103 protein-coding genes and 1 pseudogene are annotated in these 107,749 nt (G+C 57.6%); 74 read left to right on the top strand and 30 right to left on the bottom strand.

All coding sequences use genetic code 11. The features are described 5' to 3' along the window. The coding region (locus tag M017_RS30365) for a hypothetical protein (RefSeq protein ID WP_238326049.1) at nt 1–710 on the bottom strand (710 nt) is incomplete at its 3' end. 801 nt (nt 711–1,511) lie between these two features. Here M017_RS30365 and M017_RS30845 point away from each other — a divergent pair. The 4 genes from M017_RS30845 (at nt 1,512) to M017_RS0125985 (ending at nt 6,850) form a co-directional block, all read left to right on the top strand. Beyond that, complete coding sequence (locus M017_RS30845) at nt 1,512–1,925, top strand: methyltransferase domain-containing protein (RefSeq protein ID WP_080508189.1); 414 nt, start codon at nt 1,512–1,514, stop codon at nt 1,923–1,925. Nucleotides 1,926–2,626: 701 nt separating this feature from the next. Then, on the top strand, nt 2,627–3,607 hold the full coding sequence (locus M017_RS0125995) for a serine hydrolase domain-containing protein (protein WP_051670529.1): 981 nt from the start codon (nt 2,627–2,629) through the stop codon (nt 3,605–3,607). Between the two features lie 188 nt (nt 3,608–3,795). Continuing rightward, the gene (locus tag M017_RS0125990; protein WP_337588912.1) at nt 3,796–4,191 is read left to right on the top strand and encodes a PadR family transcriptional regulator; all 396 of its coding nucleotides are present in this window, start codon (nt 3,796–3,798) and stop codon (nt 4,189–4,191) included. Nucleotide 4,192: 1 nt separating this feature from the next. After that, nucleotides 4,193–6,850, top strand: a complete 2,658-nt coding sequence (locus M017_RS0125985; RefSeq protein ID WP_031501178.1) for an ABC transporter permease — start codon at nt 4,193–4,195, stop codon at nt 6,848–6,850. 269 nt (nt 6,851–7,119) lie between these two features. Here M017_RS0125985 and M017_RS0125980 read toward each other — a convergent pair whose 3' ends face one another. From M017_RS0125980 to M017_RS0125965, 4 genes are all read right to left on the bottom strand, one after another. Continuing rightward, nucleotides 7,120–9,774 carry an ABC transporter permease gene (locus M017_RS0125980; protein WP_031501177.1) on the bottom strand — a complete coding sequence of 885 codons (2,655 nt, stop codon included), beginning with the start codon at nt 9,772–9,774 and terminating at the stop codon, nt 7,120–7,122. Beyond that, nucleotides 9,771–10,130, bottom strand: a complete 360-nt coding sequence (locus tag M017_RS0125975) for a PadR family transcriptional regulator (protein WP_031501176.1) — start codon at nt 10,128–10,130, stop codon at nt 9,771–9,773. Before M017_RS0125975 ends, M017_RS0125980 begins: the two co-directional genes overlap by 4 nt. A gap of 245 nt (nt 10,131–10,375) precedes the next feature. Continuing rightward, on the bottom strand, nt 10,376–11,314 hold the full coding sequence (locus tag M017_RS27190; RefSeq protein ID WP_051670886.1) for a DUF362 domain-containing protein: 939 nt from the start codon (nt 11,312–11,314) through the stop codon (nt 10,376–10,378). Then, nucleotides 11,311–12,087, bottom strand: coding sequence for a prenyltransferase/squalene oxidase repeat-containing protein (locus M017_RS0125965; protein ID WP_031501174.1), 777 nt, complete (start codon nt 12,085–12,087; stop codon nt 11,311–11,313). The genes M017_RS27190 and M017_RS0125965 overlap by 4 nt, the downstream gene beginning before the upstream one ends. A 162-nt stretch (nt 12,088–12,249) precedes the next feature. Here M017_RS0125965 and M017_RS0125960 point away from each other — a divergent pair, with 162 nt between their 5' ends. The 14 genes from M017_RS0125960 to M017_RS0125890 all read left to right on the top strand — a co-directional run bounded on the left by M017_RS0125960 (nt 12,250) and on the right by M017_RS0125890 (nt 26,565). Continuing rightward, nucleotides 12,250–13,188 carry an AAA family ATPase gene (locus M017_RS0125960; RefSeq protein WP_051670885.1) on the top strand — a complete coding sequence of 313 codons (939 nt, stop codon included), beginning with the start codon at nt 12,250–12,252 and terminating at the stop codon, nt 13,186–13,188. Then, nucleotides 13,185–13,637, top strand: a complete 453-nt coding sequence (locus M017_RS27185; RefSeq protein WP_080508188.1) for a lytic transglycosylase domain-containing protein — start codon at nt 13,185–13,187, stop codon at nt 13,635–13,637. The genes M017_RS0125960 and M017_RS27185 overlap by 4 nt, the downstream gene beginning before the upstream one ends. Further along, entirely contained in the window at nt 13,634–14,560 is a 927-nt protein-coding gene (locus tag M017_RS29595) for a hypothetical protein (protein WP_031501172.1), read from the top strand. The genes M017_RS27185 and M017_RS29595 overlap by 4 nt, the downstream gene beginning before the upstream one ends. Further along, nucleotides 14,553–16,049 (top strand): hypothetical protein, encoded by a 1,497-nt coding sequence (locus M017_RS0125940; protein ID WP_035958856.1) that lies wholly within the window; start codon nt 14,553–14,555, stop codon nt 16,047–16,049. Before M017_RS29595 ends, M017_RS0125940 begins: the two co-directional genes overlap by 8 nt. 169 nt (nt 16,050–16,218) lie before the next feature. Next, nucleotides 16,219–18,201 (top strand): AAA family ATPase, encoded by a 1,983-nt coding sequence (locus M017_RS0125935; protein ID WP_162180050.1) that lies wholly within the window; start codon nt 16,219–16,221, stop codon nt 18,199–18,201. A gap of 105 nt (nt 18,202–18,306) precedes the next feature. Continuing rightward, entirely contained in the window at nt 18,307–18,672 is a 366-nt protein-coding gene (locus M017_RS0125930) for a hypothetical protein (RefSeq protein WP_031501169.1), read from the top strand. A gap of 68 nt (nt 18,673–18,740) precedes the next feature. Continuing rightward, nucleotides 18,741–19,403: a hypothetical protein gene (locus tag M017_RS0125925; RefSeq protein ID WP_155121642.1), complete on the top strand. Its 663-nt coding sequence runs from the start codon at nt 18,741–18,743 to the stop codon at nt 19,401–19,403. A 15-nt stretch (nt 19,404–19,418) separates the two neighbouring features. After that, on the top strand, nt 19,419–19,874 hold the full coding sequence (locus tag M017_RS0125920) for a hypothetical protein (RefSeq protein WP_031501167.1): 456 nt from the start codon (nt 19,419–19,421) through the stop codon (nt 19,872–19,874). Between the two features lie 4 nt (nt 19,875–19,878). Beyond that, nucleotides 19,879–20,205: a hypothetical protein gene (locus tag M017_RS0125915; protein ID WP_031501166.1), complete on the top strand. Its 327-nt coding sequence runs from the start codon at nt 19,879–19,881 to the stop codon at nt 20,203–20,205. Between the two features lie 9 nt (nt 20,206–20,214). Continuing rightward, nucleotides 20,215–22,902: a TraG/VirB4 family ATPase gene (locus M017_RS0125910; protein ID WP_031501165.1), complete on the top strand. Its 2,688-nt coding sequence runs from the start codon at nt 20,215–20,217 to the stop codon at nt 22,900–22,902. Continuing rightward, nucleotides 22,895–23,719, top strand: a complete 825-nt coding sequence (locus M017_RS0125905; protein WP_031501164.1) for a hypothetical protein — start codon at nt 22,895–22,897, stop codon at nt 23,717–23,719. The genes M017_RS0125910 and M017_RS0125905 overlap by 8 nt, the downstream gene beginning before the upstream one ends. A gap of 9 nt (nt 23,720–23,728) precedes the next feature. Further along, nucleotides 23,729–24,577, top strand: coding sequence for a hypothetical protein (locus tag M017_RS0125900; RefSeq protein ID WP_035958853.1), 849 nt, complete (start codon nt 23,729–23,731; stop codon nt 24,575–24,577). A 12-nt stretch (nt 24,578–24,589) separates the two neighbouring features. Next, nucleotides 24,590–25,786, top strand: coding sequence for a hypothetical protein (locus M017_RS0125895; RefSeq protein ID WP_031501162.1), 1,197 nt, complete (start codon nt 24,590–24,592; stop codon nt 25,784–25,786). Nucleotides 25,787–25,800: 14 nt separating this feature from the next. Next, nucleotides 25,801–26,565, top strand: coding sequence for a hypothetical protein (locus tag M017_RS0125890; protein ID WP_155121641.1), 765 nt, complete (start codon nt 25,801–25,803; stop codon nt 26,563–26,565). A 230-nt stretch (nt 26,566–26,795) separates the two neighbouring features. Here the strand turns inward: M017_RS0125890 and M017_RS0125885 are convergent, their stop codons facing one another. The 5 genes from M017_RS0125885 to M017_RS0125865 form a co-directional block, all read right to left on the bottom strand. Next, on the bottom strand, nt 26,796–28,028 hold the full coding sequence (locus M017_RS0125885; protein ID WP_155121640.1) for a hypothetical protein: 1,233 nt from the start codon (nt 28,026–28,028) through the stop codon (nt 26,796–26,798). Between the two features lie 70 nt (nt 28,029–28,098). Next, the gene (locus M017_RS28385) at nt 28,099–29,334 is read right to left on the bottom strand and encodes an AAA family ATPase (RefSeq protein ID WP_051670883.1); all 1,236 of its coding nucleotides are present in this window, start codon (nt 29,332–29,334) and stop codon (nt 28,099–28,101) included. Next, nucleotides 29,327–30,541 carry a hypothetical protein gene (locus M017_RS0125875; RefSeq protein ID WP_031501158.1) on the bottom strand — a complete coding sequence of 405 codons (1,215 nt, stop codon included), beginning with the start codon at nt 30,539–30,541 and terminating at the stop codon, nt 29,327–29,329. Before M017_RS0125875 ends, M017_RS28385 begins: the two co-directional genes overlap by 8 nt. A 3-nt stretch (nt 30,542–30,544) precedes the next feature. Then, entirely contained in the window at nt 30,545–31,936 is a 1,392-nt protein-coding gene (locus tag M017_RS0125870) for a DNA methyltransferase (protein WP_162180049.1), read from the bottom strand. Nucleotides 31,937–31,962: 26 nt separating this feature from the next. Then, nucleotides 31,963–33,426, bottom strand: coding sequence for a TRM11 family methyltransferase (locus tag M017_RS0125865; protein ID WP_155121639.1), 1,464 nt, complete (start codon nt 33,424–33,426; stop codon nt 31,963–31,965). Between the two features lie 598 nt (nt 33,427–34,024). On the opposite strand from M017_RS0125865, the gene M017_RS0125855 reads away from it, so the two are divergent. The 16 genes from M017_RS0125855 to M017_RS0125770 all read left to right on the top strand — a co-directional run bounded on the left by M017_RS0125855 (nt 34,025) and on the right by M017_RS0125770 (nt 47,448). Continuing rightward, complete coding sequence (locus tag M017_RS0125855; RefSeq protein ID WP_155121638.1) at nt 34,025–34,270, top strand: hypothetical protein; 246 nt, start codon at nt 34,025–34,027, stop codon at nt 34,268–34,270. Further along, complete coding sequence (locus M017_RS0125850) at nt 34,233–34,610, top strand: hypothetical protein (protein ID WP_162180048.1); 378 nt, start codon at nt 34,233–34,235, stop codon at nt 34,608–34,610. The genes M017_RS0125855 and M017_RS0125850 overlap by 38 nt, the downstream gene beginning before the upstream one ends. A gap of 248 nt (nt 34,611–34,858) precedes the next feature. Next, entirely contained in the window at nt 34,859–37,504 is a 2,646-nt protein-coding gene (locus tag M017_RS0125845) for a hypothetical protein (RefSeq protein WP_031501153.1), read from the top strand. Nucleotides 37,505–37,581: 77 nt separating this feature from the next. After that, nucleotides 37,582–38,487, top strand: coding sequence for a TrbG/VirB9 family P-type conjugative transfer protein (locus M017_RS0125840; RefSeq protein WP_031501152.1), 906 nt, complete (start codon nt 37,582–37,584; stop codon nt 38,485–38,487). Further along, nucleotides 38,465–38,707 (top strand): hypothetical protein, encoded by a 243-nt coding sequence (locus M017_RS0125835; protein WP_031501151.1) that lies wholly within the window; start codon nt 38,465–38,467, stop codon nt 38,705–38,707. Before M017_RS0125840 ends, M017_RS0125835 begins: the two co-directional genes overlap by 23 nt. A gap of 15 nt (nt 38,708–38,722) precedes the next feature. After that, nucleotides 38,723–40,516 carry a type IV secretory system conjugative DNA transfer family protein gene (locus tag M017_RS0125830; protein WP_031501150.1) on the top strand — a complete coding sequence of 598 codons (1,794 nt, stop codon included), beginning with the start codon at nt 38,723–38,725 and terminating at the stop codon, nt 40,514–40,516. After that, nucleotides 40,513–41,295: a hypothetical protein gene (locus tag M017_RS0125825; protein ID WP_031501149.1), complete on the top strand. Its 783-nt coding sequence runs from the start codon at nt 40,513–40,515 to the stop codon at nt 41,293–41,295. The genes M017_RS0125830 and M017_RS0125825 overlap by 4 nt, the downstream gene beginning before the upstream one ends. A 17-nt stretch (nt 41,296–41,312) precedes the next feature. Further along, nucleotides 41,313–41,792: a hypothetical protein gene (locus M017_RS0125820; RefSeq protein ID WP_031501148.1), complete on the top strand. Its 480-nt coding sequence runs from the start codon at nt 41,313–41,315 to the stop codon at nt 41,790–41,792. Between the two features lie 3 nt (nt 41,793–41,795). Further along, a complete protein-coding gene (locus M017_RS0125815) occupies nt 41,796–42,557 on the top strand; it encodes a hypothetical protein (protein ID WP_031501147.1) in 762 nt (253 codons plus the stop codon). 498 nt (nt 42,558–43,055) lie between these two features. Further along, on the top strand, nt 43,056–44,300 hold the full coding sequence (locus M017_RS28380) for a Rad52/Rad22 family DNA repair protein (protein ID WP_051670880.1): 1,245 nt from the start codon (nt 43,056–43,058) through the stop codon (nt 44,298–44,300). A gap of 96 nt (nt 44,301–44,396) precedes the next feature. Next, the gene (locus M017_RS0125795; protein WP_031501145.1) at nt 44,397–44,747 is read left to right on the top strand and encodes a hypothetical protein; all 351 of its coding nucleotides are present in this window, start codon (nt 44,397–44,399) and stop codon (nt 44,745–44,747) included. Nucleotides 44,748–44,795: 48 nt separating this feature from the next. Beyond that, nucleotides 44,796–45,764, top strand: a complete 969-nt coding sequence (locus tag M017_RS0125790) for a TOTE conflict system archaeo-eukaryotic primase domain-containing protein (protein ID WP_031501144.1) — start codon at nt 44,796–44,798, stop codon at nt 45,762–45,764. After that, nucleotides 45,761–46,375 (top strand): hypothetical protein, encoded by a 615-nt coding sequence (locus tag M017_RS0125785; protein WP_031501143.1) that lies wholly within the window; start codon nt 45,761–45,763, stop codon nt 46,373–46,375. The genes M017_RS0125790 and M017_RS0125785 overlap by 4 nt, the downstream gene beginning before the upstream one ends. Before the next feature lie 3 nt (nt 46,376–46,378). Next, nucleotides 46,379–46,537 carry a hypothetical protein gene (locus tag M017_RS29585; protein ID WP_155121635.1) on the top strand — a complete coding sequence of 53 codons (159 nt, stop codon included), beginning with the start codon at nt 46,379–46,381 and terminating at the stop codon, nt 46,535–46,537. A 21-nt stretch (nt 46,538–46,558) separates the two neighbouring features. Further along, on the top strand, nt 46,559–47,104 hold the full coding sequence (locus tag M017_RS0125775; protein WP_031501142.1) for a hypothetical protein: 546 nt from the start codon (nt 46,559–46,561) through the stop codon (nt 47,102–47,104). A gap of 35 nt (nt 47,105–47,139) precedes the next feature. Further along, nucleotides 47,140–47,448, top strand: coding sequence for a hypothetical protein (locus tag M017_RS0125770; RefSeq protein WP_031501141.1), 309 nt, complete (start codon nt 47,140–47,142; stop codon nt 47,446–47,448). 194 nt (nt 47,449–47,642) lie between these two features. Here M017_RS0125770 and M017_RS0125765 read toward each other — a convergent pair whose 3' ends face one another. Further along, nucleotides 47,643–48,530 carry a phospholipase D-like domain-containing protein gene (locus tag M017_RS0125765; protein ID WP_031501140.1) on the bottom strand — a complete coding sequence of 296 codons (888 nt, stop codon included), beginning with the start codon at nt 48,528–48,530 and terminating at the stop codon, nt 47,643–47,645. A gap of 17 nt (nt 48,531–48,547) precedes the next feature. Here M017_RS0125765 and M017_RS0125760 point away from each other — a divergent pair, with 17 nt between their 5' ends. Together M017_RS0125760 and M017_RS0125755 are read left to right on the top strand one after the other, a co-directional pair. Beyond that, nucleotides 48,548–49,714 carry a DUF6094 domain-containing protein gene (locus tag M017_RS0125760; protein ID WP_155121634.1) on the top strand — a complete coding sequence of 389 codons (1,167 nt, stop codon included), beginning with the start codon at nt 48,548–48,550 and terminating at the stop codon, nt 49,712–49,714. After that, the gene (locus M017_RS0125755) at nt 49,614–50,264 is read left to right on the top strand and encodes a hypothetical protein (RefSeq protein ID WP_155121633.1); all 651 of its coding nucleotides are present in this window, start codon (nt 49,614–49,616) and stop codon (nt 50,262–50,264) included. The genes M017_RS0125760 and M017_RS0125755 overlap by 101 nt, the downstream gene beginning before the upstream one ends. Here the strand turns inward: M017_RS0125755 and M017_RS0125750 are convergent. Next, entirely contained in the window at nt 50,213–51,277 is a 1,065-nt protein-coding gene (locus tag M017_RS0125750; protein ID WP_035958850.1) for a PDDEXK nuclease domain-containing protein, read from the bottom strand. The genes M017_RS0125755 and M017_RS0125750 overlap by 52 nt on opposite strands. Nucleotides 51,278–51,328: 51 nt before the next feature. Here M017_RS0125750 and M017_RS28375 point away from each other — a divergent pair, with 51 nt between their 5' ends. From M017_RS28375 to M017_RS0125730, 4 genes are read left to right on the top strand one after another with little or no spacing between them, the layout of a single operon-like run. Beyond that, on the top strand, nt 51,329–53,545 hold the full coding sequence (locus tag M017_RS28375; protein WP_155121632.1) for a helicase-related protein: 2,217 nt from the start codon (nt 51,329–51,331) through the stop codon (nt 53,543–53,545). Nucleotides 53,546–53,563: 18 nt separating this feature from the next. Next, a complete protein-coding gene (locus M017_RS0125740; RefSeq protein ID WP_031501135.1) occupies nt 53,564–54,187 on the top strand; it encodes a siphovirus Gp157 family protein in 624 nt (207 codons plus the stop codon). A gap of 46 nt (nt 54,188–54,233) precedes the next feature. Then, the gene (locus M017_RS0125735) at nt 54,234–54,773 is read left to right on the top strand and encodes a CPBP family intramembrane glutamic endopeptidase (RefSeq protein WP_031501134.1); all 540 of its coding nucleotides are present in this window, start codon (nt 54,234–54,236) and stop codon (nt 54,771–54,773) included. A gap of 39 nt (nt 54,774–54,812) precedes the next feature. Further along, on the top strand, nt 54,813–56,312 hold the full coding sequence (locus tag M017_RS0125730) for an AAA family ATPase (RefSeq protein ID WP_031501133.1): 1,500 nt from the start codon (nt 54,813–54,815) through the stop codon (nt 56,310–56,312). Between the two features lie 158 nt (nt 56,313–56,470). On the opposite strand, the gene M017_RS0125725 is transcribed toward M017_RS0125730, so the two are convergent. Continuing rightward, the gene (locus M017_RS0125725; protein ID WP_031501132.1) at nt 56,471–56,941 is read right to left on the bottom strand and encodes a hypothetical protein; all 471 of its coding nucleotides are present in this window, start codon (nt 56,939–56,941) and stop codon (nt 56,471–56,473) included. A 218-nt stretch (nt 56,942–57,159) separates the two neighbouring features. On the opposite strand from M017_RS0125725, the gene M017_RS0125720 reads away from it, so the two are divergent. Genes M017_RS0125720 through M017_RS28370 form a run of 3 tightly spaced genes read left to right on the top strand, consistent with a single transcriptional unit; the run spans nt 57,160 to nt 58,363 of the window. Further along, on the top strand, nt 57,160–57,573 hold the full coding sequence (locus M017_RS0125720; protein WP_162180046.1) for a DUF1257 domain-containing protein: 414 nt from the start codon (nt 57,160–57,162) through the stop codon (nt 57,571–57,573). Between the two features lie 11 nt (nt 57,574–57,584). Next, nucleotides 57,585–57,785, top strand: coding sequence for a hypothetical protein (locus M017_RS0125715; RefSeq protein ID WP_031501130.1), 201 nt, complete (start codon nt 57,585–57,587; stop codon nt 57,783–57,785). 5 nt (nt 57,786–57,790) lie between these two features. Further along, nucleotides 57,791–58,363, top strand: coding sequence for a 4Fe-4S single cluster domain-containing protein (locus M017_RS28370; protein ID WP_080508182.1), 573 nt, complete (start codon nt 57,791–57,793; stop codon nt 58,361–58,363). A gap of 83 nt (nt 58,364–58,446) precedes the next feature. Here M017_RS28370 and M017_RS0125705 read toward each other — a convergent pair whose 3' ends face one another. Then, nucleotides 58,447–59,634: a gamma-glutamylcyclotransferase family protein gene (locus M017_RS0125705; protein ID WP_238326046.1), complete on the bottom strand. Its 1,188-nt coding sequence runs from the start codon at nt 59,632–59,634 to the stop codon at nt 58,447–58,449. Between the two features lie 13 nt (nt 59,635–59,647). Here M017_RS0125705 and M017_RS0125700 point away from each other — a divergent pair, with 13 nt between their 5' ends. From M017_RS0125700 to M017_RS0125660, 9 genes are all read left to right on the top strand, one after another. Next, nucleotides 59,648–60,658, top strand: a complete 1,011-nt coding sequence (locus M017_RS0125700) for a DUF3150 domain-containing protein (protein WP_080508181.1) — start codon at nt 59,648–59,650, stop codon at nt 60,656–60,658. Nucleotides 60,659–60,755: 97 nt separating this feature from the next. Then, on the top strand, nt 60,756–61,166 hold the full coding sequence (locus M017_RS0125695) for a single-stranded DNA-binding protein (RefSeq protein WP_051670876.1): 411 nt from the start codon (nt 60,756–60,758) through the stop codon (nt 61,164–61,166). An 8-nt stretch (nt 61,167–61,174) separates the two neighbouring features. Then, nucleotides 61,175–61,585, top strand: coding sequence for a PRTRC system protein E (locus M017_RS0125690; protein ID WP_031501125.1), 411 nt, complete (start codon nt 61,175–61,177; stop codon nt 61,583–61,585). 6 nt (nt 61,586–61,591) lie between these two features. Continuing rightward, nucleotides 61,592–61,801 carry a PRTRC system protein C gene (locus M017_RS0125685; RefSeq protein WP_031501124.1) on the top strand — a complete coding sequence of 70 codons (210 nt, stop codon included), beginning with the start codon at nt 61,592–61,594 and terminating at the stop codon, nt 61,799–61,801. Between the two features lie 3 nt (nt 61,802–61,804). Next, nucleotides 61,805–62,026 (top strand): hypothetical protein, encoded by a 222-nt coding sequence (locus M017_RS0125680; RefSeq protein WP_031501123.1) that lies wholly within the window; start codon nt 61,805–61,807, stop codon nt 62,024–62,026. Beyond that, nucleotides 62,026–63,018 (top strand): hypothetical protein, encoded by a 993-nt coding sequence (locus M017_RS0125675; protein WP_031501122.1) that lies wholly within the window; start codon nt 62,026–62,028, stop codon nt 63,016–63,018. The genes M017_RS0125680 and M017_RS0125675 overlap by 1 nt, the downstream gene beginning before the upstream one ends. Nucleotides 63,019–63,366: 348 nt before the next feature. After that, nucleotides 63,367–64,293, top strand: a complete 927-nt coding sequence (locus M017_RS0125670; protein ID WP_155121631.1) for an alpha/beta hydrolase — start codon at nt 63,367–63,369, stop codon at nt 64,291–64,293. 448 nt (nt 64,294–64,741) lie between these two features. Then, nucleotides 64,742–65,134 (top strand): hypothetical protein, encoded by a 393-nt coding sequence (locus M017_RS0125665; protein ID WP_155121630.1) that lies wholly within the window; start codon nt 64,742–64,744, stop codon nt 65,132–65,134. Nucleotides 65,135–65,315: 181 nt separating this feature from the next. Beyond that, nucleotides 65,316–66,791: an ankyrin repeat domain-containing protein gene (locus M017_RS0125660; RefSeq protein ID WP_162180044.1), complete on the top strand. Its 1,476-nt coding sequence runs from the start codon at nt 65,316–65,318 to the stop codon at nt 66,789–66,791. Nucleotides 66,792–66,869: 78 nt separating this feature from the next. Here M017_RS0125660 and M017_RS30835 read toward each other — a convergent pair. From M017_RS30835 to M017_RS0125645, 3 genes and pseudogenes are all read right to left on the bottom strand, one after another. Then, a pseudogene (locus M017_RS30835) lies at nt 66,870–67,154 on the bottom strand (epoxide hydrolase); the annotation flags it as partial. Between the two features lie 362 nt (nt 67,155–67,516). Beyond that, complete coding sequence (locus tag M017_RS0125650) at nt 67,517–67,744, bottom strand: helix-turn-helix domain-containing protein (RefSeq protein WP_031501117.1); 228 nt, start codon at nt 67,742–67,744, stop codon at nt 67,517–67,519. Nucleotides 67,745–67,755: 11 nt separating this feature from the next. Beyond that, a complete protein-coding gene (locus tag M017_RS0125645; RefSeq protein WP_031501116.1) occupies nt 67,756–68,238 on the bottom strand; it encodes a DUF2975 domain-containing protein in 483 nt (160 codons plus the stop codon). 298 nt (nt 68,239–68,536) lie between these two features. Here M017_RS0125645 and M017_RS28365 point away from each other — a divergent pair, with 298 nt between their 5' ends. The 8 genes from M017_RS28365 to M017_RS0125605 all read left to right on the top strand — a co-directional run bounded on the left by M017_RS28365 (nt 68,537) and on the right by M017_RS0125605 (nt 73,743). Next, complete coding sequence (locus tag M017_RS28365) at nt 68,537–69,232, top strand: 4Fe-4S cluster-binding domain-containing protein (RefSeq protein ID WP_080508180.1); 696 nt, start codon at nt 68,537–68,539, stop codon at nt 69,230–69,232. Nucleotides 69,233–69,293: 61 nt separating this feature from the next. Further along, nucleotides 69,294–70,307: a DUF3150 domain-containing protein gene (locus tag M017_RS0125635; protein ID WP_031501114.1), complete on the top strand. Its 1,014-nt coding sequence runs from the start codon at nt 69,294–69,296 to the stop codon at nt 70,305–70,307. Nucleotides 70,308–70,342: 35 nt separating this feature from the next. Beyond that, nucleotides 70,343–70,783: a PRTRC system protein E gene (locus M017_RS0125630; RefSeq protein ID WP_031501113.1), complete on the top strand. Its 441-nt coding sequence runs from the start codon at nt 70,343–70,345 to the stop codon at nt 70,781–70,783. After that, on the top strand, nt 70,780–70,983 hold the full coding sequence (locus M017_RS0125625) for a PRTRC system protein C (RefSeq protein ID WP_031501112.1): 204 nt from the start codon (nt 70,780–70,782) through the stop codon (nt 70,981–70,983). The genes M017_RS0125630 and M017_RS0125625 overlap by 4 nt, the downstream gene beginning before the upstream one ends. 4 nt (nt 70,984–70,987) lie before the next feature. After that, on the top strand, nt 70,988–71,209 hold the full coding sequence (locus tag M017_RS0125620; protein ID WP_031501111.1) for a hypothetical protein: 222 nt from the start codon (nt 70,988–70,990) through the stop codon (nt 71,207–71,209). Nucleotides 71,210–71,448: 239 nt separating this feature from the next. Beyond that, nucleotides 71,449–72,171, top strand: coding sequence for a hypothetical protein (locus tag M017_RS0125615; RefSeq protein ID WP_155121629.1), 723 nt, complete (start codon nt 71,449–71,451; stop codon nt 72,169–72,171). A gap of 67 nt (nt 72,172–72,238) precedes the next feature. Beyond that, entirely contained in the window at nt 72,239–72,946 is a 708-nt protein-coding gene (locus M017_RS0125610; protein ID WP_031501109.1) for a PRTRC system protein B, read from the top strand. A gap of 8 nt (nt 72,947–72,954) precedes the next feature. After that, entirely contained in the window at nt 72,955–73,743 is a 789-nt protein-coding gene (locus tag M017_RS0125605) for a PRTRC system ThiF family protein (protein WP_031501108.1), read from the top strand. On the opposite strand, the gene M017_RS30475 is transcribed toward M017_RS0125605, so the two are convergent. From M017_RS30475 to M017_RS0125585, 4 genes are all read right to left on the bottom strand, one after another. Further along, nucleotides 73,740–73,871 carry a hypothetical protein gene (locus tag M017_RS30475; RefSeq protein WP_272945415.1) on the bottom strand — a complete coding sequence of 44 codons (132 nt, stop codon included), beginning with the start codon at nt 73,869–73,871 and terminating at the stop codon, nt 73,740–73,742. The genes M017_RS0125605 and M017_RS30475 overlap by 4 nt on opposite strands. 47 nt (nt 73,872–73,918) lie before the next feature. Beyond that, nucleotides 73,919–75,307: a hypothetical protein gene (locus tag M017_RS0125595; RefSeq protein WP_155121628.1), complete on the bottom strand. Its 1,389-nt coding sequence runs from the start codon at nt 75,305–75,307 to the stop codon at nt 73,919–73,921. 255 nt (nt 75,308–75,562) lie between these two features. After that, on the bottom strand, nt 75,563–76,480 hold the full coding sequence (locus M017_RS0125590) for a hypothetical protein (RefSeq protein WP_031501106.1): 918 nt from the start codon (nt 76,478–76,480) through the stop codon (nt 75,563–75,565). Continuing rightward, nucleotides 76,467–77,333: a hypothetical protein gene (locus M017_RS0125585; RefSeq protein WP_031501105.1), complete on the bottom strand. Its 867-nt coding sequence runs from the start codon at nt 77,331–77,333 to the stop codon at nt 76,467–76,469. Before M017_RS0125585 ends, M017_RS0125590 begins: the two co-directional genes overlap by 14 nt. Before the next feature lie 632 nt (nt 77,334–77,965). On the opposite strand from M017_RS0125585, the gene M017_RS0125580 reads away from it, so the two are divergent. The 9 genes from M017_RS0125580 to M017_RS0125530 all read left to right on the top strand — a co-directional run bounded on the left by M017_RS0125580 (nt 77,966) and on the right by M017_RS0125530 (nt 95,339). Next, a complete protein-coding gene (locus tag M017_RS0125580; RefSeq protein WP_035959093.1) occupies nt 77,966–78,670 on the top strand; it encodes a hypothetical protein in 705 nt (234 codons plus the stop codon). Between the two features lies 1 nt (nt 78,671). Then, nucleotides 78,672–79,232 (top strand): BREX protein BrxB domain-containing protein, encoded by a 561-nt coding sequence (locus tag M017_RS0125575; protein ID WP_031501102.1) that lies wholly within the window; start codon nt 78,672–78,674, stop codon nt 79,230–79,232. Then, complete coding sequence (gene brxC / locus M017_RS0125570; RefSeq protein WP_238326045.1) at nt 79,232–82,711, top strand: BREX system P-loop protein BrxC; 3,480 nt, start codon at nt 79,232–79,234, stop codon at nt 82,709–82,711. Before M017_RS0125575 ends, brxC begins: the two co-directional genes overlap by 1 nt. Before the next feature lie 144 nt (nt 82,712–82,855). After that, nucleotides 82,856–86,068, top strand: coding sequence for an Eco57I restriction-modification methylase domain-containing protein (locus M017_RS0125565; protein WP_202901724.1), 3,213 nt, complete (start codon nt 82,856–82,858; stop codon nt 86,066–86,068). Beyond that, nucleotides 86,065–88,902, top strand: a complete 2,838-nt coding sequence (locus tag M017_RS0125560) for a TrlF family AAA-like ATPase (RefSeq protein WP_031501098.1) — start codon at nt 86,065–86,067, stop codon at nt 88,900–88,902. The genes M017_RS0125565 and M017_RS0125560 overlap by 4 nt, the downstream gene beginning before the upstream one ends. A gap of 279 nt (nt 88,903–89,181) precedes the next feature. After that, on the top strand, nt 89,182–91,521 hold the full coding sequence (pglZ, locus tag M017_RS0125550) for a BREX-1 system phosphatase PglZ type B (protein ID WP_031501096.1): 2,340 nt from the start codon (nt 89,182–89,184) through the stop codon (nt 91,519–91,521). Next, complete coding sequence (brxL, locus tag M017_RS0125545; RefSeq protein ID WP_031501095.1) at nt 91,518–93,572, top strand: BREX system Lon protease-like protein BrxL; 2,055 nt, start codon at nt 91,518–91,520, stop codon at nt 93,570–93,572. The genes pglZ and brxL overlap by 4 nt, the downstream gene beginning before the upstream one ends. 380 nt (nt 93,573–93,952) lie before the next feature. Continuing rightward, entirely contained in the window at nt 93,953–94,543 is a 591-nt protein-coding gene (locus tag M017_RS0125535) for a hypothetical protein (protein WP_031501093.1), read from the top strand. A gap of 1 nt (nt 94,544) precedes the next feature. Beyond that, nucleotides 94,545–95,339: a hypothetical protein gene (locus M017_RS0125530; protein WP_031501092.1), complete on the top strand. Its 795-nt coding sequence runs from the start codon at nt 94,545–94,547 to the stop codon at nt 95,337–95,339. Between the two features lie 796 nt (nt 95,340–96,135). Here the strand turns inward: M017_RS0125530 and M017_RS0125525 are convergent. From M017_RS0125525 to M017_RS0125485, 9 genes are read right to left on the bottom strand one after another with little or no spacing between them, the layout of a single operon-like run. Next, entirely contained in the window at nt 96,136–96,657 is a 522-nt protein-coding gene (locus M017_RS0125525; RefSeq protein WP_031501091.1) for a peroxiredoxin, read from the bottom strand. Continuing rightward, entirely contained in the window at nt 96,654–97,097 is a 444-nt protein-coding gene (locus tag M017_RS0125520) for an SRPBCC family protein (RefSeq protein WP_031501090.1), read from the bottom strand. The genes M017_RS0125525 and M017_RS0125520 overlap by 4 nt, the downstream gene beginning before the upstream one ends. Before the next feature lie 4 nt (nt 97,098–97,101). After that, the gene (locus M017_RS0125515) at nt 97,102–98,463 is read right to left on the bottom strand and encodes an SDR family oxidoreductase (RefSeq protein ID WP_031501089.1); all 1,362 of its coding nucleotides are present in this window, start codon (nt 98,461–98,463) and stop codon (nt 97,102–97,104) included. Further along, on the bottom strand, nt 98,451–98,963 hold the full coding sequence (locus tag M017_RS0125510; RefSeq protein ID WP_051670872.1) for an SRPBCC family protein: 513 nt from the start codon (nt 98,961–98,963) through the stop codon (nt 98,451–98,453). The genes M017_RS0125515 and M017_RS0125510 overlap by 13 nt, the downstream gene beginning before the upstream one ends. Next, the gene (locus M017_RS28360) at nt 98,960–99,775 is read right to left on the bottom strand and encodes an NAD-dependent epimerase/dehydratase family protein (protein ID WP_051670871.1); all 816 of its coding nucleotides are present in this window, start codon (nt 99,773–99,775) and stop codon (nt 98,960–98,962) included. The genes M017_RS0125510 and M017_RS28360 overlap by 4 nt, the downstream gene beginning before the upstream one ends. 17 nt (nt 99,776–99,792) lie before the next feature. Continuing rightward, the gene (locus tag M017_RS0125500; protein WP_080508179.1) at nt 99,793–100,881 is read right to left on the bottom strand and encodes an SAM-dependent methyltransferase; all 1,089 of its coding nucleotides are present in this window, start codon (nt 100,879–100,881) and stop codon (nt 99,793–99,795) included. Then, the gene (locus M017_RS0125495) at nt 100,881–101,684 is read right to left on the bottom strand and encodes a DUF1295 domain-containing protein (protein WP_031501085.1); all 804 of its coding nucleotides are present in this window, start codon (nt 101,682–101,684) and stop codon (nt 100,881–100,883) included. The genes M017_RS0125500 and M017_RS0125495 overlap by 1 nt, the downstream gene beginning before the upstream one ends. Beyond that, nucleotides 101,681–102,007 (bottom strand): DUF1475 family protein, encoded by a 327-nt coding sequence (locus M017_RS0125490; RefSeq protein ID WP_031501084.1) that lies wholly within the window; start codon nt 102,005–102,007, stop codon nt 101,681–101,683. Before M017_RS0125490 ends, M017_RS0125495 begins: the two co-directional genes overlap by 4 nt. Nucleotides 102,008–102,010: 3 nt before the next feature. Further along, the gene (locus M017_RS0125485; protein WP_080508178.1) at nt 102,011–102,904 is read right to left on the bottom strand and encodes a MerR family transcriptional regulator; all 894 of its coding nucleotides are present in this window, start codon (nt 102,902–102,904) and stop codon (nt 102,011–102,013) included. Nucleotides 102,905–102,998: 94 nt separating this feature from the next. Between M017_RS0125485 and M017_RS0125480 the strand changes: the two genes are divergently transcribed. From M017_RS0125480 to M017_RS0125460, 5 genes are read left to right on the top strand one after another with little or no spacing between them, the layout of a single operon-like run. Beyond that, nucleotides 102,999–103,847 carry a fatty acid desaturase gene (locus M017_RS0125480; RefSeq protein ID WP_035958842.1) on the top strand — a complete coding sequence of 283 codons (849 nt, stop codon included), beginning with the start codon at nt 102,999–103,001 and terminating at the stop codon, nt 103,845–103,847. A 10-nt stretch (nt 103,848–103,857) separates the two neighbouring features. After that, entirely contained in the window at nt 103,858–105,105 is a 1,248-nt protein-coding gene (locus M017_RS0125475) for an NAD(P)/FAD-dependent oxidoreductase (RefSeq protein WP_031501081.1), read from the top strand. Next, the gene (locus M017_RS0125470) at nt 105,102–105,887 is read left to right on the top strand and encodes a DUF1365 domain-containing protein (protein WP_051670870.1); all 786 of its coding nucleotides are present in this window, start codon (nt 105,102–105,104) and stop codon (nt 105,885–105,887) included. Before M017_RS0125475 ends, M017_RS0125470 begins: the two co-directional genes overlap by 4 nt. Nucleotides 105,888–105,889: 2 nt before the next feature. Next, a complete protein-coding gene (locus tag M017_RS0125465) occupies nt 105,890–107,188 on the top strand; it encodes an SAM-dependent methyltransferase (protein ID WP_051670869.1) in 1,299 nt (432 codons plus the stop codon). Between the two features lie 35 nt (nt 107,189–107,223). After that, on the top strand, nt 107,224–107,727 hold the full coding sequence (locus M017_RS0125460) for a hypothetical protein (protein WP_031501078.1): 504 nt from the start codon (nt 107,224–107,226) through the stop codon (nt 107,725–107,727). Nucleotides 107,728–107,749: the final 22 nt, after the last annotated feature.

Raw genomic sequence — 107,749 nt, 5'->3', positions numbered from 1 at the left:
TGGAATCGGATGATTCGTAAGGAAGCTCGGGCAGCGAGATTCGATTTTGTCTTGCAGGGAGCTTTCTTGGTCACCGACTGCCAAAAGCAGAACTGCCCAATAGGAGAAAGCGATTGCCTCAATGGCTTCGTCCAGAGTGCCGGGGGAATCTCAAAGCTCGGTGCCGGAGCGGTCTTCCACCATTCGGTGAACTCGGGGTAGTGGGTTGGCCGCTTCTCAGACCACTCACTCACGGATCGCTCCATATGCAGCCAGATTTGCTCCGAACGAGGGTCCAGGCCGGAGTAATAGTGGGCCGCCTCGATCCATCCGCCAGCTTTAGACTCTGTGAACACGAACTGCTCGGACCACGCAAGAAGGTCTGTCCACAGCGAACCCAGATCGTGATTGCCCCTTTTGCGCATCCCAGATCCAGGGCAGCGTCCCTCGATGGAGGCAAGCACTGAGTCAGGAATTGAGCCTTCGATCTCAATGATTGCTCGTGTCCAAAGTGAAAACGCCCGGAATTCCAGAACGCGATTAACCTCTGCCGCCAAGCCCCTCCATGAGACTCTCAGCGACTGCTGAAGCATTCGTTCGGAAAGTTCGGTCTGGGAATCACTGCCTCGGTTGGACCGCGCTGATTCGTTCTTGCCCACTCCCATCGAGTATGCATGGCTTTGGGAAAAAGCGGCAATCCCTCGGAGAAAATCGATTCCGATATTACCCACGGACACTACAAGGGATCGACATTTTTTGACCATGGCCGCGAAGGCTGTTCCCGGCGTCAGCAGGCAAATGCGTTAGGCATTCAACTCCCGTCATTGCAGAGGTTTAGCGCCGCCACCGTATCCCTGAGCGGCGCGATGACGAACTGCCGAGCCGTCACGTTTGCCAATTGTTGAAAAAGCGAAGCGTCCCTAGGATGCCAATCAAGACCCCATTGAGGAGCCGGTGTGAGAGGCATGCGAAATTGGACGACATCAGAATTCCCGATTGGTTGTTGCATGGGCCAAGGAACCGGAAGACGTGGCGACGACCCATTGAAGCGTTGGCGAATGAACTGGAGCGGACTCCGGAGGCAATCAAGGAGTTCCTTCGGCGGTAGAACTCCCGCGCGACCAGTGGCCGTGGCAGACGAAGCCACGATGGAACCGGCACGAGCGCGATGCGATTGAGCGCGGGCAGAACCCAAATGGCCGCACCCAGCAGCGTTTCGAAAGCACAAGCAACGAGTTGAGAAGCGACATGGATGAACTGGAGCATCAGCCGCTAACAGTGAAGCAAGTTGCGCACGATATCGGCCGCTCCGCACGACAGTGCAGCGATTGCTGAAGAGTGGCTACCTTCGTCGGTTCAAGGGAGGAATCGCCGAGTCCTCGTTTGAGGCCTTTCTCCGGGAGCATCCCCACTTTGTACCCTATACAAAGTTGCCGCCGGCCCACAGGGAATGGCTGGTGCTGAATGGGTTCCCAGACCCATCGGCTTCGGTGAAGGTGCCCAGTGTGCGGGGATTGTTGGAGTGAACATTCATGCTTCTCCGTCAATCGACGGATCGCCGACGATCCTGGACGGGATTGGTAAAAACTATGCCGTTTCCCGTGAGTAGACTGAAAGTCATGCGAAGCCTTGGAGCGCTCCTGCTGGTGTCAATGTGCGCATCAGCGCAACCCGGCGACTACAACATCCTTTATTCAAGTGGCTCAGATGTATTCACTCGCGAACCAAACGCTTTACTGGTTGAAGCGGTTCGGAACCGCAAACCGGGACGCGCATTGGACGTCGGAATGGGACAAGGGCGCAATGCGCTCTTCCTTGCCCGGAACGGTTGGGACGTTACCGGGTTCGATTCCGCCGACGGGAGGGAATTTCGGCAAGCCAAATTGGAAGCCGCACGCCTCGCTGTTCCGACTCACTGCAGAAGTCAGTACCTTCGAAGCCTTTGATTTCGGCACGGAAAAGTGGGACCTGATCGTCTTGACGTACGAACCGACCAAAGCCATCGCGCCGAGGGTAGCCCAGGCGTTGCGGCCTGGTGGCATTGTCGTTGTGGAAGACAGGCATCTAAGACACCAGACGAGTTTGGCCAACCGGAACATTTCGGAAACAACGAACTGCTTTCATTATTCAGCGGGCTTCGAGTCATCAAGTACGAGGACGTCTGGGCACGGCCCGGATTGGAGTGTTCAAGAAACTCGAAGAGCGCCTAGTCAGGCTGGTTGCGGAGAAGCCGCTCCGAAAGCGGCGGGCTGCATCTGGGAAGGCAGAGCGGTCGCTGCAGGTGCTAGCGTTTGTTGGGACACCGCGTTGTTGCGCTGCGGGGCTGATGGATGGAATTTCACCCGCGAGAAGTGCCCTCGGTGAATCGTGGCGGTTGTGTCATGCCGACCTTCGTTCAAATCGCGTGGTGTTGAGCTATTCATCCCGAACGTTCGATTCGTCAATTGCCGGATCGCCGGACGGATAAGGGATTTACTGCTCAATCAAATCTTCGCCGTTTTTCGCGAGTTTGGATTTTCATCTGGCCGAACTACACTAGAATCATGAGCTTTGCCCACGGGTCCTGATGGCACGAGTCCGATTTGTGCTCTGCGGAATTCTGCTATCAAGTGCGATTCTCTCTTGCGACTCCTCACGGGGAACGCGAATGCGGCGCGAGCGTCTCGAGTCGGAGGCACGAGCGTTGGCTGCGTTGAAGCACTTCTCCGGTTCGGTCCTCGTAGCGGAGGGAAACAGCACCCTGCTCGATGCGTCATTTGGCCTCGCCGACTCCGTCTCGGGAGAGGCAAACACGACCAGCACAAAGTTCCGGATCGGATCCATCACCAAGCAATTCACCGCAGTACTAATCGAGCTTCTTCGCGAGGAAGGAACACTGCGGCTTACCGATCCTGTCTCGAAATACATCCAAGGGAGCCCGGTTGCTTGGGCGGGCGTTACGATTCATCAGGCTCTAAACCACACGTCGGGAATTGCCGACTTCACCGACGATCCGAGATTTGAGCAGTGGTCGTCCACCACAAGGACGCCCGCTGAGACCATTGCATTCTTCCGCGAACGACCGCTCGAGTTTCCGTCAGGGAGCAAGTTTCAATACAGCAATTCGAATTACATCCTTCTGGGTGGGGTGGTGGAAACGGCAAGTGGAAGACGATTTGGAGACCTGCTGAGAGAAAAACTCCTGATCCCCTTGCGCATGATTGACTCAGGCTTGGATGAAGGCGACCAACTTGATTTGACCCGCCGGGCAAAGGGACATGTGCTGACGAATGGAGCCCTGCGCCCCAGTCTAAGCCCGGTCTCGGCGGCTTGGGCCGCGGGCGGGATGTATTCTACGACCGGCGACCTGTTGCGGTGGGTGCAAGGCCTCTTCGGACTCCGGGTTGTCTCTGATGAGTCGCTTCGACAAATGACAGGAGCGGGACGAATCGACTACGCTTATGGCTTCGCCTTGTCTGTCTTTCAAGGCGAGCTTCTGGTTTGGCACGACGGCAGTATAGATGGATTCTCAGCGTACCTGAGCTACCTCCCGGCACGAGGCATTACCGTAATCATCCTAAGCAATGTTGAGAACGACGAGGTCGTTGATTCGATGCACTCAGGCCTTCTGGCGGTGGCGCGAGAGTAGGCTCTCCCCTTGTCGCGCAGTGTAGCGCAATGCCGGCCGGATCACGCACGATTCGTCGATTGACCGATCGCCGACGATGGGGGCAAGATCAATAAACACTACTCCGCTGATCATGGGTTGATTGATTCACGGAAACTGCGGAGAAATGGCTCCTTTACAGAGACTCCGGAGTATCTGTTCGCAACCGCATGGAGAGCCCCGGCGAATTCACACGGAGTGATATAGAATCTCTATATCGATGTCCTACAGCTATGACAGAGCCATCTCTTGAGCTCCTTAAAGGTACGCTGGATCTCCTAATCTTGCGGACACTGGAACTGCACCCGATGCACGGCTCCGCCATCGCGGAGCGTATTGCTCAGGTTACGCACGGCGCCTTTCAGGTCAAGGCTGGATCGTTGTTCCCCGCACTTCATCGCCTCGAACAGGAGGGGTCTATCACGGGCAGTTGGCAAGAGTCTGCGTTGGGTCGCCGGGTCCGGACGTATACCCTGACCCCCGACGGCATCAAGCAGTTGTCCGCAGAACAGAAGACCTGGACACGGATTGTTCAGGCAATGACCGCACTCCTGGAGTCAACCTGACATGCGAATCGCCAGAGGGTTGAACCGGCTATTTGCGAACCTGTTTCGCAGACAGGATGCCGATAATTCACTTGACGCCGAAATCAGGGACTATGTGGAGGAACAAACCAAACGGCTTGTTGATTCTGGCATGCCCGCCGACAAAGCGCGACGTCTGGTATTGGTGGAAACAGGAGGGATTGATTCCATCAAGGAAGGTGTCCGGGACGTGTGGATTGGACGAGGAATTAGGACAACGGCTGATGACGTTCGCTTTGCGTGCCGCTGTCTGATGCGAGCACGCGGGTTTGCGACGATTGTGATCGCGACCATGGCGCTCGGAATGGGCGCGACCCTGACGATGTTTAGCCTGATGCGCGGGGTAATGTGGCGCCCGTTGCCTTATCCAGAACCCGACCGAATTGTCACGATTCAAGTTGATGCAAGGAGCGTTGCCAACGCGGGTGCGGCACTTGGCGAAGTGCTCGACTTGAAGGAACGTAGCCATTCTCTCGAACAGGTTTCGATGCTTGACACGGGCACGGCGACGCTCACGTACAGAGGCGAGTCCGAGCGCGTGACGCATGCGGGTGTTTCCGATAATTTTCTTCCATTGCTGGGCGCACGACCGACCCTCGGAAGGCTTCTTGATTCGCGACTCGACAACCCTAAGTCGGCGCCGTCCGCCATTCTCATCAGCGGCGAACTTTGGCGGCGCCGCTTCTCCTCAGATCCCCGCGTCATCGGAAGAACCGTACGGGTTGATGATCAGGACGTGCAAATTGCCGGGGTCCTTGCGGCAGATTTCCGCCTCTTCCTGCCACCGGCCGCCAGCGCCGCAGAGGAAATCGACGTCTGGTTTCCCTTTGCTATGAGTCCGACCCGGCAGTACCGAGGGATCCCCATCCTCGCGCGGCTCAGGACCGGCGCTACTCTCAGTGAAGCGAACGCTGAGTTGCAAACGATCGCGTCTCAGTTTCAACAGGAACATCCGCTGTATTATGCCGGCGCTACAGGATGGCAAGCAGCTCAACTCGATCGCGAATTGAGTAACAGACTCCGGTTTACAGCGGTGCCGCTCCAGGAGGCAGTCACACGCGATGCCCGGCCAAAGTTGATTCTGTTAGCGAGCGTCGTTGGATTTGTGCTTTTGTTGGCGTGCGCGAATGTCGCTAACCTTTTATTGGCCAGAGGCACGGTTCGACAGCGGGAATTTGAGATCCGCTCCGCGCTGGGTGCGGGTAGCGTCAGGATTTCCCGGCAACTGCTCACCGAAAGTCTCCTGCTCGCGTTCGTATCTTCATGCGTTGGTCTGATTCTGGCGCGCTTTGCACTCCAAGTCATCGCCAGCGCTAGCGCTTCTCAGGTTCCCTTGCACTCAAGGATCGCACTCGATACAGAGGTGGCAATCTTCGCTGTTGCCTTGGCCGTGGTTACGAGCCTTCTTTTCGGGACGCTGCCTGCGTGGCGCTCCTCATCAGTCCACTCGCTCGCGGCAAACCGTGCACAGACCACGAAGACCAGTTCGCGGAATCTGCAACGTACGCTTGTCGTGATCGAAGTCGCCCTGTCGATCGTGCCCCTGGCTTGCGGTGGCCTCATCCTACGGTCATTTCTGAACCTCCTGGACGCGCCTCTCGGATTTGACCCTACCCACGTCGTCACCACCCAGGTACCCTTCAGCCTGCGTCTCTACCCGAAAGCCGAGCAGCAGTGGACGGTCATGCGCGAAGTGATTGATGGAGTACGAGCTATTCCTGGTGTTCAAGCAGTGAGCGCTGCTGGACCTTTGCCCCTCTCTCCCAACCAACAGAAGCGCCGGGTCGGGCGTGTCGACCGACCGGACGATCCGCCGATCCTGGCAACCCAACAGGGAGCCATGCCTGGATATCTTGGAGTGGTTGGAACGCCTTTGCTTGCAGGTCGTGACTTTACGGATGACGATGTCATCTCGCTACGTAAAGTAGTGATCGTCGACGAGCGCCTCGCCAGGCGGCTGTGGCCGGAAGGAGCCATTGGAAAACGTCTGGCAGTTTATCGAACTGGCCGACGCGACGATCTCGAGATAGTTGGCGTGACCGCTGCCGTACGAGCCACGCGCGTGCGAGACGACGACATTCCTGGCTACCTGATGCCGTCGATCGAGACCTCCCTGGTAATCAAGACCCGCGAGACGTCTGAGCGAATGGCGCCGGCAATTAGGGCTGCGATTGATAAGGCGCATATCGGTCGGGCGGCCGTCGACATACTCCCAATGAGTGCCTACGTTTCAGACTCGATCGGGGACACCCGCTTCGTTCTGTTTGTTCTTGCAGCGTTTGCGGGCGTGTCTTTATTATTGGCCACTTTGGGGCTCTATGGGACGCTGGCATACCTGACGGCACAAAGGGCGCGGGAGTTCGGAATTCGGCTAGCGCTGGGTTCCAGCGTGAGGGCCATAGTTGTGATTGTTGTGAGGGAAAGTGTCTGGTTGGCTGTTGCGGGCCTTATGCTCGGACTACTGGGTGCTGTTGCCGTGACTCGGGCGATGCTAGAACTGCTCTATGGAGTGGAACCATTGGATCGGGCGACTTTGCTCGGAGTGGTTAGCATAGTGGGTGTTATTGCGCTCGTTGCAGCTATCGTCCCTGCGTGGAGAGCCGCGACAATCAATCCGCAGGAGTCCCTGCGGAGTGAATGAAGGTCCAATTACTGCTGTCGGCCAGCATAGGCCCCTCAAGGTAGAAAAGTGCAGGCCTATCGACACCAGTTTATGGATAACGCGCGATCCGTCAATTGCCATATCGCCGATGATTCGGGAGTTGACCGTTGATCGTGGGCCATCCCAATCTTAGTGGCCCGGCAGATGCACGCGGCTCGGAGAATAGATAGCAGCTCCGTAGTGCAAAGAGTTCGTCCAATTTCGTGTCAGAAACCCAGTGACGATAGCTCCGCCCCCCCAACCCCGCGTCAATCTGTCCGAAGCGACTCCATGGGGTCCGCCGCTGCGGCTCGGCGGGCGGGGATATAGCTCGCTAGCACCGCCGCTGTCGAAACAACCACCGCGGACAGCACGTATGTGGCAGTGTCGAGCGCTGTCACGCCGAACAGAAGCGGAGCAACCCACCTTGAAAGCCACATAGCTGTACCCAATCCGATGGCCCCGCCGAGGCCCGCCAGCGAAATCCCCCGCCGGATGAACAGGCCTTTCACTTCACTGGGCTGAGCCCCAAGGGCAACTCGGATGCTCACTTCTCGCCGCCGCTGGCCAACCGCATAGGCCAGCACGCCGTAAACGCCGATGATGGCCAAAGTCAAGGCCATCATTCCAGCAATGCCCAGCAGGACGAGCGTGAATGAAGTACGCGCCATCGAGCGCCGGTAAATCTCATCGAGGGTTCGCACTTGCGCCAAGGGCAACCTTGGGTTCACAGCGTGGATAACCGTGGCAATTTCCCGGAGAAAGCTCTCCCTATTCACTCTTCCGCTTCGAATCGCGAGTGTGAGGCCGCGTCGGACCGAGGGCGGCCGATCCGGCCGCAAAGAGTCGTACACGCCCGTCCGGAAATAGACCATAGGCGGAGCCGGCTTGTGCGCGCCCTCGTCATGCACGTCTTCCACCACTCCCACGACTTCGAACCATTTGTCTCCGAGAGCGCCCGGCCGCAGCCGCTTGCCCAGTGCCGCACCGGGTTGTTGCCAGTTTTCGCGCGCCATGCTCTCCGATACGATTGCGACCAGTCGTCGCTGGGCGAGATCCTCCCGTGAGAAATCCCGGCCGGCAAGCAACCGGGTGCCTAGCGCGGCAAACAGGCCAGGAGAGACATATTTGACCACCCTGTTGGGCGGAGGCTGCCCCAGCACGAACTTGCCTTCGACAGCAATCAGATTCCCGTTGCGATAGTCCGCCTCCATGGGCATGCCATCCGCAAAACCAACAGCCTCTACCCCTGGCAGACGAGAGACGTTATCGAGGATTTCGGTTTGCATCCGCGCCACGCGCTCGGCTTCTTGCACTTGTTCGCCTGCGATGGCAATGCGGACCGTCTGTATGCGCTCGGACTGAGTGAAGCCGGGGTGGACACCTCGCAGCGCGACGAAGGTACGAATCAACAGTCCGCTGGCAACGAGCAGTACCAAAGCAAGAGCAACTTGCGCAACAACCAGCACGTTCTGCGTTCGCAATTGATCGAAGCTCATGCTCGCCCCGCGAGCGCTGCGGATCCGGCCAGGAATGCCGCACTTGAGAACAGCGATCAGGCCGAAGAGCAGACTACCGGTGACCGAGCATCCGATGCCAAAGGCCAGAGTTGCGCTGTCAATTGAGACTTCCGCCAACCGGGGAATGCTGGCAAGATCCTGGACCTTCAGAAACTGCACCGCCCCATACGCAAGCGCCATCCCACAAGCTCCACCGACGACACCCAGGGTCAGGCTTTCCACAAACAACTCTCTCGCGATTCTCCCCCAGCCTGCACCTAGCGCCGCTCGAATCGCGAACTCTTGCATTCGCGCCTGTGAACGCACCAGAACTAGGTTTGCGACATTGGCGCAGACTAGCAGGAACACGAGGCCCAGCGCGCCCATCAGAACGCCGAGAACTCCACTGATGTCGCCGGTAACGTCCTGCTTTAGCGCGCGCAAATTGGGCTTGAATCGAACTTGCTCGGCGAAGGATCGAGCGTTCTCCGGGATCACCTGCGTCAAGATGCGCGCCGAGTCGCGATTTGCCAGTTCGATAGTCACACCTGGCTTGAGCCTTGCGATACCCGGCCAGGAGAACGGCTCGAAGGGCAGGTTCGCTTTGGCGAAACGTTGCGGCAGCAAAACATCGGGGGAAAGATCGAGAAACCGAAAAGTCCGCGGCATCACGCCAATCACCTCGCGCGGAACGGAGTCAATCGTTACCGTGCGTCCCAGCACTCGCGGATCGCCGCCGAAACGTCGCATCCAATACAGGTGGGAAAGAACGACGGTTTCTGGCGTCCCGGGGGTGTCGTCTTCAACGGAAAACGGCCGGCCCAGGAATGGCGTAACGCCCAGCGCCGTCAGGACTTCGCGGGTCATTGTTACAGTCTTGATCTGCTCGGGTTCGCCCGTGCCGATTTCTGTTGCCGTGCCCGCCTGCCAGACACCGAACTCTTGAAACGCAGCCGAATGCTCCTTCAAACCGGCGTAGATGGAAGGCCCTAGCCCCATGTCGTTAAAGGTTACGCCTTCGATCATGCTCGAGTTGAAGACACCAACCAGCGATTCCGCATCCGGGTAAGGCAGGGGACGGATAAGTACCGCATTGACGACACTGAAGATTGCCACATTCGCGCCGATGCCGAGGGCAAGCGAGAGGATCGCAGCCGCGCTGAAACCTCGATTCATCCGAATCATGCGAAGTGCATGGCGGACATCCCGCACCAGGCCTTCCAGGAATATCAGGGTGTTCATTTGGTATACCTCCTCGCGGATCAAGAGCGGGTTCCCGAGCTTCTTGCGTGCTGCGTCTCGCGCGGCGCTCGGCTCCATCCCGCGTGCGATGTATTCCTCCGCCGTGACGGCGATGTAGAATTCCAGTTCCTCGCTCTGTTCGGCGTCCGCGTCGCCTCGCTTCAAGAATCGCCGCCAATTCATGACTGTCCCTCGCGGGCCGGGCGCAGGATGCGGCCGATAGCCTTCACCAACTGCTCCCAGCGTGACGTTTGCGCCGCCAGTTGCTTCTTGCCTTCCGGCGTGAGGCGATAGTATCTGGCCTTCCGGTTGTTTTCGGAAGTCCCCCAGAATGAGGCGATCCATCCTCGATTCTCGAGGCGGCGCAAGGCGGGGTACAGGGACCCGTGCTCGACTTGCAACACCTCTTCAGACCCTCTCTCGATCGCATGGGCAATTGTCTGTCCGTGTGCTGTGCCGAGGACCAACGTCTGCAGAATTAGCATGTCCAGGGTTCCTTGGACCATCTCGGATTGAAGAGGGGATTCTTGTCTCGGCATGCTTTCCTGTCGATGATCGACTAGTAGATCGCTTCCTAGAATACGGATGACTTGACGAAAAGTTCCGCTATTTGTAAAGATCACCAGCAGAAGCGCCCGTCGCAGGCCCCTGCCTTGTCGCGAAGGGTAGATCCGTCTCCGACGCCACCTCGATCACGGGCGATTCGGAAACTGCGAAACCACTCTCATCCCTGAACTTCATTCGGGCAGAGATGCTTGGGGTGCTCGACTAGGGCAGGAAAGGCTCAGTCGCGCTGTCTTCTGGATTTGTCGTTCTCGCCGAGATGCAAGCAGTTGGATGGTGTTGGGCTTGCCTGGCCAGTTCCAATCGCCAAATGGCGTATTGAATCTGCCTCAATACCCAAGACATCGCAACAGAGAGCGTCGGCGGCAACTGGGTCGGCGGCGAACACGAGACATCCCAGATTCACTGGGTAGCCGTGGAGCGGGCCGTTTCCTTTCATGGCAACGATGCCGTCGGCGATGACGTAGTGGATCGGAATCGTCGAGGCGAGTTCGACGATTGAGTTGTCGATGCCCTGCCAGTGGAGGACGTTCTTCGGCCAGCCGTAGACGGAGCCGGGGACGACACCGAAGAGGTTCTTCATGCTCAGGGTCACTCCGGCCCAATGGTGGGTTTTGATCTTCGGCATGGATATCAGAACGTCTGCCGCAAGGACTGTTCGAGGCAGCCAGAGTTCAGAAAGTCCGGTGAGGCGCGTTGTCGTCTTCACGCGATGCACCTCGTCGTAGTTGAGGTCAACGAACCTGGTGCGACCGACTTCGCGTAAGGCTGATCGGAGGCCACATTCCTCGAGCAGAAGTTCTGTGTCTCGGACGTGACCGGGGCCTTCGCCGACCGTTACGGTTGTGGCCCCCAAGCGGTAGAGGCTGTCAACGGCAGCAGCGATGATTGTGGGATGGGTGTTGATCGGGGCGGTCGCGGAGTACTCGACTAGATTGGGTTTCAGGAGTACGGACTTGCCTCGAACCGCCGGCGCGAGGAGCTTCAGGCCATCCCAGACAACTTGATAGGCCTTTTCGTACGATTCACAGCGAAGTACCGCGACCCGTGAAGGAGGCCGAGGCTTCTTCGGAATGCGGTCGCGTAACGATTGTTGAATTGCCAGGGCAGACGTTCCTACAAGAGCAAGGCCACCAAGGGCTTTCCGTCGATCTGTCATGCGCGCCGCCCGAAGCGGAAGACCGGTGTTTCCAGGGCAAGAAGCGTGAGCGCCAGCGCCGTTGTGTTCATTGTGCTGGCTTGCGCATCGGCCATTCGCCGCAGTGATTCCCGAACTGAGGTGGCACTGATCTCCAGGAGATTTGCCAAGGCAAGGACACCCCACGCCAATGAATAAGTCGAAGGGCACGATTGCAGCCGACGCTCAAGATATTGGGCGGCCTTGCGGGAATCTAACTGCCCATGCGCTCGCAGGGCGCAGACTGCCATGGCTGTGAAGTCAGGGTGCGGATCTAGGTCGACGCCAAAGGCGTGGCCGTTGCCCGCGTTCCATCCGCCGGACGGGCAGGCCCTGTCCTGCAGCATCGCGATCGCGGAGGAAATACGGTTTGATGACTTACCCCAGGCGGCGTAGGCGAGAAGCACAAGGGCCGTGGGGGCGACCCAACTCACGGTGTTCTCTACCCATGGCCAGCCGGACTTGCCGGGATCAAAGCGCACTTTGCGGTCGAATAACCGGAACTTCCATTGCCATAGCCAATGACTTTCGCGTCCTCTCGTCTGCTCTAGCCACTTGAAGCCTTGCGATGCGGCTTCTTCGCTTCGCTCACTCGGCTTGCAGTGCGCGAGGGCGAGGAGGGCGAGTCCGGTGGCGTATGCATTCGGGATGGCGGTAACCGGGCAATTGGACCAGGCGCCACAAGGCAGTTGCGAGTTGAGAAGTTCCGTGGTGCCCAGGTTTGATCTTCGGAGCGCAATGCGGCGGAGGGCCATCTCTTCTATGTTGCGAGGGAGCCGGGCCTGAAGCTCGGCTTCAAGTAGGGAGCATTCTTTCACTGGCATGATGGCTTGACGGTAGAGCAGTTGGGCGATTTCACGAAACGAGTTGCTGGAAACTCGCTTTGGCCTGCGACGCATGCTGCGTAGACTGCCAACATGTTCGACTCGCCTGAATCTGTCGCGTTCGGCCTGCGGAACGCGGGGTATGCGACGGACCCCGTATTGGTCCAGATCATTTGGCTCGCGACGCGCATGCAGAAGCCCATCTTGATCGAGGGTCCGCCTGGCACCGGCAAAACGTACCTGGCGCAAGCATTCGCGGCGGCGGCACGGACGGAGTTGATCCGCCTGCAATGCTTTGAGGGGATCACGGAGCGGCAGGCGATTGGATCTTTCGATGAAGCCCTGCAGCGCCTTTTCCTCGAAACGCAAGGGAATGAAGTTGAGCGGCAATGGGATGCGTTGCGCGGCCGGCTGCATACGCTGGACTTCTTTACGCATGGGCCGCTACTCCAAGCTGTGTTGCAACCCAAGCCCGTGGTACTCCTGATCGATGAACTCGACAAGGTGGATCAAAAATTTGAGGCGCTGCTGCTGGAGATCCTTTCCGACTGGCAGATCACTGTGCCCAAGCTGGGGACCGTGAAGGCTTACACGATTCCTTTCGTGGTGATGACATCGAACCAGGAGCGGCGGCTGGGCGACCCATTGCGGAGACGCAGCCTATACCAACGAATCGAGCATCCCGATGTGAAGAAGGAAGCGGAGATCCTCGATATCCGAACCGTGGACGCCCCGCTGGAACTGAAGGCGCAGGCCGTCGGCCTGGCGCAGGCACTGCGCGGATACAACCTGGTGAAGCCGCCGTCGATTGATGAGATCGTTCAGTTCGTTCGTGCGCTGCAACTGTTGGGCCGGACAGAGATTCGTCCGGAGGACCGGGATGTGCTCCTGCCATTCTTGGCCAAAACGGAAGAGGACGTGAAGCGGCTCCTGCTGCGCGATGGCTTCAGCAGTCTGGTTGCTACGGCGCGCGAGTATCGTGACCAGGCGCTGCGGGCGATGGTGGGTGCTGACCCGGGGAGCACCACATGAGAGCAGTACTCATTTGTGGATTGGCGCTTTGCGTCCCCACGTTCGCGCAGACCGCCAGCTTCTTGGAAGTCGCAGACCGATCGGCAGACCATTTCGGGGTGGCGTGGGAATTGGTGCGTGCGGTGATTGAGGCGGAATCCAACTGGAACGTACATGCAGTCTCGCCGGCCGGGGCTGTTGGCTTAATGCAGTTGATGCCAGAGACTGCGGCGGCCTTTGGTGTGCGAAACCGATTCGCTGCGGCGGAGAACATTCGGGGCGGAGTCGCATATCTTGCGTTCCTTCTCAAAAGATTCGACGGCGATCTGCGTTTGGTTGTCGCGGCCTATAACGCTGGGCATGGCCGCATTGGTAGGGCTGGCCTGAGCTACCGCAACCCGGAGACGGTCAGCTATACCCGGCGAGTTGCATATTTGTACCACCAACATCGGAGGGACTTGAGGAAATGAAATCGATCGTCCTGTTTTTTGCATTCGGTGTGCTCGCTGCCCAAACTGTGCCGGTGGTGAGCAAGCGGACCCAGACGGATCAAGTGCAAGTGGTTCGCGTGGCGCCGCGGTTCGCGACAGCTATCCGCGTTTCAGAGCCTGTGAGTTCGCTGGTGCTGGGCGATCCGGAAAAGTTCCTGGCCGAACATTCTGACAAGGAGCCGACCCTTGTGCTGGTGAAGCCGACATCGGAACTGCCCGGCGAGTCGAACCTGTTGGTTCTGACTACGACCGGACGCCAATACAGCTTTCTGCTTCGGGCAGATTCGGGCGGAGGGAGACAGGTGGACTTCGTCCTGGCCTACAAACCGCGCGGGAGCTTCCTGGTGGAGGAAAGCGTGTTGGCCAGGTCGGAGGTCCCAGGAATTAGTGCACTTCAACGTGTCCAGCCAGAAGCAGTCCCGGACACACTAGCAGCGCGTCTCCAGCGGCAGCAACTTGCCCCGCTTCCGCCGCTTTATGGAGCCAAGCCTCCCACCCAGACGGAAAAAGGCGACCGGATCAGGGCGGGTGTTTCCGAAGTGATCGATGAGGGGCGCACGGTGATGGTGTTGTTTTCCGCAGTGAATCCTCAATCGAGGGCCATCGAGATCATGCCCCCGCAGGTGCAGTTGGCGGGCAAGTCCCGAAAGGGTGCACTGATTCGCAAAGATCAATGGACCACCAGTGAGCAATTGCCGGTTCTTGACTTTCGCCTTTCGCGGCGGCGACTCGGCCCCGGCGAGCGCGTGGATGGGGTCGTGGTGTTCACCCGGCCCGGCTTTAAGCAGGCGCAAGAAAGCTTGTTTCTGCAACTGGCCGAGAGCGGCGCGGTGGATCAACCCGCACTGGCACCGATCGGCTTTGGGGTTTCTGCAATCCGAGAGGAGGTTCGTCATGACTGAGGAACGGCATCCGTCACAAGACTGGAATGAGGAAGAGAGAGGTGAGTCCGAGGTTGTCGAGGAGCAGTCCGAGGGCGACGTCCACGACCATCGGGCAGAAGAGCCTGACTCACGCGATGAAGCGGCGAGCGAGGAATCGTTCTTTGACCGGGTACGGGCTCGCTTTGCGGCTCCTGCAAGCCGCGACAGCAAATCCACAGAACGGACGCGCGGGTTGGTCGTTCTGGTTGGGGCCAGTGTGGCGTGTCTGTTCCTGTTTGTGGGAATGTTTACGACCGATGCTGACAGCACCAAGAAATCGCGCGGAACGGGACCCAATCTAGGGCGGCCAGCGACGGAGACGACCAACCAAGAGAATGGGAATCGGTCGCCGGTGCCGCAGTTGAATGTCAACCAGCAGCCCAACGAGGAAACGAACGAACTGACCGAGCAAGACTTGCTCGGAACGATGCGGAATCGGGTTCCGCCGCAGCCGCCGGTGCTAGGGCCGGCGAAAGATCTGTCATCCGTGGATTTCTCAGATGCGCCGACGCCTGACGCCGCTCTTGCGGATGCGTATCGCCGGCAGAATCGGACCGTGCCACCACCAGCCACGACCAATTGGGAGGCAGCAATTTCCGACTATCAGAGCCGCCAGCCAAAGCCAGCAAATGCCCAACCGCCCCCTGTACCCGCAGTGAAGGAGGTTCCCCAACTGGGCAAGTCGTCCTTCATCTTTGTCCGTTCGCAGACGGCAAATGTCTCAAGCACTGCACGCGTGAAGCCCACCGTCGCGCAAGTCAGCGGCCGGAGCCTTCCGCAAGGGCTGGCCTTGGTGGCCCGACTTCAACATGGGGTCAGTTCCGCAGCGAAGGCACCGGTAATTGCGGTCATCGAATACAACTACGAGGAAGCTGGCGAAATCCTGGTACCGGCCGGAACGAAGGCTTACGGGGAATTGGCGGGCGCAACACCCCAGGGCTGGGTGACGCTGAAGTTTCATTCGCTCGAATTCCCAAGCGGGGAGACGGAGGAGATCTCCGGTAGCGCGCTTGGAATGCAACGGGAGGCATTGCGTGGGGAGGTATCGGGCTTAAACCAGGGTAAGCGCTTTTTGACTCGTGCGCTGACAGGTGTGGGCACTATCGCAGCCTTTGCCGTGGGTGGGCGCGGGCTGAGCGGCGGTATCGACAATTCGGTTCTGTTGAGGGAGCGGATCGCGTCCAACGTTGCGCTCGCGGGTGAGCAGGAACTCGCGCGGTTGGCCTACCAGCAGAACGTCGTCGTAACGGTGCCTGCGAACACGCGCTTCTATCTCGTCTTGCAGGAGAGATCCGAAGTGCAATCGGGCGGTCGAGCACAACCTGAGGCAGGTTCGTCCCCGGGTAGTCCAAACGTATCGACCATCTCAGAACCCGAACTCCGTGAGTTGATTCAGATTCGCGAGGAGATGCGGGAGGCAAACCGGATGCTCAGGCGCAACGAAGCTTCGAGTCCAGTAAGACCTTAGTTTCGCCGTCGACTTTGTTCGAGAGAGGCTCAGTTCGATCGATCTAGCGAGATCCTTCTGGGTTGGAAGTCCCGATTGAAGCGGCTATTCTGAGGGTGTTCGGAGGGAACGCCCGAGAATGCCGCACACTGTCGGATCTGATTCGGCGACTTGGAGGCCGGCGCACTGGTTGGGTCGGTTCTTGCGCGGCGGTGTGGATGCGGTCGGTGCGGAGGCGGAATTCTTGCAGGGCCGAATGCGGGGCGCGTCGGCAGAAGAACGAACTGCATGGCTGCGACGCTTCCTGATCGGAACGCTGATAGTGGTCTGCGAGTACTACTTTCTCTATCGGATCCTGGATCGGCGCGACAGTGCGCTGGCATTTGCGACCAGTTGGGTTGTGTTGTTCCTGCTCCCGAGGCCCGTACCGAGACTTATTTTGCTGGCGGGTCGGTCCTTCGCGTTCGTCACCACAATTACGTTCTTGTCGGTGGGGCTGGACACGGCTGCGCTGGCTATTCCCACGATCAGCACCTGGAATGGCTTGATCTGGTTCGCTGCAATGTCCGTCCTTCTGGTTTGGACTCTGGCTGCTCTGCGCCCGCGAGGCCCAATAACTGCGATCCCGCAACCAAGCAGCACGGTGCCGGTCGCTGTCGAGGTGAACGTTCCGAAAGTGCGCCATCAAGACGTCGGCGGAGCGGATTCGGCGAAGCGGGAAATCTCACTGGTAGCGAGCAATCGCTTTCATAAGAACGGTAAGGGAATCGTTCGGAACGGTGTCTTGCTCTACGGCCCGCAGGGCACAGGAAAGAACCTGTTGGCCGAAGCCACGGCCGGCGAGTTTGGGGCGAAGTTCCTTCAGGTGCGCTGCCCTGAGTTGCTGGGTTCGGCGATTGGTTCAACTTCTGCGCAGATCAGGCAGGTTTTTGAAGAGGCGGAGCGAATGCGTCCCGTTGTCTTGTTTCTCGACGAGGTCGATGCAATTGGAAGCAAGAAGCAAGCGCAGGGAGCAGGGACCGATGCTGGAGGGGGCGGGCGCGAGCACAATGCAGTCACGACCCAATTGATGCAGTCCATCGACAAGTATCGTTCGGTCGAAGGATTGATGATTGTTGCCGCCACGAATTCTCTCGATGGCCTGGAACCAACGCTGACACGTGAGGGTCGCTTTGACGTTAAGCTACGACTCGACCTGCCTGATCAGGCTGGACGGGAAGCGATGCTGTCGAGCATCTTGAAGCGATCAGGGCCGGCGACACCCGAGATTGTGGAGATTGCAAGGCGGACGCCAGGGTGGAGCCCGGCCCGGTTGCGCGCGCTAGTGGATCGAGCGATGCTTCAGGCAAGCGGTGCGACGGCGACTGAGCGCGACGTACTGGCAACGCTGGAGGAATCCGGCGGACACGACCGGCCGCAAGTTGAAGTCGTCACTTGGGACCAAGTGGTTCTCCCGGGGCCGGTAGTGTCCGACATCAAGACGATTCTGCGGCTGTTGTCTCCCGGCACTGCCGACCAACTGGGCGTCCCTGTGCCATCGGGCCTTGTGCTGGTGGGCCGTCCAGGAACGGGCAAGACTCTGGTGGCGCGATTGATTGCCTCGCAGGCCAAGCGCAGTTTCTACGCGATTACGCCGAGTGATGTCTTGAGCGGCTCGGTGGGCGGATCCGTCAAGCGGGTGTCGGAGCTGTTTGCGCGCGCGCGGGAGCATGCTCCCTCGATTCTGTTCTTCGATGAGATGGATGCGCTGTTTCCCGTTGTGACGGGGTACGGCAGCCAGCACGATGTGCAGTTGGTGGAACAAGCATTGATCGAGATCAGTGATCTCCGTCCGGAGCACCAAGTCTTTCTGATTGGGACAACCAACGACCTTTCTCGTGTGGACCCACGTATTCTGCGAGGTGGTCGATTCAGCGAAAAGGTTGAGATTGGTTTACCGGACGATGATGGGTATCGTCGGCTGGTGAGCATGAACTTTCCTGTCACCCAGTTGTCTGCCGCGCTGACTGAGATGCGAATCCTGGAGATGGTGCGCGGTTTGAGCCCCTCGGAGATCTCCGCCGTGGCGAGCGCAGCGAAGCGCTTTGCGCTGACCCGGACACCAGAGGGTGCAGCGCGCCTAATGCCTATCGAGGCAAACGACATCGAGTTGGCGATCGCTCGCGTCCGGTAGCCTCTTTCCACCAACTCGTTTGTAGATTTCTCAATAGCGCCTTATTCTGCCTCCCAAGTTCATGCTTCTGCATGAGCCCATTTCAGACCTGGGAGGAACACCTCGATGAAACGACTTTTCGGTGATCGGCGTTCGGCGATTGTCCTGCTGACGGCCGTTCTCCTTCTCCTTGTGGGCACGCAAGCAGTCCTGCTGGCCCAGAACCTTGGCGCTGCCCCACAGACGAACGTTGCCGTACAAGGGCAAACCGGCGCTCAGCCGGAAGGCGCATTCCTGAACCTCGTGAATTGGATCGGCAACGTGATCGCGCCAGTGGGCGCCGGGTTGGCAATCGCTGCCGGGCTCGTGTCCTACATCTCTGGGCGGGGCGTCATGCGTTATGTCATCACGGCGCTTGGCTGTCTGGCCATTTCCGGTGTCACACGCCTGCTCGAATTCTGGATCACCCAGGGCGGAGGTGGCGTGTCCTGATCGCGCCCGAAGATTCGCTGGGAGCCCAAATGCAGTACGGGCTCCCGGCAAATCCCAAGAGACATCCCATGCCAACTCTTCTTTACGACGTGATGCGTGTGCTTCTGCTCCTGACGGGGCCAGCGGCCTTCATCTGTCTTCTGAACGCCGGAATCTCGCTACGCAAAGAAGGTGGCACCGTGTTCTGGATTGGTGGCGGGTTCTCGAAGTGGATGTTGTGGGCAGTGATCTTCCTGGGGCTGGAGCCTACGCTGAGTTGGTTTCAGTTCCTCGGGATACCTGTCTTCTTTCCGCCTGGCGCAGCCATTGGAACACCGTGGCTGGCAAACATACAGCAGGGTCTGGCCACGTTCGTGAACTCGTTCATAGTGGCGCGCGTCGTTCCGGTGGCTGCTGCCTACTTCGTGGTGCGCGCTGTTCTGGACACGGCGTCGGGCGCGGGTCCGCTGCCCTCGCTTTTGAGTTCCATGTTTCTATTGGCAATTTCCAGCACACACGCATTGATCGATGGATGGACGCCCGCTGGCAACCGATTCTCAATCGTCGTCGGCCTGGAGTCGATGTGGACCTATCTGGCCGGCCGAATCATGCCCATCGCCGCCGGGCTGGCAATCTGCGGGGCGATCCTTCAGTTCGCCTTCAACCGGCCTGGATATCTCCGCCTGTTGGTGTGCGCCGGCGGCTTTTTGACGATCAATGCGCTCTGGATTCTGATTAACCGAATGATGTGACCCAGGGGAGGACTCATGAACTTTCTGAACGGACTCACCAATCTGACGAACTGGTTCGGCAACGTGATCATGCCGACTCTCGCCGCCTTGTTCTTCGTCGTGTCGGTGCTGCGCTTCTCGCGCGGCGGCTCGCACCAATACTCGATGTACGCGGGAGTCGCGGCGTTGATGGTGTCTGGGCTTTTGCGTGGTTTCGAACGGTTCGCCCAGCAACGCGCGTGGAACGACCCCGATGCGGTCTGGATCACGTTGCTTGGCCTAGTGAACTGGTCCGCCAACGTATTCCTACCCTTGTATGGCGTCCTGCAAGTTGTCATCGGAGTAATGCACATCGGCGGGATGGGCTTCCGCATCTATCCCGGAGCGCCATGGGCGAGACACATTCTCTCGGCCATGATCTGCTTTGGCCTTTCCGGCGTTCTGCGACTTGCGGAATACTTCGTTGCTCAGGGAACGGGAGGCGTTAGCTAAGGCCATGGCAATCGAAGTGACGCCGGTTTACCGCAACCTGCACCAGCGCGTGACATTTTTCTACCTCGAATTCGAGGACCTGTTCTTCGTGATCGGGTTGGCGGCGGTGATGAACATTGTTGGTCGCTTCCTGAATCGGGAATTGAACGGCATTCCGTTAGGGATCGTGCTCCAGTATGTCGTCCCCCTGATTGCCGTCCCGGTGCTGATGCTCTTCAAGTACGGGAAGCCGCGCGGGTACTTGCGAGATTTGCTGGTGTGGCACGCAAAGCCACACATCTACTGCGGGCTTGAGCCCGATCGGGAGTTCACTTCCGAATTCTTGCGTTAGGAGGTTGAGATGCCAGTTACTGCTGCAAAGCATGAAGAATCGCTGCGCCGCCCGGCTCTGTGTGAACTGCTGCCGGTGCGCGAATATCTGGACGGCGTGATGGTGCAAGTGGATGGGAGTCTGGTGGCCGGCTACGAGCTGACTGGCATCAATGGCTTCTACCATGACGACTCCATGCGCAACCGGTCCAAGCACGCGTTGGAGGCACTGATCCGGTCATTGCCAGAGCGGTCGATGCGACTGCAGATGCGGTTCGAAATCTGTGAGGGCATTGGCGACGCGCGGACCGCCTATCCGCGGCTGAATCGGAATGAGAACGCCGTGCTGCAAGCGATCGATCGCGAGCGGATGGGGAGATGGGACTCGGGCGAGAGTCGCGGGCACTACTTGCGGCACCTCCTGCACGCGTACTTCGTTTGGAATCCGCGCATCCACCACGAACTCGCCGAGCAACTCCAAGGGAAGAAGCGCAGCCTATTCAGCCTGTCCGTTGAGAAGTGTGTGGAACGTGCAAGGCGAGAGCACGTGGATCTTCTGTCTGAATTCGGCAGCCTCCTGGCCGGCGTGGAGCAAACTCTGGTCGCGACGGGAATGGGTGTTCGGCGCATGTCCGATGACGAAATGTTCCTTGATGCAAAGCGAGCCCTGAACCCAGCGGTCGAAGACCGCAGCCCCATGCGCCGGGCTGACTACGCGCTGCAATATCGAAGTGCGCGAAGCCAAGTAGCAAACACCAGCATTGAGGACGAACAGGAGAACTACATCCAGGTGGGTGGCTTACTCTACACGCTCGTCAGCCTGAAGGATCTCCCGGATGGAACCTTTCCCGGCATTCTGCGGGAACTGATGGTGCTGGACTTTCCCATCATCGTGAACGCTGAGGTCACGATCCCCGACCAGGCGAAGATCCTGGAGCACTTCAAAGGGCGACTGCGGCGTATGCAGGCGGCTCAGCGCGACTCGAATGGCGGCTTCAAGGTGAACGTCGAAGCGCAGGTTGCACAGAACCAACTTCAGGAAGTACTGCAAGCCGTTATCTCGTCGTCGCTGAAGGTCTGCAACTACTCGCTGGTGATCGCGATTCGGACCTCGAAGCCGATTGTGAGCCGCGCCGACATGGATGAGGCGCAGCGCACGCTTAACGACCGAAGGCAGCGGGTGATTCATGCCGTGACGCGAATGAACGGGGCGCGTGCCATCCCGGAATCGTTGACGCAGCGGCGATTGCTCATCGGAACGCTTCCGGGAATGGCGCAGGAGAACAAACGAGACCTGAGCTGCCTGACCCTTCACGCAGCCGACCTGCTGCCAGTGGAGATGCCCTGGCAAGGGACGCCGCAATCGCCGCTGATGTTGCTCGAAACACCCTACCGGCAATTGATCCCGTTTTCTCCCTACGACCCATCCGTGGGCGACGCCAACATGCTCTTCATGGCGAAGTCGGGGGGCGGCAAGACATTTATGGCGCAGATGTTCCTGCTCATGATGGCCCGGGCCAATCCGCTGATCTCGATAGTTGAGCGGGGCGATTCATATCGTCCGCTGGTGGAGGTGATGGGCGGCCGGGTGATCGAAGTTGATCTGGAGGGCACCGAGACACTCAATCCCTGGGACTTGCCAGCCGGTCAGACCCAGCCCACCAAGGACAAGATCGCCTTCCTGAAGAACCTGACCCGGCACATGATCGGCGACTTGGGACAGACCGACACCTCCATCCTGGACAACATCCTCTCGGAAGCGATCGCGAGGGTCTATAAACGTGCGGCGGTGCGAGTCGACAACAAGACACCGACTTATCTTGACCTCCGCAATGAGCTCTCGACTTGGACGGATGAAGAACGGATCGACCACATCCGCGAACTCGCCCTGCTGGCCTCCGTAGCCTTGCGGCAATGGACTGGCGACAAAGGCGTCTATTCCAAGTTGTTTGATCGCCACACGACAATCCGCACAGACGCCAACTGGCTTTTCTTCAACATCGAAGGCCTCAGTTCCGATCCGCGCCTTGAAACCGCAATGAGTATGCTTATCGCCCAAGCGATGTCGGAACGCGCCAGTGGAAGGTCTGGCCAGCCATCGATTACGGTCCTCGACGAGTGTTGGTCCCTGTTGGAATCGCCGGTGCTGGCGGACTGCGTTGTTCAGCTCTTCCGGACAGCCCGTAAGCGAGGAGCCAGCGTGTGGGGAATCTCGCAGACACTCGAAGACTTCGTGGGAACCAAGCAGCGCCCCAAGGAACACGGCGCCGGTATTCTACGAAACACGTCCGTGAAGGTGATCGGGCAGCAACCGGGCGATGTCAATCCGCTGGTAGATCATCTAGCCCTGAATGAGGTGGCGCTGAGCGAAATCAAGCGTTTCGCCGCACCGCGCAAGGGTCGCAGCGCTGAGGTGCTGTTGGTGCTCGGCGAGAAATCGGAAACCACCCAGACGATTCGCCTGGTTCCGACGCCAATCGACTACTGGATTGCGACCACCTACCCGAGGGAACGCGCGTATCGCTCGTATTTCTTGGGATTAGACCGCAACCGGAAGCGGAGCTTAATAGAGGTCTATCGCGAGTTGGGAGAACGATTCCCGAATGGGCTGGCCGACATTGACGCGCTTCCGGAGGAATTATCGGGGAGCGTCCAACAGGCTGCCTCCGTGAAGCCACGCGTAGAAGCGGCAGCGGCAAGTGGAGGCCACAATGCTTGATTGGCAACATCTGATGAAGCTCACTGCGCTTTCGCTCGCCCTCCTATTGGCGCTCGCGGTGGCTGTACCGCAACCGGCGCACGCGCAGTTGAGCCTTGGGGGAATCACTGGCGCATTCAATCTTGTCAGCCAGGCGGCCAATGGAATTCTGAACTTCGTCAACAACACGATGCGGCCGTTGCTTGAAGGAGTTCAGGCTTCCGCACAGGCGCTCCAAGGCTTCTTGAATCAGCTACGGAACCTCTGGGAGCAGATCGTTTGGCCATTGCCGGAGATCAGTCGCGCCCGAGGTTTGGCCGCGAACCTTATCGCAACGTTTCGAGGGCTCCTGAACAACCTCTATTCCATCGGTGTCAACAGCGCACAACTGACGAACCCAAGCCGTTTGGAGTCCGTGATGCGCAATCGGCAGACCGGAGACCATGCCCAATTGATGTCCGAGTTTCAGCGTACGTTTGGTACTTTGCCGGCACCCTCGGAAGTGCATCCGCAAGAGCGGAATCTGATTGACGTAGACGACGCGCTGGCAATTGGGCAGCTCATGACGTTGAAGCTGGGTGACGCTTCGGCAGAGCAGACATTGCGCGCTGCGGAGGCGATTGAAGATGAGGCGACACGGATGGCCCCAGGCACTGCTGCCATGGCGTCAGCCGCAGCCTACATTGCCGCAGTGCAGAGCCAAGCCCATATCCAGAAGATGCTGGCTGGGCAATTGCGCCAGGAGGCCGCACGACTGGCCCACGACACCATGGCCTTGAAACGCGGGGCGACCTTCGCTCGCGAGTCCCGCAACAAAGCCTCGGAATTGAACAAATAGGGGGATGCGATGCCGACTTTGCCACAACTTTGGTCGTTCCTTCGTCAGCATCGGGTGCGATTGATTGCGCTGCTACTGATCGTTTCGTTCTTCGTGCCCCAACCCGCCAACGCGCAGTTCGGGTTCCTCTTCAGCTTGGTGAACATCGTTACCAGCGGCATGAACTCACTGAACAACGTCATGAGCAGCGTAAACACTGCCCTGCAAAACGTGATCGGGCCTGTCTTGCAGCAGATCAACAGCATCATGACCGCGGCTCAGCAGATCATGAATGCCATCTTCGACTTCCAGCGAAACGTGATTTATCCACAGGCGGCGATTGATCGGGCTCGCGGGCTGGTCGGACAGGTACAAGGCGTCTACGCCACCATTCGCGGAATTTGGAACACCATCGCGCGGAGCGCAACGTTACCGAACCCTCGCCAGTTGGAAACCGTGATTCTGTCGCGCGATCCCGGCCAAATCGGGTCCGTCAGCGGCAGCTTCAGCTCGGTCTACACACCACTTCCGGCAGCAACGGAGGCCCACCCCGCGCAACGAGACCTGATCGATAGCTCAGACGCAGCGGCCCAGGCAGCGATGAAGCGAGCCATCGCCATCGACGCCATCGCGGACCAGGAATTGGCTGCGGCAGAACAGATGATGAGTGCTTTGCAGTCGGCGGCTCCGGGAACGGCCGAGATGATCGGTGCGCAGGCAGGGGCGTGGTTGGTTCGTTCTCACGCCTATACGCAGCAGGCACTGGCCGAGTTGATGCGCATTCGGACGATCGAGCTTGCCGCGCAAAGTGCCCGGCTGAAGGAGTCGGCTCGCTTCACACGCGAAACCCGCACCAAACTGACAGAACTCAACAAATAGGGGGAGAGTGCAATGTTTCTGTTCGAGCAAATGTTCAACACGGCGCTGATCGGCATCAATTCCGCGGGGCTGATGAGTTCGATCCTCACGGTCGCTTACGGCATCCTGCTTGTCTCGCTTCTGTTCTCCGCGTACGAGGCATGGGTGCGGGGTGGAGATGTCCGTGCTCTTGGAGTATCAGCAGCGAAGTACCTAGCGCTGGGATTGTTGTTCTTGAACGGGGGCACCGTCTACGATTCAGTTGTAAGAGCGGTCCTCGGGTCCTTTAATCAAATCGCTCATACGATGGCCGGAGCGGGGCCAAACGACGTTTTCACCAATTGGAAGAACGAACTTGTGGCTGCGGCCTCTTCGGGCACATTCCTGAACGTGATCACAGGGAGCATCGCGGGGTTGCTGAGCGCAATCCTGCTTTTCGTTGCGATGATCCTCTATCCGGTCGCGTATGCGATCTTCTCCATCCTTTACGCTCTCTACGGGACGATTCTCTACACGACTGGTCCCTTGGTGCTAGCGTTGTTGCCAACAATGGGGCTCGGCTCGCTGGCTCGTCGTTATGCGATCAACTTCATGATCTTCGGCGCCTGGGGCCTAATCTATGGGGTGTTCTGCCGGCTGGCGATTGCCTTGAACATCCACAGCATGGCGGCAATCACTGGCGCGGGTAACCTCGGTGGACTCCTTTCGGGTGCAGCCTCAGAGGTTCTGCTGGCGGCCGCGAGCATTCTGTTTTCCGTTTGCATTCTCTTGATCCCATTTCTGGCAAAGCGGGTGGTCGAAGGGGACCTCGGGTCCTCAATGTTGACGGTTCTCGGCACCGCGGCAGCGATGGCGCAGGCGGCTGTGGCGACGGCATCTGGTGCATCTGATGGTTTCAGTCGCACTTCTTCTGCGGGTAGTGCAAGCGATGGCGGAGGCTCGAGCAGTTCGGTGTCCAGCGGGGCACCCCCGATGCCACCAAGCCCGACCGCTGCGGCATCAGCTAGTACAGGCAGTGGAGGGACGGTAGGATCCGGAGCGCCTTCGGGTCCATCTCGATCGTCTGGAGGAATGGGCCAGCACCGCCCGGTCAATATGCCGCATGCGGTGGGATGGTTGGCCGGCGCGGCGGCCGCACTGGGGGTCCAAGGCGGGCAACGTGTGGTTGAGGCGGGGCGAGGGTTGGCGGCCAGAGCGGCTGCGGCAAGCCGGAATTCGGATCAGTCTTGAAGGAGGCGATGACGATGTTTGGATTTCAGCGGAGGGATCGAGCAGCGCTGCCGGAAAAGCAGCAGATCTCCAAGTACTACGAAATGGACGGCGCACTAAAGGCGTACGCCAACCGCATGGCCGCGCTCGGCCTGACGTGCGGAATGCTGGCGGTCTTGGCATTGGGTCTGTTTGCCTACGTCAGGCTGCAACCGCCCGTGGTGATTCGCGTGGATGGCGCCGGGGAGGCAACAGTCGTCGGCGGCAGCTCGCTGAACGTTCCTCGCGCACTAGTTCAGCCCGTTCAGGCCCAAGGACAAACTCTCGCAGACCGAGCAACGGCCCCAACCGATGTGGAGGGCCGCGCCATCGTGAGGAAATTCCTCAGCGCTTACCTGACCTACACGCCGGCCAACGTGGAACGCCAGTATGCGGACGCGTTGAACCTGATGACGGTCAACCTCCGCACGTTCACGATGAACAAGTTCCGGGAAGACGACACGCTTGGCAAGATCAAGGCGGAAGCGATCACTTCCAGCATCAAGATTCGATCTATTGAACCCGTTGGCGGAATGCCCTGGGCCTACCAGGTATTCGCAGCCAAAGAAATCCATCGGGTGACATCACAGCGGATCGAGCAGACCGAGAAGATGGTCTGCCGGTATCAGATCCGACTAGTCTATTCTGGGCGATCACAGCAACACCCCTCCGGGCTGTTGGTGGGAGAGTTCTGGGAGCAGCAGATGGTGGGGGATCGAGACATTTCCCTTGACCAGCAGAGCAGTTTGCTAGCGCGGTGACAAAACGTCCATAAGATGGGTGGAATTGACCCATTACGAAATGATCCCTCGGACACTCGCGCCATCGGCAATCTGGCCAAGTCAGTTGACCCGAAAACCACATAACGTCCGGCCTTGGGAGATTCAGGTGCCCTTTACAAGCGGAGATACACCTGACTATTTTTCGCTCATCATCTACGAAGCTCCTTGTGCCTCGGCAGCGAAAGCCGGCTTGATGATGGGCATAGTTATCACATTACATGGGGCGGCAACCCCTTCGAATCTAAGGAGGCTTCGCTCTGCCGTTCTGAAAGCCATTCCGAGACCAGCGTATCCATCCGTCCTCCGAACGCACAGATTCTCGAGTCGTTCGTGTGGGCACCCAACAGCATAATTCGATGGTTGCCTTCGGCAGAGACTTCCCTGAAAAGCTCCGAATCTGAAAGGAAACACAGGGCTCCCCAGAACGGTTTATTCTCGAAGAGACTCCGGAAGTTCTCCAAATAGCCCAACATTTTGTATGTCTCCTCGGATCGGGTCTGCGTCCGGACTTCCCGCCGCTTGGCATCGATCAGAAGTTGCCGGCCGTCACAGCCGAGTACCGTGATGTCGGGAATCCCACCCAACGCTCGACGCGAGTCAATGTACTTCCATCTCGCGACCGTCGACGGAAACGCCCTTTGGAACCAAATCTCAAATTGATAGCCTTCAAAATTTAGCGTGCATATTGGGTGATTGGCACGCTTCAACAACAGCCGAGGGCCGTCCACCAACTGTGCTCCGCATCGACGGAAGGACTCGATCGCCTGATGGAGGCACCAGATCTCGAAGACCCGGTCCCCAAAGAAGTCACCGGGAGGAAACGCAAGAAGTAAATCAACGAGTTGCTCCGACTCCTCAGGACTGCTGAGAGCACTGTCGAGGGACCATTGCCTGTACCATTCAAGAAACTGTCCATAAGCGGGCTGGTTCCCTGTTTGTCGCTTGCGTAGGCGGTGCTCGGCTTCGCGTCGGAGCCGGACAGCGCTTCGAGTAGGAACTACACTGTCCCAGGGTTCAGAGTGAAGCTGCTCCCGTCCCCAGCGCAACAGATTGAGGCAGTAGGTGCGTTCGGCGCTTACATCGAAAAAATTTGAGGTGTTGAGGCGTCGCACCATTTGGCGAAGCGTATCGACGACCAGCTGATTTTCTGGCGTGCTCGCGGTTGCTTGTGCAATAAGCACCGGGAATGTGCGTGGCCAAGAGAGGTTAGTGCCACGCCGACTCAGGTATAAAGGAATATCCAGCCGTCCAGATATGGCACCTTTCGACTCGGACCGGACCATTTCCGACGCCTGTGAGTAGCCGCGTTTGATCGCTTCAAGGATTGGCTTGAACTTCAGGCTGCAAGCGAGAACGTGGCGCAACCGGATAAGATCCGCAAACGCATGATACTCATCGCCATATTCATCACCTACTTCAATGTTGGTAGGCTCAAGCGACACCTGTTCGGAATAGAGATACGACGACAGGAGAGGCAGTGCCTCTCGGACGAACCTCCGAATAGAATCCGACTCATTCAACGAAGTGCATCCCGGCCGCTACGATTCCGAGCAGTGCTCGCCGTGTCGCTTTGTCAAAGGGCGCAGAAAGAGTACTGGCAAACTCTTTCAAAACTTCGGGTGCTACCACGTCAGTATCAAAGAGTGGAACGATTTTGACCGAGACGGCCCAATCTAGAATATCCCCCGCGCCTTCTAATGCTACGTTATCCTGCGACATCCGGAGAAGTAACAGTTCCAAGGTGTCAATGATCTGTGCTGTCCCAATGGGTAGATGAGGAACGCGTTGGTCCGGTCCGCTATAGCGCACGCGTTCGATGAGATCGAACAGTTGACCTACTAAGGCGGCAAGCGGTCCTTTCAGTTTGACCAAAATGTCTGAAGTCTCCTGCTGTGTTCTTGAAGTGTCAAGCGAAGTCAGGCGCTTGGCGACTCTTGATGCGACTCTCTCCACTACGGTCCGGTATTCTTGGACGGCAAGCGGTGCAGGGTTCGCGGTGTTTGACCATGTTGCGCCCATTGGGCGCTTGTCCGGTATGTCAACTGTGATGAACGTAAACCGGCGACGGATAGCCTGGCTGAGATTATTCACGAACTGGCGGTCGAACGAATTGAGCGTTGCGATGATACGGAAACGACGGGGAATGACGAGATTCCTATTGCCATCTCGCTGGTGCGGCAGCGTGATTGGCAGAGCGGCATCAGTGCCAAGCACTGTGAACAACTCCCCGAACGCTCGGTCCATGTGAGCGCGGTTAAGTTCATCAATAAGAAGCCATTCCGCCTGCGGCTCGGCCGGGTCGTCGAAATGCCGAACAATAGCGTTCGCGCAGCGAACGACGGACTCGGTGAAGTAGCCGTTGACGGGCACTATCTCCTCCTTTCGGTCCGCGTGGAGCCGAAGCTCAAGCCTGCCAATAACGTCGAACACCGTCCAGTCCTCATGCGCCGTTACCGGGAAAGTTGATACGTGGAAGGCTTCGCAAAGGGCGCGTGCCAGGCTCGATTTTCCGGTGCCCGGAGGGCCCTGTAGGACGACGTGACCGACACGCAGAGCAGCTGCTGCAGATCTCAATGTTTCAGGCGAAATCAGGAGTCCTTGCGTGGCCTTTTCCAGTCGGGCGGTGAGATCCTGTGGTGAATCAATGTCATACTGGGCGATCTCTCTTATGCGCTCGATTTTGTCATGAAACTCGGTCGGAGGAATCGCCCCCTGCTCCACAAGCGTTTCTTCGTTTACATTAGGCATCGCCACCCCCAAACAGCGTCTTAATTGGTTCCATGTTCGTAATCGGCCTGGCACGCCGAAGCGATAGCTTCACAGTGTTGGGGCCAACCAGGTCTTTACCGGTAACAAAGTAGGTCCAACTCGAGTCCGTGGACAAAACAATTCTGTGATTGCGGGCGATGCGGCAAAGCGTGAGAGTGCTGCCTTGGACGATTCGTTCGTATTCAGCGACAGAGACGGCTTCGAAATGCTCCCCCACCTTAAGGATGAAGACCGTATCACCGGAAAGGGTAATTGCCTGGAGTCCAGTGGAGCCTCCAGTAGCCGTCATATTCGGAACCAACGCTCCGAGATAGTCGAAGTACGCTTGCTCATCGTCAAAGTGGGGTGCAGTTGGCAGGCGATCCACGTACGTCGCGCTGGCCCCGCAGTCTGAGGGAGTTTTGGCGTCTCCGAGTGCGACCGATATGAGGGAGAGAAAGTCGCGGTTAATGAAGTGGCGTCGCCTGCTTTCGTTGGGTCCATAGTGCTCGCTTTCGTCATCTTGCATAAAAGCAAAATGGTTCATGCCTGCGTGGTTGGCAACTTGGTTGAGAGAGTTGTAGAATGCCCCTTTACGTTTATCAACAGGTAGCGTAAATTCCTCAAGAGCAGAAGGATTTGCCCGAAGACGACGGATGGCGGAGACCGCTGCGTTTGCCTCTGATGTAAGAAAGACTCGGCAGAATATTCGCTCCAACTCAGTCCACCAAAAGTAATCCCCGAGATCGCGCATCGCAGAATGGAGAAAACGGTAAGGCAAAATATCCGCTTCCGCGTGCGCGGCACTCTTGCTACGCCCGCGCGGCGGCCCTTTAACCGGGTAACGAAACAAAAGATTCAGGCCAATCCAGACGAATTCCTGTTCATTCTGCCGCTGGGCGGCTTCGTAGAACTGGTCGCCCGCAGGGGTAACCGTGATGGTGTTCGAGCGGCTGATGACATACAGTAGGCCGAACTCCTCGAAGGTCGCCTTCCAACTTTCCACGGCATGACTGTCCAGTTTACGGGGTGCCTCAGTCGACTCCCAGTAGGCCTTAAGCGAACTGTATGATCCCTTGTTGTACTTGTAGAAAGAACAAAACGTCGCCCACGCCTCTTGAGACTTTGTGTCGCGATTGAACGGATTCGGGTAGCCGTAACTGTTTACTCTCCAGAAGTCCTGAGTTTGCAAGGGAAGCTGCGACATAATTCAATTCGCAACCTCGTCGTCGCGAAGCGTGAAGTTGGGAAGCGGAAGCCGATCAGGATAAGGGGTGCATTTCTGGACGTTTCTAAGCGCAATGACCCAATCCATAGTGATGATGCCCCCTCGCCCCGCGCGAGGAAATTTCATATAGTGTCGGCGGATGCGATAGGCGAATGCTTTTTCAAAGGCGAATCCGGCATCGACTGCGAGCCGAACAAGAGAATCGTGTATGGGCAGTACACCTTTGCGGGTCTGGCTGTTTCCGATGATCAGGAAATAATAACTGTCCGGCTTGAGCGCCTTTGCTGCCGACTGGAAGTGGCGCCCCATGCTGTCGCAATAGGCGCGCGTGGCAGAGACTCGCTGCTTAATGATGTCTCGTTCATCGATTAGGTCGTCAAGTGAATGCTGTAGCGCAGGGGGACAGGCATCAGCGGCGGGGTTTTTTGCACCAGTCACTCTCCGGCGCATCCGGTTAAATGTCCGTCTGTCCTCAACTCCCAGCAGCGGACCTAACCAGAAGTACTCCAGCATGAAGTTGTACATATAGTCAACCGAGTCGAGGTAGGGCGGACTCGTAACGATCAGGTCCACTGAATGTGCCGGTAGTTTGATCTCGGCAGCATCGCCCTCGATGACAGACGCGGAGGCCGACGGATGCCGCAACAAGGACAGCTCCTCCAGTCCTGCTAGAGCTTTTTCGAATGCTCTGCGAAAGAGTGGCTCGACATCGGGAGGATTCTTCTTTAGAGTTCCGGAGACATAGGTCTTCTGCGTCTGGTCGTCCGCGTTTGAAACCCATCGGAGAATCGAGCTAAAGACGCACAAAAGGAAGTCGAGCTCCTCTAGCGAAGCGTCGAGAGCACGGATCGCCGTGAGGAGCGATTGGAGATCGCCCCAGGCACTCTCGGAATACCAGTGTCCAAAGTTAGTGAGATCCGGCATTGGCGGGAGCAGCGAGGGTGCCAGTCCACGCCAATTCTTCTGCAACTGAACTCCCAATTGGCCAATGCGAGTCGGACTGACACTGGACGTCTTGGCTCGCGAGATCAGGCAGGCCAGAGGATCGCAATCTATACCTATCGCTTGCCTAGAGCGTAGTAATGCTTCAACTAGCGTAGTTCCAGAGCCGCAGAAGGGATCAAGCACTACATCTGTTTGGCTCGCAAACTCGTCCAGGACCCACCCAGGTATCCGTGGAATGAATTTCGCTGGAAAGCGGTGTAAGCCATGTGTAAGCGCGGGTGCTCGATTGCTGAGGCTTAGCGAAAACAGTTCACCATTAACAATACTGTCAAAGGGCGGAAACGACGGTACTTCGCGGAACAGAGTCGAAGTACCATCGCTGATTCGATCGGAATCCTCCAATTTTGCGAATAAATCCGGTTGAGTCAATGCCACTTAAGCCTCAGTTAAGTTTCTCATGATAGGACTACAACACTCTCTCGCATATTCTCTTCTAAGTTCGATAGTTTATTTCGCTGCTGCGGGGCGACTGTCAGGTGGCGCGTGATGAGGATTTCAGCCTTCTTGAATCCGCACTCCAGCCCGAGGTTCGCCAGTAAAACGTCCGTCGGAATAATGACGCCTGCAAACGCGGAGTTCCCGACAACTACGAAACATTTGCCGTTCTCCACCAAGAGCTTCCGGCAATGTTTCAGTGTAATCCGCATGTCGTCGAAATAGCCGCGCAACAGTTCTGGCACTCCCATCCGCCAACTGCTGGCATCCCGATCCATTAGAGCGATAAGCTGCTCAAGATCCTCTATGTGCCGGTAAGACCGATTGAGATCGGCCCCCAGATGTGATCGCAGTGACGCCTTGCGGAAGCGATTGATAGATTCATACGAATCGACAAAGCCTCCAAACCACAGCTCGACTTTCATCGACTCAAAGTAGTCGAACCTGTTGGCGTAGGGAGGGCTGAACACGATAGAGTCAAATTTTCTGAGGGGAAGCAGCTTATCCATTTCAAGTACGCTGCCCTCGATGATGGTCTGACTTCGCCAAGCCCCTTTCCGCCAGAACCGCGCGTCGTTCAGCATCATCCGAACGTGCTCACAGAAGGCATTGAGCGTGAACTTGTATTGGTCGCGACCAAAGCGCTCAAGCTGCCACTGGCCTTCGGGTCTAATTGTGTAGCCTGTTTTTAGACGCTTCTTGTTCCTGTATTTAATGCCGTTGCCTTCCTTAAAATAACTGCCCACTCGTTCAAGGATTGCGACCCATGCCAGATGCAGAAAATTCCTGCACTCAATGTCGCCGGAAAATGTTGACTCGATCAGAGACCGGATTCTGAGAAGGGTGTCGAGTATGACAGGTTCGAAGACTTTGGAAGCGATAGAGAGTTCAGGCATAGGCCAGGGCCTTGCCGTATTCAGCGCAGAATCCAAGCGGTCGACGTAGTTTTGAACCGCCTGCAGTTGGGTGCGCGAGAGCGGGGTCAGCTTGACCTTTGCCGCAAAAATCGCAAGAGGGTTGATATCAATGCCTGCAGCCGTGTTGCCGTTCTCCGCCGCTCCGATGAGAATCGACCCGCAACCACAGAAAGGGTCTAAAATTTCATTACCCAAACCAAGCTTAGTGATGAGGTTTGGAGAATAGGCCTCGCGGTAGCGAAGCCAGCGGTGTATTGGGGATTCCGCGTTGCCCTTCCAATTTACAAAAGCGGCTAGATCCGAACGATCCTGCGACAATACAGAAAGGTTGATCCTCCGCAATAATTCCGCGAGATCACGCTGACGGGCTTTATCAGTGGTATTCGTGCTCTTAAGCTTCGCCGCGGTGACGATTTCGGGATCAGGTTCGTAGAGTTCTTGCGGGGCAAGTAGCAGCGCCTGCTGTTTAGATGCGGACCGTGATGGACTATGTACCAAACTCGGCAATGGGTTATACCTCTCTAAATGAATGACTAGCGGATGATCAGTTGCCTTTAGCGGCTCATTGGCCCCGCTGTGCCACCGGTTGGCGCAAAAACACTAGAGCAGATCGCGTTCTGCTAGGGCATCTACTTGGGTGCCTTCAACAAGCTGGTTCCAAAGAGCGGGCATTGATCTCCAAGATACTTTTCGACAGCTTCTCGCACGACCCAGCCAATGGAGACCTTTTTTTGCGCCGCAAGGTCACCGAGCATTTGATAAACCTCCGGAGGAAAACTGACAGAGGTTCGCGGCATCGTCAGATCGCCACCACTGATTGAACCTCGAACTTTGCTTTTTGGCATAAAAACTCACTCCACAGCATCACGATACACCACGACGGTGCAGATTTCAACACAGTATACGAAGAAAAAGCGAAGCTATCGGCGCGCAATGCGTAACGTATGCGTGTCGAGTAGTTTGAAGCCGGGAGGATTGCACAGCCTATGCTGGGCTGGCAGCATTGATCGACAATAGATTCCTCATTGGCCAAGCACTACGCACACTCGACTTCAAGGGTAAAGTCCCTTTGACTTCAAAAAAAATAGCCGTACGCTCCAAATCAATGCAACCACAACCCGCCCAACAACTGCTGCCACACTGGACGACGTTGGAGCGGCACTTGAAGCCGCTTGACTGCGTCGATTTCATGTGGATGTTCCAACGCGATGGCCTTGAACACTACAAGCACGTCGAAACCAGGCGATACCTGCGGCTCGACAAGGACGGCAGATGCTACGTGCCGGCGGACGCCGGCTGGAAGGAGGTGCCATTTGAAAACGAATGGAAGCGCGTTACCGGACGCGCCTGAGGATCGACCGCAACCCGTGGAGCCGCTAAAAGCAGCAGCGGCCAAGAAGCAACCATCGAAGGGCGGTTCACGCCGCCCGGACCGCCGCCGTCGCGCGGAGGCAGCCGATCCAATCGTGCGCTACTTCGTCGGCCGCCCCGCAGCCGAAGACGGCAAACCCACGCTGGAACAAGAGGTTGCGAGCGAGCCCGAGGGGCTCGTGATCGCGTTCAAGAACGATAGCCGCGTGTACTTCGTTCATGAGTACCGCGTGACGCAAAGGATTGAAGGCAATGAGGTCCGGCTGGAAAGGCAGCCGGTGAACTCTGCCAAACGGGTTTCTACTGCCAACGCAAGTTGAGTAGAAGGCGCCCACACCTCATGTGGGAATCCGCTCTTGCAGCTCTTCAAAGCCGCAAAAGCAACCTGTCCAGCCGTATCGCGACAGGCAACACAACGGAATAGGGCGGCTTCTTTACGGAGGCCTGACCCGAAACACGAGTGTTTCGGCAGCAGGCCAGCGAAGGACCCCGCCCGGGTACTGCGCACTTGAGGGCTTCCTCAGGAACGGTCTGTTGTCCCATCCCACAACCGTTTCAAGGAGAACTCATGAACAGCCAAGCAACCGTTACAACGAATTCTGGCCTGAAGGTCCTCAGCCTGATGGTCAACAAGGAAGGCAAAATCGAACGCAAAATGCCGAATCTGAGCCCACAAGCGCAGTTGAACAATACGCTGCTCGAAGCCCTGTGCCCAGGGATCAAAGTGGCGTCTGTCTCTGTGACCCCGGAACCGCTCGACCAGGTGGAGCGCGCGAAGGTTGAAAGCACCCTTTCGCGATTCGCCCTCGACGGTACGGAATACCGGCTCATCGGCGCATCCGGGTCGGCCAAGAACGGAAAGTATTATGCCGTGGACGCTCGCTATGAACGTCCATTGGCGGCGCGCTTCTCTGACTGGCCGCAAGCCGCAGTCACGTACTTCGGAATTCTCGTCTCGCCTTGCATGGTGAGGATGCAGATTCCCAATGGCCGTGTGACTGTTGTTCCGGATCTCGAACTGGGAACCAACGATTGCCGCGGCTGGCTGCGCAAGTCGATCTTCGACAAGCTCGGTCTGCCAGAGAACCGTTTCTACCAATTCCGTCTCGCGTTCGCCCAAACGCAAGCGAAGGGATCGTTCAAGATCATGCCGGACGAAGTGGCCGATGCCCTCGACACCGATGTGGTTCTGCCCGTCTCCTCCGTCAAACCCGAATACAAAGGTCCATCCAAGCTGATCGCCTGGCTCACTGGAGAGGCACGCACCTTCGCTGGCGAGATGGTTCTTGGCATTCGGGAATACTCGCGGCCATTGGCTTTCGAGTCGAGCTACACGGTCGTCCAGCACGCACCGGAAGATTCGTTCGAACTTGAAATCAAGCCGCATGCCCTCGCGCAGACCGCCAAGCTGAAAGACCTCCTGGAATACCGCGACTACACGGGGCTCTTCGAACTTCTCGGCATCTCGGAAACCCAACGCCCTTTGTTGGATGAGATGCCCGCTGAAGACGACGATGCGACTTCTGTAGAGCGGACAGTTCTGGAAGGCGTTCTCAAGGCGGACCCAACTGGCTTCCTGATTCAGCATCCCTGGGTCAATAACCAGTTGGAACGTATTCTGGCGCGTTGGGCATTTAAGGTGTGCACAGCAGGTGGGTTTGAGATGCCGGCATTCGCGCTTGCGGATGACGGTTATTTGCTGTTGCACCAAGGACACGTGTACTCAGGCTCCGACTGGATGCCGCAGGACCGTTCGATCAATGCTCTGGCCACCAACCGGGGATTGGTTGTGCGGTATCCCGTGCGCATGAAAGAAGACCTGCTCCCGTACACGAAGATCCCGCCCACGGAAACCCGTCAACTGCTCGCGAAGGATCTTTCGCGTCAAGGCTGCCCCGATGTGGAGAGTCTTGCAGCACGGATCGCTTCGGAGCAACTCGAACTGGAAGGAACCTTTGTCCTTCATTCGAAGACGGCGGCGAAGAACGGCGGTGATTATGACTTCGACTTTGTCTGCGTGGTGGAGGGCGATCGCTTCCCGCGGTTCGTGCAGCATCGCATTCAGTACAAGGGCAAAGGAGCGGTCGAGAAAACCAAGGCGAAGAAGGCTCGGTCTCCGTGGTGGAATCTCCCGCAGGTAGCTGTTGGCGCGATGGGCAATCAGATTGGGACCATTACCGATTTGATGACTCAATGCCTCGCTGCTGGCCGGGATGATTGCCATCGGGAACTGGTCGAGCAACTGCAACTCGCGCTGGACCAACTGAAACATGGCGTCACGCCAGACCAGGACAAAATCCGCGCAATCCGGGAACAGATCAAGCAGACCCCGGCGGCGCAGTGGCTTCGTGCGAAACGGCTCCGGTCCATCAAGGATCTGCCGGAACGAGTCGAATGCCCTGCGACCGATCGCATTGGCGGCATGTACAACCTGGTCCGTAAAGAACTGAGCGACTTCTTCACGAGTCGGATGCCCGTTTCGCAGTTCCGCGGTCTAGTTCAGGGACATGAATTCTCCCTGGAAATGGCTGACGAATGCAGGCGGGTGAATCGGGCTTGGGCGCTCACAATCCAGGCCGGCCTTGAGAAGAAGAAGCTCTTAATCGCAAGCGTTCAGGAAGCCGAAGCGGCCTTTGAATCCGGTAAGGACAACAAGGACCTTCGCTCACGGCTTCTCCACACGCTTTGCCAGGCACGTGCAGCTTTGGCAACCTACGACCAGCAATGGCAGGAGGAAATCCGGTCATTGATCTGGTTTGTGCGGACCTGGGCAGCGCGAAAGGAAGAGAACCGCATGGGTTGGTTGCAGGCACTGCACACCATCGTTTGCGGCACCAAGAACGAACAGGCTTCGGGATCGCTGCCCTTTTATGCGTTCCCGAATGAATTGCTCAAAGCCATCGTCGAGCGCACTGGAGGCCGTCCGGTACAACTGGCGGCACCGAAGGTGTGTGAAGGCATGGTGGAAATGGACGAAGAAGGCCGATGCTTCCTCGTCGAAACCGTCATGGGCGAGAACGGGCAAAGCTATTCGAAGATGTCATTCCTGATGGCGATTACGCCAGACGGAAAGGTCGTCTACGACAGCGGAAAAGTCGAATGGGTCCATCCTTTCCCTTGCAGTCCGGGAATGGGTGAGATCCGCAATGGGAAATTCGAAGTTCCCGGAACGCGGCAACTCCCGCAAGTAGCTCCTCCTGCCAAGTCCATGTGAACCAACCCCGAGCGACTCAGGTCCCGTGCATCCGCGCGGGCACCTGAGTCTGCCGGGCGAACCAACGGGAGGCACAAATGAAGCTATCCGCACTCTTCTCTTTGCTGGCCATCTTCGCTGCCGGCATTCTCACCGCACAGAAGCTCGAAACCCAGACACCCGACCCCAAGAAGGTGGTTCGGGTGGAAACCGCGCGCGACCATTTGACCATCATCGAGCTCCACGAGCCCGTGACGATGGTGGCCGTGGGCAACCAGGATGCGTTCACGATCGAGCGGCGAGAGAACAAAGTCTTCGTGAAGCCCGCGGACGAGAATGCGCGTACCAACCTCTTTATATGGACGGCAACCGGCCGCTACAGTTATGAACTTGTGCCAGCGGCAGGCATTGATCAAATGCATTTCGCGATTGATCAGCCCCAAGTGGCGGTTCAATCGATTGCTAATACCTCGCCTCTCGTTCCTGATGAGAGCGCCCAGCGTCAGTTGCCGTCAGAGATGCTTGAGCAGGCTCAGGCAGTTCTGCTCCACGGGGACCGAGATCTCGGCAACCATGTCGAGGTGCTGTTGCGCGATCTCTACCGGAAGGAAGATCGCTGCTACCTCCGCTACGCAGTAGTGAATCATGGCCGGACCGTTTATCGGCTAACGATGCCATCGGCCACTCAGGTGGAGGCGCTAAAGCCACCCTTCTCATTGATCCCCCTTGCCGGCCACCAATTGAATGGCCGTTCCTCTCGCCAGATACGCACACGAACGGTTGGAAACCTCGCCATCGTTGCCGGTGAAGCTCCCGAACTTGTGCAGCCCGGCGAGCAAGCCAATGGCTGGATTGCGTTTCGGCTGGAGTCGCCGCCGGCAGACGGACAGCTTGTGCGCCTCGGCTTCCCACCAGATGCGAAAGCATCTGTCGAAGCGCTCTTGGTTTTGGGCAGACTGACCACTAAGCAGGAGGTGGCGCATGGCCGCCGATCCGGTGAATGAGTCCGCTTCTTTGGTGACAGCGAGCGAGGTCCACCAGCAGTTTGAGCTTCTGCTGCGTGACCGAACCCACATGGGACTGCGCAACCTGCTCAGCGATATAGCGATGGAGCCGCGCAATCCATTTCAGCAAGTGCAACGTCAGCCGAAGAAGTGGCTGGTTGCGTTCGGTGGGTTAGTGTTGCTCGCAGCGCTGATCGTCTACTACTTCCACCTGCGTTAGAGAGGACTCAGCCATATGAATAGCCAGTCTTCTCCGGACTACAAGTACCGGCCGTCGCTGATTGAGGAGAATCCGGCGCTCCTCTTGTGGTTGCTTTTGCTCGGCGCCTATCTGGCTGCCATGGCAATCGCGAAGTATGCCTGGTTCCTGCACGACCGCCAGATCGTGGAACTCACCCTGTGGATCTTGTTGTTCGCCGTTGGCTTTTACTTGCTGATCTTTGAAATCACCCAAGCCCGAAAAGCGAGAGAGGATTGCTGGCCCAACCAACTACCCACAATCCCCGCGCGTTCTGATCGCCAGATTGTCGAGGACGCCTGGAAGGAGAGCGCAGTTGTTCTGGGCTACGACGCGCACGGCAAGCCCTGGAAGTGGAGTGATGAGACTCGCGTCATGCAGGCGCTAGTCCTAGGCCAAACCGGAAGCGGAAAGACGACTCTGCTGCGCAACATCATCACGCAAGATCTGATGCGGCGCGTCGGGCCAACAGACGATCCGCGTCGCATTCCGATGGTGATCTTCGACGGCAAAGGTGATCTGGAGTTCTTCCACTCCCTGCTTCCCTACATTCATCGCGCCGGACGCCTGAACGACCTGCGGCTCATGAATCCGTCCCGCCCCGAATACTCGGTTCAATACAACCCGTTCTCGTCGGATGACGACAACTACATGGCCCAGGTCTCCATGGTCTTCGGGTCCTTTGACCTCCATGACGAGTTCTTCGCCAAGCACCAATTGAACTACCTCGCCGACATCGTCCGCATCCTGCACTACACCGGCCGTGCCTTCAACTTTTACGACGTCATGGTGATGGCGCTGGATCAACGCGTGATCGAGGACCAAGTCGCCCTTGCCCGCCACCAAATGAGCCGCGATTCCGGCATCTCAACCCAGCGTCGGCTGAACTTCGAGATGTCCGTTAAGAATCTCTTCCAGTCCTTCTCTGACCGGGATCGGGTGCCAAAAATCCAGGGGTTGCTGAACGAATGCATGACCTTCCTCGATGACGAGTTGAGCGTTATTACCGGACCCTACGACAACCTGCTGTCGATCAACGAGGTGATCGACCAGCAACTGATTCTCTTCGTCAGCCTGAACATCAACAAGAACACTGCTCCAGTTCGCGCTTTGGGGAAGATGCTGCTGCAGAATCTCCAACTGGTGGTGGGCAAACGTTACGAGTCGGAATCAGAGCGGAAGCGCACGAACAAGCCGCTGTTCTCCGTCGTCATGGACGAGTTTGCACCGTTCGGCTACCGGAACTTCGCTCAGATCCTCAACACCGCGCGCGGCACGAACACCGCCTTTCTGTTCTCGATGCAATCGCTCCCCCAACTCTTGCAGGTGGGCCGCGACTTTCAGCAGGACGTCTCCTCCGCTCCCGGAACAACCATGCTGCTCCAGACTCGCGATGAAGAGACGGCCAAGTACTTCAAGCAGGCATCCTCGCAAGTGCCGGTGCAGAAGCGGACGCAACAACTTTGGCGCAAGGACTTCCTCGGCTTCGAACAATTCCAGAAAGCCATCGGCGCGACGGAGCGGGAGCAACTGGAGTACCGGGCCCTCGATCACCACATCAAGAACCTCGGTAAGGGAAAAATGGAGATCCTTATGACGGACCCAATTCAGGGAACCATGCACGGCCGCTTGCATGTTCGCCCGCCAAGCGACATCCGAGTCCCGTGCTTCGAGCCGGGCATGTTCCCGAAACTACTCTCATCTCGCGCCGATGCTCGCGGCGCGAACCTGCGCTTCAAAGATCAGAAGTTGGCGGCGACGATCTCATTGCCGCGCCGGGGGACAACATGAAACGAATCCTCATTCTTGTCGCGGCGATTGCTCTTAGTCCGCTTTCGATGTCGGCGCAAACTCCCGCGGAGCGCAAGGCGCCCATCAAGACGGTGCCGAGTGGGACGGGCAGCGTCGGCGTCAACCCGAACCAACCGTACCGGCCCGTTCCACTCAACCGTACCGCTCCGCGCGAAACAATCTTCGAGTTCTACCTCCGCGCACTGAATCCGAAGCAGATCCGCTGGGGCGATGAGATCGACCGGCGAATTGCACGGCTATCCGAACAGTCCATTTTGAATCCGTACTTCCGCTGGAGCGCGTTTCAGATGGGAGCAATTCTGTTGCTTCTGCTCGTCTGCTGGGTGTGGTGGGACAAAATGCGGCAGATCAAGTGGGTCGCGGCCGAGTGCCTCGCCGATGCGATCAACGCAAAACGCATCGCCGAAGATCGTGCCAAGGAAGCGATCGGCCTGTACAACCGCCACATTGAACACTGCAATCGCGTCATCGAGAATCAGGAATCTGGCGTGCCCGGTGGCAACTCAACTGACACCTGGCGGCAGGAAGTCCTGACCCTGCGAAACAAGCTGACAGCCGAAGAAGCAAAGTCGATGCGGCTTCAGAAGGCGCTGGAAGATCGGGAATCGCTTCAGGCCGGACTCGAACAACGTCTTCGCCAACTCGAAGCGCTTGTGCAGGAACGCCAAAACGGCGCGAATGCAGAACTCGTGGCGCGCCTCCAGCGAGCCGAATCACAACTCGGGGACAAGAAGGTCACCAAGCGGGGGCCGAAGTGATTGTCCGGGTCCACTCATTGGGAAGCCTTTGGCAAACGAAAGAACTGCCGAACGGCGGCACGCGTGTGTGGAACACAACGGGAATCCGCGATGGGATCAAGGTCCGTTCGTACGCAACATTGTTCGGGCAGTTGGTTTTTGGAGCACGGTCGAAGCCATTTCTGCAGCAACCTTCGCAAGTTCAGGGACGAAACTGGATCGCCGGCGACATCGCCGAATGCTCCGACCGGCGCAGCATGCGCCTTGTGTTTCCTGCTGCACCGGACTCTGCGGCCGATTGGTATCTGACAACCGTGAACGAACGGCTGGTCGGATTGATCGGCCCAGAAGGGTTCGATCCCGAGCGATCCCTCGTTCTATCCGCGTCTCAGCGGAAGGACAAACAGGAACTGCTGCTACTGGTAAAGCCACTTGCCTGGCTCTCTGGCGCTTCTGGATCGGCAGTCTTTGAGGTAACCGAACGCGGCCCTGCGCGTTGGAAGACTCGCGGGTGGTGACCGATGCGCTATGCCAAAGGCTCGATCGCGATCTCGGAAGTGGCAGACAAACCCATCCTCCGCACGGTCTACTCCGCCGGGCACGCGCGTCTCGACCAGTTGTTTGAGAGCAACTTTCCGTACTCGCAGTCGAAGAACTTGCGGGACTCGCTGGCGTGGCGGGTGCGTCGCTTGGTGCAGCATGGCTTTCTCGATGCACGATGCGTTCCTGGAATGCCGCCGGTTCTGACGTTGGGCGAGGCGGGAGAACTCTACTTGCAGAGTGAAGACGGTGCAATTGTGGAACGGCGAACACGTTCGCGAGGCACCAATGCGCGCAGCCAGGTGTGGCATGACGTCGAACTGTTCGGAATTCAGTTGGCGCTCCGGCGCGCGGGAGTGGTGCGGACTTGGCAATCTGAGGCGGAGGTTCGCGCACAGAATCGCGTCGCAAGCATTCGATTCGTGAAAGAGTACGACGCTGTCGTGTCGTTCCGGCTCGGCGACAGGCGAGCTGAAGTCGCCCTAGAGTTCGAAAGAACTGTCAAATCGGCCGACGCATACTTCCGCATATTCACGCTGCTGAGAGACGAAGGGCAGCTCGACCGTTTCCTCTTTCTCGTACCAGACAGCAAGTCGCAATTGCTGCTTCGCGACGCCGCGCCGAGCCATTGCCCGCGCATCTACGTCGGGCTGACCCGCGAATTCCAGAGCCAACCGGAGACGGCTCCGCTGCTGGATCTGCGCTCCAGTAGCACCGCAAGTCTTCACGACTGCCTGGCCTGATCCAGCCGCTAATCCGAACTTCATTGGCTCCGGTATGGCTTTCGTTTGAACTCCTATTGCCTTCGCGCGCCCACTTGTAAATCGCTGAAACCATTACGTCCAATTTCCGATATCCCCGGACTTTAGCAAGGCTGCCGTCAGCCAGAGTGGCCGGAGAGTGGGGCGTAGAGAGTTGAGGTGAGGGAAGAGGTGGGGTGGTGGGTGGAATCGGTGGGTGGTGGTGAGCGGTGGACCGGTTGTCAGTGGGTGAGGGAGACGGGAAGTGGAGTGGTGGCTTGGGTAAGGAGGAAAAGGAGTTGTGGGTGGCACCGGTGGGTGGAGGTGTGATGAGCAGCGGTGGCGCGCGCCGAGGTGGGAGTGGCGGTGTGCATGGAGATGGTGTCAGCGCCGCCAGCGATCCGGGCTTGTGCGTGGATCAGCGAGCAAGTCGCTGGCAATGGACAAGATGGTCGCGCAGAGATGCGGAAGACCGACAAGAGCAAAAGGAGCAATTGAGACATGGGACATCTGAATGGTGCAGTGAAAGAGCAGCCGAGCGTGGCACCCTCGGCGATCAGCGTTCCGCTTGGCGAACGCAGTGATGTGGCGAAGAGCGAAGAGTTTGACGTCGCAAAACGATGGAGTGAAATCAAGGAACAGCTCAACGAGCCGTTTCACCCTGACGAGATCAAATGGCGCGTGACAGCGACATCCACGATTCAAACGAAGCATGGACCGCAGAAGCGCGGCCAGTTGATCGCATACGCCGACCAGCGCGCGTACACCGACCGGCTGAACACAGTGTTCGGGGAATGGGGATGGACGCGCAATTACGACGTGCAGGTAGCGCAGAACTTCGAGCGGCGTGCGTCGAACGACAAGTCGCAAACAGCGGTGGCCGCGAAGGTCGTAGTGGTTTCGCGTGTAACCATCCATGGACTCGGCACACACACGGGCGTTGGCGAGGAGTGGGCCGATGATGAGAACGCGGCAACCCGTGCCGAGGCGCAGGCCTTCAAGCGTGCCTGTGCCTGCTTCGGACTCGGTCGCTACTTGTACGATCTCGAAAAGGTCTGGGTAGATCTCGACCAGTCGAACCGGCCCGGTTATGTGCCGACACTGCCGGATTGGGCGTTGCCGCGGTCGCATCAGCCAAAGCGTCAGTCACCACCTCCAGCGGCAAGCACGCGTCCGGTTAGCAATGGAGCGCCACGCAACAGTCTGGTTCGTGACGAAGTAATGGCAGCAGTCACCGCTCTCGCCGACAAAGTTGGATTTAGCCTGGCGCAGTCCACGCTCCAAACCTATGGCGGGACGACAGATCTGAAGCGGCTCGGAAACGCCAAGGTTGCAATCGTCCTCGACAAGTTGACCGACCTGAGCCGAGGCGTCGAACGTCTTCTCGCTGCGCGCAAAGTCCTCGGTGAAGAACAGTACGGCGCACTCTGCCACGAATTGAACTTGCCGAGCGACGCCATCGACGACATTCCAGATCGCGACACGTTGCGCAGTTTGCTGGAGAAGGTCGAGACAAGAGCGAAGTCTGGTATGCCGGAGCCGGCGGCAAATCAAACTGCTGGCAAGATCGCGGATGCGCGAGGCCGTCTTCTCCAGGCGGCACGCAAATGTGCGGACCGAACGCGCAAGCGTTTGGCCGTCGTAATTGAAGAGGCAACGGTTGGCACCTTGACGCTGGAAAGTCTCAAAGATCTGACCGATGCGAATCTTCCGATTGTCGAAGCGGCGATTGCGCGGTTGCGCTAAAGCCCGATCGCCTCCGTTCAGCCTTCCCAAACCATCGGGCGCAGTTGCTCTGCGTCCGTCAACCAATCCATCCCACAACTAATGAGGACCAGTGCCATGAATCCACTTCCACTCACGGCCAGTTCGGTGCTTTCCACGAAAGACCTGAACCTCCGGCCACAACAAGAACTCACAGAAATCGTCAGCCGCTTCGTCACCTACGGTGAAGGAGTGGTCGCTCACTGGATCGAATATGCGCGCGGCGTGCTGCTCTTCGTGATGGCGCCCGGAGATGCCCGCTCCGGCGAGTTCTACATTTATGACCGCAAGCGCGGCCAGTTCTGGCTGCTCGAACTCGCTGATGACGTGTTCGGCGGCTACGGTGTCGAACAGATGCGCGAAAAGATCCGGGACTTCGGCCTGCTCCGCTACGCCGAGAATCCGTCCGAGATCCTTGCCCTGCGATGAACCAAAAACTCGCTTGGGGATTTCCAGGATCGGGAGTAAACAAGACCTATGCCGGATCTGCTCAAACCTTCGCAGGAATTGGCATCGCCGGAATTGGCAACAGAGTATGCGCGGTGGTTCGTGAATCGCCGCGCATACACTCGCCAATCAGAGACGGCCCATCCCGCCAGCGGCCGACATTATTATTACCGACCCAAGAACAGTGGCGCGGAAGTGCATCTCACCTTGCGCGACATCGAGCGCCATCTCGAAGGCCACATCACACTGGGCCTCTACGCGATCAACCCGAGAACGCAGCGAGTGAAATGGATGGCCATCGACGCAGACTACCGTCGCGCACTCGAAGACCTGCTCCGCCTTCAATACGAACTGGGCCAGTCAGGGATTCAAGCGGCACTGGAGCAAAGTCGGCGTGGCGGTCATCTCTGGATCTTCTTCGAATCCCCAGTGCCTGCGAGCCTAGCGCGCATCTTCGTGCGCCACATTGCTGGCAAGTTGTCGGTCGAGCTAAAAGGCTCCGGCAAGACCGACGGCCTCGAACTCTTCCCTCGGCAGGATTGTGTCGAAGCCGGCCAGTTCGGCAGCGCCATCCGCGGACCGCTCGGTGTGCATCGCGCCGCCGGCAAGCGGTACTGGTTTTACGGCGCTGCCTACAATCTTCCGGCGCAGATGGAATACTTGCGCTCGTTGCGAAGAGTGACAGAGCGGCAGTTGGCCGAACTAATCGCAGACATTCCGGCTGTTGGAGAGGACGCCCCGTCCCCCGTATCGTACGCGCCAACAAGACAGTCCGGTTTCCAGATTCTCGACTACGTTGAAGCCCGCCGCAAAGTTGGCCGAAATTGGGTGACCCAGTGTCCCGCTTGCGCCGCGGCTGGGCATGACCGTTCCCAGGACAATCTTGCCATTTCCATTGCCGAGCCCTGGAAGTACTTGTGCTGGGCTGGCTGCACTAAGGAGCAGATCCGAGCTGCCTTGGGCGTTCCACTTCCCAAGTATTCAGGAGACCAGCGATGAATGAACGCATGCCGAGATTAGTCCTGCCGAAACCATTTCTGCGGCGACTTGACGCAGCGGGCGTCTATTGCCAAACGTGGGTGACAGCAGAACGGCAAGCGCAGTCAGGCCGTTGGGTGCTGCGTGCGGTTGAAAGCGGCGGCGCATCGAAAGAGATCGGCCGATACATCGGCTTCTTCGCCATCAATGGGGATCGATTGCCCTGGCTGCAACGCTTGGATCGAATCACCTCGAGCGGTGTTCATGCGGTGACTGTCGCGGAAGAGCTGGTCTCCGTCGAGATGGCGCGCTGTGACCAGACCTACCAATTGCTGGTTGCCGCACATCGGTTAGGTGAAAAGGTTGAGGGAAAGCGGCCGCCGGTGATTTCAACGGTGATGTACCGCGGTGTGGACGGCCAACTGTCGAACGAACTTCGGCAACAAGGTCTGGCACCCGAGTTCTTCAGCCGCTCCGGCGAGGTCCGGCCAATCCCTCCGAAGTACGTCGAAGCTGTGTGCCTCGTGACGGCTGGCGTGTCCTGCATCAATTGCCGGCACTGTCACGCATTAATTGACGGGCATGCGCTCATCGAGAGCGTTCCCAGGCCCGACAATTCTACTGCGAGGTGAACCATGCAACCGCTGATCCGCAAGATCTGCCTATTCCTCTTCTTGACGGCGCTTCTCTCCGGCCGCGCCAGCGAACTCGGAGTTCTGGTGGGCGCACTTACCGGCACCGTGCTGCTTTGGCCGCTTTACGCGAAGTGGCTCGCGCGGATAGACGAACCATAGGCAATTTCCCAGGAGGCGAAGATGCGCGTAGGTCTCAAGAGCGTACTTGGCGGTGCGCATTGTTTTGCGCTGCATCCATTCTTTGTCGCGTGGGGTTGGGCCAAACTTTATGGCTTCCCCCGTGACCCCCGATTGTGGGCTGCGTTCTTTCTGCATGACGTTGGCTACATCTACTGCCGCGAAATGGACGGCGACGAAGGCGAAAAGCATGTGCTGCTTGGGGCCAAGGTCATGAATTGGTTGTTCGGGTCGAAGTGGGGCAGCGAGTGCCTTCGCCACTCACGCTACTGGTGCCGCCGAACCGGCTTGCCAATCAGCCGACTCTGCCTGGCCGACAAACTCGCGTTCGTCCTGCTGACCCCGGCTTGGCTGTACCTGCCAATGGCCCGCTGGACCGGAGAACTCGCCGAATACATGGAGCGCTCGCGAGCCCGACAAGCCGGCAGTAGCGACTACACCGCCGACGAACTGGTTGACCTGGACGCCGGTGACGAGCGGCACTGGCTGCGCGGACTCCAGTCCTACACGTTGCGCTGGGTGTTAGAGCATCGCGACGAAGCGGTCTAGTCCCCCGAAATCGACAACTGCATAGGAGAATCATCATGCCCAAACCCATTTGCGACTTTTGTTCCAGCCCTGACGTGGCCTTCGTTTATCCAGCCCGCACCTTCGCCGCTTACGTGTTTGACGGCATCGTGGGCGAGAGTGTTGGCGATTGGGCCGCATGCCCAACCTGCCACGGACTCATCGAATCGGATCGCCAAGCAGACCTCGTTGAGCGGTCGCTGGTAACACTCCTTGAACTTCAGCCGGAAATTAAAGTTGCGGAATACGAATTGCGCGACCAAATCCGGAGCTTCCACATGATGTTTTTTCAGAATCGTGTGGGCAGTCCCGTCGAAGCAGGCTGATCTGAAAAGTCGATGAAATCTCAAGTTAACTGCTAGCCAGTGTCACAACTGCAAGCGGTCAATGCTTCTCAGGCATCTCGGTTCGTGGACACATCAGCGCAATCGATCCGAAACCATGGAATGCTTCTTCTTGGGAGGAATCTGCGGCTATCGGCAACGAATCCGTCAACTCGAGGTTCGAACAAGGGCGTGTTCTAAACATCGAAAGTGGTTTCATATTCATCACGCAGCTCTTCATCGACAAATTTATTCTTCCAGATGACTTGTGTGTACCAATCACTCTCTCCATTTGGCGAGTGTCTTTCTTTAACGAGTCCGATCGCGTGAAGTGTGCGGCTGCTATTCCCTTCGATCGTCAAGTATTCGTCTCGGAAGCGGTTGAATCGAGCGGCTGCTTCTCCAAAGTCGTCATCTGGATCGATATACTCAAGCGGGTCGATATATGAATACAAATGGGTGACCTGAACGCCTGCTTCGATGACCGTGAAATCCTCCTCAGCACAAACTGAGCATGTTTCGATCACATCGCCCCAGTGCTCGTGAGACATTGGATGCATATGCGGATTGATTACGAGCAGGGTGATCACATGGCCGGGACAATCTGCGTTCTTGCACCGCCTCAATGCTTGCAAGCTTCGAATAGCAGCCTCGTTTAAGGCTTCCAGCTTTGCGACCTCACTCAGAAATCCGTGGGTGACGTCAGGCTCGCCTGTTATCACTAAAAGATTCTCAAAGCTCTTAAGTGCATTGTTAGACCAATTAAAAGAGCCCGTGATGACAGTTTCCTCGTCAATCACAGCGAACTTGTGATGCATGAAGTTCGTAGAGCGCGGCATCTTATACAGAGTGACATGTACTCCAGCCTTGCGGAGCGTTTCAATTTCTGCACTTTGCTTGCGGTTCGCAGAATGGTCGGCGCAATAGACCCGGACATCAACCCCGCGTGACACTGCTGAAGCGAGGAACACACCATATTTTCGGAACGTAATCCATGCGACTGCGACCACCAATGATTTTTCGGCTTTACTCAGCTCAGCTTCAATGATTACCGGAAATGTGTCGAAGAAGACTTTAGCAGGCACTAAAGGAGATTGTATACATGAGGCTGCATGGAAAGTTGAAAATGGGCTACTATCCCCTGCCTGCCAATGAAGCGAACCTGATTTCCGGTTTTATTGGCTCGTCGACTGAAGCGTTCCAAGCTCTCGACCCATGCTGCGGGTCAGGTGCTGCGCTTCGGTCAATCACGAACGGCGGCACGGTGCTCAACTATGGAATCGAACTCGACGCATACCGAGCCACAGAGGCGCGCGAGATCCTCGATGAGGTTATCCAGGGCTGTGTCTTCGACACGCACGCCCCTGTCGAGTCGTTCTCGTTGGTCTACCTGAACCCGCCTTACGATTTCGAGATTGGCGAAGGCAAGAACCAGCGGATGGAACGGCTCTTTCTGGAGCATGTTGCCCGATGGTTGAAGCCTGGCGGGGTGCTTGTATTCGTTCTCCCCTTCGACCGCGTGTACGACTGCCGCGGAATTCTTACGACGCAGTTCCGCGATAAATCGATCTACCGGCTGACGGCGCCAGAGTCGGACGCCTATAAACAGGTCGTGCTCTTCGGCGTTCGACGGTCTCGCCAAGAGCGGGAACGCTTGACCGACCGCGCCGTCATCGACGGTAATTGGAAGCTCCAGAAACTGACTCGGGTGTACGACGAGATACCAGCGCTTCCCGACGAAGCGGACAGACAATACGCTGTGCCGCCCGCCTCACCGGTAAAGCTTGAGTATCGCGGGTTACCCCTCGATCAAATTGAAGACGCACTGGAAACCTCACCGGCTTGGCGGCAAGCGCAACGCATCACGCACGCACCAAAGGCCGAGTTCTCAGGTCGACCACTTACCCCACTCCATAAGGGGCACGTTGGCCTGCTCTGCACCAGCGGACTGCTCAACGGTGTCTTTGGCGAAGGAAGCGAACGGCACGTTGCCTATTGGGAAAGCGTGAAGGTAGTGGACCGAATTGAGGAGTCAGGCGAGGACGCGGCCACCACAGTGGTTCGGGAGAAGGAACGGTTCTCGCAGCGACTGACTCTGCTGTACGCGGATGGACGAATCGCGCTCCTGTCGGAGCGGCCTGCTTCGAGCAAGAAGGGAGACGCCCAGGATGATGAATGCACATTTGCGGATGGGCCGGCTGACCTTCGTGCGGCAGACGCGGGATACGGTGACGAATGTCTCGATCCACCTGCATCGCCTTGTTGCTGAGCGTTCGCCGGAGCGAAACGGCTCCGCACAACTCCATCTGGTTTCTGCTTTTGGGGGAGACCAGGACGTCGGCGCCATGGTGGTCGCCGCACTCGAAGGGCTTCGATTTCAGATCACTGCCGGCGGTGAGGAGTTCAGCGGGACTCTAGGCGAGAAACCTGTCATCTATCGCTCCTCGATCCAGGTTCCGGGACGAAAGCGCCCGGTTCGGTATGTGGTTCTGCTGTCTGCTGAACTGATGGCTACGACGCTGGGTTCGGACAGTGATGCTCGCCGCACGGTCCTGTTCCACGATGAGCCGGACTTCGTGCTGCATCGCCTCTCAGTCCGATTCGGCATCCCGGTACTGCCGGGTTGGGCGGACTGGTTCCACCAGGAACTTCGCCGCCGCAAGATGCTGGCGCCGGTCCTCGGTTGGAACTGCTCGCCGGTGCTCGTGAAAGGAACCAAACTCCGGCTGCTTCGGCTACTCAGCCATGGCCTCAAGCGAGGGGAGATTCAAGTCCCTGACGAAGGTTCGTGGGATGTCGCATCGTCCTCCCTCCGTTGATCCAGTTCCGACTCCAACTCTTCAATCGACGGCAGCGACGACTTCAAGTTTTCCGGCAGGCTCTCAGTAAGCCGGAACTCCGCGATACCCATGGGCTTCCCAATATCGCGAAGCGCGTATTCCACCACGACACCCTCCTTGGAGCGGCACAGGATCAGACCAATACTGGGTTGGTCGCTTGGGTGACGAAATAGGTCATCCACGGCGGACAGATAGAAGTTCAGCTGGCCTGCATAGTGGGGGCGGAAGGGGCCAGACTTAACTTCGGCAACAATGAACGCCCTCAGCTTCAGGTGGTAGAACAACAGGTCAATCCGGTAGTCCTCCCTGCCGATGGACAACGGAACCTGGCTGCCGACGAAAGCGAAGCCGGATCCAAGCTCCAGCAGGAATTGCCGCAGGTGTTCGAGCAGGCCGCGCTCGATATCGCGCTCACGAGCGTCCTTATCGAGCGTGAGGAAATCGAAATTGTAGGGATCTTTGAGGATCTGTTGCGCAAGGTCGGATTGCGGCTTGGGCAGTGCGGCCTTGAAGTTTGAGATCGCCCGCCCCTGCCGGCCGTATAGACCGGATTCGATTTGGAGGACAAGGACATTGCGGCTCCAGCCATGAACTACGGTCTGTTGTGCGTACCAAATGCGTTCCTCCCTGGTCTGGATCTTCTCCAGCAGAGCCAGATTGTGATACCAGGTGATTTGTGCAAGCGGCGCTTGCACAATTGGCTGCTCCGGCCACGCCTCCGCGAAAGCCCTCATGTACTTGAGGTTACGAGGCGACAGCCCTTTCATCTCGGGAAACGAAAAGTGCAGATCCCGCGCCAGCGACTCGATCACTTTGGCGCCCCAACCCTCCCGATCCTGGCGGGTGAGGATCTCCCGGCCAATCGACCAATACAGCAGGACCAACTCCCGGTTCACCGCCAGGCCGGCGCGAACTTGCGCCGTTTGAATGCGCGCCTTGATGTCTTCGAGAAGCTTTCGGTATCCGGCGGGTTGGCTGAGTTGTTCGTCCATGGCTGCCCCGAGAGTAAATCCAGACCGATTTCCCAGAAAGTGAGGTGCCGCGTGGCATTGGACAATATCAGCGCGTACCTGCGCGAATACGGCACAGAACTGGGCAATCGAGTTCTCGCACAATTCCCGGCGCTTCACGCTCCGGGCGACCTGCTCGCCAAAGAAATCCAGCAGTTGAAGCGCTCCCCTTTCCCGGCGCAGGCCATGGCGATCATGGGCATCGTCAAGCGCTGGCAGGAAGCTCGCTGCGCCGCGGCGGTTGCGGAATGCGGCACCGGGAAGACGCTTATCTCATTGGGCAGCGTGTTCACCCACGCAGCGGGTCGGCCCTTCACCGCCCTCGCAATGGTCCCTCCGCAACTCGTCGAAAAGTGGGCACGCGAATGCTTCCTCACAATTCCCGGCGTTCGAGTCTTCATCATCGACGGCGTCCGCAACGGCATAGGTTCAAATGGGCACACCGGGGTGAACGAGGTGCGGCTCCGAAACGGAAAAATCCTCCGCGAAGGCCTCCGCACCACCCTGAGCGAAATCCGGCTTGCGGGCAAACACCGCTCAGCGCGCGCGAAATGGCAGGCTCTCGTACAAGGGCCGAGCATCTTCGTCTTCTCACGCGAACGTGCGAAACTGGGCTACTTCTGGCGGCACGTCATCCGCACTGCGAGAAGCGGACCCTTCCTCGGAAACGTGGTGAACCCCGACACCGGCATACCCGTCGCCACCAGCGATGACCAGCTCCGCCGGGCCGACTTCCGCAAAGTGAAGCATTCAGAAGTGGTCATCCCAGAAACAAATCGCGGCCGGCGGCCCTTCTTCAGTCCGCTCTGGCAGGCCGACAACCGCAAGATCCACCGCATGGCGCCCATTGAATTCATCGGGCGCTACATGCGGGACTTCTTCGACTACGGCATCGCCGACGAAGTCCACGAACTCAAGGGCGAGACGGCGCAGGGTAACGCACTTGGCACCCTCGCATCAGCCTGCGGCCATACCGTCATCCTTACGGGGACCCTGCTTGGCGGATACGCCGACGAGCTATTCAACATCCTCTACCGGTTGGACGCGCGCGCCATGCGCGAAGACGGCTTCGACCATGGCGAAAGCGGGTTGCGTCAGTTCGCCGAGGCCTATGGGGTATTAGAAAAAGTGACGACCATCGAAGCCTCGGAAAACTCCTGCTCCAAGGCGCGCGTCAGCACCACCGTAAAGCGCCGGCCCGGCGCTTCGCCGCTCCTCTTCGGCAAATACCTCATGAACATGGCCGCGTTCGTGTCGCTCGAGGACATTTCTGGCGCACTGCCCAGCTATCTGGAAGAGGTGATTTCGGTCGAGATGGACCCGACCCTGCGGAAGGCGTATTCTGATCTCGAATCCGACATCCAGGGCGCCCTTCGCGATCACCACGGCAATGCTTCCGTGATCAGCACGGCAATGAACGCGCTGCTGCTTTACCCGGACCGTCCCTTCGGGCTAGGAGCGCTCTATGGCCATAGCGTCAATCCGGAATCGGGGGAGCGGGAACGCTTCCTCATTGCAGAGCCAGCGGATCTCGATGAGAGCGTCGTGTACGCCAAAGAGCGGCGTCTGCTCACAGAGGTGAAGAGCGAGTTGGCACAAGGCCGCAAGGTGCAAATCTATGCCGTGTACACCCAGAAGCGGGATGTCACGCGGAGGCTGCAACGCATATTGCGGGAAGGCGGCGTACGGGCCGAAGTGCTAACGGCGGACACACCGCCAGAGCAGCGCGAAGCCTGGTACGAGCGCCAACTCAAGAATGGCATGCAAGTCTGCATCTGCCACCCGAAGCTCGTGCAGACCGGCCTTGACCTGCTGGAATTCCCCACGATCCTATTCTATGAGACCGGCTACTCTACCTACGTACTCCGCCAGGCAAGCCGGCGTAGTTGGCGGATCGGGCAGAAGCATCCCGTCCGGGTCGGCTTCCTGACCTACGCCGGCACAGCCCAGGAAAGTTGTCTCCGCCTGATGGGTAAGAAACTCCTTGTCTCGCTTGCCATGGAGGGCAAGCTGCAAGCCGAAGGGCTGCAGAAAATGGACGAGGACGACGATGTCCTTACGGCCATGGCCCGCGAACTGGTAACCCGCCAGGGCGTCGGTGAGCAGGCCGCCGAAGTGTGGCGCTCCCTGCAAACACAGGCACCCCAGCAGCAGGCCCCGAAACCAGCGGCCATCGTCGTCGATGTCATGCCGGAACCAGAACTGCCAATCGCGGTAATGGGCCCGGCCGTTCAGCTTTCACTCTTCTGATTTCCAAAGGAGCTCAACATGCTTCAGCAAGCCGCACCGCGCGATCCCCGGTCGCTGTTCGAGATCGACGAACACCTCGTCGAACTGATGGACCGGGCAGAGGACGCAGCCGGGGAAGGGCAAGAGCTCTCCGCCGAACTGGTGGAAGAACTGAACGAGTACATCGCTGCTTTCCACGCAAAGGTGGATCGCATCGCCGGCTACCTGCGCTGGCAGGAGTCTATTGCCCTGATTTGCGGTACGGAAGCCGAGCGTCTGTCCGCGCGGAAGAAGGCAGCCGAGGGCCGGGTCACCCGGCTCAAAGGAATGCTGCAGCACTTCATGCTTTCTCGCGACCTGAAGCGCCTCGAAGGCGAACGGGCCTCCATCGGACTGCAACAGAACTCGGCCGCCTCCCTGGTAGTCGATGACCCGCTCAAGATCGGCGAATGCTACTTCGAGCGGACCATCGGCTTCACCAAGACCGAACTGCAGGAGTTGGTTTATCAGTTGCCCGACGGCGATCTGCGCAAGGGCCTCGAAGCGCAACTCAAAGCCGAGGGTTGGCAGGTGAATGGGAGCGCAGTTCGCTCAGCCATCGTGAATGGCGTCCTCGTGGAGGGTGCCCGGCTGGTGAAAGGCCATCACATCCGGTTACGGTAGAAAACTCGCTCGGCGATTGCCCGCGTCTGCACGACAATTCTCCGCAGTGGACTTTCCGGAAAACGTGACCGCCGTCGCATGCACTCTGGGCTTTCTCTGGCTCATGTGGAGCTTGCTAGGCAAGCTCAATACCCATGGCTTCGAGTTCCTCAATTGGCATCCGATCAGCCGGGCGTCGATCGCCATTGCATTTTTCGCCGGGATGATCGCCGGACTCATCGCAGCTTACGCTTTCCACGGCTACGGCCGCAGCGCTAGTCCGGCATTTACGGAAGTCTGGCATGCCATTACGATCGGCCCGCTCTTTGAGGAACTGGTCTTTCGCGGTTACCTGTTCTGGGCCGTCGGCACACTGCTTCAGCGCCTCGCCTCTTCCCTCAGTCCACTGACTACGATATGGGTCGCCGCGCTCTTCTCCCTCGCGCATGCCCCGAAGCCAGGCATTACCGAAAGCCAGTTGGCTGCCATCTTTGGCACGGGTCTGCTTTACGGATTGCTGAGACAACGCTCAGGCTCCACCCTCCCGCCAGTCATCGCCCACATGGTCTTCAACGCGGTCATCTATACGGCCGCCGTCTTTTTCTAAACCTGTCTTCTTCTAGACCAGTTCTCCAGGAGCATTCCCATGTCTCGTTCCACCGAGGAATTCCGTAGTGTATTCAGAGCCGCCCGCCGGGCAGCCACCCCGCTGCTCGCAGTGCGCACCCCCGACCCGGCCAGCACCATGGCTCAGGTAACGGCCAGCCTGAATGGCAAGAGTGAAGTACCGATCGTGGCTTGGGACATTCTCAACGGCCTCGCGGGCAGGAATGAAGCGGGCAAAGCGGCCGTGGCAAAGCTGGTTGGTGAGAATGCCGGTCAACTCGGCCCCGCCGACGCCCTTGCCGCGGCGCAGAAGATTACCAAGGACACGATCCTGTTCTTCCTCAATCCGCAGCGAGTTTGGGAACAGGTGGATGTCCTGCAAGGCATCTGGAATCTCCGCGATGTCTTCAAGACCACCGGGCAGATGCTGGTCCTTGTCACTACTCCCGGTGCGGCACTCCCCACGGAGTTGCAAAGCGACGTGATGGTTCTCGATGAGCCGTTGCCATCAACTGAAGAACTCGCCGCACTTGTGCGGGAGACGTTTGAAGCTGCTGAACTCCCCGAGCCAACGGAAGAGACAATCACCCGGGCCGTGGACGCACTCGTAGGCCTCGCAGCCTTCCCAGCCGAACAGGTCCTCGCAATGTCGCTCTCGAAAGACGGGCTCGATTTCGAGCGCCTTTGGGATCGCAAGCGCCAAGCCGTGGAACAAACGCCCGGACTCACCATTTGGCGGGGCGGCGAAACCTTCGATCAAATCGGCGGCTGTGAAAACATCAAGCGTTTTCTTGATGCTGTAATTCACGGTGAGGAAGCACCCCGCGTCGTCGTTTTCGTAGACGAGATTGAGAAGGCCTTCGCCGGCAGTGGGACCGACACTTCGGGTGTGAAGACCGAGATGACCGGCACGATGTTGAGTTGGATGCAGGATCGGAACGCCGACGGCGTCATCTTCATCGGTCCGCCCGGCGCGGCGAAGTCCGCCGTGGCAAAGGCCGCAGGGGCGACCGCTGGGATTCCAACTGTAGCCTTCGATCTCAGCGCTATGCAGAGTTCGCTGGTTGGCGGTTCGGGCGAAAGACTGCGATCTGCCCTCCAGGTGGTCGATGCCATCTCCCAAGGCCGCAGCCTCTGGATCGCCACCTGTAACTCCATCACGAGCCTCCCACCCGAACTGCGACGCCGCTTCACGCTGGGAACCTTCTTCTTTGACCTCCCGACGGCCGAAGAGCGCGAAGCCATCTGGAACATCTACGAGCAGCGCTGGGATGTATCCGGCGAGCGCCCCGACGACGACGGCTGGACCGGCGCGGAAATCAAGGAATGCTGCCGGAAGGCATGGCGGCTAAAGCTTTCGTTAAGCGATTCAGCAGGCTACATCGTCCCGGTCTCGCGTTCTGCTGCGGACCAGATAGAAGCGCTGCGACGGCAATCGTCGGGGCGATTCTTGAGTGCAGCCATTTCAGGCACATACCGCACTGATGAACCTACTTCGGTCAACGCTCAAAGGCGCGTCCTGCGCACTGTGATCGAATGAATGGTGTCGTCGTACCGTGACCGCGCAATCGCTAGCCCAATGTTGATCTCAATGTGCATGCTCGTCCGGCAAAGCCTTGAAGTTGGGCCGCAGTTTCTTCTAGCTCAATTGTTCGCTTCGAACGGCTCTGCCGTTTAGCGCTGTCTTGGCGATATCGTTCACGAATCTTGCGGGATCGTCTTCAGCCAAAGTCTCAGTTCATGCAATTCTGTCGCCGGGAACGTAAACGACTCCGACCAACGCTCGCTGTAGCCAGCGTCGCCGAATTCGTCGAAAAGCCTCTGGAACTCGCTGAGAAGTTGCCTTACCCACCTCTGCAAGGTTCCCTCAAAGAGGAAAATCAATTGTCCTTGCGCATCGGGCTTTCGAGGATGCCATTCATCGAACTCCAATATCGTTAGGTTTACTCCGGCAGGCGCAGTGCGCAGCAGCCAACGGTATTCACCTGGCTCGGACAGCCAAGAGCATTCTGCCTGAAATTCCCCTTGAGTGAGGCGAAGGGTAGCGCGGACCAAGTCACCGATTGCATCGCTGATGTACGACCCGGTTATTTGGGCGCTCGTGCTGCCGTTCGAAAGTGAAGCATCGACCCAGCCATGCTGAAGATAAGTAATCCGTAGAGAAACCACTTTTCACGATCACTATCGCACAGTTGGTATCAAAGGAATCCTTCGGCTTCGCAGAGGGGTTTTGATGCCACCTTGCATCGGCCCGCCCCTGACATAAGTAGTCATTTTCTGCGCAGGGAACTTCGATTCGCAGGCTCGTACACGTGGCTTATTGTCCTCGACTGCGCAAAGAACGAAGCGGCATGCTGGTATGCGAACCAACTATGACGGAGGGGAATATGAGCAAGTACGAAGAATTACGAACAATTCTGTCCGACGAGCGCCACCTTTTGGACGCGCTCAGCGACCTTGGCTACAGCCCAGAAGTCTCTCCTGCGGGCCTGAGCCTTTACGGCTACCTCGGCGACGAACGCCCCGAAAAGGCGAACATCGTCATCCGCCGCCGACAACTCAATTCGGCGAGCAACGACATTGGCTTTGCCCGTGACGCGAACGGCGTGTACCGTGCCCTCATTAGCGAATACGACCGTGGCATCGGGTTCGATGACGCCTGGCTGGGCCGAATCGCCCAAACCTACAAGGAGCGTCAAACGATGGCGGTCGCAAAGGCGAAGGGCTATCGGTTCGTGGGTCGGCAGGTCGTTGAGACCCAGGCCGGCAAGAAGGTACAACTCCACTTTGCGGTTCGCTGAGGAGGTTCCACATGGGTGAAAAGATCATCACAATCGAAATCGACGACCAGGGCAATAGCGCGCTGGACCTCAAAGGCTTTCAGGGCAAGGGATGCGGTGATGTAGCTGAAGCGTTTCGGGGCGCGGACTCACTCGTTGTGAACCGGCAGAAGCGCGATTACCATGTGCTCACCGTTGAGGGGCGCAAGGTTCTCAACGCTAAACAAGGCTGAACCGCATGACGCTCCGCCTTCATTCATTGATGGAGTGCAGCACAGTGAACGGCCCCGGCAGGAGAGCGGTGATCTGGACCCAGGGCTGCTCGCTCCACTGTTCCGGCTGCTGGAATCCGGAAACCCACAACGCACTCCTCGGCTTCCAGCATGAGGTACTCGAGATCGTCGAATGGCTTTTGAACCTAAGTAGCGATAACAGCATCGAGGGGCTGACAATCAGCGGCGGCGAACCCATGGAGCAAGCGCCGGCAATATTGGAGTTGCTCCACCAACTGAAAGCCGCCACCCCTGCCCTAAGTGTCGGGCTGTTCTCCGGCTACTCCGAACGGGAACTGCACAGCACCGACTGGTTGGCCATTCGGAGTCACCTCGACTTCGCCGTCCTCGGTCGCTACAACCCCAGGCGTCCTGGCACAAACGCCATGGTCTCCTCCACCAACCAAACGCTTCACCTCTACACCTCACACTATTCAAGGGCCGACTTCGCGGAGCAGTCTGTCGAGATCCAAATCGACGACACCGGACTGACCCAAATCACCGGCTTCCCCATTCTCGGCTCACTTTTCGTCGACTGACTCCATCCACCTAGATCACGTCCAGCAATGGGGAAGACCTTTCGAGGTTCTCCACTCGGTAAATGCGCGATATCGACGGGTGATTAGTCTGCCGCCGCCCTCAGTTTCTGAAGTACTTGTCGATAGGGCTCCGGGAGGCTTCTCTCTGTTGCGCCTTCGATAATCAAATCAAGATATGGTGCCGGTGGCCCGCAGCGGTTCTGGCACTCCTGCTGTGCAATAAACGTAAACACACGCTGCGGTGTGGGTGCGTTATCGCTCTCCGGTGAAACTAATTGCACGGTGAGCTCAACTTCGTCGTACCCTCCTTCGCGTTTCCGGAGCGACTCTTTATCCGAGTCGGTCATTCGGTACACGTAACCCCACACCATGCTTGTAGGGTCGTTCACGATCGTCGCGGCGTCGCCGTTGCGGGTTGATGAGTGCTTAGAGAAAGCGAGTTTGAAGCCCGGGAGGAAAGCGACGGAGTGCCCTTCTGCGTTCGGTGCAGTTCGGCGACATTCCTCGCTCTTCAGGTTGGACCCGTAAGCAAAATACATGTGTTTCATGGGATCAATTGGCATTCCAGCCATCGCATCTAGGCGACTTAGGAAGTTCTTGCGAACTTCAGAATCGCCATTGTGCAAATCACTTATGAGATCTTGACAGCTTGCTTTTACAGCATCGTGGAACCGCTTCCGATTGAGCGTCCGCGCTTTGGTAGTTGGGCCCCTTGTCAGCATGCTGTCATTGTCAATGCGGATTCTCCAGTCTTTTCGGGTTTCACCATTGTGCAGGATTGCATTGCGGACGTAGCCAAAAAACTCATCTCTATCTGCGCTATTGAAGTCAGAGAACCTCTCGTTTCGCAGAAAAGATTTGAACGAATACGCAGGACTGTGCTCGCCTGTAGTTGTCCTGCCTTCGCGAAATGATTGAACCGTGTCGATCAATAAGCAATCGAGAGCCAGAATTGCGAATCCGGGTCGATACGGTAGATTGTCGTCGTCATCGAAGCGAGCAAGGTCATCGATCGGTTTCAGGAAACGCTCGTCGATGCGCCTGCTGATCGCATTGATCACCAGGCTCCATGCACTTGCGTCTTCGGGCTCTGAGGTGAGTAGCGCACGGATGTCACGGTATTGCTGAACTGTAAAGTTCGACGCAAGCTCTGTGTCGGGTTCAATGTTTCTTGTTGCCAACCCAAATCTCCAATCAGTTTTGCTACTGCCGCGATGCTTCTTGCTCTGAGCATTATTAAGGCATCTGGCTTGCTTATCAACTTCCCACATCTGGAGGCCACCTATGGCTACACAAAGCAGTCTCTTTTCGTCTGCCGCGACGGCGCTCGCCATCCCGATTCCCATTATCCCCGGAGGCAACTGCGAGGGCGGCGTCCCGCCGACTCCGCCTCCGCTAGTTCCCATCCATGACCCCAGTCTCGATCTCGCGCGGAAGACCGTATGCATCAAGGTTCGCCTTTCCACGATGGGCAACACCCGCAAGGTGTCCACCTCGCAGATTGAGGCCGACGCCGACAAGGATCTTCTCCGCGTCTCCAAGCACTTGCTCGATTCCGCTGAACTCAAGGCCATAGGCCGCTTCGACGGCGAGGTCCGCCGCTTCCTTTACAACATCTGCCTCCCCTTCGAAGTGGGAATTCATCTGCTGCCGGTTGCCTCGATCGAAGTAGTGGAAGAGAAGCTCCGCCACTTTGCCACCCAGCGGCAGGAACTGGTGAAAGCCTTCCTTGCCGCTTACCCGGCCCTCTGCCACGAAGCGGCGAAGCGTTTGCGTGGCCTCTACAACCCGGCGGACTATCCGCCGGCCAGCGATGTTGAACGCGAGTTCGGCTTCGCTTGGCAATACGTCAGCTTCGGTGTACCAGACCAACTGAAGGGCATCTCTCAGGAGGTATGGCAGCAGGAGCGGGAGAAGGCGGCCCAACGCATGGCCGAAGCGTCATCGGAGATCCAGCAGGTCCTGCGCGAAACCATGGCCAAGCTGGTGCAGCACATGGCGGAGCGGTTGAAGGTCGGCGAGGACGGCAAGCCCGTCCGCTTCAAGGAAACCACCGTGTCCAACCTCGTTGAGTTCCTCGCCAACTTTGAATTCCGTAACGTCACCGATGATGCGGAACTGCAAGCGCTCGTCAACCAGGCCCGCACGCTCCTTCAAGGGGTGGAGGCGGATGACCTGCGATCGACGGGAGAACTCCGCGCCCGTGTCCAATCGGGCATGGAAGGTCTCGCATCGCAACTCGACACCATGCTCACGAAGACCGGCGGCCGGAAGTTCCGGTTCGACGAGGAGTAAGCAACCATCCCCACGCTGGCGACACAGCCGCCCGCGTTTTCCAAGACACCCCAAAGCCGGGCTCGCCCGGCCATTTTCATTTTAGGAGCAACAAACAATGAGCGGACTCAATCAGATCACGATTGTCGGCAACGTCGGTGCCGCCCCGGAACTCAGCTACGGCCAGAACAACCAGCCGTACTGCCGGTTCTCGGTGGCCGTCAACGAGCAATGGAAGAGCAATGGCGAAAAACGCGAGCGGGTAACGTGGTTCCCGGTGGTGGCATTCAACGGCCTCTCGGAAAACTGTGCCGCCTACATTGAGCGCGGCCGCACCGTCGCCGTCGTCGGGCGCGTGCAAACGCGCGAGTACGAGGACAAGGAAGGAACCCAGCACCACATCATGCAGGTCGTCGCCGAGAAGGTGACCTTCCTTGGCTCTGCCCGCAAAGAAGAGTCGACGTCGCCTGCCCGTCCCGGTAAGCCTGCCCAGCAGCCCGAAACCGATGACGATGACCTGCCCTTCTGAGGCATCCCATGACAGACCACACCCCGACGCCAGGACTGTTCTCGCAGCTCTTGCCCATGTTGGCGCAACGCGCGATTCTCATAACCGTCTCCAAACTCGAAGAAGGCGACCAGTTGCAAGTCAACATCTGCCCACGGCTACTCAAGGAAGGTGAAAACCAGGCACTGACCACGCCGCTTTCGGTCTGCGGCAACGCAGCCGAACTCGATGTTGAACTCGTGCCACAGGTCGCCAACTTCGTAGCCGCCCAGGTCCGGCTGCATTCCAATCTTTCTGCAATCCAGAAGGAATTGGCCGCAGCTGAGCGAGCGGCCCGCGATGAGGCAAGCAAGAAGCACAAGACCGTCGGTAATGGCGGCAAGAAACCCGAGCCGCAACCGCTGAGCCTGTTTGAAACGCCAGCCGAGGAAGGAGATTAAAACATCATGCCCCTAATCATCACCAAAATGACCCGGCTTTTCACCTTCAACGGCATTCGCCTGCCTGATCCCAACCCGAACATGAGCGTCGAGGAAGTCAAGGCGCTTTACTCGGCTCAGTATCCCGAACTGGCCACCGCTGTCGTCAACGGGCCAGAAGCCGTTGGCGACAAGATGCGCTATTCCTTTGAGCGCGCGATCGGCAGCAAAGGGTGACCTATGCGCCGCCAAAGTCGCGAGCTCAAAGCTGAGGTCATCCGCGAATTGAAACAACTCGCGGAGGGCCGGCCAACCGAGCAGCAATCACTGTTGGAGAGGTACATGGAATGTCCCGATTGGCAACTCGCCTCAAAGATCATCGGCGACGCCGTACAGGCATCTCTCCGCGGACGCGGACGAACCCAACTGCCTCCACCGCCCGGCTGGATCCAGCCGCTCTGATGCCCAAAGGCGCCGGGTGGACCATCCCGCGCCTCATCCTTCCCGATGGCAGCCCGGTGCCCACGGAGTTTCGGTTGGTTGAGGTTGAGCGCGCCGCCGCAAAGCTCGCCCTCAACTTCCTGGAAGCCGGCATCGGCTACGCCGACGAATGGGCAGCTTCCGGCGGAAGCGCCACCACCTTCATCCAGCGATCCCTCAACCGCTGGCTCGACGATTGCGGCCGCGCGAAGATCCAGGAGCACTTCCTCCTCGACGTGGTGCTCTCCACCAGCTTGGACCGGTACTGCTACGGTCAGCCAGCGGCGTCCGGCGACATCTCACGAATGTTCTTAACGATCGAGCCCGAATCCGCTGGCTACGTCGTGCTCGGCCCAACCTTGCGGCTCCTGGAAGCTGCTCATCGAAGGCTCCCCGCAACGTTCCTAAACCTGTTCCTCGGCAGCCTGAATCGCTGTATCCGCGTGTACGACTACCGGGACGCCCTGGATCGCCTGGAGCGTCTACGCGAATGGTACGAGGACGACCCAGAATCAGACCAGATCGAACTACCCAACATCGAAGCCTCAATCCCCGAATGCGTTCGCCGCAAGCCGCTCAGCCCGCGAGGACTCGCCCGAGTGATGAACACCCTCAAGGACGACCGTGCGCAACAGCTCATGGAACAGGCGGTCGAACTGGCTTGCATGTCCAACTCAGCTGACCTTCCAGCCATTGATGACGAAACACGCGATCTTCTGAGCGACTGCGGCGAGCCTGTTCCGGCTTTGGTCGCGGTCTTCGAGGAGCACGACACCATCGAAGGCTCCTTCGATGAGGAATCGCAAGGGATGCTGGAAGTCACCCCCGAACCAAACATGATCCTCTCGTTTAATGGCAACCATCCGCGAAGCATCTCGGCTGCCTTTGCCCAATTGCGATCCCTCTGCCGGACGCTTTTGGTTGCAGCAAGCCTTCTAGACAAGGCTTCAAGAACAAGTCGCCATGCAACCTGAGCTGAGATCCCTTCACGAGCTTCCTGAAAACTCCCCGAGTTGCCAGCGCGACAGCACTATACGCCAGCTTCCGGATGGCCGACGATCCTGGACTTGACGGGCCGTAGCTAAACCATACGCCGTTAGGGTGGACTTATCCCGTTCCCACCCCCACCAAGTCGATTTCCATTCTTCAATTTAGTCGTCGGCCGATTGGTGTCGATTCCCTGAACCCAACATCCGTCACGGGCCGAGCATTGGCCGGCCGACCACGAAGAGAGATTCAGTTGAACGGAATGGTGTTCGATCCGTCATACTTTCATGCGATCCGCTTTCTGCACATCTGTATCTCTGGTCGTTCTCTGCTGCTTGACCACCTTTGGTCAGCCCGTCCAAGAGTGGCAGACCACGGTGAGTCCGTTGCTCGACGAGGAGATTCTGCGCCCTTGCGAGTATCGCATGGTGATTCCCGACGCAAAATCTCAGGTCAAGGCAGCCTGGATCATCTTCGATAGAGGGCAAGACTACCTGAAGTGGTACGAAGACCGTCGTGTGCGCGGATTCGCGGGCGCACATCAACTCGCCCTGGTGCTGCCCGCGCAATGCCGTTCCAAGGAGCGCGAGGACATGATCGTCCTACCCGAGAAGGGAGTGGGTAGGGCGCTCTTCACGGCGCTCGATCAGTTCGCCGAGGCCAGCGGCCACGCCGAGTTGAAAACCAGTGGCATAATTGCACTGGGGTGGTCCGGCGCAGGTTCGCTCGCCGCGCGACTGGCAGCGTACCGGTCGGAACGCTACATCGCCGGGATTGCCTTTGCGCCAGGTCAGTACGAACCCCTGGGAATGGACACGATCGAGTTGCCCGCACCAGCCATCCTCCGTCCCCAACTGATCATTGCCAATGGCGGTGACAACATCAACGGCACAGAGCGGCCATATGGGTACTTCCGGAAGTACTACGAGAAGGGCGCACCGTGGACCTTCGTTGTGCAGAATCATGTACCACACTGCTGCCTCCAGAACGCACAGACTCTCATTCTCGAATGGCTACACGCGGTTCTTGGAGCGCAACCGCAAAAGGGCATTGGAGACCAAGGATACGTAACGGTGGAGTTTTCGAAGGTTGTTGATGAATGGAAGAGACCGGTCTTCAACGCCGTATCGAGCCGGGTCGGAGCTAAGGGCAAGATCAGACCCAAGGAGCTGCCAGCCGGATGGATGCCGTCGGCTGCTTTCGCGCAGGAGTGGCTTGTCTTTACGAGAAAAACGGCTCCCGTTGCAGTTTGGAAACCTTAGTCCCGGGGTCGTCGGAAAGTTCAGGCGGGCTCAACTCGCGCAAAGCTCACAGGGAACGGCGAACTGGACCTCGACGGGCTCGCGTACTCGCCGCCGCGATGCGGGAGGCGCGCTGCTGGTACAGAGCCGCCGACGGTCCCGGTCTTCGGTACGCTGCGCGCGTCGTAAGTCATGCGGGAAGTTGCGAAGCAGACCGGAAAATCCGGCCCCTCCCCTGGCCCGAGTCGGGGCATTCTGATTACCGATCCACTCTGGGCAAAGAACTCCTCATGCATGGCGGTCCGATACCAAATTGAAGCCACACCCACGGCGGCCTGTTTCGGATCGTCCGCTATCAAATGCTCGAAGATGTCCCTGTTTGTGTGCGTGCGTGCATCATAGTCAAGCGGGTCTTGTTTGAAAGCTGGCGCGGGAGGGCTCCCTGCAAATGGTCGTAAGTGAGACATTCTTGAAGCGCGCCGCGGAGCAAGGCTTGCGCATCCGTCAGTATGCCCCTCCTGCGGGAGGCAGCGTCCAGTGCACCGTGACCGCCGAAGACGACCTGCTCATCGGTCGCCTGGCTGCGAATTTCACCACCGCAGAACGAGTGGATCTGTGCCTCTGCGACCAGCAGGGCATCGAGCGGCTTAGGCTGCCGGACATCCCGTTTCCATCCGGAGCCGGCAGCGTGGTCTGGCAACCCTCCATCACGTGGGCGAAGGCCGCTCCTTCGAATACGCTGATCGCGCGACTGGTCACCTTCGATGAAGCAGGCGTCGAGCGCCTGCTCGGCGAATATACCTTTCACCACACACGCACATTGCCGGGCGATGACCGCGCCGGCGTTCTGCCAGAGGGCTAGGAAGGCCTCGTTACGGGGAGTTTTACCTGCATTCTCGACTTTTGGTAAACTCGCAATTGGTCGCGTGCAGGACGCGCCCTGTCTGCGGAAAGGGCCGCGCCCACCTGCTCCTTTGAGGCATCAGTCGTAGTTTGAACCTCTTTCGCCTGACATGCGGACCAGGCATACGAAGGAGACGTTCTTGAACCTGGAGCAACAGAAGAAGCAGGCCCGCGAGTTCTTGCGGGCGATCCGATCTGGCAACGTCGATGCCCTTTCTCGGCTGCGGCGCCATCATGCACGCTGGGCAACTTCAGACGAACGGGAAGTCCGCCTGCAAGTTTCTCTGCACGATGCGCAATTTGCCCTCGCTCGTGAACAAGGATTTGCCAGTTGGCCCAAACTGAAGGCCCACGCCGATCCGTCTTCACGCTCGGTGCACACTCGACTTTTCGAAACGGACTTGGGTTGGATCAAGGACCGCGTTCATGGTTTGCTGCGCACGCGGTATTCGGCCGGCCCTGCCGCGCTCGAGCAAATTCGAGAATGGCATCCGCGCTTTTGTGATCGGAGCGATGAGGAAATTCGGCAGGCGCCCTTCTCCGAAGAAGATGCTCGATTGGTCTACGCCAGGGAACACGGTTTCGACACTTGGGACGACCTGACGACCCGCGTGAAAGTCCTGGCGTCGAACGCCGCCGCCGCGGCCGCGGAGCCTTTCATGAGCGCGTTCGCCGCCCTGCGATCAGGCGATGTTGGCCGCTTTGAAGCGTTACTGCGCACAAATCTCCGGTTGGCCGGAGAGCGCGGCACCAATGGCAATACCCTTCTCAATCTTGCTGTCAGTTTGGCCAGCAAACCAGACTGGAACGGCGGCCTTTCTTCCATCGAGGAGCTGCTGGCGGCAGGTTCCGACATCAATCAGGGCAACAATCGCGGTTGGACGCCGCTTCACCAGGCGGCGTACGCCAACCGGCGTGACATCGCCGCTTTGCTGATCGAGAAGGGCGCAGCACTGGACTTGGAAGCGCACGGCTCGGGCGGCACACCCCTAATCGTCGCGCTTTTCTGGGGGAATCGCGAGGTAGCCGACTTGTTGGGCCGTAATTTAGTCGCCCCGAACAATCTTCGCGCTGCTGCCGGTCTCGGCCTCCAGAAGTTGGTAGAGGCGTGCTTCCGGCCCGATGGCACACTGACTCCCGAAGCCTGCGCCGCCCGAGGCTTCTATCGCCCGCACAGTGGTTTCCCGGACTGGAGGCCCTCGACGGATCCGCAGGAGGTGCTGGACGAAGCGCTGGTGTGGGCCTGTAAGAGCAATCGCCTGGACGTGCTGGAACGGCTCATCACAGCCGGAGCGCGCCCGAATGCCGATCCATATCGAGGCACGCCCCTCATCTGGGCGTCCGTCTGCAACCGCCCTGAGACCGTCTCGTGGCTGCTTGATCACGGGGCGGAGATAAACCAGAAGGCCACCTTTGGCGGGCTGACCCACGGCCAAGGAATCACGGCTCTTCACCTGGCGGCTCAGTATGGGCACATGGCGGTGGTCAGGCTCCTGGTGGACCGAGGAGCGGATCGCTCCATCAAAGACGATCTCTATCGATCGACTGCCGAAAGCGCCGCCAACCACTTCGGGCAGTGCGAGGTTCGAGACTATCTGAATGCGCTTCGTACATAACTTCAAGACCGCGAATTCACTCCCGGCGAAGTCGAAAAAAGGGCCGCGAACTGACCTCGACGGGCCGCTGCGATGCGCTCAGCGAAGAGACTTGAACGTTTCTCGTACCTCATTCACAAACAGGTCCGGCTGCTCCAGTGCTGCGAAATGACCGCCCCTGGACAGTTCATTAAAGTGTACGAGCTTGGAAAAGCGAGTTTCAGCCCAACGGCGAGACAGGCGCAGTTGCTCTCCGGGGAACATGCTGATCCCAGTTGGTGTGGGCATCGGAGCAAAGGACATGCCGCCAACCCTCATCTCTCGCATACCTTCCCAGTAGAGGCGCGCGGAACTCGTGCCGGAATTAGGCAACCAAACAAGGACCGAATAGTAACTACTGCGTGTGTAATAGCCAGTCCGCTGACGACAACCGCCAAGCGAAAGGTTCGTGAAGGGTCTGGTCAAGCGGGCTATCAGGAGTTTAGATAGTTCTCTTGCAACCGATCTGTTGCGCCACAGACAGTCAGTACTCAGGCAGGCTCCAGCCTAGTCGCATAGTGTTGAGCAATGTGCGTCTATGTTTGTATCACGCGCGATCCGGAAGATAGCGGCCCCCAAGTCCCGTTCTGGTCCACGACGGTTGCAGCTTGCTCCAGCGAGAGTGATTTCCTCGAACTCCATTTCTCAGGAGCTATGGAAAAAGCCGAACGCTGCGGGCGGGTGATAATGGTGAGCCGGTTTTGTTCTCACACCGCCGAAGAGGGAATGGTCAGATCTTTATATTCCAGAACATCTCCAGGTTGGCATTGGAGAGCCTTACAGATTGCTTCCAACGTGGATAGCCGGATCGCTTTTGCCTTGCCGTTTTTCAAGACGGAGATATTGGCCATCGTGATGCCGACCTTCTCAGCCAGTTCGGTGACGCTCATCTTCCGCTTGGCCAGCATTACGTCGATGTTGATGATGATCGGCATGTTAATTTCGGCTATACCGTTAAGTCGTTCTCGGCTTTCAGATCTACCGCGCTCTGCAAGGTTCGTTCAAATACCGCCGCCGCGGTGGCGACGACTGCAGAGACGAAGATCAGTAGAAGTCCCATCATGACGCCGCCGGCGATGTCATCCTTGCCACGCATCACTATGAAGAAGTAGGCTTCCGCTCCTACGAGAAAACCGACGAGAGACATCGCGCAGTACTTGATCGTCCGCAACGCTTTGACTGGGCGTTGCGAAAAGAATTCACCTCTTCCTACATATCCGAGAAGCTTGAATGCCTGGAAGAGTGCGACGAAAAATGCAATTGATGCGGTGTACGCATACGCCAAAAACGGATCGTTGAAGTAAATCTGAAAGAGGTTCGCGTGCGCGTTCCTTCCTTCGAGGTGTGGTTCCCAAAGCAAAAGAGCAAGAGAACCAATGCCAATGAGCGCGATGACCGCTTGGAGAAATCTGGTTGAGCCTTTACTCATAGCATCTATTTTAGGGATGAATTTATCGTTCGTCAATATATATTAATTACAAAACGATATATTTTGGCTTTCGGCCAACTCCCTTTGACTGCGGACCTCATCAGTGCGGAAGTGTCGGCTTCTGGCCGGCGATTCCGGCCGAATCCCGCGCTAGTCGGAAGTTGGCGCGAAGTCCCGTTCTCGGAAGCTGAATGCATCCCCCTGTCACTTCTGACCTGAATTCCGCTGTTTGGTGAGGCCTTGTCTTTGGAGGGCCTCCGGACTGCAATACCCATTGTTCACCGTGTCTGACCTTCGAATGCGAGGCGCGTTTTCGATTCACGAAGCCAAACCTGCCGTTGATGAGGCCACGGGAGCCGCACCGAAACTACCACGCCGAAGGGAGGGTAATATGACGATCCGAATGCATTCCAGGCTGGATCAGAGTCGAGTGAATGGGCCCGGATCCCGAGCTGTGTTCTGGCTGCAGGGCTGTTCCTTGAAATGTTCCGGATGCTGGAACCCACTCAGCCATTCAGTTGAAGGCGGGATGACAGTCGAGATCAGCTCGGTCGTGGAATGGGTAGCTGATCTGCACGCCAGCCGCTCAATCGACGGACTCACAATTAGCGGTGGCGAACCGATGGAACAGGCCGGCGCGCTCTTGGCATTTCTTCAAGCGCTACGCCTCCGTGTTCCCGAAATCAGCGTCGGCATGTTTTCCGGTTACACCGAAAGGGAGTTGGTGATCGGCGCCTTTCTGTCACGCGACGCCAATCCTCCCTCACACCAAGCCAACCTTTGGCGTGCCATTCGACTTCACCTCGATTTTGCAGTTCTCGGGCGTTTCAACGGTCATCGGCCTTCGAAGCAACCTCTGGTCAGCAGTCAGAACCAAGCGCTACTTCTATTTTCTGATCGCCACTCCTCCAGCGACTTTTCGCCCCTGAGTGTCGAGTTCACGATCGATTCCCAGGGGATTACCCAGATCACTGGGTTCCCCATCCTGCAATAACTTCCCACGCGTAGACCCGCGTCACCACCAACCACAACCCACATAAGGAGACGTGTATTCCATGTCGTTTCAATCCAATCTTTTCTCCATTTCAGACAGCGCAACTGCACCGCCATTAGCCTTTGTCCAGCCCAGTTTTGGCGGCCACCCTGACGGTGGCGACGGCCCCCCGGCCATCCCGATTCAGGATCCCGGCGTGGATCTTGCCAAGAAGACGGTCTGCATCAAGGTGCGGCTCTCCACCATGGGCAACACCCGCAAGGTGTCGACTTCGCAGATCGAAGCTGATGCGGACAAGGACCTTCTGCGCGTTTCGAAACATCTACTGGATTCGGCGGAACTGAAAGCCATCGGTCGATTCGATGGAGAGATTCGTCGTTACCTGTACAACCTGTGCCTTCCGTTCGAAGTCGGGATTCATCTCCTTCCGATAGCCGCCCTCCAGGTTGTCGAGCAGCGCCTCCGCCAATTCCAGACGGAGCGGGAGCAACTCGTCAAAGCATTCCTTGATGTCTATCCAGGCCTTTGCACCGATGCGCGCAAACGGCTCCGTGGGCTCTACAACCCAGCCGACTATCCGCCCGTAGACGAAGTTACGCGCCAGTTCGGATTCGCATGGCAATACGTCAGCTTCGGGGTTCCCGATCAACTCCGGGGAATCTCTCAGGAAGTGTGGGATCAGGAACGCGAGAAAGCCGCCCAACGCATGGCCGAGGCATCCTCGGAAATCCAGGTTGTCCTTCGCGAGTCGATGGGCAAGCTCGTCCAGCACATGGCGGAACGCCTTCGAGATGGCGCCGACGGAAAGCCACTTCGCTTCAAGGAAACGACCGTATCGAACTTGGTCGAGTTCCTTGAAAACTTTGAATTCCGGAATGTGACGGACGACCAGCAACTGCAACAGATCGTGAAGCAGGCACGTGGCCTCTTGCAGGGCGTTGGGGCCGACGATCTCCGCAACACCGGTGAACTCCGCACTAAGGTCCAGTCGGGCATGGCGTCACTCGCTGCTGAGTTGGACACGATGGTAGCTCGCGCGGGTAGCCGGAAATTCCGCTTTGAAGAGGCGGCTTAACAGCGAATCGAAATCGCGAAAGGAGTGTGAACTTCATGAACCAAACAGAAACAACGGGCCTGTTTTCCCAACTGGCACCGATGCTTTCCAACCGAACAGTGATCCTAACCGTGGCGGCCACAGACCGAGACGTGCTGACGATCAGCATTATCCCGAAGAAAATGAAAGAGGACGAGAACGAGGTATTGTCGGTTCCGCTTTGTGCCACTGGCACTGCGGAAGAACTCGACCGGGATCTGCCCAGGCAATTGCGGGACTTCGTCGACACCCATGCGGCAACCTCCTCCAATTTGGCCCGGATCAAAGAGGAGCTCGAAGCTGCGGAAAAGGCGGCCGAAGAAGCTCGGAAAGAAAAGCTGAAAGGGAAGAAACTTCCGGTCGCGGAGAAGGCGGCACCCAAGCCGGAGCCACAAGGGACGCTAGGGCTTTTCGATGAAGCTGCGGTCGAACCAGAGGATGTTGGGGTGAACGTATGACAGTAACCAAGATGATCCGCGAGTTTCGATTTGGGGGGGCAAAGCTTCCAGATCCGAACCCACAAATGGATGCAGAACAAGTACGGTCGATCTACGCAACCCAATTTCCTGAGATCGCAACAGCCGTCCTGACCGGCCCTGAAGCGGTAGGCGATAAGCTCGTCTTCCGCTTCGAGCGGGCAATCGGAGCCAAGGGATAAGCCAATGCCGCCGGAACCAACTGTCGAGGAGGTTCTCGAAGAACTCGATGCAATTGCGCAAGGGCTGCACCCAAGTCAGAAAACCATCCTCGAGGAGTATCGAAAATGTCCCGACTGGCAACAGGCGGCGCAACTTGTGGTCAAAGGAATCCAGCGCCTTCACCGCGGCACCGGCCAATTCCGCTTGCTCGATGTTCCACCGGGGTGGTTGCCGCCCACTCTTTGATGGGCCCTGGTAATGCCGCCGGGTGGAGCCTGCCATCGTTGAATGGAATTCCCGGCCACCATCAAATGCTTCACGGGGAGCGTATCGTAGCGCGCACGGGAGCAAACCTCCTACGCGCAGGAATCGCTCCCGCGGCCGCTTGGACCAAGGCAGGCCAAGACCCCTATGAGTTTCTGCGGATCGCTTTGGAACACTGCGTTCAGCAAAGCAGTAGTGCGGTCCTTCGGGAGCACTTCTTCATGACGTTGACGCTCAGTTCCACCGTCGATCCGATCTCTGGCGGCGAGGGCGATGGCAGCAATCTTTACCTCATCGCCGATCCCACGCAAGCCGGCTACTTGGTGCTGGGGCCAACCATCAAGGCACTGGAGCGAGAGCACCCAAGGCTACCGGCGACGTTCTACCGGATCTTCACGTCATCGCTCAATCGCTGGGTGAGGGTTTTCGACTATCAAGATGCGCTGGAACGGAACGAAATGATGCGGGACTGGTATGAAGGCGATCCCGATGCTGCGAGCATAGAGCTTCCAGATGTGGACGCAGCCGTACCTACAGCTCTAAAGCAGAAGCCGCTCAGCCTCCCGGGTTTACGCCAGGTCATGACCCGCGTTCGCACACCGGAAGTACGTCGGTGGCTTGAATGCCTATTGGCACTCGAAATGGAATCGTCCCTCGCGCAACCACCCGAACTCGACCCTGAAATCCGAGACCAACTTCATGACACAAACCCGCCCCTCCCGGCATTGCTGATCGTATTCTGGAAGCACGACGCCATCGAAGCGGCCTTCGACGCCGAAGCGGACGGGATGTTGGAGGTTTCACCAGAACCCAATTTGATCCTTCCAGTGAGGACCGACGACTTCGGGTATGCCCGGGACTCTTTCTACAAATTGGGCTGCTTTCTAAAAGCACTTTCTCGTGCCAGCGAACTGATGAAGCTCTTGCCCGAGAATGACATTTGATTGAGCCAAGAAAATTATACGGTGATTAACGCGATACCGGCTCGACAACCACGAAAGGGGGTAAATCATGGATTGCCGCATCAGCTTGCAGGGCGCCGATACGCTAGCGCTCCAAGGCGCAATCCTTGTGTACAAAGGCGCACGCGACGTATTTGCTTCCTGGCACGAAGCGACTGTCAGGAAGGGAACGGCTCCCCAATTGGGGCCAGCGTTGCCCTTATCTACGATGTTTTTGAAGTCCTTGGCCGAAGGTCTGGGCTCCAATCTGCGGACGGAGCTTCTCCCTCCCAACGTCTTGGTTCGAACACCAGACACTCTCGTTTGGTGGACGCCGGCAACAAGCCGGCGGATGTTTTTCTCCCTGTTCGACGTGGACCTCGGTCCCTTTAGCGGGCGGAGCTTCCCGCATCCCGCATTGGTCTTCCGAGTGTCAGGACGGGAACTCCGAATCCGCGCCATTAGCCAAAGCAAACGCCCCGACGCCACCACGCCGCTCTTGGTCGCGCCTTACTACAACACTCAAGAGAACGGACTCGTCTGCCAAGGCAGCATGCGGTCCCCGGACGGCCCGTTCGTCAATGCAATGACGGCCTGGGAGGATGCGTTCTTTGCGAGCGAGTTTACGCACCTCTGGGGCGGCGGCCGGATGTGCCGGCACAAGCATGGAGTGTCAGGCCTCTGGAAAGCGGTGGAGGGGGCCAAGGTCTTTCCGGTCCGGCTGCTCGCGAATGCCCGCCAAACCCTCCAGCAATTCGTCGGGCGGGATCACGACTGAGGCGTCACATGAAACACAACATCCCCAACCAATTGCTGAGCCGCACCGTAAGCGTCAGCGTCGTCGGAACCGGCGGCAACGGGAGCATAGTCGCCATGGCTCTCCCGTACATTCATCAAGCGTTGCTGGTCGCTGGTCACCCCGGCGGACTAGACGTGACTTTGATCGACGGCGATGTCGTCTCAGAAAGCAATTGCATCCGACAGCCCTTCAGCCGATCCGAGATCGGTTTGCCCAAGGCCACGGTTCTCGTCTCAAGGATCAACCTGTTCTGGAGCCTGAGCTGGCGTTCAGCGCCGCAGCGGCTTTCTGATGAGCATCTGCTCTCCGATAGCGACATCGTGATCGGATGCGTGGACACTCGGGAAGCACGCGCCGGGATCGAGGCACGAATCGTCGGCTCTCGAAGCCGGGTGGCGTACTGGCTCGACTTGGGAAATGGTGCCGAGGGCGGGCAGTTTGTCCTCGGCCAACCGTTGAACGCCCGCAATCCTCGGAAAGCCGACCGGCTACGCACCGTCGCCGAACTATTTCCCGAGATTGTGAACCCAACTCTGGACGATAATGCGATGCCGAGTTGCAGCGCGTTGGAGTCTTTGGAGCGCCAGGAACCATTCGTCAATCAGACACTCGCCAGCCACGCAATGGCAATGCTCGCTAGGCTTTTCCGCTACGGCGGGTTGGAACACCATCACGGCGCCTTCGTGAACATCGCGAGTCAAAGCGTGCAGCCACTCCTGATCGATCCTGTTGGCTGGAAGCGTTTGATGCGGAGGGGGCGAAGCACAAAAGGCTAGAAGAGATCTTCGGCGATCGCGTTGGCTGCGTGCAACTCCTCGTTCAGCACCAGCCAAATTCCGTTCGGTTGGGTCTTGATGATCTCTTCTTTGGTTTCATTGCTGAGAGGCAGAATTGTGTCGGGCATAGTGGCTCCTGTTCTAGAGTTCTTTTACCGCAACGGTGTCCCGGCGCCTAGCCACTGGCACCTGGCCAATCCGGCGTGTCGCCGACCTCCACCTGCTCACCGGCTCGCTTCAACACGTCGTTTAGCCAGCGCATCTTCCGTTGGCCCCGGACGACTCTGCCAATAAATCCAAGCCGACTCGCCACATCGTGCCGGTTGCGTCGCACATCGTCGCGTTCGGTCTTGCCATATGCAGCCATGAACTCCTCCAAGTTTGCCGGACGCGAAAAAATGTACGTGGCATGTCCCAATGCTGGGATCTCCGCGATCAAAATCTTGTGCCAGACAAACAAATATTCGTCGCGGAATAGGAACCAGGTCTTACTTCGCTTGCGCAATTCTTCGAAGCAGAATTCATCGTGGTCCGGCTGCCAACTGACATGCTGGGGGCGCAGTCCTGGCTCTGCGTTGAAGTCTCGAAACCATTTTTCGACAAGAGAATGTTCAGCAGGGTGCGATTCGATCTGCGCCGCAATTTGACGGATCAGGTCTGCGTGCCGGCCGAGGAGGGCGTGGAACGCACGAGCGCCGACGATATCCGCCATCAGACCTTCGGGAACGACTACGCGAAGCCGCGATGGTAGCGCCACACACCACTTGCTGACTATCCGTTCGCCTTGCTCAAGCCGCTCTTTCGCCGAGGTCACGAATGTCGCCTCCACCTCCAGCCGACTCCGAATCCAGTGCTTCCAGTTGTTCCAAGACGGATCCCAATTCAACCCGGGCAACAATCCGCCATCAAGCCAGACCTCAAGCTTTCGCCTTGAGTCGTGGCAGACGATTCGATCAGGCAGGAATTCACAGCTCCGCAGGAGGATGGACACTTTTTTCTCCGCCATTTCTGGCTTAAAGGCCAGGATCCGGTTCCCAATAAACGCCTTGCCATCCTCGACCAGCCGCCCTTCCACGAGGATGGAGCCGTACCCTCCATAGGGAAATAGTGGAAGCGCATCGTCATCAAACCTTATGCGGTCGAAAGATTCCTTAAGGGCCGGGTTCGCCAAGACGTTAAATGCTCGCTCCATGTGGGATTTCGAGATGCTCTGATCGCTGGAGAGCGCATGCTCAATCGATTTGAGTCGCCATGCAAGCCGGAGTTCAGTCAGACGCGCCGACGGATGGCTACTCAGAGCTTTGTATAGCCGATCCTTGGGCGATTCTTCACCGGCCAAGAGGTAGAAATGCTCGCGGATTGCGACCGCCGAAAGATACATCTTCTCGATCACATTAGGATGCGGCACTTCTACTTCGAGGTACTGCCCCGACTCTCCTTTTGGAAATCTCGCCGCCAGCCCAACAGTTGTAAAGAGTAGTTCAGTGGATCGCGCCACTCCGGAGCGCTTCACCAGGAGGTTTTGTGCCGTGTTCTTCGGATCGGAGGGCACGAAGGACACCATGTCATTCGTCTGAAGTCGACGCCCAATCATTGCCGGAACCAGGATGGACTCTTCATTGGAGAGGTGACAGCGGATCGCCCCCGACTCCGCTGCCAGCGCTTTGACTCTTAGCACTTGTCCTGACGAGCTTGTCCCCTCTTGCTCCACACGAAGAGATTAGGGCCCTTTAGGCCAATCTCAAAGGGATTGGGGCCCAAGCACCCTGCTTCCTCCGACGATCGAAAAGAACGCCCTGGGTAGGTTGATCGGGGTTAGCTACCCAATAGCCCCGGGCAACCCTCTGCTATCCCAAAGCCGTAGAAACTCAGCGACGGTGCCGTGTGCGTGGCGTCGAAGTCGTTCTCGCTGCTCCGCGTCGTCAGCCATCAATTCGAAGTTCGCATACTGAGATGGTCCTCGGTGCCCAGTCGATTGGAAATGCGTTCGAATGGCTTGAATTGCCACAGGGATATCGGCATGGTCAATAACCGGGCTGGAGGCGATAGCGTCGACAACCGAGGCCGGTCCCTCTTGAAATGCATTCAAGATCCAGACCAAATCGTAACTGTCTTTGGATTTGTCTCTCTCATCGATGGCAAAGCTTTTGAGCACAAGCAGTGGCAGCAGATTGCAGACCCTCACTTCAATCCGTTCCTGAATTCCTCCGTGGTCGAGCAGTTCGCCACCCAGATTGATAGTGATGTGGTCGCGGCCAGCGAGTTCGGCCCCTCGGATTCGCATTGCGCTAATTTTTGAGCCGACATTCTTGCCAGGATTCCTCAAGAGTTGGCCCGTATTGCCTTCCCCAACCGGACAGAAGAACTCAAGCACCACAGACACTCCGTCGACCTCTCTGGTCCACCGGAAAGTTTCTTCTTGATTCGTATCTGGATTTCGCCTCGGCGCGAATTGGGCATCCTTGAGATTTTGCTGCAGAGTTCGGTAGGCCTCATCTTCTTCGCTCTCCAGCGCAATGCCCACCACAATGTCGAGGTCGGTTGTTCCGACGTGTTCGGGGATGTCGGCAGGCAGGTCTCCAACCAAATAGCGGGGTGCCATTCCGCCAATCAGCACCAGTCGAGTCCCCCACGGACCGATCTTGGTCAAGATTGTGCGGAGCGCCTTTTCACATGCTGCCAAAGCCTGTGGCGAATAGGCCAATCGCGGGTGCTCGGGCTGATTATTCGGAGTCATTCCTCAAGATCTTCTCACGAAGATTCTGGGCCACCTCTTGAGATCGCCCCGCACCGTGCAGAGCCTCGATATAGGCGCGGGGGCGAGACACGAGTTGAAGCGGCTGATTCAGGTCTGAGTTGAATCCATTGGGTTCAATGATCCGCGATTGCTTCAGCGCCAGGTTGCGTTCTGACTGCCATAGGAGAACATTCGCCCCTCGCTCCACCTTTTCTCCGCCCAGCACGCGAGCCACGTCTTCGAATGGGACCTTGGCATCAACCCAAATCACCGGTTCCGGAAATGTGGTCAACGTCGGCGCGTACAAATTGGCAGCCGTTGTTCCGCCCACAGCCCATAACGGTGTCACCTGGTTCAGTTGCGGAAGTTTTGAGAGGAGAGCGTTCGGCGATCGGCTCCATACGTTTAGAGGCGTCACCACAGAAGGCGTCCGTTCCTCCTCTTCGGCCCACAAATCGAGCAGTCCTCCACGCTCGATCAGTGCCCATTGTCGGCTGGGCCCACTAGCAATAGTCTCGACGATTCGCAGTGCCGACAGTCGTTGGAGGATTCGGCTTACCAGTGCCGTGGAGACCCCTGCCTTTCCGGCAAGAACGCGAAGCTGTATCAGTTGGCCGGCTTCCCAGTCCACAAGCGTCTCGGCGACAAGCCCCGAGATTCCTTGCAGTTTGGCTCTCGGAGTGGGCCACCCCTTTTTCGATGCTCGTTCTTCTCCGCGGATGTCGACGAGGAGTCCTGGCGCGGCCAAGTGCAACACTCCTGTATTCTGCTCCGCCCACGAAACCTTTTGCTCTCGGAGCAACCGGCGGGTCGATTCCGCCAGAGCACGGGTTGCAACAAGGCGTCGTGGCATTTGCGACGATCCGTCTGCTATTTCGGCTTGATCTTCAATCAATCGAGACGCTGCTTCGCGACTCAGTATAGGCACCCAAGTCAGACGAAATTCGACTGCCGGTCCGGAATGCGCTCCGACAAGAAGGCGGCCCATTTTCTCCGAGTCTCGGACGTCCAGACCGGGCGTGCTTTTCAATAACCGGAGGAGCCAATCTGGCGCTCGCGATGATTCTTTCGGAAACACAGCACTAGTCTACACTAGCTTAAATATTTACAGCAAGTAGCAATATTCGATCCTGAGTAGATAAACAAGCGATATCAATAGCTTGGAAGAATCACAAGAGCGCCCTGAATCAGTCGCATCGGGCCTCCGTTAGACAACCGGCAAACTTGCCGGTGAGATATAAATAGTTCTTGACTCGCTGCCAAAAATGATTCATAAAGGATTGTGCATGCACTGGTCAACCAAACCGGCAACTTTGCCGGTGAATATCCGGGAGGGGGCGAGGAGTCGGCCGCCGCGCCCTGTGGAACCCTAAACACATGAATAGTCAACACTTGCAGTTCTTCGCAACTTCGAAAAATCTAAAGCCCGCGATCGACGCAGGCTTTCGGTTCGGATACGTTGGTACCCACACAAGCCGCACGATCATGCTGCAAGAAATCGTGACGCTTCTGGAGACTGTCCCAGAGCCTGCCCGGCCCAACGACTACGCAGACGCCATCGTCGAGAACAACTGCCTCGGCAAGCAAACCATCGCTACGCGGCGCCATTCTCTCCAACACCTTCGCGAGCTCTACAGCCTCGACCCCGCTGTTCCGATCTTCCGAATATTCCGACGGCTCTGGGCAGACGATCCGCAGAGCGCCCCCGTCCTGGCCTTACTGGTGTGCCTCGCTCGAGATCCGCTATTGATGTCCACCGCTGAGGCTGTTATCGCCCTCCCGGATGGTGCCGAGTTCCAACGATCAGCAATGCATGCCGCGCTCGTGAAAGCTGTCGGAGACCGGCTTCTCGAATCCACCCTGGAGAAAGTGATGCGGAACGCAGCGAGTTCGTGGTCACAATCCGGCCATCTGGAGGGACGAACCTTTAAGATTCGACACCGCCTCTCACCGAAACCAGCCGCTGTTGCCTTTGCAATGTATATGGCCCAAGCGGCTGGCTTTCAAGGGGAAGAAATTCTGACGAGCGGGTGGTTAAAGGTTCTCGACTGTGGGAGCTCTGAGGCCCTTGAACTGGCCACACTGGCCAAGCGAAGCGGACTACTGGACCTGAAAATGGCGGGAGGGGTCTTTGAACTCAAACTGGATCGTCTTGACCCGGCCATGAACGACAACATGAGGGGTGCGTAGTATGGGGCGCGTCGAGCAGTTGGCAGAAAAGTACAAGCAGCACATTGGGCTTCCCTGGCAGCAAACGGTTGCGGGCGCGCAACGCGTCATCATGGTCGTCTACGAAAAGGAACTGGAACGTACACTCCTCGCTCGGAAAGACGCTTTTGCCATGGCAACCCGAGAAGAGGGGCATGAATGGTTTGAGGTGAATATCTCGGATTGCTTCGCCCGCTGGATCGCTTCCGAGGATTACCGGGACGCCTACTTTGAATCTCCGGAAGATCTCCAACTGAAGCTCGACGTCGAGTTCGCAGAATATGTCGCCGCAACCATCCAGGCAGTCTTGAAGCGGCCCGACGTCACGAACACTTCTGTCGTTGGGCTGTTTGGTGTTGGCTCTCTATTTGGCTTCACTCGTGTGTCCAGCGTGCTGAAGCTTCTTGAGCCCTCCATCAAAGGACGACTCGCTGTTTTCTTTCCCGGATCTCACGACCAAAACAACTACCGTTTGCTCGACGCGCGCGATGGCTGGAACTATCTTGCCGTGCCCATTACGCTCCATTCCACAGGAGGCCATTGATGCCCATGCTGATTAAAGAAACCCTTTTGCGTGATCCCTCCCAATATGGCCTGGTCAACAACGGTCAAGCGCGGATCACGAGCGAGAGCAGCGACGATAACGTCACCAAGGAACTCCGAGGCGAGCTTTCGACATTCGTTTGCGAAGGCCAATACGAGGAAGGCATCATCAGCATCCTCTCCTCGTTTCTGGGGAGCCGTAGCCAAACCTATCAGAAGGCTGCATGGGTCAGCGGCTTCTTCGGTAGCGGCAAGTCGCACCTCCTGAAAATGCTCTGCCACCTTTGGGCAGACACAAAGTTCCCGGATGGAGCTACAGCTCGGAGTCTGGTCGCGGAGCTACCTGAAGAAGTTCGGGACCTCCTGCGCGAACTGGAGGTAGCAGGCAGACGCTCGGGTGGTCTACTGGCCGCAGCCGGAACCTTGCCCGCGGGTACAACGGAGAATGTCCGTCTCAGCGTGTTGAGTATCCTTCTGCGGGCCTGTGGCCTGCCGACCCAGTATCCACAGGCACAGTTTCACCTCTGGCTAGAAGAGCGCGGGATTTTAGACAAGGTGAGGGGCGCAGTCGAAGCGGCCGGCAAGAAGTGGGCCCAGGAATTGAACAACCTCTACGTCAGCCCGCTGATTACCAAGGCTCTCCTCGCTTGTGACGCGAATTTTGCCACCAGCGAGGGTGCGGCCAAGGAGATCGTCAAAGCCCAATTCCCTCTACGCACGTCCGACTTGAGTACCGAGGAATTCCTCTCGATGTTCAAACGCGTCCTGCTGCGGGCCGGCAAGGACGGCCAGATGCCCTGCACGATTCTCATCCTTGACGAAGTCCAGCAGTACATTGGCGACTCCGAAACGCGATCCGTGCTCATAACCGAGATCGCCGAGGCCGTTTCCAAGCAGCTTGATAGCCAGGTGATGTTGGTTGCGGCTGGTCAGTCGGCACTCAACGGCGTCAAACTGCTAAACAAGTTGCTGGATCGCTTTACGATTCGAATTCAGCTCTCGGATGCGGACGTAGAGACAGTCACACGCAAGGTCCTATTGCGCAAGCAGCCAACGGCGCTCACCCCAATCGCGGAACTTCTCGACACCCATGCCGGCGAAGTTTCCCGCCAGTTGCAGGGAACCAAGATTGGCGAACGCCTCGAAGACAAGGCGATCATTGTCGAAGACTACCCTCTTCTCCCTGTCCGCCGCCGATTCTGGGAACACTGCTTCCGCCAAGTTGATACGGCGGGTACACAAAGCCAGCTGCGCTCACAGTTGCGGATCATCCATGATTGTGTCGCCAAGCTCACTACCGAATCACTAGGCCGTTTGATCCCTGGCGACGATCTCTATGATGCGCTAGCCCCGGAAATGGTCACCACCGGCGCACTCCCGCGCGAGATTAACGAACGCATCGTTGCATTGGGCAAGGATGGCACCAAAGAAGGCCGTCTTCAGCAACGTGTTTGCGGCCTGGTATTTCTGATCGGCCAACTGCCGACAGACAGCATGGCGGATATCGGCGTTCGCGCCACCAAGGAGCACCTGGCCGACCTGATGGTGGACGACCTCGCCGCTGACAACGGGAAACTGCGTTCGGAGGTCGCGCGCCTGCTCGACAAGCTCGCTGATGAGGGCGTCCTCATGCGCGTCGGCACCGAGTTTCGCATCCAGACGGAAGAGGGTCGCAACTGGGATTCCGACTTTCGTCAACGGGAAGCCAAGCTCAAGAATGATGTCGCATTCTTTGATGAGCGGCGTGACCAACTGCTGGCAGCCGAGGTCCAGAAGACCGTAGACAAGCTGAACCGCGCCTTTCAGCACGGTGCCGCCAAAGTACCGCGGGTACTCAAGGTTCATCGCTCCCAGGATGTTCCCCAATCTGACGGTGAATCCATCCAGGTCTGGCTGCGGGACGGTTTTTCCGCTTCAGAAAAAGAGATTTTGAATGCGGCTCGCGCAGTCGGCGTCAACAGCGCCTTGCTGTCTGTGTTTATTCCCCGGAAGTCCCGCGATGAGATTCTGAACCTCATTGCCACGGAGCACGCGGCCGAGCAGACGCTGAATGCCAAGGGCGCACCTGCCACTCCAGAAGGGCAAGTTGCGCGGCAGAGCATGGAGAGTCGACACCGTCTGGCTAAACAGCAACGCGAAGCTTTGGTGTCCGAGATCGTCGCTGGTACCAAAGTGTTCCAGGGTGGGGGCAACGAGTTGCTCCAGCTATCCCTGGACGAAAAGCTGCGCGCCGGTGCGGACGCCTCGTTAGCTCGCCTCTTCCCCCGATTCAAGGAGGCCGACTTCTCAGGTTCCGCTTGGGAATCCACGATGAAGCGCGCCCGCGATGGAGCCGACCAGCCTTTCTCACCGCTCAAGTATGAAGGCCCCATTGAGCAGCATCCTGTCTGTCGGCAGGTGCTTTCCGCGATTGGCTCGGGAAAAACGGGTACACAGCTTCGAAAGGAACTGGAATCCAACCCCTTCGGTTGGCCTCGCGACGCAGTCGATGCGGCGCTGATCACTCTGCACCGCAGCCAGCACGTCACCGCCACCTTGAATGGTGTTGCCGTAGCCGTCGGTCAACTCGACCAGAACAAGGTTCCAAAGACCGAGTTCCGGGTGGAGAAGATCACGCTGTCCATTCAGGATCGCAATGCCCTGCGCGCGCTCTACCAGGAAGTCGACGTAAAGGCGAAGGGGGACGAACTGGATGCCAAGGCTGCCGAGTTCTTCATCGCTCTGCTGAAGCTCGCCTCCGACGCGGGCGGTGAGTCGCCGGCACCCGCGCGGCCAACAGTGACCGACATCGAAGACATCCGGAAGCTTGTCGGCAACGACAGATTGTCCGCACTCCGTGCCAAGGAAGCTGACATTAAAGCTCGGATCGCGGAATGGAAAAAGTCTCGCGATGGAATCGCCAAGCGGGAGCCAGCTTGGCAGACCCTGGAGCGACTTGCCAGGCATGCTGGCGTAATATCTGAAGCTCAGCCGACTCTCACGCAGCGCGACGCCATTCGCAGCAACCGTCTCCTCCTTGCGGATCCAGACCCGGTGGCGCCCTTGCGCACTAGCCTGGCCGACTTGGTCAGGCAGGCTCTCAACGCCGCACATCTCGCCCACGAGGGTGCCTATCAATCGGCGATGGATAGCCTGGCCACGAACGACACATGGCGGAAGCTGATCGCGGCCGACCAGTCCCGGATTCTCGCCGATGTGGGTTTGCGCGCGCCAGCCAAGCCCGACATGAGCATGGACGATTCGCTTCTCGCCGCCCTCGATGCCAAGAACCTGGCGGCTCGACGCACAGAGGCGGAGGCTATTCCTGCGCGGGTCGCCAAGGCTCTACAACTCGCCGCTCAATTGTTGGAGCCCAAGATCCAGTTCGTGACCGTCGAGCAGAGCGTACTGAAGTCCGAGGCCGACGTAGATGCATGGCTTGCCAGGCAAAGGGCGCAGATCCTCAGCGCCCTTTCGAGCGGCCCCGTGCAGATTCAATAGGAGAACGCCATGCCCAGTTTGAGCCGAGACCATCGCCGACTCCTCGAGAACACCGTAGCCCAAGCGCGAGCCATTGCGGTAGATGGAGCACGTAAGGTTATAACGGACCAATACGCCGTTCATCATCACGAACCGTGGCCTCACATGACGACTGAGGAACGCGAACTGCGCAACCAACTCCGCGCTCATGGCCGCCAACTTGGGGACCGGCGGGATGACCGCCGAGACACACAGGAGATCGAGCACCTCGTTCAGGCCTGCGCCTATGAGCATTGGCACCGCATGCTCTTCGCCCGTTTCCTGGCCGAGAATGATTTGCTCCTTGACCCCGATCACGGCGTGGCGATGACACTGGAGGAAGTTCGGGAACTCTCGCGCGAGCAGAATCGGGAATGGATCGAGATAGCCGCTGAACTGGCGCAGAAGATGCTGCTTGCCGTCTTCCGTCCCGATGATCCAGTGCTGCGGGTCTCATTGCCGCTGGAAACGCGCCAGCATCTCGAAGAGAAGCTCGGTGCTTTGCCGACAGCGGTGTTTCAAGCAGACGACAGCCTTGGGTGGGTCTACCAGTTCTGGCAGCGGGATGAGAAAGACCGGGTCAATAAGTCCGAAGTGAAGATCGGCGCCGACGAATTGCCGGCCGTAACTCAGCTTTTCACCGAAGACTATATGGTCCTCTTCCTGCTCGAAAACACCCTCGGTGCTTGGTGGACGGCTAAGCGTCTCGCCGAGGGAAAGAACCCGGCTCTGCCCGGCTATGGATGGACTTATTTGCGGCTGAACGAGGACGGTTCGCCTGCAGTCGGCTTGTTTGATGGTTGGCCACGCGCGGTGCGCGAACTGCGCATGCTCGATCCTTCGATGGGAAGCGGGCACTTCTTGACTTTCGCTCTACCCATCCTCGTTCGAATGCGGGTCGAGGAGGAAGGGCTCGCGCTGCAGGAGGCTGTCGCCGCTGTACTCCGTGAAAACCTTTATGGTTTGGAACTCGACGCCCGTTGCTCTCAGATTGCGGCGTTCAACCTAGCGCTTGCGGCCTGGAGGCTTGCTGGGGAGCACCTCCCTCTTCCGGAACTGAATCTCGCCTGTTCCGGGCTCGGTATCCACGCAGCCGAGTCAGACTGGGTGAAACTCGCGGGTGAAGACGGACTGGCGCGCGAGGAGATGCGCCGACTTTATTCGCTTTTCAAAGATGCACCAACACTCGGAAGCCTTATCGATCCTCTACGGCTTCGGGCGACCGTATTCAGCGCTGGTGCTGATCGTGTGTTGTCACTCATAGAGGAGGCACTTGAACGAGAGCAATCCGAAGATGTGCGTGAACTCGCAATCGCCGCTCAGGGGGTCCTCGCCGCTTTTCGGATTCTCGCGAGCCGCTTCACGTTGGTGGCGACCAATGTCCCATACCTTGGGCGCGGCAAGCAGGATCCAGCGCTCGCGCAATACTGTGCGGAGTTCCATGTAGACGCGAAGGCGGATCTTGCCACTTGTTTTGTGGAGCGCTGTATGCGGTTTTGCGGTAGCGGTGGGTCGGTCGCATTGGTTACACCGCAGAACTGGTTGTTCCTAACGAGCTATAGGCAGCTTCGCGAGCGACTTCTTAAAAGTGAACAGTTGGACTTCGTAGCGCGGCTTGGGCCGCGCGCCTTTGAAACGATCAGCGGCGAGGTCGTGAATGTAGCACTGCTGGGCCTAACTCACAGAGTGCCCTCGCCGCACCACAGCTTCGCGGGATGGGATGTTGCAGAAGCAAGATCGCCGGAGGACAAGGCCAAAGGACTTAACTCGACAGGTACCCCGAACCACCAGGCTAGGCAGTTGAAGAATCCTTCAATGGTGATTACAACAACCGAACTGCTGCATGGCACTACGCTAGCAGACTACGCAGGAAGCGTTGAGGGGCTTTCGACTGGCGATTCCGACCGTTTCGTTTTCAGATTCTGGGAGCTTCCACGGATTACTGGAGATTGGACCGCTTTCCAGAGGTCACCCCAAGATAGTGAGGGCGATTTAGGAAGCGACAGCGTTCTGCGTTGGCAAAACGGCAAAGGGGAACTAGTCAAATCTGAGGCCGCGCGCGTACAGGGGTTCCAAGCTTGGGGAGTTCTCGGAGTTGTCGTTGGGCAAATGCGGACATTACTATGCGGCCTATCACTCGGCCAACCTCACGACAAAATTACCGCAGTACTGGTTCCGAGGGACAGCAGTTTCCTGCCCGCCATTCTTGCTTATTGTGAGTCGGAGCAGTACAACGACGACGTTCGTAAGATTAATTCAAAGCTCAATGCAGCAACCGCTGCTCTGGTGCAGGTCCCCTTTGACCTCTCATCCTGGCAAGAAGTCGCCGCAAGGAAATACCCAAACGGCATACCAGCTCCACGGTCTGACAATCCCACGCAGTGGCTCTTTAACGGGAATGTCAGACTTTCGGGTCAGCCGCTCCAGGTTGCCGTAGCGCGCTTAGTTGGCTACGCTTGGCCTCGGCAGACCGGCTCCGCATTCGCCAAATGTCCTGAACTTAACATTGATGGCCTCCAACTCCACGCGGATGCCGACGGTATCGCCTGCATGAACGCGATCGCTGGCGAAGCATCGGCCGCTGATCGGTTGCGTGCCCTGCTTGCACACGCTTACGGGAATGAGTGGTCCGCGGCGAAGCTTCAATCGTTGCTCGATGACAAGTCCTCATTGGAGGAATGGCTGCGTGACGAGTTCTTTGAAGAGCACTGCCGCGTGTTTCAGCATCGCCCTTTCGTCTGGCACGTATGGGACGGGCGCAAAGATGGTTTTCACTCCTTCGTGAACTACCACAAGCTTGCCGGGCCCAACGGCGAGGGGCGGAAGACGCTGGAGAAATTAATTTACACCTACCTCGGCCGCTGGATTGATCGCCAAAGTGAAGAGGTCCGCACTGGCAAAGAAGGAGCCGATGCGCGACTCGCTGCGGCACTGCACTTGAAGGCCGAACTCGAAAAGATCCTCGCCGGCGAAAAGCCCTATGACCTCTTCAACCGATGGAAGCCTCTCAACGAGCAGCCAATTGGCTGGGCACCTGACCTTAACGATGGCGTTCGAATCAATATCCGTCCTTGGTTGACCGCCAAACCGTATCAGTCCGGGCGTCGCGATGGCTGCATTCTGCGCGTCACTCCCCGCGTGAACTACGGCAAGGATCGCGGCAAAGAGCCTCATAAACCGAAGGATGACTTCCCGTGGTTCTGGTCGTGGGATGGGCAATCTGATGACTTTCTCGGCGGCAAAGACTTCGACGGTGCCCGCTGGAACGACCTTCACTATTCGCTCGAAGCCAAACGCGATGCCAGACTCAGAGTCCAATCGCAAGGAAGTTCGAAATGAGCGCTTCACCCAGAGAATTGCCTTTTCGTGGAGCCCGCTGGTGGAAGTTCGACTTCCATACTCATACCCCTGCATCTGAAGATTGGAACGGGCGTGTTCGCTCCAGCTTGCCGACGCCAAGAGAATGGCTGCTCGCGTACATGGCGGCTGAGGTTGATTGTGTAGCTGTTACGGATCACAACTCGGGAGAATGGATTGATCGAATCCACGAAGCTCTCATCGAGCTTGATTCGCAAAAACCACCCGGATATCGACCGCTTTGCCTGTTCCCTGGAGTCGAAATCAGTGTCAACAGTGGATACCATATTCTTGGGATTCTCGACCCGTCGAAACGTAGTGAGGATGTCAGCAGACTCCTTGGGGCTTGCGGCTACACTGGGCGACCTGGTTACACCGACGATGTGACTGATCGTTCGTGTCTGGATGTCATCACGGAAATTGAAAGATCCGGAATCGCGATCCCAGCACACGTTGACGAACCCTGCGGGCTACTGCAAGTCGTCAATGCTGCAGGCGGCAACAACGGCCATCTTTCCATCAAGAAAATCTTGGAGAGTAAGGTCTTGGTCGCTATGGAGCGGGTGAGCACCGGCTCAAGGCTGGCACCCGTATATGAAGAGGTGGGGCACAAGCTCACAGAGCTGGTTGGCTCTGATTCTCATCGTTTGCAAGGCGTGGACATTCCTGGTAGGCGCTACACGTGGATCAAGATGAGTGAGCCGAATCTTGCGGGTCTTCGGCTGGCGCTTCTAGATGGGGACGGCTCAGTGATGCGTTTCGACGACCCTAGATCAGCTGCACTGAATTCATTGCCGCCATATTTCATCGAGGGTATTTCGATTGAAGACGCACGCTACATGGGCCGCGGCTCAGCGACGGAACTTGTCTTTCATCCCGGCTTGACAACGCTCGTTGGTGGTCGGGGATCAGGCAAGTCCAGCGTTGTCCATTCCATTCGTTTAGCAACCAGAAAAGATGCCGAACTGACGCGTTCGAGCTCGCGCAGTGAAGCCAGTCGAACCTTCAATGAGTTTCGAGTTGCACCAAAGAGTCGTCAAGATCCGAGCGGTGCACTCGATTACGAGGCTTCCAAGTCAACCAAAATTGAGCTGCGTATGAGAAGGGAAGGAAGACTCTATGGGCTGCAATGGTTGCAGAATGGAAATGCACTGAATCTCTTCGACTTGAGTGGTGACGAACAGGCATCGTTGCCAGATGGATCGTTTTCCCCAGATCGCTTTCCCGTCACCATCATGAGCCAGGGACAGATTGCGTCGCTTGCTTCAGAAACTCAAGAAAGCCTGTTGCCGCTTCTGGACAATGCGGCTGGAATCGCTGGCCTGAGAGAACAATTAGGCAATTCGCGTAATGAGTTCCTGGCTCTGCGCGCTCGTGAACGGGAGATCCGAGCCAAACTCGACAAGCAACCCGCGATCCAAGGCAAGCTGGACGACGTCCTGGCGCGAATCGAACAATTCGAATCGAGGCAACACGCTGACGTCTTGAAGTTGTACCAGCGCCGAAACCGGCAAATACGAGAAGTGAGTCGACAAATTGAAGGTGCACAAGAGCACGCGGAGAAAATCAAGGCGCTAAGCGCTAGTGTTTTGGCAGAGTCGCCCGCGCCCGGGCTTTTCCAGGAAGACGATCCGATAGATCAGATTGGCCTGGGAATCATTCAAAGGGTGCAGCAGGCAATTGATGCTGCTCGAATGTATCTGGAGCAGGCGGAGGACGCATTACGCACAGCCGCAGGAGCCGAGCAGACTGGACTTGGTTCGAGTGAATTTTCCGTCGCTGTGGCCGAAGCCATCACCAACTACAAGAATCTGGCAAACGATCTAAAGCTTGCTGGACTCGGGGACCCCAACCAGTACGCGGATCTGGTGAAGAGTCGCCAGCAGTTGGAAGATGAATTGGCGGTGCTCCGCTCACTCGCCGACCAAGCCGCGAATCTCGAAAAGGATATCGATGCTTCTTTGGCGAAGATCTCAGAGGTGCGGAAGCAAATTACTGCCGCGCGGGTACGATTCCTGGAAGAGCACCTGACGCAGAATCCCTATGTTCGAATTCGTGTGGAACAGTTTGGGCCACGGTCTAGTGTCTGGGAGCGCCAAATTCGAGACCTGCTGAACATTACAGATGGAAGATTCGAGGCAGATCTGTGGGAGACAAGGGGCAATACAGAAGCTGGCCTGATCCCTACAGTTTTGCTCATTACAGGAGAAAGTGATGACCCCGAGCCGACAGCAAAAGCCGTGTTTGCCTTGAAGCGTGCTCTCCTGAACGGCACCCGAGGGCAAGGCAATGGTTTGGGCGGGCACTTCCTCAACTATTTGAAGCGAGAAGCCGAAAAACAGCCCGAATTCCGGGATCGGATTGAGGCATGGTTTCCAGAAGACGGCCTGGTTGTCGAGTACAGCCCGCAGGGCGATGGTCGAAGCTTCAGGCCCATCGAGCAGGGCTCAGCCGGCCAACGTGCCGCTGCCATGTTGGCATTCCTCCTTGCCTTTGGAGCCGAGCCGCTCATCCTGGACCAGCCAGAAGACGATCTCGACAACCATTTGATTTATGACCTCATCGTGCGGCAAATTCGCGCCAACAAGCCTCGCCGGCAACTGATTGTCGTGACGCACAACGCGAACATCGTTGTGAATGGAGACGCGGAACTCGTCCACGTAATGGACTTCCGGGCTGGGCAGTGCCGTGTGGCAACTTCGGGCTATTTGCAGGATCGGGAAGTTCGCGAGGAAGTATGCAAAGTCATGGAGGGCGGGCGAGAAGCATTTGACCGTCGCTACAGGCGGTTACAGGAGGGGCGCGCTCATGTTTGATTCCGAAGTGGGGCTGTTCCGGCAGATTCAGCTCGGGAAGAGCTCTTGCCTAGACTTCGAAAATGCAGAAGGTGCAGTTTGCGTCTTAAGGTTAACTGACAATTTCTGCGAGATTGTGAACGCAGAAACGGAGCGCCGGACCATGATGGGTCAGCGGGGTGAGGGTGCATCGATTACGCCGACCTGCACCAAGAAACTGAGTGGACAACACGCACTCTATGAAGTAACTAACCGGGAAGGACTTCGCTTGACTATTCCAGCTTCCTTCGAGAGTGGGCAATGGTAAAAAACCAAGCTTTGCTACTGGCGCAACGCCTGAAAGAGAGCTTGCGCGAGCGTGGCCGCGAATCGGGCGACAGCGGCAGACCTGTGGCAATTCTGTGGACTGACTTAACGGGTGAATGGACTACTCTCATAGGACCACTGCAGGCCGTATTGCCGGAATTGTTCGTGCTTGGCAAGTACGATCCAACTCAGCGCCGAGGCCCTGCAATTTGGTTGAAGTGTATCGTCGACCGCACAGTGCCAGAGGCACCAACTGCCGGAGTGGTCCCCGTGCTGTACCTGCCTCGCGTGAGCCGCCAGGAACTCCGCGCCGCCGGCGATTGCCCACCAGCTTTGCAGCCTCTGGTGGAACTCCAGTTCCGCGGGCGGGTCTGGCATCAGTCGAATGGGCACGATTGGACAGTGAGGGCCTTCCTTGTTTCCGATGAAGGTCTCGCGCTGGACGTTGCCGCTGATCGGCGGACCGAAGATGCTTTCCTCCGCGTGCTGCCCATCCTTGCTGAAACCGACGCTCGCACATTGAAGGGCCGCCGCTTGGATGCGGACGACTTCGACAAGCTCTCCGTGCAGGACCCCGTTCGCGATCTGCTGTTGTGGCTCAACAATGCAGAGGCGTTCGAGGCAACGGCAAAAGGCAGCCGATGGGAGTCTTTCCGGGGCCTCTGCCAATCAGAGTTTGGCTTCGATCCGGATCGAGTGCCAGCGGCCGAGGTCGCAGGTTTGCTGATTCGTGCTGAGTTGGGTCTGGACCGAGTGTGGAGCCGCTTCGCCGAGTCTCCGCAGCTCTATCCTGGCGTGGCAAAGTTGCTGAAGGAACCTGTGGGCGCGGGCCAGGGTCTCCTCGTTCTCGATCCGTCCCGGGATCCCCGCATCAATGAGCGTGACGAGACAGAGCTTCGTCAGGACCTTCAAACGACAGCGGGCCTACCCCAAGCCCAGGCGTGCGCTAAGGTTTTGGAGTTGGAAGGCCGGCACGCCGTTCGCCGTGACTGGGTGTGGGCTCGAACCGACATGAGCCCCTGGGCAGTAGCACTCCGCCCTTTGGCGCGCCTGGCTCAAGCCGCTCGGAAGCCGGTGGGAGGAGCGACCCTGTCTGCGGCCGCCGCGGAATACGCCAGCAGCGGCTGGGAGTGTGATGCCGCCGCCATGGAGGCATTGGGGCGATTCCGGAATGGACCGGATGCTGCGCTTCTGGTGAAGGTAGTTCGTGCGCTCTATGAGCCATGGCTGGACGGCTCCGCTCGGCATTTTCAGGTTTTGGTGGCAAAGGAGCCCAGCGAAGCGCGAAAGGGCGTTTTCCAGCCCGCCGCTGAGAAGGACACCTGCCTTTTGTTTGTGGATGGCTTGCGGTTTGACTTAGCCGGCAAGCTGGCTGCCCGACTTGACGCACGTGGCTTTCGCGTATCGATGACCCATCGGTTGGCTCCGCTGCCAACCGTGACGCCGACTGCGAAGCTCGCAGCCACTCCAATCACAGATGGAATTAAGGGTGGAAACGGCGATGATTTTACACCGTTGATCCAGGCGAAATCCGGCTGGAAGCCTGTGATTGCACCGCTCCTGAGAGAGCGATTGGAGACCAGCGGCGTCGAGCTTCTGGACCCGAATGAAATCCGTATTCCAGCGGGCGGCGAAGGTGGAGGGTGGACCGAGTGCGGCAACGTTGACAGCATGGGCCACAGCCTCCAGGGCGAGTTGGTCCACCAACTGGATGTGGAAGTGGATCGTATCGCCGACCGGGCTTTTAGCTTGATCGACTCTGGCTGGCGCCGAGTACGCGTAGTCACGGATCACGGCTGGCTACTCCTGCCGGGGGGGCTACCTAAGGTGGAGCTTGCACCTTATCTTGCGGAAACCAAGTGGGCCCGCTGCGCCGTAGTAAAAGGCCAACCAGACCTGAACATCCCTGTCAGCCCGTGGTACTGGAATCCGGACGTTCAGATTGCCTCACCTCCAGGAATCGGGGCTTTCCGTGCCGGTGAGACTTACGCGCATGGCGGCATCAGTCCCCAGGAATGTGTCGTTCCAGAGTTGATCGTCGAGCGAGGCGCAAGCGCGACTTATGCATCGATCCAATCCGTCGAATGGCGGGGAATGCGCTGCCGGGTTCGTGTGGATTCCAATGACCCTAAAGTGCGCGTGGACCTGCGGAAGAGTTGGAAGCAGGAATCAACCAGTATTGCGGCAGCAACAAAGGAGATCGGTCCCGCCGGGGAAGTGAGCATGGCGGTGCCTGATGATGCCCATGAGGGCGCAGCTGCATTCGTAGTTCTTCTAGACCCGGAGGGGAAAGTGATTGCTAGCCAGACGACCTGTGTAGGAGAAAAACCATGAATGTAAGCATGGACAGCTTGGATAGACTAGCCGCCACGGCCTTTGACGGGTACCTGGTTCGGAAGGATCTCGTTCGCAAGTACTCGCGCCAATATCCGGTACCCACCTATGTGGTTGAGTTCCTGTTGGGTCGCTACTGCGCAAGCACCGATGAGAGCGAGATTGCAGAGGGCCTTGAGATCGTCGAAAAGCAACTGCGAGATCGGACGGTGCGGACAGGAGAAGAAGAACTCTTCAAGTCTCGGGCCAGAGATCAAGGTTCGGTCAAGTTGATCGATATCGTGCGCGCTCGACTGGACACGAAGAACGACTGCTATGTCGCGGAGTTGCCGAGTTTGGCACTCCGCGAAGTTCGAATCAACGACGATTTGGTTCGGGAGAATGAGCGGATGCTTACCGATGGATTCTACGCCGAGGTGACGCTCTCCTACGACGGCATCGTTGCCCAGGAGAACGGAGGTCGACCGTTCAGCATCGAGAGTCTACGCCCGATCCAGATGTCCAAATCCGATGTGCTGGATATCCTTTCGCGGGGCCGGGAAAAGTTCACCACCAAAGAATGGATCGATCTTCTGATCCGCTCCGTTGGATTGGAGCCCTCTTCACTGGATGAGCGGGCGAAGCGCGTGGTTTTCCTTCGCATGGTGTCGTTCGTCGAGCGCAACTACAACTTGGTGGAACTTGGACCCCGCGGAACCGGCAAGAGCCACATCTTTCAACAAATCTCTCCTTACGCCCACTTGATTTCCGGAGGGAAGGCGACCGTTGCCAAGATGTTCGTGAACAACGCCACTGGCCAGCGTGGCCTGGTCTGTCAATACGATGTGGTCTGTTTCGATGAGGTCTCTGGAATCTCCTTCGACCAGAAGGATGGAGTCAACATCATGAAGGGCTACATGGCTTCCGGCCAGTTCAGCCGAGGCAAGGAGAACATCCGCGCCGAGGGTGGTCTGGTGATGGTGGGAAACTTCGATGTCGACGTCGAACAGCAGCAACGCGTGGGGCACCTGTTGAGCCCCCTGCCGCCTGAGATGCGGAATGACACCGCATTCATGGATCGCCTTCATGCCTTCGCGCCCGGGTGGGATTTCCCCAAGCTTTCACCCGCCGAGCATCTCACCGATCACTTTGGACTCGTCAGCGACTTCCTTTCGGAATGCTGGAGCAAGCTCCGGGCTGGCAGCCGTGTCAACGTGATGCAAGGCCGCGTCTTCTTGGGCGGGGCATTGAGTGGACGCGACATTGAGGCGGTAAACAAAACGATCAGCGGACTGGTGAAGCTACTCTACCCCAAGCCGGAAATGCCCGTTGCTGATGAAGATCTGGAGTGGATTGTCCGTTTAGCACTGGAGTCTCGGCGGCGGATCAAAGAGCAACAGAAGCGCTGTTTCAAGAGCGAGTTCCGGAATACGCACTTCAGCTTCACCATGGGCCTTGACGGGTTGGAGCAATTCGTCTCGACGCCTGAGCTGCACAGCGATGAGGCCATCGAATCCGATCCCCTACCGCCCGGCCAAGTCTGGGCGGCCAGTACGGGGACGCCGGAAGCCGGTGCTGGGCTTTACCGATTGGAAGTTACATCAGGCCCAGGGAGTGGAGTGAAGATTCTGAACCAGCCACCGGCGCCCTCCTTTCGAGAGAGCGTCAAAGTGGGCGAACAGAATCTGTACATCCGCGCGAAGGAATTGGTGGGAGATCGCGACCCGCGCGAACACGAATTCTCGATCCAGATGCGGGCTATGGACGCTGACAGATCGGGAAGTGGGTTGAGCCTCGCAGTCTTGGTAGCACTCTGCGGATCACTCCTCGGCAAGAACACCCGCGGAGGAACGATCATTGTCGGCTCGCTAAACCTGGGCGGCTCGATTGACATGATCCCAAACGCGATCCGAATAGCAGAGCTCGCCGTCGACAAACAAGCCCAGACACTGCTGATGCCCGTGGCCGCTCGCCGACAACTCAACGACTTGCCTGACGATCTCTGGACCCGGATCAGCATTGAGTTCTATAAGGACGCCGCTGACGCGGTGTTCAAGGCGCTGGTGGAGTAGATCGGTGCGCTGGCCTTCGTTGGAAGGGTGAAGTCCTATCCGCAGTCGTTGGAATTGAGTAGTTAGGTTTAGAGCGAATCTCAAAGGAGTCTTAGACGATGAATTGTCCGAATTGCGCAGAGCCGCTCGCTGAACGCGGTGTTTTTTGCAAGGTGTGCGCCAGCCAGGCGCGATGCATGAAGTGCAGGGAACTTTTGGAGACTGGCGCAAAAGCCTGCGTGGAGTGCGGCACTCGCACAGGCCAACCAGTTGAGCCTGCAAACGGATCGACTACGCCACACATTGCACGATCATCTGAACTTCCGCCAAACAGAAACACTCTCAGCTATGAGGAAGACCGCAATAGTAGAAGGTTTGAGGCCTCGCTGACGGATTCAGCAATGCAGGGCCTTGGCGAAGTTTTTGGAGAACTCTTTGCGCAGCGTGGCGTTGGCCGCACAATTACGCAACCGCAGTTGCGTACTGTCCTGAGAGAAGATGGTCTTGACACTGGATTGAAGCAGCTGCCGCCACCCCCGCCCGTAAGTGAGGTCCACGAAGAGCCACCACAGAAGCCCACTGTTCAAGAGCATCATGAGGCCAAACCGATTCTCAAGCTCTTCCAAATCAGCGATGATGCAATTGAGCTTATTGACAATCGATTAAAAGCAACATCGGCGGCGGACTATTACAGGCGGTTGACGTATCTCTTCGTTTACGCGCAAGAGTTGCTTTTGGGACGGTCCTCGACACCCAAAAGCGAACTGCTCACTGTTCTCAAAGAAGCCAAGGTCTACGACGCGAATTGTCGATTCTGGTTGAAACAGAAAAAAGGATTCACCGTTGACACTGAGGATCGAATGAAGCTGAACGCCGGAGCCAGAGAACAGGCAATTAAAGCGTTGGAAGAGGCACTCGATAACAACTTGCCGGACAAGTGGAATCCGGATACCAAGACAGCAAAGGCGCGCGCACCGAGGAAGAAGTCCTGAAATGCCGCTCTCCTCAGTACAATTAACCGCTGAGCTGGCGATGGTCGTTGATCCTAACTTCGCCAGCGCAATCGTCGACAGCTACGTCGAGATGCAACAACGGTTCTTTGCCGGAGATTGGAAACCAGCAGAACTCGATGGTGGGCGACTCTGTGAGGCGATTTCACGCGCGCTATACCAATTAGATTCCGGAGTGACGACTCACTCTGAACTTCCGGGAAAGCTCTGCGATTGGCTCGAAGATTACAATAACAAGCGCAGCCACAATTTGGCAGATGGGGATCGTCGCCACTTCTGCAAAGCAATCCGCCTTGTCTACAAGCTTCGCTCGGACCGGGGACCAGTACATATATCGCCCGACTACACAGCAAATGAGATGGATTCCGTCTTGATGCTGCATGCCGGGAAATGGATGTTTGCGGAGTTTCTGCGGCTGGCTTGGAACAAAGACAGGAAGCTAATCGCAGAGACGATAGCCGACGTCATCCAACTTGAGCACTCACTCGTCCACGAGATCGACGGAACGCCGCTCATCCTCGACCACACCGTGAGCGCGCCGGAAGAGATTTTGCTGCTCATCAATCACGCAATCGGCCATAAACTCCAAAGGGAGGAACTGACGAGGCAAGCTAAAAACAATTCGAGCAGTTCCCTCGGTGTTGCCATTTCTCGACTGACCAAAAGCAATGAACTGCGCACGACGGGCGTGGTGGGAGAGTTGGCAATTACGCCAAAAGGCCAAAAAAGGGTGATCGAGAAAATTATTCCGAAGCTTAAGGCCAACAGGCTCCTTTGATGAACTCGAAGATGGCTATCGCTCCAGGCCGAAGAAGTGATCCAGGATTTTGTTATGGAGAGTGCAGTATTATGAGCGTCGGGCTCACTTCCTCAATCGATAGTAGCGATTGCGATGGCTTCGGGCTTCAGATCTCAACTTAGTGTGTAGGGACTTTTGTAGGGACACTCCCTCACAATCCCTACAAATCCTGCAATCGACTCCCGCCCAACTGTTACTGGGATGTCCCGCAAGTGCATGAAAAAGCTAAAGAAAGCGAAATCCTGAGCAATCCTGAAAGCTCAGCCCCCTCTGCTGTTAACCGAAGGGTTGTAGGTTCGAATCCTACCCGGGGAGCCAATTTCATTTTTTTCCTCACTTTTCCACCCCAAGTAGTTCCTCAGCAGTTTTTCCCCACAGTTCGTTGACGGTAAAGTTGTTTTCCTCAGGTCTGCCCTTCCGATTGTCTCCCCTTCTTCTTAACACGCCGAGGAAACCTTCCAACTTGTCCAACAGACGCTCAAGGACAAGATGCGAAACCCTCACGGCAACAGGTTCTGTAGCTGAAGGCGCTGCTCCGCGACATTTTGTAATGCCGGTGTGGTGGGTTGCCATGTCGCCGAGTTATTCATCGAGCAAGGCCCGGCGCTATCGCTACTCCGTATGCCTCCGCTCCGTGCAGAAGAAAATAGTCGAGGTCTGCACGAAGCAGGCGGTGTCAGCCCGGTCCTCGAAGAGGCATTGCTGCTGCACCGTGCCGCAGGAGTTCCAGGATGAAAGTTGTTTTGGCGCAAGGTACGCGAGCAATCCGGCAAAATTAGCGAGCCATTTTCGCCAGTGTCGCTAGGACTTCCACGCTATGCTGGCCAGGATCAACCCCGGTCCACACCTTGGCGATACGGCCTTCCGGATTTACAAGAAACGTGTTGCGGGACGATATCCTGTATCCGAGTAGATTTGTTAGCGACCCATACTGCCGCGAGACTGATTTTTCGGTGTCGGCCAATAGTTTGAACCTGAGGCCCTGCTTCGTACAGAACTCCTGATGGCTGCTTGTGGAATCCACACTCACCCCTAGAATCACCGCGCCATACTGTTCGTATTTGGCAAGATCACGCTGGAAATTGTGCGCTTCGATCGTACAGCCAGTTGTCCCGTCCTTGGGATAAAAGTATAGGATTACCCACTTTCCTCTGAAGTCATGCAGGCTAACCTTAGTGCCATCCTGGGAGGGCAGAGTGAAATCAGGGGCGAGTTGACCGGCTTGCGGTTGCGGTACCGCATCCACGGCAAATAAGCTCATGGCCAGAACTAAGACGCTCACCACGGAAGTTTTCATTTGGCTCCTTTCTCACAATAATGCCTGGTGATCTGATGGCGTTGGCGAAACATCTGATGGAGGCCGAATTGCACGGCCCATCCAAACAGGTGGTTCATCCATGGGCCTCCAGGCAGTCGATACTCAACGCGATCAGTTAGGCGCGTCACTCGGCCCACCGATTCAAATTCGTGCCGGTGAACCCATTTCGCAAACGGTCCTTGCACTTGTTCGTCGGTAAACAGGCGGTTCTTCTCATAAGCCGTGTGGAGAGCGGTCCACAGAAACGGTCCAATCTTAAGCTCCACTCTCGAACCAGGTTCGATGCTGCCGGTCTTTCGGAGCAGACGCAACGGGAGAAAGCGCGGACGCAAGAGTCGCAAGGCGTCTTCCCGTTCATGGAAGGCGAATACAGTTTCCACCGGCGCTTCGACAACGATGCTTCTGAGAAAAGTGGGCATGCGCTCAGCCGCTGCCTTGGACTTTGGCCGCAATGGCTTGAAGCATTCGGCCGAAAACGAACTGATGTAGCGGAAAGACGACGTACCAGTATGCGCGTCCCAGTAGCCCTTTGGCATCGAACGTTGCTGTTTGCCGGATGGTGGAACCGGTGGCATCGGGCGTCACCTCGAACTCCAGCCAGGCGTGACCTGGAAGCTTCATCTCCGCCGATAGACGTAGACGGTGATCGGGCTCCATCGCTTCCACGCGCCAGAAGTCGAGGGGGTCGCCAACGCGAAGAGTATCCGGATCCCGGCGACCGCAGCGAAATCCGACGCCGCCGACGAGCCGATCCATCAACCCGCGAAGCTGCCATAGCCAGTTCGCGTGGTACCAGCCATTCGTGCCGCCGATTCGTCGGATTGGAATGAAAGCATCCTGCGGAGAAGCACTCACATGGATCGTCCGAGAATCGGTCAGCAGATGCCGCTCATCCGTGTTGATGGCTGCCGAGATCGCTTCACGATATCCGCAAGGCCGAATCTGAAACTGTAGGAGAGCCGTTTGGTCTTCCACAATCGTGGCATGGCAGATACTATCGATCAATTTGCGGCCTACGCGCACATAGAGAGGAGTGAACAGACCGAGCCAAAGGCTAGACAAACGCGGTGTCAGCAATGGGACTGAGATCAAGAGACGTTTTAGGCCCCGTTGCCTTGCATACTCCTTCATCAAGTCACGGTAGGACACTTGATCCGCACCACCGATCTCGAAGGTATTGTTGCCGCTGAGTGGCAGTTCCAAGGATGCGAGCAGGTAGGAAAGGAGATCGGCAATCGCGATGGGTTGTGTGGCGACCGAAACCCAGCGTGGCGCAATCATGACCGGAAGCCGCTCCACCAGCGCCCGAATCATCTCAAAAGAGAGACTGCCGGACCCGATCACCACCGAGGCTCGGAACTCAATGACCGGCACGCCCGTCGATCGGAGAATCTCGCCCACTTCATGGCGGCTGCGCAGATGCGCGGAGAGCTTTTCTCCATTGTGCCCGAGCCCGCCGAGGTAGATGATCCGATGGACTCCTGCCTCCCGGGCAGCGGCGGCGAAGTGTTGTGCGGCTGCGCGATCCTGCTCCTCAAAGGATTCAGCCGAGCCCATCGAGTGCACCAGATAGTAGGCGGTGTCGACTCCCGTCATTGCGCTGCGCACGGATACGGCATCGAGAGCATCGCCCGCAACGATCTCAACACCGGAGAGCCCTTCGGATCTCAGAACTTCTGGCCGCCGTGCCATGCAGCGTACGGTGTATGCTGCGGCCAGAAGAGCTTTCAGTAACTCTCCACCCACATAACCAGTAGCTCCGGCAATGAGAATCAAAGGTTCCAAGCTGTAATCCTCAAATCGCCGGGCCCGATGCGCCCACGCTGTTCCTTGAACAACTCATGGATATGTTGGCGCCGGTAGTCGAAGATGCGCCGCAGGTCGCCGCGTACCTTTAACGCATGCACCATTCGACCCAGGATGCCCAAAGGCAGCCTGTAGCGAACGATATCGATCATCCTGGTCCGGCCCTTGTGCGCCTCAAAGCAGTGCGTGTGGTGCCACAGGCGGAATGGCCCCGATCTCTGCACGTCGACGAATCTATGAGGCGCGTCCCACTGGCGGATCTCGGTCGTCCAGTGAATCGGTATGCCATGCAATCGCAGACGGTAATAAACCTTCGTACCTTCCGAAATGAAGCCGGGATCCATTGCGAGAATGCGGAAGTGCAGCCAAGGCGGAGTGATCTCCTCCAGATTGCGGGCGTCGGAGAAAAAGTTGAACACCTCTTCAATGGCTCTCGGGATCCACTGCTCTCTTCGTAAAGTGTGAAACTTGACACTCATGATGATTGATATCTGGAGCCAACCAGTGCGGTCTCGGCGGAGAGAGCCGCAGCTATGCCGACACGGTAAGAAGGGTAAGTGAGTGTGATTCCAAGAGCCCGTCGAATCGCGGAGCCGTCGACGCGACGGTTGTGTGCAAATCGCAGCGCCGGGTCGGCTTGCTTTTGACCAATGTTTGTAACTGGAACATTCAGCAGTGACGCGCAAAACTCCGCTATGTCGCGCGAGCTAGAGGGCTCTTCGTCGGCGACGGGATAGGCTCCGCTGATGGTGGAAAGCAGCGCAGCCTCCACATGAGCCGCAAGATCATCCACATGGATCCGGCTCACAAACTTTTCGCTGAGACTGTGCATGCCGCGCCGGATCGACTCCTGCACCCCACGTCCTGGTCCATAGATCGCGGCGGGGCGTAGAATCAGCGCCGACCAAGGTCCTTCCGCGATAGCCCGTTCTGCTTCCAGGCGTGCTCTCGCCCGTTCCGAGTTCTCGTGTACCGGCGTGCTCTCGTTGACGATACTGGCCGCTCCATAGACTGTGGTTGAGGAAAGGTATACCAGCCGTCGCGCCTGACTCCGCAGCGGATCGAGCAGTTCTCGCGGGCCGCCGGGCGGGATGGAATGAAGAACCAGCATCCCTTTACGAACGTGCTTGACCAGGTCTCCTGTACCGATCACCTCAACGCCCAGACCGGCGAGTCGCTGGGGATCGCGAGTGGTCGCAGTCACGCGGGCTCCCATCGCCAGAAAGCGCCTCGCCACGCGCTGGCCTGTATAGCCGCAACCGAGGATCAGGATGTCTAATGTCTTTCCCATTTGCCTCGTGCGCCGGATCAGGCCGGCGCCTGTGCTTTCTCGAACAGGTAGTGCGACACGAGCCACTCCGCGCCGCGGCGACTGCCCCACAGTTCGGCGCAGGCCATAAAAAAAATACGCCAACGGACGAACCACTTCAACGCCTCGTTCTGGCCATAAATGCCAATGAACAATTTCAGCAACGGATCTCGATGCTGATCCATGTTGAGGAGCCACGCTTCGGCCGTCTTCCGGTAGTGTTGGCCGTTCACCACCCAGTGATTGCGGATCTTGACGTCGTTCTGGAAATATAGCAGCAGGTCGTCGCTGGGCATCTGGCCGCCCGTGAAAAAATGCTGAGCCATCCAATCGCTCGAATCCCGGATCTCAAAGGGGTAGGCGAATCGACGATGGGTGAATATGTGAACGAACAATAAGCCCTCGGGATTCATCCACGAAGCAACTTTTTGAAGGAGGCTCTCGTAGTTCCGTACGTGCTCCAGCATCTCGACAGACACAATTCGATCGAAACACTGCCCCGCTTGGAAATCGTTGATGTCGGCTGTGACGATGCGGAGGTTGGTCAGGCCACGTTTGAGAGCCTGGTTCTCGATGTACTGGCGTTGGGAGTGTGAGTTCGATACACCCACCACGGTACTGTTTGGGAAGCGCGCGGCAGCATAGAGCGAGAAGGCGCCCCATCCGCACCCGAGATCGAGGATGGAATGTCCGTCTTCGATCTGGGCGCGCTCTGCAGAGAGGTCGAGCATGCGGCGCTCCGCTGTATTGAGCGAATCGCCCTCCTGCCAGTAGCAGCAACTGTATTTACGATGACTGCCCAGAACGGAGGCAAAAAACTCTGCTGGAACCTCGTAGTGTTGCTGATTGGCCTTACGCGTATCGATGGCGATCGGACTCGCTTTCAGTTGCTGGACATAACTTGTCAGGTGAGCAAGCTGCTTTTCCGGATCGCCCTTGTCTTCGTAGCGAAGGCGCTGTCCAATAAGACGCCGGATTCCGGCTCGTAAAGCCCAATCCGGCACAAGATCGCGCTCGATCAGCGCTTCGTACCAGGCTGCCTTCGGTTGCTGATGGCTTTGTTCGGCCGTGAGTGTGGAGCTTTCCATTATGCCTTCTCCTGAAGAATTGCCTTCGGGAACCAGGGGACAAAGGCGCTGGTGGTTTGTTGGTAGCGGCGGTATTCTTCGCCTCGTGTGCGGATGGCCTGGGCTTCTGTCGCCGGGATCCCGGTGACTCGGAGCACGAAGTATAAAATGAGCGTAGGGGCGAGTAGTCCCCAGAGCCCTCCGGGGGAACCGAGGGCAAACATGGCGAAGGCCACCCAGATCAGCCATTCAAAGAAATAGTTCGGGTGGCGCGAGTAGCGCCACAATCCCGTTTGGCAGGTGTGGCCTTGATTGGATCGGTCGGATTTGAATTTGCTGAGTTGCGCATCGGCAGCGGTCTCGCCAGCCATCGCCAGAATCCAGAGACCGACGGCGGTCCACTCGAGCCAGGAAATTCTAGGGTCGGGGTTACGCGCGGCCAGAAGAAATGGTGTTGCAAGCACGAGGCCCAGCAGCGCCTGGAATTCGAAGAACAAAAGAAACTTGAAGGGGATATTTGTCTTCCACTGCTTTCGCAGTTCCTGATAACGTCCCTCCTCCGGATGTCCGATAATGCGTGTGGCGAGAAGGTAAATCGCCAGCCGGAGTCCCCAGATGACCGACATCGAGCCAATCATTGCGGCACGGAGCCAATATCCGCCGCCCCATACCGCGTAGAGTGCTCCAAGCAGCGCGAGTCCTCCCGCCCAACCAGCGTCGACAATCGCCGCGTTGCCGGTGTGCAAATGGATCAGCCACAACAGCAGCATGAAAACAGCTACACTCGCGGCGCCAAGGAGCACAAGAGTGAGTTCTGGATTCATCGCTGAAGTAGAGCCTCGACGGATTGATCCGGTTTCAGGCGGAAGAGCTGAATGAGTACGTAGAGCGACATCGCGATGTTTCCCAAGCAAAGGATCAGGATCAGCCACAAGGCACGCGACCAGAAGGTGCGTTCTTTGTAAGCCACCCATACCCAGAAGGTGATGAAGCCGAAATAAGCGTCGTAGAGCGTTGCGACGGCCCAGGGATTGGCGGCATAGGAGTCCCAAGCGCTCCAGATACTAACCGCCAGACTCGTGCGAATTGTGAGCACTGTCATCCAGAGGAAAATCGTCGCGAATAGAACCTTAAGCGCCGTCTTCATAAGTTAGTTTCTCCAGCGGCGGCACTCGGTCTCGAGAGCCGGAAGATCCTTTATCCGAATCGTACTGTGTCCGAGAAGAGTAAGATCCAGATCGGCGCTACCCTCGCCGCCGACCCAGAGTTCCGCGCCCTCCGGCATCGCTGCCGCGAGGGCATTCAGTTCCTCCTGCGTCGTCTTGGACCAGAATGTAATGCTCAGCGCAACCACCTTTGCTGATGTCCTTCGCGCGGCATCCGCAATCTCCCGTGCTGGCAGGTTCGGGCCCAGGTAGACCGGATCCACTCCCGCTAAAGAGGCCAGCATCGCGGCTGCAAGGATGCCGAATTCGTGCGATTCACCGGCGGGTGTTGACAGAACCATCGTCATCGCCGGATTCAGTGGCCGAAACAGGCGCATCATGTTGCCCAGGAGCGTCCGCAGCATCTGCGAGACCAAATGCTCTTGGGCGATGGCGAGAGTGCCGTTATGCCACCGGATTCCCACTTCGCGCATCAGTGGAACCACAACTTGGTAGACCAAATCGCGGGGGCTAAGAGCGGCCGCCAAACGACTGAGTTCGTCACTCGCACGAAGGGTGTCGAAATTCTCGATTGCCGCTAGCATCGGATCCAGCATGTCCGCCGGTGGTGTCGGCACGGAGACAGATTGGCTGTGCTGCCTAGACAGAAGAACTCGTAGTTCTTCGTCGGACCGTGACGCAATCCCGCCGATCGCGTGCCCCCTTTGCACCAACTGATTCAGCAACAGAAGGCGCTCAATATGCTCTGGGCCGTATAGGCGTCCCCTTTCGGAGCGCTCCGGTACGACTGCTTGATAGCGGCGCTCCCAGGCGCGCAGCGTGTCCGGGCTAAGTCCGGCAATTTTCGCCACGGCTCGAATTGGGTAGCGGGTTTTCATCCGCCTTGAATATAGCGAGACTCGATTCCAGTGTCAATGATTTGTCCTGGACAGATCATTGACACAATCCCAAGCCTCCGATAATATTTAGGCTGTGAGCTTCGTGCCCAAGCCGAAATACCAATTCGGGGCGGTCCTGTTCTTCCTGCTACTTCATGTCGGCGTGGTTGCCGTGTGGTGGACCCGGCCCACAAGGTCTCTCCTGGCTTGGCTCGCGGCAAGCTACTCAATCCGCATGTTTGGAGTAACGGCAGGCTATCACCGGTACTTCGGACATCGGAGCTACAAGCTTGGCCGCTTTGGGCAATTCGTGATGGCCTTCCTCGCGCAGAGTTCGGCTCAAAAAGGAGTCTTGTGGTGGGCGGCGCATCATCGCCTGCATCATCGGGAGTCGGATCGGGAGCGGGATGTCCACTCGCCCACACGTCGCGGTTTCTGGTGGGCGCATGTGGGCTGGGTGATTTCGAATGATTTTGACAAATACGATCCACGATTGGTATCTGAATTTCTCCGGTTTCCGGAAATCCTTTGGCTTGACCGTCACCATTGGGTTCCGACAGTAACATTTGGTGCGATCGTGGCTCTGATCGGTGGCTGGCCGGCATTTGTGTGGGGGTACGTGGTTGCGACCGTGGTGCTCTACCATTGCACTTTCGCCATTAACTCGCTGGCGCATCTATGGGGTATGCGCCGCTTCGATACTCCGGATGAAAGTCGAAACAACTTTTGGCTGGCGCTCCTCACATTCGGCGAGGGTTGGCATAACAATCACCATTACTCTCCTGGAAGCTGCCGCCAAGGAGAGCGTTGGTGGGAACTCGACATTACCTACTTGGTCCTAAAAGCTCTGAGTTGGTTCGGTATTGTGCAAAGCTTGCGGCCGTTCCGCCGAGTACTTCCGGTTGCAGACTTGGCTAATGAGTCGGCGAAGGTGGCGATTTGAAGGTGAGATTGTGAAGCGCATCGCGGTGGTCGGCTCTGGCATATCGGGATTATCGGCAGCGTATTATTTGAGCCGCCGGCACGAGGTATATGTGTTTGAACGCGAGAATCGCCTGGGAGGCCACACACACACCGTAATGGTGGAATCTGACCATGGACCCATTCCAGTAGATACAGGTTTCATTGTTCATAACGACCGGACCTATCCAAATTTCTGCCGGCTGATGGCGGAGTTGGGCGTTGAGACTCAGCCAAGTGATATGTCGTTCGCGGTAACGGGACACGACGGAGCGTTTGAATATTCGAGTCACGGCTTGCGTGGCTTTTTCGCGCAGAAACGCAATTACTTCTCGCGAGACCATTACACGCTGCTGCGAGAGATTCTGCGTTTCAACCGCGAGGCGCCCAAGGTCCTCACCAATCCGACTAAGGAGGGTATGACGCTGAGTGATTTCCTCGACGCAGGGAAGTACTCTCCGGTTTTCGTGGATCGATATCTGATTCCGATGGCAGGCGCGGTCTGGTCTATGGCGCCCGAAGCAATGCCGATGTTTCCGGCGGTGACGTTGATTCGTTTCATGCAAAATCACGGCATGCTGGGGATCAACACTCACCCGAAATGGAAAGTGATTCGCGGCGGCAGCCATTCCTATCTTGCCCCGCTGACCGTGCCTTTCCGGCAGCGTATTAACCAGGCGGCGACGATCACTTCTATTGAGCGTTCCGATTTCGGGGTAACGTTGCGATTCCAACACCAGCCTGCCAAGCAGTTCGACGAGGTGATTTTCGCTTGCCACGGGGATCAGATCCTACCGCTCTTGGCACAGCCAACCGAGGTGGAGCGCGAAGTCCTGAGTTGTTTCACCACAAGCCGGAACGAAACGTGCCTGCACACCGATTCCGCGCTACTGCCCAAGCGGGCCGCGGCCCGGGCTTCTTGGAATTATCTGTTGGGAGATTCGGGCAAGGTCACGATGACCTATCACATGAATCGGCTGCAGTCGCTGCGAACCTCAGAAGACTACTGCGTGACGTTGAATGCCAATGGATCCATCCACCCTGGACGGGTGCTTCGCAGGATGGTGTACGAGCATCCGCTCTACACAAGGACGGCGATTCGCGCACAAGAACGGTGGGCCGATATTAGCGGAAAGAATCACACGCACTTCTGTGGGGCGTATTGGTTTTACGGCTTCCACGAGGATGGTGTGCGGAGCGGCATGCGGGTGGCTGAAGCGTTAGGAGTGCCGTGCTTATGATTCCAGAACCCGGCATCTATACGGGCACGCTACGGCATCGCCGCTTCCATCCGTGTAAGCATGAGTTCAACTACAAGCTCTTCATGGTGTGGCTCGATATCGACCGCATTCCTGAACTGATGGCGAACTTGCCTTGGACCAGTTACAACCGCTTCAACTGGGCAAGCTTTGAGGAACGAGACCACTTTGGCGACCCCCGCCTCTCCCTGCGCGAGCGCGTGGAGCGAGATGCCCACGCGAACAAGGTCCCGTTACCTGAAGGTCCGATCTTTCTGCTCACTCACCTGCGCTATCTGGGTTATTGCTTCAATCCGATTTCGTTTTACTTCTGTTATGACAAGAGCGGTTCCCTCGATACCATTTTGGCCGAAGTGAACAGCACCTTCGGAGAGAGTCGTAACTATTGGCTTTGGCCTCAAAACCGGCAGGACTCGTCAAACTCATTGCATTACCGCTGCCCCAAGACCATGCACGTATCGCCGTTTATGGCTATGAATCTGGATTACGAGTTTGTTTTGACCAAGCCCGATCATCAGCTGGTGGCTCACATCAATACTATCGAGCGCGATCCGGCATCTGAATCACATCGACCTTTCTTTGATGCAACGCTCGCGCTTGAACGTGAGCCCTGGACCGCACGAAACCTTGGGCGGGTCCTGTTGAGGCATCCATGGATGACCGCCAAGCTCATCGGTGCGATTCACTGGGAGGCGCTGCGTCTTTTCTTAAAGCGAGTTCCTGTGTATACCCATCCGGCCCAGGAGGCAACGAAACGAATATGAGTATGAGTTTTGCGCGGAAAGCTGTATTGCGGATGCTGGAGAACGTGCGTCACGGCGAACTCGAGGTGATCTGCCCTGAACGGAACTACCGGTTTGGGGTAGCGAACTCCGGCTTGTCGGCCTCACTCTCTGTACACAATGAGCGTTTCTTTTCCCGAGTGCTCTGGGGGGGCGACGATGCGGCAGGAGATTCCTACATGGACGGGGACTGGTCTTCGCCGGATCCTGTTGCTGTGGTGCGCCTCGCCGCGCGTAATCTTGTAACGCTTGAGAGCGGAGCTCCGCTTATTTCGTTTGCCAACCGCCTTTTTCATCGGATACGCCATCGGATGAACCGCAATACGGTTGCAGGCAGCCGCCGTAATATTCAGGCGCACTATGATTTGAGCAACGACTTCTTCCGCCTGTTCCTGGATCGCAACATGGTCTATTCCAGTGCAGTCTACCGGCATGCCAACGATTCGCTCGAAGAAGCGCAGATCGAGAAGCTCGACCGCATCTGCCGTAAATTGCGTCTAGGACCGGAAGATCAGGTTCTGGAGATCGGTACCGGCTGGGGTGCATTTGCGCTGCACGCCTCTCGAAACTACGGTTGCCGCATCACCACTACCACCATCAGCCGGGAGCAGCATGACGAAGCCCGCCACCAATTCGCTCGGGCCGGAGAGGCGGGAGCGCGAATCAAGCTGCTGCTGGAGGATTATCGGAATCTGCAGGGTTCGTACAACAAACTGGTGAGCATTGAGATGTTCGAAGCGGTTGGCCTCGACTACTACGACGCTTTCTTCTCGACTTGTGATCGCCTCCTAACCCCGGACGGTTCCATGGTGATGCAGGCCATCACGATGAACGAACATCGCTTCGATGCTTATCGGAAACAGAGCGACTGGATCCAGCGGCGTATCTTCCCGGGCGCACAGTTGGCCTCGATTCGAGAGATTCTCCATTCCCTGGTGCGTTCGACGAAGCTTTCCATGTATCACGTTGAGGACATCGGACTGCACTACGCCTATACGCTGGCGGAGTGGCGGCGGCGATTCCACGAATCGAATAACAAAATTCGCGCCCTGGGCTTCGACGAAGCATTTTTCCGGATGTGGGACTACTATCTGGCCTATTGCGAGGGCGCCTTCCACGAACGGCATATTAGTGATGTCCAATTAATGCTCACCAAGAACGCGAATCCTGCAATTCTCCATGGCGAGCCGTGGCAACGGGGCAGGGCAATCGCAGTCCAGCCAACGACGGAGTTGACTGGAGACTTGGCGAAAACAAGTGAACGTACGAGGGTGGGAGTATGACTCGACACATTCTTTGTGTTGCACTAGTGACTATCATGGCTCCTTTCTCATCGGTGGCAAGCGACCTGACGGTTGGCGAGGAACTGCCCGAACTTCGAGGGGAGTATCTTAGCGGGAGAAAAGCATTCTTACCGAAAGATACCTCTGGCCGCGCAGCACTGTTGCTGTTCGGATTCACCTACCAGTCTCGATTTGCGGTAGAAGCATGGACCAAGCGTTTTCGCAAAGATTTTGAGAAGAATCCGCAAGTCACCTTCTACGAAATCCCAATGATCAGCGGCATGGCGCGCTTGGGAAAGTGGTTCATCGATGGCGGCATGCGGCGCGGGACTCCAAAAGCTGATTACGAGAATGTGATTACGGTTTACGGAGGCACGGAGCCTTGGAAGCAGCGGCTTGGGGTCAAGGGAGAGGACTCCGCCTATCTAGTTGTAATCGACCAAAAGGGAAAAGTCGCCTGGCGTCACTCTGGACTCTTCGACGAAACTTCTTATCAGTCTCTTGCAGTGCAAGTCCGGCAATTGGTTTCCGCACAATGACGGGCGATATTGCGTTCTCCAA

Origin of the sequence: Bryobacter aggregatus MPL3 (assembly GCF_000702445.1) — a bacterium.
Taxonomy (GTDB): Bacteria; Acidobacteriota; Terriglobia; order Bryobacterales; family Bryobacteraceae; genus Bryobacter; species Bryobacter aggregatus.
Note: the sequence above shows the minus strand (reverse complement) of the source record. Positions and strands in the feature narration are given on the sequence as shown.

Bases quoted from the DNA above. Each gene is read 5' to 3' on its own strand.
- M017_RS30845 (WP_080508189.1), top strand. From the start codon at position 1,512: ATGCTTCTCCGTCAATCGACGGATCGCCGACGATCCTGGACGGGATTG.
- M017_RS0125995 (WP_051670529.1), top strand. From the start codon at position 2,627: ATGCGGCGCGAGCGTCTCGAGTCGGAGGCACGAGCGTTGGCTGCGTTG.
- M017_RS0125990 (WP_337588912.1), top strand. From the start codon at position 3,796: ATGGAGAGCCCCGGCGAATTCACACGGAGTGATATAGAATCTCTATAT.
- M017_RS0125985 (WP_031501178.1), top strand. From the start codon at position 4,193: ATGCGAATCGCCAGAGGGTTGAACCGGCTATTTGCGAACCTGTTTCGC.
- M017_RS0125980 (WP_031501177.1), bottom strand. From the start codon at position 9,774: ATGAATTGGCGGCGATTCTTGAAGCGAGGCGACGCGGACGCCGAACAG.
- M017_RS0125975 (WP_031501176.1), bottom strand. From the start codon at position 10,130: ATGCCGAGACAAGAATCCCCTCTTCAATCCGAGATGGTCCAAGGAACC.
- M017_RS27190 (WP_051670886.1), bottom strand. From the start codon at position 11,314: ATGACAGATCGACGGAAAGCCCTTGGTGGCCTTGCTCTTGTAGGAACG.
- M017_RS0125965 (WP_031501174.1), bottom strand. From the start codon at position 12,087: ATGGCCCTCCGCCGCATTGCGCTCCGAAGATCAAACCTGGGCACCACG.
- M017_RS0125960 (WP_051670885.1), top strand. From the start codon at position 12,250: ATGTTCGACTCGCCTGAATCTGTCGCGTTCGGCCTGCGGAACGCGGGG.
- M017_RS27185 (WP_080508188.1), top strand. From the start codon at position 13,185: ATGAGAGCAGTACTCATTTGTGGATTGGCGCTTTGCGTCCCCACGTTC.
- M017_RS29595 (WP_031501172.1), top strand. From the start codon at position 13,634: ATGAAATCGATCGTCCTGTTTTTTGCATTCGGTGTGCTCGCTGCCCAA.
- M017_RS0125940 (WP_035958856.1), top strand. From the start codon at position 14,553: ATGACTGAGGAACGGCATCCGTCACAAGACTGGAATGAGGAAGAGAGA.
- M017_RS0125930 (WP_031501169.1), top strand. From the start codon at position 18,307: ATGAAACGACTTTTCGGTGATCGGCGTTCGGCGATTGTCCTGCTGACG.
- M017_RS0125925 (WP_155121642.1), top strand. From the start codon at position 18,741: ATGCCAACTCTTCTTTACGACGTGATGCGTGTGCTTCTGCTCCTGACG.
- M017_RS0125920 (WP_031501167.1), top strand. From the start codon at position 19,419: ATGAACTTTCTGAACGGACTCACCAATCTGACGAACTGGTTCGGCAAC.
- M017_RS0125915 (WP_031501166.1), top strand. From the start codon at position 19,879: ATGGCAATCGAAGTGACGCCGGTTTACCGCAACCTGCACCAGCGCGTG.
- M017_RS0125910 (WP_031501165.1), top strand. From the start codon at position 20,215: ATGCCAGTTACTGCTGCAAAGCATGAAGAATCGCTGCGCCGCCCGGCT.
- M017_RS0125905 (WP_031501164.1), top strand. From the start codon at position 22,895: ATGCTTGATTGGCAACATCTGATGAAGCTCACTGCGCTTTCGCTCGCC.
- M017_RS0125900 (WP_035958853.1), top strand. From the start codon at position 23,729: ATGCCGACTTTGCCACAACTTTGGTCGTTCCTTCGTCAGCATCGGGTG.
- M017_RS0125895 (WP_031501162.1), top strand. From the start codon at position 24,590: ATGTTTCTGTTCGAGCAAATGTTCAACACGGCGCTGATCGGCATCAAT.
- M017_RS0125890 (WP_155121641.1), top strand. From the start codon at position 25,801: ATGTTTGGATTTCAGCGGAGGGATCGAGCAGCGCTGCCGGAAAAGCAG.
- M017_RS28385 (WP_051670883.1), bottom strand. From the start codon at position 29,334: ATGCCTAATGTAAACGAAGAAACGCTTGTGGAGCAGGGGGCGATTCCT.
- M017_RS0125875 (WP_031501158.1), bottom strand. From the start codon at position 30,541: ATGTCGCAGCTTCCCTTGCAAACTCAGGACTTCTGGAGAGTAAACAGT.
- M017_RS0125855 (WP_155121638.1), top strand. From the start codon at position 34,025: ATGCAACCACAACCCGCCCAACAACTGCTGCCACACTGGACGACGTTG.
- M017_RS0125845 (WP_031501153.1), top strand. From the start codon at position 34,859: ATGAACAGCCAAGCAACCGTTACAACGAATTCTGGCCTGAAGGTCCTC.
- M017_RS0125840 (WP_031501152.1), top strand. From the start codon at position 37,582: ATGAAGCTATCCGCACTCTTCTCTTTGCTGGCCATCTTCGCTGCCGGC.
- M017_RS0125835 (WP_031501151.1), top strand. From the start codon at position 38,465: ATGGCCGCCGATCCGGTGAATGAGTCCGCTTCTTTGGTGACAGCGAGC.
- M017_RS0125830 (WP_031501150.1), top strand. From the start codon at position 38,723: ATGAATAGCCAGTCTTCTCCGGACTACAAGTACCGGCCGTCGCTGATT.
- M017_RS0125825 (WP_031501149.1), top strand. From the start codon at position 40,513: ATGAAACGAATCCTCATTCTTGTCGCGGCGATTGCTCTTAGTCCGCTT.
- M017_RS0125815 (WP_031501147.1), top strand. From the start codon at position 41,796: ATGCGCTATGCCAAAGGCTCGATCGCGATCTCGGAAGTGGCAGACAAA.
- M017_RS28380 (WP_051670880.1), top strand. From the start codon at position 43,056: ATGGGACATCTGAATGGTGCAGTGAAAGAGCAGCCGAGCGTGGCACCC.
- M017_RS0125795 (WP_031501145.1), top strand. From the start codon at position 44,397: ATGAATCCACTTCCACTCACGGCCAGTTCGGTGCTTTCCACGAAAGAC.
- M017_RS0125790 (WP_031501144.1), top strand. From the start codon at position 44,796: ATGCCGGATCTGCTCAAACCTTCGCAGGAATTGGCATCGCCGGAATTG.
- M017_RS0125785 (WP_031501143.1), top strand. From the start codon at position 45,761: ATGAATGAACGCATGCCGAGATTAGTCCTGCCGAAACCATTTCTGCGG.
- M017_RS29585 (WP_155121635.1), top strand. From the start codon at position 46,379: ATGCAACCGCTGATCCGCAAGATCTGCCTATTCCTCTTCTTGACGGCG.
- M017_RS0125775 (WP_031501142.1), top strand. From the start codon at position 46,559: ATGCGCGTAGGTCTCAAGAGCGTACTTGGCGGTGCGCATTGTTTTGCG.
- M017_RS0125770 (WP_031501141.1), top strand. From the start codon at position 47,140: ATGCCCAAACCCATTTGCGACTTTTGTTCCAGCCCTGACGTGGCCTTC.
- M017_RS0125760 (WP_155121634.1), top strand. From the start codon at position 48,548: ATGAGGCTGCATGGAAAGTTGAAAATGGGCTACTATCCCCTGCCTGCC.
- M017_RS0125755 (WP_155121633.1), top strand. From the start codon at position 49,614: ATGATGAATGCACATTTGCGGATGGGCCGGCTGACCTTCGTGCGGCAG.
- M017_RS0125750 (WP_035958850.1), bottom strand. From the start codon at position 51,277: ATGGACGAACAACTCAGCCAACCCGCCGGATACCGAAAGCTTCTCGAA.
- M017_RS0125740 (WP_031501135.1), top strand. From the start codon at position 53,564: ATGCTTCAGCAAGCCGCACCGCGCGATCCCCGGTCGCTGTTCGAGATC.
- M017_RS0125730 (WP_031501133.1), top strand. From the start codon at position 54,813: ATGTCTCGTTCCACCGAGGAATTCCGTAGTGTATTCAGAGCCGCCCGC.
- M017_RS0125720 (WP_162180046.1), top strand. From the start codon at position 57,160: ATGAGCAAGTACGAAGAATTACGAACAATTCTGTCCGACGAGCGCCAC.
- M017_RS0125715 (WP_031501130.1), top strand. From the start codon at position 57,585: ATGGGTGAAAAGATCATCACAATCGAAATCGACGACCAGGGCAATAGC.
- M017_RS28370 (WP_080508182.1), top strand. From the start codon at position 57,791: ATGACGCTCCGCCTTCATTCATTGATGGAGTGCAGCACAGTGAACGGC.
- M017_RS0125705 (WP_238326046.1), bottom strand. From the start codon at position 59,634: ATGTGGGAAGTTGATAAGCAAGCCAGATGCCTTAATAATGCTCAGAGC.
- M017_RS0125700 (WP_080508181.1), top strand. From the start codon at position 59,648: ATGGCTACACAAAGCAGTCTCTTTTCGTCTGCCGCGACGGCGCTCGCC.
- M017_RS0125695 (WP_051670876.1), top strand. From the start codon at position 60,756: ATGAGCGGACTCAATCAGATCACGATTGTCGGCAACGTCGGTGCCGCC.
- M017_RS0125690 (WP_031501125.1), top strand. From the start codon at position 61,175: ATGACAGACCACACCCCGACGCCAGGACTGTTCTCGCAGCTCTTGCCC.
- M017_RS0125685 (WP_031501124.1), top strand. From the start codon at position 61,592: ATGCCCCTAATCATCACCAAAATGACCCGGCTTTTCACCTTCAACGGC.
- M017_RS0125680 (WP_031501123.1), top strand. From the start codon at position 61,805: ATGCGCCGCCAAAGTCGCGAGCTCAAAGCTGAGGTCATCCGCGAATTG.
- M017_RS0125675 (WP_031501122.1), top strand. From the start codon at position 62,026: ATGCCCAAAGGCGCCGGGTGGACCATCCCGCGCCTCATCCTTCCCGAT.
- M017_RS0125650 (WP_031501117.1), bottom strand. From the start codon at position 67,744: ATGCCGATCATCATCAACATCGACGTAATGCTGGCCAAGCGGAAGATG.
- M017_RS0125645 (WP_031501116.1), bottom strand. From the start codon at position 68,238: ATGAGTAAAGGCTCAACCAGATTTCTCCAAGCGGTCATCGCGCTCATT.
- M017_RS28365 (WP_080508180.1), top strand. From the start codon at position 68,537: ATGCGAGGCGCGTTTTCGATTCACGAAGCCAAACCTGCCGTTGATGAG.
- M017_RS0125635 (WP_031501114.1), top strand. From the start codon at position 69,294: ATGTCGTTTCAATCCAATCTTTTCTCCATTTCAGACAGCGCAACTGCA.
- M017_RS0125630 (WP_031501113.1), top strand. From the start codon at position 70,343: ATGAACCAAACAGAAACAACGGGCCTGTTTTCCCAACTGGCACCGATG.
- M017_RS0125625 (WP_031501112.1), top strand. From the start codon at position 70,780: ATGACAGTAACCAAGATGATCCGCGAGTTTCGATTTGGGGGGGCAAAG.
- M017_RS0125620 (WP_031501111.1), top strand. From the start codon at position 70,988: ATGCCGCCGGAACCAACTGTCGAGGAGGTTCTCGAAGAACTCGATGCA.
- M017_RS0125615 (WP_155121629.1), top strand. From the start codon at position 71,449: ATGACGTTGACGCTCAGTTCCACCGTCGATCCGATCTCTGGCGGCGAG.
- M017_RS0125610 (WP_031501109.1), top strand. From the start codon at position 72,239: ATGGATTGCCGCATCAGCTTGCAGGGCGCCGATACGCTAGCGCTCCAA.
- M017_RS0125605 (WP_031501108.1), top strand. From the start codon at position 72,955: ATGAAACACAACATCCCCAACCAATTGCTGAGCCGCACCGTAAGCGTC.
- M017_RS30475 (WP_272945415.1), bottom strand. From the start codon at position 73,871: ATGCCCGACACAATTCTGCCTCTCAGCAATGAAACCAAAGAAGAGATC.
- M017_RS0125595 (WP_155121628.1), bottom strand. From the start codon at position 75,307: ATGGTGTCCTTCGTGCCCTCCGATCCGAAGAACACGGCACAAAACCTC.
- M017_RS0125590 (WP_031501106.1), bottom strand. From the start codon at position 76,480: ATGACTCCGAATAATCAGCCCGAGCACCCGCGATTGGCCTATTCGCCA.
- M017_RS0125585 (WP_031501105.1), bottom strand. From the start codon at position 77,333: ATGCCACGACGCCTTGTTGCAACCCGTGCTCTGGCGGAATCGACCCGC.
- M017_RS0125580 (WP_035959093.1), top strand. From the start codon at position 77,966: ATGCTGCAAGAAATCGTGACGCTTCTGGAGACTGTCCCAGAGCCTGCC.
- M017_RS0125575 (WP_031501102.1), top strand. From the start codon at position 78,672: ATGGGGCGCGTCGAGCAGTTGGCAGAAAAGTACAAGCAGCACATTGGG.
- brxC (WP_238326045.1), top strand. From the start codon at position 79,232: ATGCCCATGCTGATTAAAGAAACCCTTTTGCGTGATCCCTCCCAATAT.
- M017_RS0125565 (WP_202901724.1), top strand. From the start codon at position 82,856: ATGACGACTGAGGAACGCGAACTGCGCAACCAACTCCGCGCTCATGGC.
- M017_RS0125560 (WP_031501098.1), top strand. From the start codon at position 86,065: ATGAGCGCTTCACCCAGAGAATTGCCTTTTCGTGGAGCCCGCTGGTGG.
- pglZ (WP_031501096.1), top strand. From the start codon at position 89,182: ATGGTAAAAAACCAAGCTTTGCTACTGGCGCAACGCCTGAAAGAGAGC.
- brxL (WP_031501095.1), top strand. From the start codon at position 91,518: ATGAATGTAAGCATGGACAGCTTGGATAGACTAGCCGCCACGGCCTTT.
- M017_RS0125535 (WP_031501093.1), top strand. From the start codon at position 93,953: ATGCAGGGCCTTGGCGAAGTTTTTGGAGAACTCTTTGCGCAGCGTGGC.
- M017_RS0125530 (WP_031501092.1), top strand. From the start codon at position 94,545: ATGCCGCTCTCCTCAGTACAATTAACCGCTGAGCTGGCGATGGTCGTT.
- M017_RS0125525 (WP_031501091.1), bottom strand. From the start codon at position 96,657: ATGAAAACTTCCGTGGTGAGCGTCTTAGTTCTGGCCATGAGCTTATTT.
- M017_RS0125520 (WP_031501090.1), bottom strand. From the start codon at position 97,097: ATGCCCACTTTTCTCAGAAGCATCGTTGTCGAAGCGCCGGTGGAAACT.
- M017_RS0125510 (WP_051670872.1), bottom strand. From the start codon at position 98,963: ATGAGTGTCAAGTTTCACACTTTACGAAGAGAGCAGTGGATCCCGAGA.
- M017_RS28360 (WP_051670871.1), bottom strand. From the start codon at position 99,775: ATGGGAAAGACATTAGACATCCTGATCCTCGGTTGCGGCTATACAGGC.
- M017_RS0125500 (WP_080508179.1), bottom strand. From the start codon at position 100,881: ATGGAAAGCTCCACACTCACGGCCGAACAAAGCCATCAGCAACCGAAG.
- M017_RS0125495 (WP_031501085.1), bottom strand. From the start codon at position 101,684: ATGAATCCAGAACTCACTCTTGTGCTCCTTGGCGCCGCGAGTGTAGCT.
- M017_RS0125490 (WP_031501084.1), bottom strand. From the start codon at position 102,007: ATGAAGACGGCGCTTAAGGTTCTATTCGCGACGATTTTCCTCTGGATG.
- M017_RS0125485 (WP_080508178.1), bottom strand. From the start codon at position 102,904: ATGAAAACCCGCTACCCAATTCGAGCCGTGGCGAAAATTGCCGGACTT.
- M017_RS0125470 (WP_051670870.1), top strand. From the start codon at position 105,102: ATGATTCCAGAACCCGGCATCTATACGGGCACGCTACGGCATCGCCGC.
- M017_RS0125465 (WP_051670869.1), top strand. From the start codon at position 105,890: ATGAGTTTTGCGCGGAAAGCTGTATTGCGGATGCTGGAGAACGTGCGT.
- M017_RS0125460 (WP_031501078.1), top strand. From the start codon at position 107,224: ATGGCTCCTTTCTCATCGGTGGCAAGCGACCTGACGGTTGGCGAGGAA.